The sequence below is a fragment of the Paenibacillus salivarius genome (genome assembly GCF_051307165.1).
GTDB lineage: Bacteria > Bacillota > Bacilli > Paenibacillales > Paenibacillaceae > Fontibacillus.
On record NZ_CP195592.1, the window covers coordinates 1,620,001 to 1,735,343 of the forward strand.

The 115,343-nt window shown below is 51.6% G+C and carries 91 protein-coding genes, 10 tRNA genes, 2 rRNA genes and 2 pseudogenes (2 of these 105 only partly in view); 90 read left to right on the forward strand and 15 right to left on the reverse strand.

The window, feature by feature from the left end:
- The 20 genes from ACSFXJ_RS07130 to yajC form a co-directional block, all read left to right on the forward strand.
- Positions 1–2,104: ribosomal RNA gene (locus tag ACSFXJ_RS07130) — 23S ribosomal RNA — on the forward strand (it extends 828 nt beyond the left edge of the window).
- 59 nt (positions 2,105–2,163) lie between these two features.
- Positions 2,164–2,280: ribosomal RNA gene (rrf, locus tag ACSFXJ_RS07135) — 5S ribosomal RNA — on the forward strand.
- A 7-nt stretch (positions 2,281–2,287) separates the two neighbouring features.
- Positions 2,288–2,363 (forward strand) — tRNA-Asn (locus ACSFXJ_RS07140).
- Between the two features lie 5 nt (positions 2,364–2,368).
- Positions 2,369–2,443 (forward strand) — tRNA-Glu (locus ACSFXJ_RS07145).
- 77 nt (positions 2,444–2,520) lie between these two features.
- Positions 2,521–2,596: transfer RNA gene (locus ACSFXJ_RS07150), tRNA-Val, on the forward strand.
- A gap of 20 nt (positions 2,597–2,616) precedes the next feature.
- Positions 2,617–2,690: transfer RNA gene (locus tag ACSFXJ_RS07155), tRNA-Met, on the forward strand.
- A gap of 31 nt (positions 2,691–2,721) precedes the next feature.
- Positions 2,722–2,798, forward strand: a tRNA-Asp gene (locus tag ACSFXJ_RS07160).
- A 26-nt stretch (positions 2,799–2,824) separates the two neighbouring features.
- Positions 2,825–2,900: transfer RNA gene (locus ACSFXJ_RS07165), tRNA-Lys, on the forward strand.
- A 16-nt stretch (positions 2,901–2,916) separates the two neighbouring features.
- Positions 2,917–2,991: transfer RNA gene (locus tag ACSFXJ_RS07170), tRNA-Gly, on the forward strand.
- Between the two features lie 6 nt (positions 2,992–2,997).
- Positions 2,998–3,074, forward strand: a tRNA-Arg gene (locus ACSFXJ_RS07175).
- Positions 3,075–3,091: 17 nt separating this feature from the next.
- Positions 3,092–3,171, forward strand: a tRNA-Leu gene (locus tag ACSFXJ_RS07180).
- A gap of 5 nt (positions 3,172–3,176) precedes the next feature.
- A tRNA-Pro gene (locus tag ACSFXJ_RS07185) sits at positions 3,177–3,250 on the forward strand.
- Between the two features lie 127 nt (positions 3,251–3,377).
- Positions 3,378–4,067, forward strand: coding sequence for a BofC C-terminal domain-containing protein (locus ACSFXJ_RS07190; RefSeq protein WP_435924494.1), 690 nt, complete (start codon positions 3,378–3,380; stop codon positions 4,065–4,067).
- 199 nt (positions 4,068–4,266) lie between these two features.
- Positions 4,267–4,770: a crossover junction endodeoxyribonuclease RuvC gene (gene ruvC, locus ACSFXJ_RS07195; RefSeq protein WP_435924495.1), complete on the forward strand. Its 504-nt coding sequence runs from the start codon at positions 4,267–4,269 to the stop codon at positions 4,768–4,770.
- Positions 4,767–5,387, forward strand: coding sequence for a Holliday junction branch migration protein RuvA (gene ruvA, locus ACSFXJ_RS07200; RefSeq protein ID WP_435924496.1), 621 nt, complete (start codon positions 4,767–4,769; stop codon positions 5,385–5,387). The genes ruvC and ruvA overlap by 4 nt, the downstream gene beginning before the upstream one ends.
- Before the next feature lie 38 nt (positions 5,388–5,425).
- The gene (gene ruvB, locus ACSFXJ_RS07205; protein WP_435925698.1) at positions 5,426–6,433 is read left to right on the forward strand and encodes a Holliday junction branch migration DNA helicase RuvB; all 1,008 of its coding nucleotides are present in this window, start codon (positions 5,426–5,428) and stop codon (positions 6,431–6,433) included.
- Positions 6,434–6,473: 40 nt separating this feature from the next.
- Positions 6,474–8,570, forward strand: a complete 2,097-nt coding sequence (locus ACSFXJ_RS07210) for a SpoIID/LytB domain-containing protein (protein ID WP_435924497.1) — start codon at positions 6,474–6,476, stop codon at positions 8,568–8,570.
- A gap of 12 nt (positions 8,571–8,582) precedes the next feature.
- Positions 8,583–9,611, forward strand: coding sequence for a tRNA preQ1(34) S-adenosylmethionine ribosyltransferase-isomerase QueA (gene queA, locus ACSFXJ_RS07215; protein WP_435924498.1), 1,029 nt, complete (start codon positions 8,583–8,585; stop codon positions 9,609–9,611).
- A gap of 28 nt (positions 9,612–9,639) precedes the next feature.
- Positions 9,640–10,779, forward strand: coding sequence for a tRNA guanosine(34) transglycosylase Tgt (gene tgt, locus ACSFXJ_RS07220; protein ID WP_435924499.1), 1,140 nt, complete (start codon positions 9,640–9,642; stop codon positions 10,777–10,779).
- Positions 10,780–10,814: 35 nt separating this feature from the next.
- Positions 10,815–11,120: a preprotein translocase subunit YajC gene (gene yajC, locus ACSFXJ_RS07225; protein ID WP_435925699.1), complete on the forward strand. Its 306-nt coding sequence runs from the start codon at positions 10,815–10,817 to the stop codon at positions 11,118–11,120.
- Positions 11,121–11,178: 58 nt separating this feature from the next.
- On the opposite strand, the gene ACSFXJ_RS07230 is transcribed toward yajC, so the two are convergent.
- Positions 11,179–11,571 carry a TIGR04086 family membrane protein gene (locus ACSFXJ_RS07230; RefSeq protein WP_435924500.1) on the reverse strand — a complete coding sequence of 131 codons (393 nt, stop codon included), beginning with the start codon at positions 11,569–11,571 and terminating at the stop codon, positions 11,179–11,181.
- A 168-nt stretch (positions 11,572–11,739) separates the two neighbouring features.
- On the opposite strand from ACSFXJ_RS07230, the gene ACSFXJ_RS07235 reads away from it, so the two are divergent.
- A complete protein-coding gene (locus tag ACSFXJ_RS07235) occupies positions 11,740–12,459 on the forward strand; it encodes a DUF421 domain-containing protein (RefSeq protein ID WP_435924501.1) in 720 nt (239 codons plus the stop codon).
- Here the strand turns inward: ACSFXJ_RS07235 and spoVB are convergent.
- Positions 12,456–14,042 (reverse strand): stage V sporulation protein B, encoded by a 1,587-nt coding sequence (gene spoVB, locus ACSFXJ_RS07240; RefSeq protein WP_435924503.1) that lies wholly within the window; start codon positions 14,040–14,042, stop codon positions 12,456–12,458. The genes ACSFXJ_RS07235 and spoVB overlap by 4 nt on opposite strands.
- A gap of 168 nt (positions 14,043–14,210) precedes the next feature.
- Between spoVB and ACSFXJ_RS07245 the strand changes: the two genes are divergently transcribed.
- The 6 genes from ACSFXJ_RS07245 (at position 14,211) to ACSFXJ_RS07270 (ending at position 20,806) form a co-directional block, all read left to right on the forward strand.
- Positions 14,211–14,468: a post-transcriptional regulator gene (locus ACSFXJ_RS07245; protein ID WP_435924504.1), complete on the forward strand. Its 258-nt coding sequence runs from the start codon at positions 14,211–14,213 to the stop codon at positions 14,466–14,468.
- 129 nt (positions 14,469–14,597) lie between these two features.
- Complete coding sequence (gene secD / locus ACSFXJ_RS07250; RefSeq protein ID WP_435924505.1) at positions 14,598–15,851, forward strand: protein translocase subunit SecD; 1,254 nt, start codon at positions 14,598–14,600, stop codon at positions 15,849–15,851.
- A complete protein-coding gene (gene secF / locus ACSFXJ_RS07255) occupies positions 15,841–16,734 on the forward strand; it encodes a protein translocase subunit SecF (protein ID WP_435924506.1) in 894 nt (297 codons plus the stop codon). The genes secD and secF overlap by 11 nt, the downstream gene beginning before the upstream one ends.
- Before the next feature lie 111 nt (positions 16,735–16,845).
- Positions 16,846–17,802, forward strand: a complete 957-nt coding sequence (locus tag ACSFXJ_RS07260) for a cation diffusion facilitator family transporter (protein WP_435924507.1) — start codon at positions 16,846–16,848, stop codon at positions 17,800–17,802.
- Positions 17,803–17,833: 31 nt separating this feature from the next.
- Entirely contained in the window at positions 17,834–20,236 is a 2,403-nt protein-coding gene (gene recJ, locus ACSFXJ_RS07265) for a single-stranded-DNA-specific exonuclease RecJ (protein ID WP_435924508.1), read from the forward strand.
- Positions 20,237–20,287: 51 nt separating this feature from the next.
- Positions 20,288–20,806, forward strand: coding sequence for an adenine phosphoribosyltransferase (locus ACSFXJ_RS07270; RefSeq protein ID WP_435924509.1), 519 nt, complete (start codon positions 20,288–20,290; stop codon positions 20,804–20,806).
- Between the two features lie 123 nt (positions 20,807–20,929).
- On the opposite strand, the gene uraA is transcribed toward ACSFXJ_RS07270, so the two are convergent.
- Entirely contained in the window at positions 20,930–22,225 is a 1,296-nt protein-coding gene (uraA, locus tag ACSFXJ_RS07275) for a uracil permease (protein WP_435924510.1), read from the reverse strand.
- A gap of 252 nt (positions 22,226–22,477) precedes the next feature.
- Here uraA and ACSFXJ_RS07280 point away from each other — a divergent pair, with 252 nt between their 5' ends.
- From ACSFXJ_RS07280 to ACSFXJ_RS07350, 15 genes are all read left to right on the forward strand, one after another.
- On the forward strand, positions 22,478–24,655 hold the full coding sequence (locus ACSFXJ_RS07280; protein ID WP_435924511.1) for a RelA/SpoT family protein: 2,178 nt from the start codon (positions 22,478–22,480) through the stop codon (positions 24,653–24,655).
- Positions 24,656–24,670: 15 nt separating this feature from the next.
- Complete coding sequence (dtd, locus tag ACSFXJ_RS07285) at positions 24,671–25,117, forward strand: D-aminoacyl-tRNA deacylase (RefSeq protein ID WP_435924512.1); 447 nt, start codon at positions 24,671–24,673, stop codon at positions 25,115–25,117.
- A gap of 96 nt (positions 25,118–25,213) precedes the next feature.
- Positions 25,214–25,381: a hypothetical protein gene (locus ACSFXJ_RS07290; protein WP_435924513.1), complete on the forward strand. Its 168-nt coding sequence runs from the start codon at positions 25,214–25,216 to the stop codon at positions 25,379–25,381.
- A 107-nt stretch (positions 25,382–25,488) separates the two neighbouring features.
- On the forward strand, positions 25,489–25,995 hold the full coding sequence (locus ACSFXJ_RS07295) for a type 1 glutamine amidotransferase domain-containing protein (protein ID WP_435924514.1): 507 nt from the start codon (positions 25,489–25,491) through the stop codon (positions 25,993–25,995).
- Positions 25,996–26,012: 17 nt separating this feature from the next.
- Entirely contained in the window at positions 26,013–26,492 is a 480-nt protein-coding gene (locus ACSFXJ_RS07300) for a hypothetical protein (protein ID WP_435924515.1), read from the forward strand.
- Between the two features lie 559 nt (positions 26,493–27,051).
- Positions 27,052–28,296, forward strand: a complete 1,245-nt coding sequence (hisS, locus tag ACSFXJ_RS07305) for a histidine--tRNA ligase (RefSeq protein ID WP_435924516.1) — start codon at positions 27,052–27,054, stop codon at positions 28,294–28,296.
- Between the two features lie 65 nt (positions 28,297–28,361).
- Entirely contained in the window at positions 28,362–30,140 is a 1,779-nt protein-coding gene (gene aspS / locus ACSFXJ_RS07310; protein ID WP_435924517.1) for an aspartate--tRNA ligase, read from the forward strand.
- Between the two features lie 142 nt (positions 30,141–30,282).
- The gene (locus ACSFXJ_RS07315) at positions 30,283–31,311 is read left to right on the forward strand and encodes a LacI family DNA-binding transcriptional regulator (protein ID WP_435924518.1); all 1,029 of its coding nucleotides are present in this window, start codon (positions 30,283–30,285) and stop codon (positions 31,309–31,311) included.
- A 189-nt stretch (positions 31,312–31,500) separates the two neighbouring features.
- Entirely contained in the window at positions 31,501–32,832 is a 1,332-nt protein-coding gene (locus ACSFXJ_RS07320; RefSeq protein WP_435924519.1) for a sugar ABC transporter substrate-binding protein, read from the forward strand.
- A gap of 102 nt (positions 32,833–32,934) precedes the next feature.
- Complete coding sequence (locus ACSFXJ_RS07325; protein WP_435924520.1) at positions 32,935–34,245, forward strand: carbohydrate ABC transporter permease; 1,311 nt, start codon at positions 32,935–32,937, stop codon at positions 34,243–34,245.
- Positions 34,242–35,078, forward strand: a complete 837-nt coding sequence (locus tag ACSFXJ_RS07330) for a sugar ABC transporter permease (RefSeq protein WP_435924521.1) — start codon at positions 34,242–34,244, stop codon at positions 35,076–35,078. The genes ACSFXJ_RS07325 and ACSFXJ_RS07330 overlap by 4 nt, the downstream gene beginning before the upstream one ends.
- 53 nt (positions 35,079–35,131) lie before the next feature.
- On the forward strand, positions 35,132–36,892 hold the full coding sequence (locus ACSFXJ_RS07335) for an alpha-glycosidase (RefSeq protein WP_435924522.1): 1,761 nt from the start codon (positions 35,132–35,134) through the stop codon (positions 36,890–36,892).
- Positions 36,893–36,944: 52 nt separating this feature from the next.
- Entirely contained in the window at positions 36,945–39,374 is a 2,430-nt protein-coding gene (locus ACSFXJ_RS07340; RefSeq protein ID WP_435924523.1) for a TIM-barrel domain-containing protein, read from the forward strand.
- Between the two features lie 17 nt (positions 39,375–39,391).
- On the forward strand, positions 39,392–40,144 hold the full coding sequence (locus ACSFXJ_RS07345) for a tRNA threonylcarbamoyladenosine dehydratase (RefSeq protein ID WP_435924524.1): 753 nt from the start codon (positions 39,392–39,394) through the stop codon (positions 40,142–40,144).
- Between the two features lie 196 nt (positions 40,145–40,340).
- Entirely contained in the window at positions 40,341–42,503 is a 2,163-nt protein-coding gene (locus ACSFXJ_RS07350; protein ID WP_435924525.1) for a HelD family protein, read from the forward strand.
- 13 nt (positions 42,504–42,516) lie between these two features.
- On the opposite strand, the gene ACSFXJ_RS07355 is transcribed toward ACSFXJ_RS07350, so the two are convergent.
- Positions 42,517–43,221, reverse strand: a complete 705-nt coding sequence (locus ACSFXJ_RS07355) for an HNH endonuclease (protein ID WP_435924526.1) — start codon at positions 43,219–43,221, stop codon at positions 42,517–42,519.
- Between the two features lie 184 nt (positions 43,222–43,405).
- Positions 43,406–43,705, reverse strand: coding sequence for a CD3324 family protein (locus tag ACSFXJ_RS07360; RefSeq protein ID WP_211020108.1), 300 nt, complete (start codon positions 43,703–43,705; stop codon positions 43,406–43,408).
- A gap of 361 nt (positions 43,706–44,066) precedes the next feature.
- Between ACSFXJ_RS07360 and ACSFXJ_RS07365 the strand changes: the two genes are divergently transcribed.
- Positions 44,067–45,377: a replication-associated recombination protein A gene (locus ACSFXJ_RS07365; protein WP_435925700.1), complete on the forward strand. Its 1,311-nt coding sequence runs from the start codon at positions 44,067–44,069 to the stop codon at positions 45,375–45,377.
- Between the two features lie 275 nt (positions 45,378–45,652).
- Here ACSFXJ_RS07365 and mnmA read toward each other — a convergent pair whose 3' ends face one another.
- A complete protein-coding gene (gene mnmA / locus ACSFXJ_RS07370) occupies positions 45,653–46,786 on the reverse strand; it encodes a tRNA 2-thiouridine(34) synthase MnmA (RefSeq protein ID WP_435924527.1) in 1,134 nt (377 codons plus the stop codon).
- A gap of 301 nt (positions 46,787–47,087) precedes the next feature.
- Between mnmA and cymR the strand changes: the two genes are divergently transcribed.
- The 13 genes from cymR (at position 47,088) to ACSFXJ_RS07435 (ending at position 59,554) form a co-directional block, all read left to right on the forward strand.
- Positions 47,088–47,507 (forward strand): cysteine metabolism transcriptional regulator CymR, encoded by a 420-nt coding sequence (cymR, locus tag ACSFXJ_RS07375; RefSeq protein ID WP_435924528.1) that lies wholly within the window; start codon positions 47,088–47,090, stop codon positions 47,505–47,507.
- 253 nt (positions 47,508–47,760) lie between these two features.
- Positions 47,761–48,912 carry a cysteine desulfurase family protein gene (locus tag ACSFXJ_RS07380; RefSeq protein WP_435924529.1) on the forward strand — a complete coding sequence of 384 codons (1,152 nt, stop codon included), beginning with the start codon at positions 47,761–47,763 and terminating at the stop codon, positions 48,910–48,912.
- An 86-nt stretch (positions 48,913–48,998) separates the two neighbouring features.
- Positions 48,999–49,520, forward strand: a complete 522-nt coding sequence (locus tag ACSFXJ_RS07385; protein WP_435924530.1) for a PRC-barrel domain-containing protein — start codon at positions 48,999–49,001, stop codon at positions 49,518–49,520.
- A gap of 13 nt (positions 49,521–49,533) precedes the next feature.
- A complete protein-coding gene (locus tag ACSFXJ_RS07390) occupies positions 49,534–49,740 on the forward strand; it encodes a hypothetical protein (RefSeq protein WP_435924531.1) in 207 nt (68 codons plus the stop codon).
- A 167-nt stretch (positions 49,741–49,907) separates the two neighbouring features.
- Positions 49,908–50,963, forward strand: a complete 1,056-nt coding sequence (locus ACSFXJ_RS07395) for an AI-2E family transporter (RefSeq protein WP_435925701.1) — start codon at positions 49,908–49,910, stop codon at positions 50,961–50,963.
- A 679-nt stretch (positions 50,964–51,642) separates the two neighbouring features.
- On the forward strand, positions 51,643–54,267 hold the full coding sequence (gene alaS / locus ACSFXJ_RS07400; RefSeq protein WP_435924532.1) for an alanine--tRNA ligase: 2,625 nt from the start codon (positions 51,643–51,645) through the stop codon (positions 54,265–54,267).
- A gap of 327 nt (positions 54,268–54,594) precedes the next feature.
- On the forward strand, positions 54,595–54,855 hold the full coding sequence (locus ACSFXJ_RS07405) for an IreB family regulatory phosphoprotein (protein ID WP_435924533.1): 261 nt from the start codon (positions 54,595–54,597) through the stop codon (positions 54,853–54,855).
- Positions 54,856–54,863: 8 nt separating this feature from the next.
- Positions 54,864–55,280, forward strand: coding sequence for a Holliday junction resolvase RuvX (ruvX, locus tag ACSFXJ_RS07410; RefSeq protein WP_435924534.1), 417 nt, complete (start codon positions 54,864–54,866; stop codon positions 55,278–55,280).
- A gap of 12 nt (positions 55,281–55,292) precedes the next feature.
- Positions 55,293–55,610: a DUF1292 domain-containing protein gene (locus ACSFXJ_RS07415; protein ID WP_435924535.1), complete on the forward strand. Its 318-nt coding sequence runs from the start codon at positions 55,293–55,295 to the stop codon at positions 55,608–55,610.
- Entirely contained in the window at positions 55,597–55,905 is a 309-nt protein-coding gene (locus ACSFXJ_RS07420) for a DUF1292 domain-containing protein (RefSeq protein ID WP_435924536.1), read from the forward strand. Before ACSFXJ_RS07415 ends, ACSFXJ_RS07420 begins: the two co-directional genes overlap by 14 nt.
- A gap of 95 nt (positions 55,906–56,000) precedes the next feature.
- Complete coding sequence (mltG, locus tag ACSFXJ_RS07425; RefSeq protein ID WP_435924537.1) at positions 56,001–57,053, forward strand: endolytic transglycosylase MltG; 1,053 nt, start codon at positions 56,001–56,003, stop codon at positions 57,051–57,053.
- Positions 57,054–57,070: 17 nt separating this feature from the next.
- Positions 57,071–58,003, forward strand: a complete 933-nt coding sequence (locus tag ACSFXJ_RS07430; protein WP_435924538.1) for a peptidase U32 family protein — start codon at positions 57,071–57,073, stop codon at positions 58,001–58,003.
- Positions 58,004–58,219: 216 nt separating this feature from the next.
- The gene (locus ACSFXJ_RS07435; RefSeq protein ID WP_435924539.1) at positions 58,220–59,554 is read left to right on the forward strand and encodes a peptidase U32 family protein; all 1,335 of its coding nucleotides are present in this window, start codon (positions 58,220–58,222) and stop codon (positions 59,552–59,554) included.
- Between the two features lie 66 nt (positions 59,555–59,620).
- Here ACSFXJ_RS07435 and ACSFXJ_RS07440 read toward each other — a convergent pair whose 3' ends face one another.
- Positions 59,621–61,621: a methyl-accepting chemotaxis protein gene (locus tag ACSFXJ_RS07440; protein WP_435924540.1), complete on the reverse strand. Its 2,001-nt coding sequence runs from the start codon at positions 61,619–61,621 to the stop codon at positions 59,621–59,623.
- A gap of 331 nt (positions 61,622–61,952) precedes the next feature.
- Between ACSFXJ_RS07440 and ACSFXJ_RS07445 the strand changes: the two genes are divergently transcribed.
- From ACSFXJ_RS07445 to ACSFXJ_RS07455, 3 genes are all read left to right on the forward strand, one after another.
- A complete protein-coding gene (locus ACSFXJ_RS07445) occupies positions 61,953–64,124 on the forward strand; it encodes a methyl-accepting chemotaxis protein (protein ID WP_435924541.1) in 2,172 nt (723 codons plus the stop codon).
- Positions 64,125–64,241: 117 nt separating this feature from the next.
- Positions 64,242–65,996, forward strand: coding sequence for a peptidoglycan D,D-transpeptidase FtsI family protein (locus ACSFXJ_RS07450; RefSeq protein WP_435924542.1), 1,755 nt, complete (start codon positions 64,242–64,244; stop codon positions 65,994–65,996).
- A 141-nt stretch (positions 65,997–66,137) separates the two neighbouring features.
- The gene (locus ACSFXJ_RS07455; protein WP_435924543.1) at positions 66,138–67,562 is read left to right on the forward strand and encodes a polysaccharide deacetylase family protein; all 1,425 of its coding nucleotides are present in this window, start codon (positions 66,138–66,140) and stop codon (positions 67,560–67,562) included.
- 75 nt (positions 67,563–67,637) lie between these two features.
- Here the strand turns inward: ACSFXJ_RS07455 and ilvD are convergent, their stop codons facing one another.
- The 3 genes from ilvD to ACSFXJ_RS07470 all read right to left on the reverse strand — a co-directional run bounded on the left by ilvD (position 67,638) and on the right by ACSFXJ_RS07470 (position 70,925).
- Positions 67,638–69,323 (reverse strand): dihydroxy-acid dehydratase, encoded by a 1,686-nt coding sequence (gene ilvD / locus ACSFXJ_RS07460; RefSeq protein WP_435924544.1) that lies wholly within the window; start codon positions 69,321–69,323, stop codon positions 67,638–67,640.
- A gap of 146 nt (positions 69,324–69,469) precedes the next feature.
- Positions 69,470–69,733, reverse strand: a complete 264-nt coding sequence (locus ACSFXJ_RS07465) for a KGG domain-containing protein (protein WP_435924545.1) — start codon at positions 69,731–69,733, stop codon at positions 69,470–69,472.
- A 139-nt stretch (positions 69,734–69,872) separates the two neighbouring features.
- Positions 69,873–70,925: an acyltransferase family protein gene (locus ACSFXJ_RS07470; RefSeq protein WP_435924546.1), complete on the reverse strand. Its 1,053-nt coding sequence runs from the start codon at positions 70,923–70,925 to the stop codon at positions 69,873–69,875.
- Positions 70,926–71,184: 259 nt separating this feature from the next.
- Between ACSFXJ_RS07470 and ACSFXJ_RS07475 the strand changes: the two genes are divergently transcribed.
- The 3 genes from ACSFXJ_RS07475 (at position 71,185) to mgrA (ending at position 73,899) form a co-directional block, all read left to right on the forward strand.
- Positions 71,185–71,988 (forward strand): HAD family hydrolase, encoded by an 804-nt coding sequence (locus tag ACSFXJ_RS07475; protein WP_435924547.1) that lies wholly within the window; start codon positions 71,185–71,187, stop codon positions 71,986–71,988.
- A gap of 2 nt (positions 71,989–71,990) precedes the next feature.
- Entirely contained in the window at positions 71,991–72,755 is a 765-nt protein-coding gene (locus ACSFXJ_RS07480) for an NAD-dependent protein deacylase (RefSeq protein WP_435924548.1), read from the forward strand.
- A gap of 136 nt (positions 72,756–72,891) precedes the next feature.
- The gene (gene mgrA, locus ACSFXJ_RS07485) at positions 72,892–73,899 is read left to right on the forward strand and encodes an L-glyceraldehyde 3-phosphate reductase (protein ID WP_435924549.1); all 1,008 of its coding nucleotides are present in this window, start codon (positions 72,892–72,894) and stop codon (positions 73,897–73,899) included.
- 61 nt (positions 73,900–73,960) lie between these two features.
- Here the strand turns inward: mgrA and ACSFXJ_RS07490 are convergent, their stop codons facing one another.
- The gene (locus ACSFXJ_RS07490; protein ID WP_435924551.1) at positions 73,961–74,824 is read right to left on the reverse strand and encodes an AraC family ligand binding domain-containing protein; all 864 of its coding nucleotides are present in this window, start codon (positions 74,822–74,824) and stop codon (positions 73,961–73,963) included.
- Positions 74,825–74,950: 126 nt separating this feature from the next.
- Between ACSFXJ_RS07490 and ACSFXJ_RS07495 the strand changes: the two genes are divergently transcribed.
- The 11 genes from ACSFXJ_RS07495 (at position 74,951) to ACSFXJ_RS07545 (ending at position 89,637) form a co-directional block, all read left to right on the forward strand.
- Positions 74,951–76,129, forward strand: coding sequence for a galactokinase (locus ACSFXJ_RS07495; RefSeq protein ID WP_435924552.1), 1,179 nt, complete (start codon positions 74,951–74,953; stop codon positions 76,127–76,129).
- A 2-nt stretch (positions 76,130–76,131) separates the two neighbouring features.
- Entirely contained in the window at positions 76,132–77,121 is a 990-nt protein-coding gene (galE, locus tag ACSFXJ_RS07500; RefSeq protein WP_435924553.1) for a UDP-glucose 4-epimerase GalE, read from the forward strand.
- A gap of 13 nt (positions 77,122–77,134) precedes the next feature.
- On the forward strand, positions 77,135–78,730 hold the full coding sequence (locus ACSFXJ_RS07505; protein WP_435924555.1) for a UDP-glucose--hexose-1-phosphate uridylyltransferase: 1,596 nt from the start codon (positions 77,135–77,137) through the stop codon (positions 78,728–78,730).
- Between the two features lie 396 nt (positions 78,731–79,126).
- The gene (locus tag ACSFXJ_RS07510; protein WP_435924556.1) at positions 79,127–80,290 is read left to right on the forward strand and encodes an iron-containing alcohol dehydrogenase; all 1,164 of its coding nucleotides are present in this window, start codon (positions 79,127–79,129) and stop codon (positions 80,288–80,290) included.
- A gap of 144 nt (positions 80,291–80,434) precedes the next feature.
- Complete coding sequence (locus ACSFXJ_RS07515) at positions 80,435–80,977, forward strand: protease (RefSeq protein ID WP_435924557.1); 543 nt, start codon at positions 80,435–80,437, stop codon at positions 80,975–80,977.
- The gene (locus tag ACSFXJ_RS07520; RefSeq protein WP_435924558.1) at positions 80,978–82,519 is read left to right on the forward strand and encodes a flotillin family protein; all 1,542 of its coding nucleotides are present in this window, start codon (positions 80,978–80,980) and stop codon (positions 82,517–82,519) included.
- Positions 82,520–82,711: 192 nt separating this feature from the next.
- Positions 82,712–83,557: a glucose PTS transporter transcription antiterminator GlcT gene (gene glcT, locus ACSFXJ_RS07525; protein ID WP_435924559.1), complete on the forward strand. Its 846-nt coding sequence runs from the start codon at positions 82,712–82,714 to the stop codon at positions 83,555–83,557.
- A 229-nt stretch (positions 83,558–83,786) separates the two neighbouring features.
- Entirely contained in the window at positions 83,787–85,862 is a 2,076-nt protein-coding gene (gene ptsG, locus ACSFXJ_RS07530) for a glucose-specific PTS transporter subunit IIBC (protein ID WP_435924560.1), read from the forward strand.
- Between the two features lie 72 nt (positions 85,863–85,934).
- Positions 85,935–86,210 (forward strand): HPr family phosphocarrier protein, encoded by a 276-nt coding sequence (locus ACSFXJ_RS07535; RefSeq protein ID WP_435924561.1) that lies wholly within the window; start codon positions 85,935–85,937, stop codon positions 86,208–86,210.
- Positions 86,203–87,915 (forward strand): phosphoenolpyruvate--protein phosphotransferase, encoded by a 1,713-nt coding sequence (gene ptsP / locus ACSFXJ_RS07540; RefSeq protein WP_435924562.1) that lies wholly within the window; start codon positions 86,203–86,205, stop codon positions 87,913–87,915. The genes ACSFXJ_RS07535 and ptsP overlap by 8 nt, the downstream gene beginning before the upstream one ends.
- A gap of 177 nt (positions 87,916–88,092) precedes the next feature.
- Positions 88,093–89,637 carry a Ppx/GppA phosphatase family protein gene (locus ACSFXJ_RS07545; protein WP_435924563.1) on the forward strand — a complete coding sequence of 515 codons (1,545 nt, stop codon included), beginning with the start codon at positions 88,093–88,095 and terminating at the stop codon, positions 89,635–89,637.
- Here the strand turns inward: ACSFXJ_RS07545 and ppk1 are convergent.
- Positions 89,594–91,705: a polyphosphate kinase 1 gene (gene ppk1, locus ACSFXJ_RS07550; protein ID WP_435925702.1), complete on the reverse strand. Its 2,112-nt coding sequence runs from the start codon at positions 91,703–91,705 to the stop codon at positions 89,594–89,596. The two genes, ACSFXJ_RS07545 and ppk1, sit on opposite strands and share 44 nt — an antisense overlap.
- A 244-nt stretch (positions 91,706–91,949) precedes the next feature.
- Between ppk1 and ACSFXJ_RS07555 the strand changes: the two genes are divergently transcribed.
- The 8 genes from ACSFXJ_RS07555 to ACSFXJ_RS07590 all read left to right on the forward strand — a co-directional run bounded on the left by ACSFXJ_RS07555 (position 91,950) and on the right by ACSFXJ_RS07590 (position 98,412).
- Entirely contained in the window at positions 91,950–92,603 is a 654-nt protein-coding gene (locus tag ACSFXJ_RS07555; protein WP_435924564.1) for a 50S ribosomal protein L25, read from the forward strand.
- Between the two features lie 557 nt (positions 92,604–93,160).
- A complete protein-coding gene (locus tag ACSFXJ_RS07560) occupies positions 93,161–93,868 on the forward strand; it encodes a DsbA family protein (RefSeq protein WP_435924565.1) in 708 nt (235 codons plus the stop codon).
- A 24-nt stretch (positions 93,869–93,892) separates the two neighbouring features.
- Positions 93,893–94,309 (forward strand): disulfide oxidoreductase, encoded by a 417-nt coding sequence (locus ACSFXJ_RS07565; protein WP_435924566.1) that lies wholly within the window; start codon positions 93,893–93,895, stop codon positions 94,307–94,309.
- Between the two features lie 51 nt (positions 94,310–94,360).
- Positions 94,361–95,254 (forward strand): hypothetical protein, encoded by an 894-nt coding sequence (locus ACSFXJ_RS07570; RefSeq protein ID WP_435924567.1) that lies wholly within the window; start codon positions 94,361–94,363, stop codon positions 95,252–95,254.
- Between the two features lie 139 nt (positions 95,255–95,393).
- Positions 95,394–96,242, forward strand: a complete 849-nt coding sequence (locus ACSFXJ_RS07575; protein ID WP_435924568.1) for a transporter substrate-binding domain-containing protein — start codon at positions 95,394–95,396, stop codon at positions 96,240–96,242.
- Between the two features lie 12 nt (positions 96,243–96,254).
- The gene (locus ACSFXJ_RS07580; protein ID WP_435924569.1) at positions 96,255–96,923 is read left to right on the forward strand and encodes an amino acid ABC transporter permease; all 669 of its coding nucleotides are present in this window, start codon (positions 96,255–96,257) and stop codon (positions 96,921–96,923) included.
- 11 nt (positions 96,924–96,934) lie between these two features.
- A complete protein-coding gene (locus ACSFXJ_RS07585; protein ID WP_435924570.1) occupies positions 96,935–97,690 on the forward strand; it encodes an amino acid ABC transporter ATP-binding protein in 756 nt (251 codons plus the stop codon).
- A 140-nt stretch (positions 97,691–97,830) separates the two neighbouring features.
- Complete coding sequence (locus tag ACSFXJ_RS07590; protein ID WP_435924571.1) at positions 97,831–98,412, forward strand: spore coat protein; 582 nt, start codon at positions 97,831–97,833, stop codon at positions 98,410–98,412.
- Between the two features lie 57 nt (positions 98,413–98,469).
- Here the strand turns inward: ACSFXJ_RS07590 and ACSFXJ_RS07595 are convergent.
- Positions 98,470–100,171: pseudogene (locus ACSFXJ_RS07595) on the reverse strand (molecular chaperone HscC).
- A 316-nt stretch (positions 100,172–100,487) separates the two neighbouring features.
- Here ACSFXJ_RS07595 and ACSFXJ_RS07600 point away from each other — a divergent pair.
- From ACSFXJ_RS07600 to ACSFXJ_RS07625, 6 genes are all read left to right on the forward strand, one after another.
- Positions 100,488–103,115 (forward strand): hypothetical protein, encoded by a 2,628-nt coding sequence (locus ACSFXJ_RS07600; protein ID WP_435924572.1) that lies wholly within the window; start codon positions 100,488–100,490, stop codon positions 103,113–103,115.
- A 171-nt stretch (positions 103,116–103,286) separates the two neighbouring features.
- Entirely contained in the window at positions 103,287–104,798 is a 1,512-nt protein-coding gene (locus tag ACSFXJ_RS07605) for a DDE transposase (protein WP_435922168.1), read from the forward strand.
- A gap of 41 nt (positions 104,799–104,839) precedes the next feature.
- Positions 104,840–105,136: a WIAG-tail domain gene (locus ACSFXJ_RS07610; RefSeq protein WP_435924573.1), complete on the forward strand. Its 297-nt coding sequence runs from the start codon at positions 104,840–104,842 to the stop codon at positions 105,134–105,136.
- 241 nt (positions 105,137–105,377) lie between these two features.
- Complete coding sequence (locus ACSFXJ_RS07615; protein WP_435924574.1) at positions 105,378–107,597, forward strand: FMN-binding protein; 2,220 nt, start codon at positions 105,378–105,380, stop codon at positions 107,595–107,597.
- Between the two features lie 112 nt (positions 107,598–107,709).
- The gene (locus ACSFXJ_RS07620; protein WP_435924575.1) at positions 107,710–108,666 is read left to right on the forward strand and encodes a 3'-5' exoribonuclease YhaM family protein; all 957 of its coding nucleotides are present in this window, start codon (positions 107,710–107,712) and stop codon (positions 108,664–108,666) included.
- Positions 108,667–108,742: 76 nt separating this feature from the next.
- Positions 108,743–110,332, forward strand: coding sequence for a catalase (locus ACSFXJ_RS07625; RefSeq protein ID WP_435924576.1), 1,590 nt, complete (start codon positions 108,743–108,745; stop codon positions 110,330–110,332).
- A 48-nt stretch (positions 110,333–110,380) separates the two neighbouring features.
- Here the strand turns inward: ACSFXJ_RS07625 and ACSFXJ_RS07630 are convergent, their stop codons facing one another.
- Entirely contained in the window at positions 110,381–110,722 is a 342-nt protein-coding gene (locus ACSFXJ_RS07630; RefSeq protein ID WP_435924577.1) for a cupin domain-containing protein, read from the reverse strand.
- 87 nt (positions 110,723–110,809) lie between these two features.
- Positions 110,810–111,577, reverse strand: a complete 768-nt coding sequence (locus ACSFXJ_RS07635; RefSeq protein WP_435924578.1) for a M15 family metallopeptidase — start codon at positions 111,575–111,577, stop codon at positions 110,810–110,812.
- 326 nt (positions 111,578–111,903) lie between these two features.
- Between ACSFXJ_RS07635 and ACSFXJ_RS07640 the strand changes: the two genes are divergently transcribed.
- The 3 genes and pseudogenes from ACSFXJ_RS07640 to ACSFXJ_RS07650 form a co-directional block, all read left to right on the forward strand.
- Positions 111,904–112,335, forward strand: coding sequence for a MarR family winged helix-turn-helix transcriptional regulator (locus ACSFXJ_RS07640; protein WP_435924579.1), 432 nt, complete (start codon positions 111,904–111,906; stop codon positions 112,333–112,335).
- Between the two features lie 29 nt (positions 112,336–112,364).
- Positions 112,365–113,990, forward strand: coding sequence for an MDR family MFS transporter (locus tag ACSFXJ_RS07645; RefSeq protein WP_435924580.1), 1,626 nt, complete (start codon positions 112,365–112,367; stop codon positions 113,988–113,990).
- 135 nt (positions 113,991–114,125) lie between these two features.
- Positions 114,126–115,343, forward strand: a pseudogene (locus ACSFXJ_RS07650) (IS3 family transposase); it runs 113 nt beyond the window's last position.

The window sequence follows — 115,343 nt, forward strand, 5'->3', positions numbered from 1 at the left end:
AGAAATTCCAATCGAACTCGGAGATAGCTGGTTCTCCCCGAAATAGCTTTAGGGCTAGCCTCGGAAATGACAGTCGTGGAGGTAGAGCACTGATTGGGTGCGGGGCCCGCAAGGGTTACCAAGCTCAGTCAAACTCCGAATGCCATAGACTGATTATCCGGGAGTCAGACAGTGAGTGCTAAGATCCATTGTCAAAAGGGAAACAGCCCAGACCATCAGCTAAGGTCCCCAAGTGTGTGTTAAGTGGGAAAGGATGTGGAGTTGCACAGACAACCAGGATGTTGGCTTAGAAGCAGCCACCATTTAAAGAGTGCGTAATAGCTCACTGGTCGAGTGACTCTGCGCCGAAAATGTAACGGGGCTAAACACACCACCGAAGCTATGGCTTGATGCTTTGCATCAGGGGTAGGGGAGCGTTGAATGCGGGTTGAAGTCAGACCGGAAGGACTGGTGGACTGCATTCAAGTGAGAATGCCGGTATGAGTAACGAAAAGATCAGTGAGAATCTGATCCGCCGAAAGCCTAAGGGTTCCTGAGGAAGGTTCGTCCGCTCAGGGTAAGTCGGGACCTAAGGCGAGGCCGAAAGGCGTAGTCGAAGGACAACAGGTGGAAATTCCTGTACCACCGTAAACCGTTATGAGCAATGGGGTGACGCAGTAGGGTAGTGACGCGAGCTGATGGATGCTCGTCCAAGCAGTGAGGCTGATGTGTAGGCAAATCCGCACATCGTTAAGGCTGGGCTGTGATGGGGAGGGAAAATTTACAGTACCGAAGGTCATGATCTCACACTGCCAAGAAAAGCCTCTAGCCAGGTGAAGGTGCCCGTACCGCAAACCGACACAGGTAGGCGAGAAGAGAATTCTAAGGCGCGCGGAAGAACTCTCGTTAAGGAACTCGGCAAAATGACCCCGTAACTTCGGGAGAAGGGGTGCCTCGGTAGGGTGAATAGCCCGAGGGGGCCGCAGTGAAAAGGCCCAAGCGACTGTTTAGCAAAAACACAGGTCTGTGCGAAGCCGCAAGGCGAAGTATACGGGCTGACGCCTGCCCGGTGCTGGAAGGTTAAGGGGAGTGGTTAGGGAGCAATCCCGAAGCTATGAACTGAAGCCCCAGTAAACGGCGGCCGTAACTATAACGGTCCTAAGGTAGCGAAATTCCTTGTCAGGTAAATTCTGACCCGCACGAATGGCGTAACGACTTGGGCGCTGTCTCAACGAGAGATCCGGTGAAATTTTAATACCTGTGAAGATGCAGGTTACCCGCGACAAGACGGAAAGACCCCATGGAGCTTTACTGCAGCTTGATATTGGACTTTGATACGATTTGTACAGGATAGGTGGGAGCCTAGGAAGCCGGAGCGCCAGCTTCGGTGGAGGCGCCGTTGGGATACCACCCTGATCGTATCGGAGTTCTAACCTGGTACCGTGATCCGGTGCGGGGACAGTGTCAGGCGGGCAGTTTGACTGGGGCGGTCGCCTCCTAAAGAGTAACGGAGGCGCCCCAAGGTTCCCTCAGAATGGTTGGAAATCATTCGAAGAGTGCAAAGGCATAAGGGAGCTTGACTGCGAGACTGACAAGTCGAGCAGGGACGAAAGTCGGGCTTAGTGATCCGGTGGTACCGCATGGAAGGGCCATCGCTCAACGGATAAAAGCTACCCTGGGGATAACAGGCTTATCTCCCCCAAGAGTCCACATCGACGGGGAGGTTTGGCACCTCGATGTCGGCTCATCGCATCCTGGGGCTGAAGTAGGTCCCAAGGGTTGGGCTGTTCGCCCATTAAAGCGGTACGCGAGCTGGGTTCAGAACGTCGTGAGACAGTTCGGTCCCTATCTGTCGTGGGCGTAGGAAATTTGAGAGGAGCTGTCCTTAGTACGAGAGGACCGGGATGGACGCACCGCTGGTGCACCAGTTGTTCCGCCAGGAGCACAGCTGGGTAGCTAAGTGCGGACGGGATAAGCGCTGAAAGCATCTAAGCGTGAAGCCCCCCTCAAGATGAGATTTCCCAACTAGTAAGACCCCTTGAAGACGACGAGGTTGATAGGCTGGGGGTGGAAGCACAGCAATGTGTGGAGCTGACCAGTACTAATCGGTCGAGGGCTTATCCAAAGAACTAACACGCAAATGAAGTTTCGTATCCAGTTTTCAGGCGATCAACGCTTGAACCGTTTGGTGGCGATGGCGGAGGGGTTCCACGCGTACCCATCCCGAACACGACCGTTAAGCCCTCCAGCGCCGATGGTACTTGGACCGAAGGGTCCTGGGAGAGTAGGACGCCGCCAAGCATAATATTCCCTGATAGCTCAGTTGGTAGAGCACTCGACTGTTAATCGAGTTGTCACAGGTTCGAGTCCTGTTCGGGGAGCCATTCATGGCCCGTTGGTCAAGGGGTTAAGACACCTCCCTTTCACGGAGGTAACAGGGGTTCGAATCCCCTACGGGTCACCAACACACCCCAAAAAGTGAAGTCAAGCTCTGTGGTGTAATCCGATTACTTTTCGGGGACCCCAGACATTCATAATTTCGGAGGCTTAGCTCAGCTGGGAGAGCATCTGCCTTACAAGCAGAGGGTCGGGGGTTCGATCCCCTCAGCCTCCACCATATAGATTTACTTATACTGACGCGGGGTGGAGCAGCCCGGTAGCTCGTCGGGCTCATAACCCGAAGGCCGCAGGTTCAAATCCTGCCCCCGCAATTATCCCTTTAACAGGGGTACCCAAAAGTGTGGAGCCGTGGTGTAGAGGCCTAACATGCCTGCCTGTCACGCAGGAGACCGCGGGTTCGAATCCCGTCGGCTCCGCCATTTTTACAACTTAGATTCGCTTATGCGAGCCATTAGCTCAGTTGGTAGAGCACCTGACTTTTAATCAGGGTGTCGAAGGTTCGAGTCCTTCATGGCTCACCAGTTTTAATTTTTGTTTGCGGACGTGGCTCAGCGGTAGAGCATCGCCTTGCCAAGGCGAGGGTCGCGGGTTCGATTCCCGTCGTCCGCTCCATATTATGCGCCCTTAGCTCAGCTGGATAGAGCGTTTGACTACGAATCAAAAGGTCAGGAGTTCGAATCTCTTAGGGCGCGCCACTTTTTTAATTGAATATGCCGGTGTGGCGGAATTGGCAGACGCGCGCGACTCAAAATCGTGAGGGAAACCGTGGGGGTTCGAGTCCCTTCACCGGCATACATCGGGACGTAGCTCAGCTTGGTAGAGCACCTGGTTTGGGACCAGGGGGTCGCATGTTCGAATCGTGTCGTCCCGATCAAAAACAGTCATCGTTGATGGCTGTTTTTTTATTTGTCTTTTCCGGAAGATCCTTGGCGAATTTTGAATATTCCTCCTTCTTCACGGTCACAATAGACGTAAAACTCCGATAGAAGGGGATCCTCGTGAATATTTTTCATACAAAAAAAAGGCTCAAAAAACGTTGGATGCGATGGAACCGGACGATTTGGACGATCGGCGCGTTTGTCCTTGTCGCCTGGATGGCCTGGAAAGGCATAGGCTTATCCGATCAAATGAAAGATCTGATGACCAAGGAGCCGCTGGTTTTAGAAACCTGGGGGCAATACCTTGAAGCGGAGGAAAACGCAGACCAACTGCAGGATTGGCTTGATGAGCTTGTAAAGTCCGGGCGTGTCCGGATCGTGCATCTGAACAAAATCTTCACCTGCGGCGAAGAAAGCACCGTTTTAGGCTTAATGAAGCCTAAGGAGATTGCCGAAATGGCCAAATCGCACCCCGACTGGGCAGGACGGCTGGCACCCGGGGGAGACGTTTGGTTTGATGAAAAGATTCAAGGATTGTCGGAAACTTGCCGGCGCGATGGATATGTCGGTATCGACAAGAGCGGAAATCTCAGCCTGTTTGAAGGGCCTCCCAAGGAGGAAAAGGTGATCCGGACCTTTTTTCAACTCGATGTGGAAACGATGGAAAGCGCCCTTCCTTCGGAAGTGCTGAAGCAATTGAACAACGGAATACGGATTCAGGATGTTGAGGAATACAACAGCGTGCTTTCGACTTTCAGCGACTTTGCCGTGGAGCCTTCGAAAAACACGATGCAGCAAACCGGCCAATAAAATAAATTTTGAGAGGGACGTTGCGGAGCAACGTCTCTTTTTGCTTTTCCCGAGCCTTCCCCAGCAAACTTTTTCCTCAATCCGTCGAAACTTTTGATATAATGAATTGAATACATATGTTCGCTTATTCGAGCATAGTCCGGGTTTGGACGGAACACGGCCGATTCGGAAGACAAAGGGCATGTGGGGAGAGTTGATTTTGCGAATATTGGGTATCGACCCCGGAATCGCCATCGTAGGTTTCGGATTTATTGATAAGCAGGGGAGCAAGTTGGTTCCGGTTCAGTATGGGTGCATTCAGACGGAAGCCCATACGCCGGAAGAAGAAAGGTTGCTTCATGTCTATGAAGGAATGGTACAGTTGATCGATAAATACAAGCCGGATGCGGTTGCGCTGGAAAAGCTGTTTTTTAACCGCAATGTGACGACGGCCATGTCGGTTGGTCAAGCCAGGGGAGTCATGGTCTTGGCTGCCGTTCAAAAGGGACTGCCCGTGTCCGAGTATACGCCGATGCAGGTGAAGCAAGCGATCGTCGGTTACGGGAAAGCCGAAAAAAGGCAGGTCCAGGAAATGACGAGAATGTTTTTGAAGCTGCAGGCCATCCCGAAACCGGACGACGTTGCCGACGCGCTGGCGGTAGCGATATGCCACGCCCATTCCAGCACGTTAAATTCCAAGCTGAACGAGGTATTGAGATCATGATCGATTTTTTAAGGGGACAGGTTGTCCATCTGGAACATGAGTATGTTGTGCTGGATGTGCAGGGGATTGGGTATCAGGTGTTTTGCCCGAATCCCTATGCTTTTGCCGCCAAAAACCAAGAGACGATTACCATTTATACGCATCAGCACGTACGGGAGGACGCCATTCTCCTGTTCGGATTCCCGACCCGGGAGGAACAGAGGCTGTTCCGCAAGCTGATCGAGGTATCGGGCATCGGGCCGAAAGTCGCGCTCGGCATTTTGAGCGGGGGCAATCCGGATACGGTGGTCGCGGCCATCCATCAAGAGAACATCACGTTTTTGACGAAGCTTCCCGGAATCGGAAAAAAGACGGCGCAGCGCATGATCCTCGACTTGAAGGACAAGCTCGAGGGACTCGGCGGCATGGCTACCCTTTTCGATCCCGTACCGGCTGGAGCCGCCGCGCTTCAGGACGGACATCCAGGCTGGCCTGAAGCAAGGGAAGGCTTGAAGGCCTTAGGATATACCGAGGCCGAGTTGGACCGGGCTTGGGTAAAGCTGAAGGATCAGGTCGCTCAGGACGAAGCCGTCGATTCGGTAATGAAAAAAGCCCTCAAGCTGCTGTATGCGGGTTGAACACGGATTTACGAGAGAGAGGTGCTTAGAGAGCCATGATGGAAGACCGGATCATTTCCGCGAACTTGATGATGGAGGATCAGGCGGTCGAGCTAAGCCTGCGTCCCCGCTATTTGGCGGAGTACATCGGACAAAATCAGATCAAAGAGAATCTGAAAATATATATTGAAGCGGCGAAAATGCGCAAGGAAGCGCTGGATCACGTCCTGCTATACGGGCCTCCGGGGCTGGGGAAAACGACGCTTGCCAACATTATCGCCAACGAGCTTGGCGTGAATTTGCGCACGACCTCCGGGCCTGCAATCGAACGCCCGGGCGATCTTGCCGCATTGCTGACCAACCTTCAGGAAGGCGACGTTTTGTTTATCGATGAAATCCACCGATTGCATCGGACGGTCGAAGAGGTGCTGTATCCGGCCATGGAGGACTTCGCGCTGGATATCATGATCGGCAAGGGGCCGAGCGCACGCTCCGTCCGATTGGACTTGCCCCCGTTCACCTTGGTCGGGGCGACAACGCGTGCCGGGCTTTTGTCAGCTCCGCTCCGCGACCGGTTCGGGGTCGTCAGCCGTCTGGAATATTATACGAAGGACGAATTGAGTTTTATCGTTTCCCGGGGAGCCGATATATTAGGGATCCAAATTATCGGAGATGCCGCGGATGAAATCGCGCTGCGCTCGAGAGGAACGCCGCGGATCGCCAACCGGCTGCTGAAACGGGTGAGGGACTACGCACAGGTACGAGGCGACGGAATGATTACGCCGGAAATCGCCAAAGAAGCTTTGCAGATGCTCCAGGTTGATCCCATGGGACTCGACCTGATCGACCATAAGATGCTGCGTGCCATGGTGATGAATTTCCGTGGCGGCCCGGTAGGCCTGGACACGATCGCCGCGACGATCGGCGAGGAAAGCCAGACGATCGAAGATGTGTACGAACCATACCTGCTGCAAATCGGTTATCTGCAACGGACGCCGAGGGGGAGAGTCGTCACGCCGGCGGCATACCACCACCTGGGGCTGCCGCTGCCGGACGACAACAAATAAATCGCAAAAAGCCTGGCATCATGAAGGAGGAGTTTACCGCGTGAAAGGATCAAGAACGGGATTGAAATGGAGCAGATGGGGAAAAGGGATCATTGCAGGACTTTTGCTGGCCGGAGCGATTCAGCTTCCGGCATCCGCCGATGCGGACAGTAACGGAACCCGCATCCGCGTAGCCATGTACCTTGACTTCGGCTCGACGTACAAATCGACGACCCCCGCGATAACGATTGCCGGGGAAACCGGTTGGGGCGCAGGTCTTCAATCCACGGGGAATTGGCTGGAATTTGCACCTGGACAATCCGTCCGGTTTAGCGTTACGGGATTTAAAGTCAAAGCCTTGGAAACGAACGATTGGAAGACGGCGGCGGCAGCGGCCAAAAAGCTGCAGGGCACGACCGACAAACCCTTGATATATTCGCAAAACAATGCAAACGGAACCGTTTACCGGATTTATACAGGTCCGTACGCTACCGTGGCGGAGGCGGAAAAAGCAGTCAGCCGCGTGGCGGGCACGGCTTCTGCTTGGCTGAACGGGCAGAAACCGTCGGTTCGCGGCGATTTTTATGTTTCGGCAGGCAGCTATGGAAGTAAGGCCGAGGCGGAAGCGGTCGTCGGCAATTTGAGTTCGCAAGGAACCGAAGCCGCCGTCGTGGTTACGGGACCGCAGCAATTTGCCGTATGGGCGGGCGGAGCTTCGGGCGAAGCCGAAATGGGTACGATGCAGGCGCAATTGGCTCAGACCTTTCCGCAATATGCATGGGCGCCGGCAGATCGGAGCTTGCCGGCTCTGATCCTTCATAGCGACGTGACGTTAAACCTCGATTCGCCTTCGGCGGTAGAGCATTATGAGCTAAGCGGCAATGAGGCTCTTTGGGTTCGCGACGGAGCCGACGATGCCATGTTAAAAGTCGTGGAGCGTTCAGGCCGTAAATATCGCGGCGATTTTGAAATCAGCCGATATAACGGTCAGCTTGCGTTAGTCAATGAAGTGCCGCTTGAGCAGTATCTCTATTCCGTCCTCGGCGCCGAGATGTCGTCTTCTTGGCCGCAGGAATCATTGAAGGCGCAGGCCGTGGCCGCACGGAGTTTTGCGCTATATAACGCATCCCTGAATAAATTTAAAGTCGCGGGACTGGTGGATACGACGTTAAGCCAAGTCTATAACGGTGCCGGGGCTGAAGCGGACAGCCTCGTCCAGGCGGTAGACAGTACCGCCGGCGAAGTGTTGAAAGCAAACGGGAAAATCGTGGAAGGGATCTTCGCTTCCAATAGCGGCGGGATCACTGCGGATTCCACCGAAGTGTGGGGCAACGTAAATTCCGTGTATTCCAGCGTCCCGAGCAAAGAAGACGAAGTAGCGCAAGCAACGCTTAAAAAGTGGTACCATGTGCTTCTCTCCAACGGACAGACGGGATACGTCAGGGAAGATAATACGTCGATGACCGGAGAGACGACCGGCGCGGGCTTAAAAAAGCTGACGGTCACAACAAGCTCCGTGAATGTAAGACCGCTTCCGCTCGTTCAATCCGATGTCGATCCCGTGGCAAAAATGAATCCCGGCGATAAAGCAATCGTGCTCGATTCGGTCGATGAATCGGGAGCCTATTCCTGGATCCGCGGCCCTTACAGTTCCGCCGAACTATTGAAGTCGCTCAAAGGGAAGACGACGACAGAAGTGCCTTCGCCGATTTCGAATTTGGAAGTGACCCAGAGAGGTCCATCCGGTCGGGTGACACAGATCAAAGCCAACGGGCAAATCGTCGATGTGAGATATCCGGACGCTTTCCGGTCGGCGTTGAACGGACTGCCGAGCACCTTGTTTGATATTGTGCAGACCGGAAGGTATACTGTACAGAGTGCCGACGGCCAGACGGCGAACGGAACCGCGACCTCCGGAACGACAGTGCTCAGCGCAAGCGGCGCTAAAGCATGGAACGGCGGGGACCTGGTTGTCATGGGCGGAGACGGGAACGCAAGGATCATCGATCAGAACAATGAATATCTGTTTGTCGGCAAAGGATACGGTCATGGCCTGGGCATGTCCCAGTGGGGAGCCAAAGGAATGGCGGAAGCCGGGTATGATTACCGGGAAATTTTGCAACACTACTACCAAAATGTGACTATAGACAAGGAATGAAGGCGTTAATATATGAATGTTGATTTGTATGATTTCGAATTGCCGGAGGAATTGATTGCGCAAACTCCGCTTGAGGAGCGCAGCGCCTCCAAGCTGCTGACTTTGAATAAGCGGGACGGAAGCACGGCCCATCATGTATTTTCGGACATCGTCGATTACCTTCAGCCCGGCGATACGCTGGTGTTGAACGATACACGCGTCATCCCGGCGCGATTGTTCGGAGTGAAGGAAGATACCGGGGCCAAAGCGGAAGTTCTTCTGCTCAAAAATATGGGCGAGGACCGCTGGGAAGCCCTCGTGAAGCCGGGGAAGAAGCTAAAGACAGGCGCGGTTATCGTGTTTGGCGACGAATTGAAAGCGACGATCGAATCGGAAGGCGATATGGGCGGCCGTGTGCTTCGTTTTGAATACCAGGGGATCTTCAATGAAATTCTCGATCGGCTCGGTCAGATGCCTCTTCCGCCTTATATCAAGGAAAAGCTGGACGACCGAGAGCGTTACCAGACAGTCTACTCCAAGCATGAAGGATCAGCGGCCGCGCCAACGGCAGGTTTGCACTTCACCGAATCGCTGCTTGATCAGATCAAGGCGAAAGGGGTTCAGGTCGCCTTTGTAACCCTGCACGTCGGACTCGGGACATTCCGTCCGATGTCCGTCGATCGCGTCGAGGACCACGTGATGCACGAAGAATATTATGTGCTTCCCCAAGAGACGGCGGATGTACTTAACGAGACCAAAGCCCGGGGCGGCCGAATCATTGCGGTAGGCACGACTTCATGCCGAACCCTTGAAACGGTGGCGCAAAAATGCGGCGATGGTCCGGTAACGGCGAGCAGCGGGTGGACGGGCATTTTCATATATCCGGGCTACAAGTTCGGTCTGGTTGACGCGCTCATCACGAACTTTCACCTGCCGAAATCAACGTTGGTCATGCTCGTCAGTGCTTTGGCGGGGCGCGAGCACATCTTGGCCGCGTACCGCGAAGCGATTGAACAAAGATACCGCTTTTTCAGCTTTGGCGACGCGATGTTTATTTACTAAGGAACTCTTTTAAGGATGGATGATAATCATGGCAGCAGCGATTACCTATGAACACATCAAAACATGCAAACAATCCGGGGCAAGGCTCGGGAGAGTGCATACTCCGCACGGTACGATCGAAACGCCCGTATTCATGCCGGTAGGGACTCTGGCTACGGTCAAAACGATGAGTCCGGAAGAACTCAAAGAAATGGATGCACGGATTATTCTCAGCAATACGTATCATCTGTTTTTGCGTCCCGGGCATGAGATCGTCAGAGAAGGCGGAGGACTTCACAAGTTTATGAATTGGGACCGGGCCATTTTGACCGACAGCGGCGGGTTCCAGGTGTTTTCGCTTAGCGAAATGCGCACGATTACGGAAGAAGGCGTTCACTTCCGCTCCCATTTGAACGGGGATAAATTGTTTCTGTCGCCGGAAGTGGTGATGGAAATCGAGAACGCGCTCGGACCGGATATCATGATGGCTTTTGATGAATGTGCCCCTTATCCCGCCGACTACAACTATGTAAAACAGTCTATGGAACGGACCACCCGGTGGGCGGAGCGCTGCCTGAAAAGCCATGCCAGACCGCATGATCAAGGGCTTTTCGGCATCGTTCAGGGCGGCATGTTTGAGGACTTGCGGAAGCAAAGCGCCAGAGATTTGACTTCCCTGGATTTTCCGGGGTATGCTATTGGTGGACTGAGTGTGGGCGAGCCCAAACATCTCATGTATGAAATGTTGGAGTGTACGGTTCCGCTTTTGCCTTCAAACAAGCCCCGCTATCTTATGGGGGTCGGCTCTCCTGATGCCTTGATCGAAGGAGCGATTCGCGGAGTCGATATGTTTGACTGCGTTCTGCCGACGCGAATTGCCCGTAACGGGACAACGATGACCAGCCAAGGCCGACTGGTTGTTCGCAACGCTCAGTATGCCAAAGATTTTGGACCACTGGATCCGGAGTGCGGATGCTACACTTGCCGTAATTATTCCCGAGCTTATCTCCGTCATCTTATTAAAGCGGACGAAACGTTCGGTCTTCGGTTGACTACATACCACAATCTGTATTTCCTGATCAACCTGATGGGCAAAGTCCGTCAGGCTATCATGGATGACAGGCTGCTGGACTTCCGGGATGAGTTTTTTGAACAGTACGGTCTGTTTGGCAATGAAAAAGGATTCTAAAAAATTGCAGTTATAGGTTGAAAGGAGGAAGAATGATGTTTCCATTAGCAGCAACACCAGCAGGCGGTGCCGGCGGGTTGATTTCGTTTCTCGTCCCGCTGATCATCATGTTTGCCGTATTCTACTTTCTGTTGATTCGTCCGCAGAAGAAAAAGCAGCAAACCCGCAATAATATGCTCAATGCGCTTCAAAAAGGCGATAAAATCGTTACGATCGGCGGATTGCACGGAACGATCATGGAATTGACGGACGATATTGTCGTTCTTCGCGTCAACGATGTGACCAAGCTCACGTTCGACCGTAATGCCATCAGCCATCGGGTCGATTCCGAAAGCAAATAAGCTTCTTTAACTCAAAAAAGCACGGGACTCTTAGGAGTATCCTCGTGCTTTTTTTCTTTTATCTTTTCTTCAAATTTACTCCGAAGACCCCGCCGACGGCGGCCAGCAATACCGCAGGCAGTACCAGAACCAGATCGTTCCAGCCTATTTTACTGTCCAAAGCGAGAAAACTGATCATCAGCAGCAAAATACTGTAAAACAGGCCTGTTATTGTTCCCTGATAAAGCCCTTTCTGTCCTGCACGCTTTCCCGATACGAGTCCTCCCCCGAGAAGCGAGACTGCATGTATCAGATAAGTATACCAGGCGAGCTCATCCTCTTCGAGGATATTTCCCTGCAATAATAAAGATAAAATAAAGGCGCCGATCATCATCCACAAAAAGGCGTACCATAAACCGGATAAGGTAGGTTGGGAAAGCCGGATCGATACCAAACGGCGTAGAAAGTGCATGGCGGGTCCTCCAATCGATATTGATACCCCATTCTATGGCCAAGCTGCCGAGAATATGTCCGTTTTTTCCGGCCTTTTAGGAATATATTGTTTCGCATGGAACCGATACGCCCGGGTAGAATACTGGGTACACTCATGAGAAAAAGACGACAGGAGGGGATTTTCCTCGTGACAGCGCACCTTTGGGCAATCGTTCTGCGAACTCTGCTTATGTATGCGATGGTTTTTGCGATAATGAGGATCATGGGTAAAAGGGAAATCGGCCATCTTTCCATTTTTGACCTCGTTATTTCGGTGATGATCGCCGAAACCGCCGTTTTCGCAGTAGAGGATGTGGAGCGCCCTCTTTACGAAGGAATTGTCCCCATGCTTATATTGCTGATCATTCAGCTTGCCATCGCTTTTCTATCCCTAAGGTTCAGAAAGATGCGGCTGTGGTTCGACGGCAAGCCCAGCGTGCTGATCCGAGGAGGAGACATCAATCAGAAAGAGATGAAAAAACAGAGGTACAACCTGGATGATCTGCTTATGCAGCTCCGTGAGCAAAATATCGATAGCGTCGCCGACGTGGAATTCGCCGTGCTGGAAACAAGCGGCAAACTCAGCGTTATGCCGAAAGAAAATGAATCCTCCTCCGACAATTCTACCGACGCCAAGGGCAAAGACAAGCAAGAGCGGATCACGCTCAATTCCAAAGTAAAATTCGAAGCCCTCCCGTTTCCGCTGATTTTGGACGGTAAAGTCGACGACCACAATCTTAAGCAAATCGGCAAAACGAGATTTTGGCTGAAGAATCAAATCCAGGCCGAAGGAATTTATGATTTTAAAGACGTTTTCTTTTGTTCGATCGATCATAAGGGAAGAATCTATATTAACCGAAAAAATTAACGTCCTATCCATCTGCGTAGCAACGGAAGCCGCTTGAGATCCTGCAGATCGACCAGCCCCATGACGCCGGCCAACAGAAGGTACACGATTCCCGAAATCGAAGCTGCGCTGAGAAACTGGATTGCAAGGCCGGAACCGAACGAAATTTCGTTGAAAAGATAGGAAGCGATGCCAGCCATGATGATCATGGCACAGCAAACTTTAAGTATATCAATAACCGGCAGACGGTAGCCGATGGATTTTGAAACACTGTATCCATGGAGCAAAGTTACGATAATGATGTTGATAATAATCGCGATGATCGCACCATAAATCCCAAGCCCAGGGTTAGACGCCAAATAAAATATAAGGGAAATTTTAATGATGGCTCCGATTAACGTATTGATCAGTGCGCGCCCGGGCTTATCCAGTGCCTGTAGTGCGGCCTGAAACGGAGGCTGGACATAGAGGAAAAGGGCGAACGGAGCCATGATTTTCAGCATGCCCGCTATTTCCGTATTATTGTATATGAACTGGCACAGAGGCTCGGCCAAAACATACATAATAACGGCAAAAGGTGCTCCGGTGACCAACGCAAGCCGGATCGACTGGTGCATCCGTAAATTAATGGTTTTCGTATCGTTTCTGGCCTGTGCGTCCGCAAGCGATGGAACCAGCGAGACTGCCAATGAAGAGGTCAGTGCTCCCGGAAGCAACAGCAAAGGGATGATCATGCCTTGCAGCGCACCATACTGCGACGTGGCAATGGCTGTAGCAATCCCCGCGAGAGCCAGGCTTCGGGCCGTCGTGATGGACTCCAGCAAATAGGACAGGGACCCGACGAGACGGCCGCCGGTTACGGGGATAGCGATGCGCATAATTCTTTTTAGCGTAGGCAAAAACTTTCCTCCGGAATGAACCGGATCGGCGGCGGCAGGAACGGGTACCGCGACGGCCGGACTCCCTTCACGCTTTCTAAGCCGGCGAAATTGCCACAAAAGCACCGCCAATCCGGCGACTTCTCCCGCAACGACTCCGAGCATAGCCCCCGCAGCCGCGTATTCGATGCCCATAGGGAGGAGCAAAAAGGAAAACCACAACACGCAGGCGATTCTTGCAATCGTTTCTATAATAGATGAGGCGGCGGAAGGAATCATGTCCTGCTTCCCCTGAAAATATCCTCGATAAACCGAAGACACCGCAACGATGGCAATCATCGGGCTCATCGCCACGAACGTGTGATAGACTCGAGGATCCGTCAGGATATGTCTGCTGGCCCAAGGGGCTAGAACGACGCAGAGCACCGTAAATAAGGCCCCGGATACCGCGGCGAAGATCAGGCTCGTCCGCAAGATCGCTTTGGAGCGGTCAGGCTTTCCGGATGATTCGGCCTCGGCAACCAGCTTGGCGACGGCTAAAGGGAGACCGCCGGATATGATCGTGACAAGAACGAGAAAAAACGGGTATCCGAGCTGGTAAAGTCCGACTCCCTCCGCTCCGATCACCCGGGGAAGCAAAATCCGGGGGATGAAGCCGAGAATGCGGTTGATGATACCGGCGGCCAGCAATATCATGGTGCCCTGAATAAAAGTTTGTTTATTCAAATCGGTTCCCTCTCCCCATAAACGAGATAAACATACAAGCTTTGGCGTTTACTTTAATGAATATGCCGTACCTGTCCCGCTTCATGACTTGTCTTTTTCTGGACCGTAGGCAGGAACCATAAAATAGGTTAGAATAATAAAAGACGGATGGAGGAAGGGGGCATCACGATGGCTGAAGGGGAACTGAGCGAGAAGGAGTTAAATGAGGCGATCGAAGGACTATGCCGAAGCAAGGCGGAGGAATTCCGGATGATCGGATACGAGCATGTCACCGGTCCGGACATTTGGGAATGCGTCAGCCAGAACTACGAGAAACACGGTTTCCCGCCGATGTATCAATTGGTAAACGATATCCTTTCCTTGAAAGTAACCCAGTTTATGAACTATATGACGATTTCCGCATTTCGTGGATCCCGTTTCGATTGAAAGGGGTCTTTTTTGTGAGAATTTGACGGCTATTTTTTAAACAAAACGACATGATTAGATAAATTGACTGGCTTTTCACGCATCGCTATAATAGGAATATTGAGAATTGAAAGGGGAAGAAAGTACGGGATGAAAAGAATTATCGCATTCATAACCGTCGTGGTCGTCACTGCCGGCATCATGGTATGGACAACCCCCGGCCTGTTGAAAAATTTGCATCTCGGCCTTGACTTAAAAGGCGGATTCGAGATTTTGTACGAAGCGACACCGATGGAAGGCGGCGCCAAAGTAACGAGAGAGTCCCTTTTGAAAACGGCGCAAAGCCTGGAAGAACGGGCGAACAAATTAGGGACGAGCGAGCCTGAAGTTACCACAGAAGGTACGAACCGAATCCGTCTGAAACTTGCAGGCGTAACGGACGAAGCCGAAGTGCGGAAGCAAATGAAAGAACCGGCTTCGCTGACGTTCCGCAGTAAGGACGGCACGGAAAAGACCCAGAATGATTACAATAAAATCGAAATGAACGGGACCGATTTTGTTGAGAACGGCGCCCAACTGGAATTCAACCAGATGAACGAACCCCTTGTTACCATCAAGGTTAAAGACAAGGACAAATTTGCGGAAGTGACCAAGCGCTTGCTGGGCCAGCCGCTCGCCATCTATATGAATGACACTCTGATCTCCGCTCCTGTCGTTCAGGCTGTCCTTACGGACGGAACCGCTTCGATCAGCGTAGGCGGGGATTTGAACGAAGCCAAGGAGCTGCGCGATCAGATCAACCTCGGCGCCCTTCCGCTGAAGCTGACCGAGAAATACTCGCAGAGCGTGGGCGCGACGCTGGGACAGCAATCGCTTGATAGAACGATCGAAGCAGGCTTGATTGCATCGGCGTTTATTTTGATCTTTATGATCGGCATGTACCGGGCTCCCGGGCTGATCGCCGCTTTCACGCTGATCGTACACACCTGGCTGCTGATCCTAGTGTTTGAATGGGCCGATTTCACCCTTACTTTGCCGGGTATCGCCGCGCTTATTCTGGGGATCGGGATGGCCGTCGACGCCAATATCATTACGAATGAACGGATTCATGAAGAAATGCGGAGCGGCAAGAGCGTAATGTCCGCCGTCAAGGCCGGGGACAAGCATTCCCTGCGCACGGTTCTGGATTCGAACATTACAACGATTATCGTCGCCGCCGTCATGTATTGGTTCGGGACCGGTGCGGTCAAAGGCTTTGCGCTTGTACTCATCGTGGAAATCGTGCTCAGTATCGCTACGAATGTTTACCTCTCCCGCTGGCTTCTGAACCTGCTGCTTAAAGCCGGAAAACTGTTGAAGCCGAAATACTTCGGTGTAAAGGAGAGTGAAATTCGTGAGCTTTAATAAAAACCTGAATTATGTGCATCTGAGCAAATATTTCTACATGATTTCCATCTCTCTGACCATCGTGGGGCTCATTTGTCTTGCGGTGCTCGGATTGAATTACAGCGTCGACTTCAGAGCCGGTTCGAATGTCGATATTTCACTTTCCAAAACGTTGACGGCCGACCAAGTGAATCCGATTTTGGACGAGCTTGGCATCAATGAAGGAACGACGGTTAACCCCGGGGAAAATCGGATGACAATCCGGTTTAACAACGTCCTTAACGAAGATCAGGAATCCCAGCTGAAAGCGGGAATTTCCAAGCTTGACGAAAAGGCTTCGTTCGAAGTCAACACCGTTGATCCGGAAATGGCTAAAGAGCTGGCCCGGAACGCGATCTACGCCGTATTGATTTCCAGCATCGGCATTATCATATACGTCAGCATCCGGTTTGAATGGCGTTTTGCGATCGCGGCGATCGTTGCATTGCTCCATGATGCGTTCATGGTGATTGCGGTCTTCTCCATTTTCAGGCTTGAAGTGGATTTGACGTTTATCGTAGCGGTTTTGACGATTATCGGTTACTCCATTAACGACACGATCGTTATTTTTGACCGGATACGCGAAAACTTGCGGTTTGCCAAGCTGAAAAACCGTCAGGACCTGATCGAGCTGGTGAACCGAAGCGTCTCCCAAACGATCATGCGTTCCATTTATACCGCTTTGACGGTTTTCATCGCAGCCTTCTTCCTGTTCCTGCTGGGCGGGGAGTCGATCCGGATGTTCTCGCTGGCGATGGTTATCGGGCTTCTGTTCGGTGCTTATTCATCGATCTTTATCGCCAGCCCGTTGTGGTTCCTTCTTAAGAGCAAACAAAAAAATAAGCCGGCCAAAGCGTCCTAAGTACGTGCGAATAGGGCGGCTTCGCCTTTTGTTTGATATGATCGAGCCGCGTCGATAACTTGACGCGGCTTTGGTCACTCTTTACGGAAAATGCGCTTCAGGAGGATAACTATGTCTCGCGAACATGAAATTACAGCAGCTTCTGCGGCATGGCTCGGCTTTGCCCATCATATCGTATTGGCTGCATTCAAGGGAACGGTCGGCCTTCTATTCGACAGCCGGGCACTGCTATCCGATGCGCTTCATTCGGCATTGGACGCAACGGCCATCGTTTCCGACAAAGTGAAGATGCCATGGTTGTCTAAAAAGAAAGCGCACCCATTCAGGCCGGGGTCCGGCAGGGCTCGGGGGACGTTGTTTGTGGTTTTCCTTTCCGTCTTTTTACTGATGGGCAGCATTCAAATGGGAATGTCGTCGATATCGGCTTTCTCGAAAGGAGAACCGGCTCCGCCGGAATACTTGGCCGGGGTGGCCATCGTAATCTCCATCGCGCTAAAAGAAGCGGTGTTCCAGCTGCAATATCGCAAGTCCAGGAAGCAACCGGGAGATTTCGCGCAGGCCCTTGTCGAGGCACACCGTTTTTCCCTGTATTCATCCGTTGTTGTCCTGATCGGGATTTTTGGAGCGATGTTCGGACATGCCCGGGACATCCCCGTACTTCTCTATATGGACCCCGCAGCCGCACTGGTCGTGGCTGTCTTGATTATTTTGAGAGTATACCGGATGGTTAGAAATTCAGTATATAACGCTCTGGTTTCGGATCTTCAGGAAGAGGATGCCGCCCGCTTTATTGAAACCGTCCAACGGGTTCACGGGGTCATCACGGTGGATGAACTGAAAGCAAGAGAGAATGGCCATTATGTAATGGTCACGGCCCGAATCAGCGTGAATCCGCGGATCACGGTTATGGAAGCGAATGAAATCGCAGCCCGGGCCAAAATGCTGCTAATGAACCGGTTTTCACACATCATTGACGTTAGTATCCAGGTCATGCCTTATGACCCGGGGTATCCGTACAAAAGCAACTATGAAGGATCCGGCGACCAACAGTCGACCCTGATCCAATAGGTGACGGGCAGCCGAGAAAGAGGGTGATATCATGCTCCAACCTAAATATCTATGGAAGCCGCAAACCTTCGACCGGAATGCAGCGGATTTGCTGGCTCGGCAAATGAATGTTTCGCCGCTGGTCGCTTCGCTGATGATGAATAGAGGTCTTGGAGAACCTTTGGCCGCTTCCCGTTTCTTGCAAGGAACCATGGAAGAACTGCATGATCCTTTCCTGCTCAGCGGCATGAAGGAGGCGGTTCCGCGGATCCTTAAGGCGGTCGAGCAGGGCGAGCGGATCTTGATCTACGGAGATTACGATGCGGACGGGGTTTCATCCACTTCGCTGATGATTCATCTTATGCGTTATATGAAAGCCGATTTCGAGTACTATATTCCCCATCGGTCCAAGGAAGGATACGGTTTACATATTCCTCCGCTGGTTGAAGCAAGGGAACGAGGCGTTACTCTGGTTATCACGGTTGACACGGGGATCAGCGCCGTAGAACAGATTGCCTTTGCCTCCGGTGCCGGCATGGATGTCATTGTGACGGACCACCACGAACCGCCGGAGAAGCTGCCGGATGCCTACGCGCTTATCAATCCGAAGCTTCCTTACTGCTCATATCCTTTTAAAGGCCTGGCCGGCGTGGGTGTGGCTTACAAGCTGGCTTCGGCATTGCTCGGAAGCGAATTGCCCTCCGAGTGGACGGAGCTTGCCGCTCTCGGAACGATCGCGGATTTGATGCCGCTTACCGGAGAAAATCGGATTATCGTCCGTTACGGGCTGGCTTCGATGGCGAAATCCGCATTCCCGGGAATGACGGCGCTCTTGGAAACTGCAGGTTGGAAGACGGGGGAAGTGACCTCAACCCATGTCGCTTTCGGACTGGCCCCCCGTATTAACGCTAGCGGACGGATGAGCCATGCCAAGATGGCGGTGGAACTGCTGACTACCCCAAGCCGGGATGAAGCCGAACGGGCCGCGCTCGAGCTTGACCTCCTGAATAAGGAGAGGCAAGCCTTGGTTGAAGAAATCGTTCAGGAAGCGATGGATCAGTTGGCGGCAAAAGAGGCTGAAAACGGCGGCATTCCGGATGTGATCGTCGTTGCCGGCGAAGGATGGAATGTAGGAGTTGTCGGGATCGTCGCTTCCAAAATCCTTGAACGTTACTACCGCCCGACGCTAGTGCTGGGGATAAACCCCGATACCGGAGAATGCAAGGGTTCGGCAAGATCCATTCCAGGGCTCGACATTTATGAGGCGTTGACTCATTGCGCCGATCTCATGGACCATTACGGAGGTCACCCATCTGCCGCCGGGATGTCGCTTCATGGCGAACGGCTGGCCGAGTTTGAACGGCGCTTGAACGAATTCGCCTCCGGACGGTTGACGCAGGAACATTTTATTCCGGTCATGGAGGCGGATCTGGAGTGCTCGCTTCATGATGTCACGCTCCAAACCATTGAGGAGTTGGATGCACTAGCACCCTTCGGGATGGGGAATCCATGTCCCCGTTTGCTTATTCGCGGCATGAAACTGACTGAATACCGTCAAATGGGGAAGGACGGGAAGCATTTACGGCTGACGCTGGAGCAAGGCGGAAGAAGAATGGAGGCTGTCGCCTTTGGAAAGGGAGATCTCACCTTCCTTTTGTCCGAAGGGGATACGATAGATCTGGTGGCGGAAGCCGGCATAAACGAATGGAACGGCTCACGCAAGCCTCAGCTTATGATTCAGGATATTGCGGTTCCGCATTTACAGGTGTATGATTATCGCGGTTGCTCAAATGTGGCTTCCAAAACGGAAGAGATCGCAAGCGAGCTGTTCAAATTTTCTTTTGCCGGATCGGATCAGGCGGCTGTTTTGGTAAATGCGGATTCAAAACATCGCGAAAATGGCCATTTGAACGGACTCTCCGTTTGGGTATATGATAGTGGAGTCGGTGCCGGTCCGGTAAACACCAGGATGGGAACAACCGGGGCAGAGGACATTACCACGCTGTTTATTTTAGAACTGCCGGAATCGCCGGTGGAGCTGGACAGCATACTAACCATGTTCGGTGCTCTGGAGAGAGTTTACTTGCTGCATCCAAAGACATCGGCGCATGAATTGCTTGAACCGCCGTCACGCGACCGTTTTAAGGTGGTTTACGCGCTTATAAGAAGCATGGCGGCAGAGGGAATTCGCCAGGATGATTTGATTTCGGCGCTGAAAGCGAGGACGCGCTTGTCGGGTAGGATGCTTGGCCTGACGTTGGAAGTGTTCGAGGAGCTCGGGTTTATCATGCGGACTTCGGATACGATTACGTTAAATCCTTCCCCGGCCAAACGGGCGCTGGAATCTTCAATCAGGTACAGGGAGCTCGCGCTGCTGGCCGAAACGGAACAGCTGCTGCATGCGCAGGTGCCTCAAATCGTGAAATGGATGCAAACCCGTCAAGGGGCTTCATAAAAAAGACTTTTCAAACAACAGTTCTTATCGGCATTTTAGGAGGAGATAGTATTGGATTTCAAAGACTATATCCGGGTCATTCCGGATTTTCCGCAACCCGGCATTAGCTTTAAGGATATTACGACATTGCTGAACGACGGCGAGAAGTACAGACTGGCCATCGAAGAATTAAAACAACGCGTATCCGGGTTGAAAATCGATCTTATCGCAGGCCCCGAGGCGCGCGGCTTTGTTGTAGGGGCGCCTCTCGCTTATGCGATGGGCGTAGGGTTCGTGCCGATCCGCAAGAGCGGGAAATTGCCGTACGATACGATCGAGATCGGTTATGACCTCGAGTACGGCAAGGATCGTTTGGCGATGCACAGCGATGCGATCAAACCGGGGCAAAATGTTCTGATCGCCGACGATTTGCTGGCTACGGGGGGAACCATTTCGACCTCGGTGGAACTGGTCCGCAAGCTGGGAGGAAATGTCGTAGGAACCGCATTCCTGATCGAACTCGGCGAATTGAACGGCCGCGCGAAGCTGCCGGGAATCGATGTCTTCTCTCTGGTGCATTACGACTTTTAAAGCGTTAATTAAAAAAGGGGCTATCCCGGAAGGTCTTTAGGACCAATCCGGATAGCCCCTTTTAATTGTATCTTTGCATATAATCCGTTTTAAGGTGTGTGTATCAAATCATTAGACTGGCGACTAGTGCGCAGCCCCTTCCTCGTCTTTGTCGTTCGACCAGCCAAGCACCTGAATCAGCTTGAAGAACAGGCTGAGCAAAATGCCGACGATGGTGGCGAGAGCCATCCCTTTCAGTTGGACATTGCCAAAGGTCAGCGTCGTACCGCTGAGGCCCACGACAAGGACGACGGTTGCGAGCAGCATATTCGTCGGCTTGGAGAAGTCGACCTTTTGCTCCACGAAGATCCGCAAACCGGAGGCCGCGATGACCCCGAAGAGCAGCAAGGAAACACCGCCCATGACCGGCGGCGGGATGACCGCGATAATCGCCGAAAACTTTCCGAGGAAAGAGAGCAAGATGGCTATAATCGCCGCTCCGCCGATGACGAACACGGAGTACACTTTGGTGAGGGCCATGACGCCGATATTTTCACCGTAAGTCGTATTCGGCGTGGAGCCGACAAAGCCCGAAAAAATCGTCGATATCCCGTTACCTAGAAGCGACCGGTGCAGGCCCGGGTCCTTCGACAGGTCCTTGCCGACGATATTGCTGGTCACGAGCAAATGCCCGATATGTTCGACGATGACGACGAGCGCGACGGGAATGATCGTAAAGATGACGGAGGTATCCCATTGCGGTGTCGTTACGGTCGGAAGGGTAAACCATTTGGCTTCGGCGATTTTTGCCTTATCCACTTCACCCAGGATGAGGGCGAGGACGTAGCCGGAGACGATCCCGATCAGAATGTGAATGATTTTCGGAAAACCGCGGAACAAAACGGCTCCGAGAACCGTGACGCCCAGCGTAACCAGAGACAGCAAAATGCTCGTCGGATCCGGCGACCAAGATTTGGAAGGGTCGTCCGAGATCCAGCCGGCCATACCTGCGGCCACGGGGATGAGTTCAAGCCCGATCAGAGCCACGACGGCCCCCATCGCCGCCGGCGGGAAGACGACATCGATCCAGGAGGTTCCGGCGTATTTTACAAGAAGACCAATAGCCATAAAGATAAGACCCGTCACAATGAAGGCGCCCAGAGCGAGAGCGTAGCCATTACCCGGGTGATTCATCAAAACAAGCTGAACCGGTGCAATGAAAGCAAAGCTGGACCCGAGATAGGCGGGGATTTTCCCCTTACAAATAAAGATGTAGAGCAGGGTGCCGATGCCGTTCATCAGCAAAATCATGCCCGGGTCGACGCCGAACAGGTTCGGTACGAGCACGGTGCTGCCAAACATGGCGAACAAATGCTGGATACTCAGCAGCGCGCCGGGTCCGAACGGAACCTTCTGATTAACTTGGATTTCACGTTGCAAGCAGTGTCACTCCTCTATTTTTCCGCTTATGAAAAACTATCCTTAATAGGATAATGAGATTGCCGGCATTTTTCAACAAGAAAATGTACAGTGCCGCATTATTCTACAGATTTGCCCGGAACGGCCGTTCACATTCATCATAAATGAAGGTTGCATTTAGATTGGGCTTGGAGAGTTGACGGAAGGAGGCGCAAGAGGCATAATTATAGGAAATCAAATTTGGGGAAATAGAAAGGAATCGGCGTACATTCAATGGGCATAGAGCGATTACTTGAAAAGGCGTCGGCCTATATAAAAGAAACGGATCTCGGGCGCATCAGAAGAGCCTATGATTTTGCGGAACAGGCCCATCACGGGCAGCTCCGGAAATCCGGGGAACCGTATATTCTGCATCCGCTTGCGGTGGCGGAAATCGTCGTCAATATGCAGATGGACAGTTTGTCGATCATTGCGGCGCTTCTTCATGATGTCGTGGAGGATACCACCGTATCGTTAAAGGAAATTGAAGAGCATTTCGGCCAGGATTGCGCCATGCTTGTGGACGGACTTACAAAGCTGGAGCGGATCAAATTCCGGTCCAAGGAAGAGCAGCAAAACGAGAATTACCGGAAAATGTTCATCGCCATGGCGCAGGATATCCGGGTTATCGTCATTAAGCTAGCCGACCGCCTCCACAATATGCGCACCTTGAAATACCAGTCGGAGGAAAGCCAGCGGCGAATCGCGTACGAAACGCTGGAGATTTTTTGCCCGATTGCGAACCGGCTCGGGATTTCGGCGATCAAATGGGAAATGGAAGATATTGCGCTAAGGTATTTAAACCCGCAGCAGTATTACCGGATCGCCAATTTGATGCGCAAAAAAAGAGCCGAACGCGAGGAATACATCGATAGCGTCATTTCAAAAATTTCCGAAAAGCTGGACGAAATGGGGGTCGAAGCCGACCTGTCGGGACGCCCCAAGCATATTTACAGCGTTTATAAGAAGATGACGACGAAAAACAAGCAATTCAACGAAATTTACGACCTGCTTGCGATTCGGATCATCGTTGACAATATTAAGGATTGCTATGCGACGCTCGGCATCATTCATACGTTATGGAAGCCGATGCCGGGGCGGTTTAAGGACTATATCGCGATGCCGAAAGCGAATATGTACCAGTCGCTGCATACGACGGTCGTAGGGCCGAACGGCGAGCCGACCGAAGTGCAGATCCGCACCTGGGAAATGCACCGGACGGCCGAATACGGGATCGCCGCGCATTGGGCGTACAAGGAAGGTCCGGAAGCCGGCGGCCCGGAGAAGAAGCTGACGTTCTTCAACGAAATTTTGGAGCTCCAGCATGAGGCTAAGGATGCTTCCGAATTCGTGGAATCTTTGAAAATGGACTTTTTCACCGATTTGGTGTTTGTCTTTACGCCGTCCGGCGAAGTCATCGAGCTGCCTTCGGGCTCCGTTCCGCTGGATTTTGCTTACCGCATTCATACCGAGGTCGGCAACCGCACGATTGGAGCCAAAGTCAACGGCCGGATCGTTCCGCTGGACCATAAGCTGAAGACCGGGGACATCGTGGAAATTTTGACGTCCAAACATTCTTACGGCCCTAGCCAGGATTGGCTGAAGATCGCGCAATCCTCCCATGCCCGCAGCAAAATCAAGCAGTGGTTCAAGAAGGAAAAGCGGGAGGAGAACGTCGAGAAGGGCCGCGAGTTGATCGAGCGGGAGCTGAAACGCGCAGGCATCGATCCGCCAAGCTGGATGAGCGACGACAAGCTGATGGAAGCTTGCAAGAAGTTTGCGTTCAACGATATCGACGATATGCTGTCCGCAGTCGGATTCGGCGGAATAACGGCGGCGCAGATCGCCACCAAGCTGACCGAGAAGCTCCGCAAGGAGCAGGAAGAAAGCAACGCGATCGAGTTGACTTCGGAAGTGAAGGAAGTCAAGGCCGCTCCGGAAGAGCGGAGGAACCGTCCGACCCACGGGGTGGTCGTCAAAGGCATCGACAACTTGCTTGTTCGTTTTGCGAGATGCTGCAACCCGGTTCCCGGCGACGAGATCGTCGGTTATATTACGCGCGGGCGCGGGGTTTCCGTGCATCGCAGCGACTGTCCGAACATCCCGAATGTCGGCGAAGGCCAAGAAGCGGCCCGGGTCATCGAGGTCGAATGGGAAAATGCCGTCGAGGCCAATTACAGCGTGGACATTGAAATTACGGGCCATGACCGCCGCAACTTCCTGAACGAAGTGCTGCAGGCCGTCTCGGAGAGCAAGACGAACATTTCGGCGGTATCCGGACGTTCGGACAAAAACAAGATGGCGCTTGTTCACATGACGATATTGATCCGGAACACGGATCATTTGCAATCCGTCGTGGAAAGGATCAAGCGCGTGAAGGATGTCTATACCGTGCACCGAATCATGCAATAAGGAGAGCAACTTGAGATGAGAATTGTAGTTCAGCGCTGCAAGCAGGCCAAGGTGAGCGTGGCTGGTGAAACGGTAGGTTTCATCGGGCGCGGGCTTGTTCTGCTCGTAGGCATTACGCATGAGGATACGGAGAAGGACGCCGCTTATCTTGCCGAGAAAATTGCGGGATTACGCATTTTTGAAGACGAGGAAGGCAAGATGAATCTTAGCGTTTCGGATACGCAAGGAGCGATCCTTTCGGTTTCCCAGTTTACGTTGTATGGGGATTGCCGGAAGGGAAAGCGCCCGAGCTTTACGACCGCGGCCAGGCCGGAAATTGCGCAGCCGTTATATGACCGTTTTAACGAGCTGTTAAGGGATAAGGGGCTCACGGTCGAAACCGGACAGTTCGGCGCCGACATGGACGTCGAATTCACCAATTGGGGGCCGGTGACGCTCATTCTGGAGCATCCGTACGCCTAAGCCGGAGACGAACGTTTTTCGGATAAAGGATTCTTTTATTGGACAACCTGTTACTGAATAAGAGCAGTGTCGACGTCCAAGTAAGAGGAGATCCGAATGCGTCAATCGATCAAATCAAGAGTTTGGCAGCTATTGCCCGTAATGACTGCGGGCGAGCGGAATGAAGCGTTCGCGTTAGCCCGCGCCGAAAGGCCGGAGGATTTGGATGCGGTCCGCGAAGTCAAGCCTTTTTCAAAGGGGTTTGCCCCGCGGCCGGGAAGTTAATAACAACAAAAAGGGATCGGGGGGAACCCGGTTCCTTTTGTGTTATAAAGGGGAGGCGTACGGGTAATAACAAAGCGAAGGACACTTCCGAAGGGAGAATGAGGATCATGAGCAAAGTCGCGTTTTTGCTTGCTAACGAGTTTGAAGATTCGGAAATGCAGGTTCCTTACGATGAGGTAAAAAAAGCCGGCCATCAGACGGATATTATCGGACTGCGGGCCTGGGAAACATTGAAAGGCAAACAAGGGAAAGCGGAATATACGGCAGATAAAGGTATCGGGGAAGTCAAGGCGGACGATTACGATGCGGTCGTCATTCCCGGCGGATCCTCCCCGGAAAATTTAAGGCTGGATCAGGGGATTTTGGATTTCGTCCAACAGGCGGACAAGGCAGGGAAGACCATAGCTGCGATCTGCCATGGTCCGCAAATACTGGCCAGCGCCGGATTGCTGAAAGGCAGGACGATTACAAGCTATCCGCCGTTAAAAGACGACATGGTGAACGCCGGTGCGGAATTCCGGGATGAGGAAGTTGTCGTTGACGGCAATTACGTAACTTCCCGAACACCGAAGGACGAGCCTGCTTTTGTTCGCGAATTGTTGAAAAAGCTTTAACAAAAGGAGAGATTGACATGTCCAAACATATCCAGGCGTATTTCAAAAGCGAAGACCAGGCGGAGGGAGCAAGGACAAGTCTTCTTCCGTATGAAATGGATCAGGTGGAAGTCAGTTCGCTGGACCACTCGATCGGCAGAAGCCACAACTTGCTCCTCCCTTTGCTGCCGTTGAACAGTACGTCCGTGAATACGGGCGGAACCTACGGGGCTATCGGCGTACCCGGTACCGTGACGGCACAAAACGTACTTCCCGTCATGGCTGTACGGGATCAGGATGAGCGGGACGGCTTGGTGAACGGAGAGCGACCGGATCCGGATCTGGATCGGGCCAGCCGGGATTCCGAATTGGCGCCCGTGATGGATGTTACCGGAGCGACCGACGATGATTTCGACAACTTGAGGTATGTATTGACGGCCAAAGTCAAAGACGAGGATTACGAGGGCATTGTGCATAAGCTTCGGACTCACGGGGCGTTCGTCGAACATTTGGATTAAATTAAGCGTTCTTGTAATCGAACTGTAATATTCGTTTCATGTTCCTTTAACATAGCCTGTTTATAATAACAGCATGACCCCCTTTTTTAATATAATCATTTTGGACCTGTACCCCGTTGGTGCAGGTCTTTTTCTTTCTCTTCTCTTGACTTTGGCACTGCAATTCCTTAAAATCAAAATCATATCGATTTGATGACGGGACAAAGTACTTCAGCCCCACATCCGCAGAGAGGAATCCCGGCTTCACGGCCAGGCTGGAAGGATTCCGGTGATGACTGAACGAAAGACTTCCCCGAGAACCGGCGGCGAAAACGCGCAGGGCAGGACCGGAAGAACCGGCAACCTTGGGCAGAGTAGACGTACGGCGCCGGCGGGCGTTATACCGCTATGAGCGAAAGTCGATGACCTTCTGGCTGCTTCAGGGCACCTTGAACGTCATGCGGCATTCGGAATGTGGGTGGCACCACGGGTGAATTGGCAAATCAATCTCTCGTCCCTGTTGATGTAATAACAGGAACGGGAGTTTTTTATTTTTACAACAGAGATGGAGGATGGAGCCATGGCTTTTCAGAAACCTACGGGTACACAGGATTTGCTGCCGGGCACGGTGGAGAAGTGGCAGCTGATCGAAGAAAAAGCCCGCGATTTGTGCCGGCGCTTTAACTACCGGGAAATCCGGACGCCGATCTTCGAACAGACATCGCTCTTCGAGCGCGGCGTGGGCGAAACGACGGATATTGTCGAAAAAGAAATGTACACGTTCCAAGATAAAGGGGAGCGGTGGATGACGCTGCGACCGGAAGGAACGGCGGGTGTCGTTCGCTCTTATGTTGAAAACAAGTTATACGGAGAGCCCGATGTAACCAAGTTGTACTATATCGGACCGATGTTCCGGTATGAGCGACCGCAGGCCGGACGCCAGCGCCAGTTTCATCAGTTCGGCATCGAGGCGTTCGGGGCCGTCGATCCGGCGATCGATGCGGAGGTGGTTGCGCTCGGGTACCAGTATTGCCGCGAGTTGGGACTTCAAGGGGTTAAGGTTGAAATCAACTCGGTAGGAAACCCGGCGAGCCGGGCGGCATATCGCGACAAATTGCTCGGGTTCCTCATGCCGATGAAGGATACCCTTTGCAAGGACTGCCAATCCCGGATGGAACGGAATCCGCTTCGCGTGCTCGATTGCAAGGTGGATCAGGAGAAGTTCGGCGGCGCCCCGTCGATTCTCGACAGCCTTGACGAGGAATGCACCGCGCATTTTGCCAAGGTTCAGGAATTGTTGACGGCGATGAATGTCGATTACGTCATCAATCACCGCCTCGTACGCGGATTGGATTATTATACCCATACCGCTTTCGAATACAAGGCCCAGGGCATCGGAGCGATCGATACGATCGGCGGCGGCGGCCGGTACAACGGTTTGGTCGCCGAGGTCGGCGGGCCGGATCAGCCGGGGATCGGCATGGCGGTCGGCCTGGAGCGGATCGCGCTTATTCTGGAGAAGCAGGAAATCGGCCTCAGCGGGGCCCGGCCGCTCGACATTTATCTGGTTGCGCTGGGCGAAGCCGCCGACAAAGAGATTACGACGCTGCTGTTCCGGTTGCGGCAGGCCGGCTTCTCCGCGGACCGGGATTATCTCGGCCGGAAAATGAAAGCCCAGATGAAATCCGCGGATCGTATGCAAGCCCGCTATACCGCCATTCTCGGCGACGACGAGTTGGCGCGGGGCGAAATCGCCCTGAAGTCGATGGAATCCGGCGAGCAGCGTACTGTGAAGCTCACGGATTTGATCAACGAGCTTCAATAAACGTGGTAATGAACGGATGTAAGCAAGCAATTCAAATATATGTGTGAAGGAGTTAGGCATTAATTATGAAACGAACTCATCATTGCGGGACCCTCGGGACCGCCCAAATCGGAGAAACCGTAACGCTGAACGGCTGGGTTCAAACCCGCCGCGACCTGGGAGGCGTCCTGTTCATCGACCTGCGCGATCGCAGCGGCATCGTACAAATCGTTTTCAATCCCGCTTATTCCGGAGAAGCGCTGCAAATCGCCGATAAAGTGCGCAGCGAATACGTGCTTGCCGTCAGCGGTAAAGTAGTCAAAAGAGATGCCGAAACCGTCAATTCGAACTTGCCGACCGGCGAAATCGAAGTGCAAATTACGGAAATCGAAGTGCTGAATGCGGCCAAAACACCTCCGTTCTTTATCGAAGACGGCGTTGAAGTGGACGAGTCGCTTCGCTTGAAGTACCGCTATTTGGACCTGCGTCGTCCGGAAATGCAAAAAACGCTGTGGCTTCGCTCCAAAGCGGCTAAAGTATTCCGCGATTTCCTGGACGGTGAAGGATTTATTGAAGTAGAAACTCCGATCCTGACGAAGAGCTCCCCGGAAGGCGCACGCGATTATCTCGTGCCTAGCCGCGTACATGCCGGCGAATTTTTCGCATTGCCGCAATCCCCTCAGTTGTACAAGCAGCTTCTGATGGTGAGCGGTGTCGAGCGCTATTATCAAATCGCCCGCTGCTTCCGGGACGAGGATCTGCGTGCGGATCGTCAGCCTGAGTTCACGCAAGTCGACATTGAGACGTCATTCCTTAGCCGGGACGAGCTATTGGACATGATGGAACAACTGGTCGTTCGCCTGTTCAAGGAAACGAAAGGCGTCGATATTCCTACACCGTTCCAACGTCTAAGCTATGCGGATGCCATCGGGAAATACGGCTCCGACAAACCGGATCTGCGCTTCGGCCTGGAGCTCGTCAACGTGAGCGATCTGGTGGCTTCCAGCGGAGTGAAAGTATTTGCCTCGGTGGTTGAAAAGGGCGGAGAAGTTAAAGTGTTGAACGCTAAAGGCTGCGGAACATGGAGCCGTAAAGAAATCGACGATCTCGGCCCGTATGCGGCCCGTTACGGAGCGAAAGGATTGGCCTGGATTCAAGTCAAAGAAGGCGAATTCAAGGGTCCTATCGTCAAGTTCTTTACGGAGCAAGAGATCGATGCTATTAAAGAACGTACCGGCGCTGAAGAAGGCGATCTGCTGCTCTTCTCTGCGGATAACAAAAAAGTGGTAGCCGACGTTCTAGGCGCGCTTCGCTTGAAGATCGGCCGTCAACTGGGGCTTATCGACGATAACGTGTACAAATTCGCCTGGGTTGTCGACTTCCCGCTTTTGGGCTGGGACGAAGAACAAAAACGCTATGTGGCCGAACATCATCCGTTCACCCGCCCACGCGAAGAAGACCTGGAATTGTTCGATACCGATCCTGGACAAATTCTTGCCCAAGCCTATGACCTCGTGTTGAACGGTTATGAAGTAGGCGGCGGCTCCATGCGGATCTACAAACGCGAAATTCAAGAAAAAATGTTCAAGGCCATCGGCCTTTCTCAGGAAGAAGCTCAGGACAAATTCGGCTATCTGATGGATGCCTTCGAGTACGGTACTCCTCCGCACGGCGGGATCGCCTTCGGCTTCGACCGTCTGGTCATGCTGCTGGCAGGACGCTCTAACTTGCGCGAGACGATCGCTTTCCCTAAAACGGCTAGCGCGACCGACCTGCTCATGAACGCGCCTTCCGAAGTGGATGTGCCTCAGTTGGAGCAGCTCCACATCAAAGTGGCCAAGAAGCCGGTTGAAGAGAAAAAGTAAAAATAGGTAATACAAGGGCTCCCTGATCCAGGGAGCTTCTTTTCGTTATGAATAAATAGGATTGACAAAGGAACAAGAGGATGTTTTAATCAAACTGTAGTTGATGTAACGTTTAACCAAATAAACTAAGGTTGGATTTCAAATGAATAACAAAGTGTCTATCAAAGACATCGCACGTATTGCAAACGTTTCAATCGCCACGGTGTCCAATGTTATTAATGGTAAAGGCAGAGTCTCGCCGAATACGGTGAGTAAAGTAAATAAAATTATTCAGGAGCTGCAATTTGTCCCCAGTGCATCAGCACGAAGCCTGAAGGACATGAAATCTCATCTGATTGCCATCGTTGTTCCTTTCTTGGAGAAAGGGATGCTTCAGGATAATCCGTTCTATTGGGAGCTTGTCCGAGGGGTAGAGGGCGGAGCGAGACACCATGAGGTACAGGTCATTCTTCTGGGGATTGACGAGAATGAAGATTTCTCGTTTGTGAAGCAGCGGCATCTGGATGGTCTTATCGTAGTCGGTGTATTCGAACACACGGCTGCATTTAAGAAGCTGCTGTCTCTTAACATACCGTGCGTGTTTTTGGACAGCCATCTGTCGAATCCTGACTTCCATCAGATAGATCTTGATGATGAAGCAGGAGGATATTTAGGAACCAAGCATTTGATCGGACTGGGTCATAAAGTCATCGGGGTGCTGACAGGGAAATTGGAGGAAGGAGGGGTCAACTATTTCCGCCATCAAGGATACTTGAGGGCATTAAGGGAATCAGGGATTCCGGAGGATCCCGAACTGACCTTTGAGGAAGCTCCTTCCATTCAGGGAGGATATCATGTGGCGCAGAGGATAGGCAGCTATAAGAGTAAGATCAGTGCTATGTTTGCCTTTTCCGACGTATCGGCAATCGGTTTGATCCGGGGATTGCATGACATCGGTTTATCCGTACCTGCGGATTTGTCGGTTGTTGGATTCGATGATATTTTTTATTCCCAGTATATGATTCCTTCTTTAACTACCATTAGGCAGGATATTGTAGCTAAGGGTCAGATTGCAGTAACCATGTTACTGGATCAAATTAATGGAAACGGGCTCAGTCCAGATAAGAGGTCCGTGAAGATTCCGGTTAGCCTGGCCGTTAGACAAAGCAGCACCTCATTTAAAGAAATATAGCTTTTTGCACGAAAAGCAATCATGCTATATTTTTTAAAATATGATTAAACGTTTAATCAGGAATGCGATAAAGGAGGTGATGTAATAGCTAAACTCTTTATTAGAGAAGAGCTACATAAATAAAAGATTAGATTAAATGTTTTAGTTTACCTTATGTAAGCGCTTAATAATTTAGGAGGGTGGTTTGCAATGCATATGAATTTTAGAAAAGTGATGACTTTGTGGTGTGTGTTGATACTGGTATTTACGACTACAGTGGCGTGTTCATCCCAAAATAATAAGTCTAACGGGGCGCAACAAGCTGAACAAACAAACGGTGCTGACGTTGGAACTAACTCCGGGACCGATGGTTCAGGTGCGAGTGATCAACTGACTCCTGAATCCGGAGCAAAGCTCATCATTTGGGATGGAAATGACGGAACTCCTTTTTTGAAAGAAATAGCCAAGGAATTTACGGAGAAGTACAACATTCCGGTAGAGGTTCAAGAGCAGGGAGCGCCGGAACAAATGCAAAAGATGAAAACGGATGGACCTGCGGGATTGGCTGCTGACGTTCTGGTCCTGCCGCATGACAATTTGAGTGAAGCTGTCGCAGGCGGATTTGTGCTCCCTAACGATTACTTTGAGGAGGAGACACGGGCCGAGTTTCAGGAAACAGCGGTGAATGCGGTAACGAAAGACGGCATTTTATACGGATATCCAAGGAACATGGAGACGTATGCTCTGTTCTATAACAAAGAGCTGGTCACTGAAAATGATTTGAGCAGCTGGGACAACATTATCAGCTTCTCCAAAAAGTATAACGATCCGGCCAAGAAGAAATACGGTTTCATGATGCAACTGAACAATTTCTACTTTGCTTATCCGTTCATCTCCGGCTTTAACGGCTATATTTTTGGCAACGACAACACGAACCCTGACGATATCGGTCTGAATAACGAAGGATCCGTTGAGGGGATGAAATACTTTCAGGCTATGCGTGAAATTTTACCAATGGAGGCTGCTGATGCAACGACCGATGTAAAAACCGGACTGTTTCAGGAAGGCAAGCTGGCGATTAATCTGGATGGTGTATGGAATATCGGCAACTTCTCCAGTCTTCCCTTTGAAGTAGGCATGGTTCCTTTGCCTAAGTTTCCGAATGGACAACAGCCGGATACTTTTGCTGGCGTGAAGGCTTATTACGTGAGTGCTTACAGCAAATATCCTAATGCGGCAAAATTGTTCGCCCGGTACGTAACATCGCAGGAAGCACTTCTAAAAAACTTTGAGATGACCGGATTTATTCCTGCTCGTAAAGGGATGGAGAATGAACCGGCAATAAAAGAAAACGAAATGGTAAGCGGGGCAATTCAACAGTTTGAGCATTCCATCGCCATGCCTTCCATTTTTGAAATGCAGCAAGTCTGGCCTCCTATCGCTAATGCGCTTGAGCTGATTTGGAAAGGCGAGGATGTCAAAACCACGCTCGACAATGCGGTGGAAAGCATAAAGCAAGGCATAGAAACTCTGAAGAAGTAATGTGATTTTTTTAGGTTTCTTGCACGAGCACCTTGACGTCGTCCGTTCTTTCTGACGGATGACGTCACCCATTTCATATTTATCTTCGGGAGATGATTGACAATGAACCAGCATCGAAAGTGGGCGGCCGTATTATCGCTCATCGGTATGGGGTTTGGTCAACTATATAATCGGCAAATCATTAAAGGGCTGCTGCTCTTTATCGTTCATTTGCTAGGTATCACAGTGGCCATGGCAGCACCTAAAGCTATTTGGGGCTTGGTGACACTGGGTGAGCAGGCGGACCATCTTGAGAAAGTGGGCAAGCTTTATGTCAATGTTCGCGGGGATCACTCGATCTTTCTGATGATCGAAGGCATTATCATCATTTTAGCCCTGTTCATTTGGCTTGCATTCTATATAGCAAATGTTAAGGATGCTTATAAAGTTGGAAGTATGCGTGAACAAGGTTTAGCGGCGCCGCGTTTTTCGGATACCCTTCAATATCTTGGCGGGGTTAAATTCCCCCAAATGATCATATCCATTCCTGTCCTGCTCGTTATTTTCTTTACCGTGATGCCCATATTTTTCATGGTTTTGCTCGCATTTACGAATTACTCCGCACCGAATTATTTGCCTCCGGCCAAGCTCGTAAGCTGGATTGGGCTGGATGGATTTAAGGATATTTTTACGATTAAAGCATGGAACCAGACTTTCTTTGGAGTAGCGTTCTGGACGCTTGTTTGGACGATATGCGCGACCTTGACTACATTTGCGGGCGGTTTTGCCGCTGCTCTGATGGTGCAGAAGAAAGGTATACGATTTAAGGGCTTTTGGCGGACGCTTTTTATTATTCCTTATGCAATCCCTCAGTTCATTTCATTGTTGATCATGCGAAATATGTTCAATGGACAATTCGGGCCGATCAATCAATATCTAGCTTATTTTGGCCTTGGCGGCTTACCGTGGCTAACCGATCCGTTCTGGGCCAAGTTTACGGTTATTATCGTTAATATCTGGATTGGTTTCCCTATCACCATGCTGATGGTTATCGGTATTTTATCGACGATATCGAAGGATTTATATGAAGCTGCGGAAATTGACGGAGCCACACCCGTGCAACAATTCGGCAACATTACTTTTCCTTCCGTCATGCTTTCTTTCGGACCGCTCCTCGTCATGTCGTTTGCCGGCAACATCAACAACTTTAATTTGATCTACCTCCTGACGAATGGTAACCCTGCTAATCCAAACTACCAATCTGCAGGCAGTACAGATATTTTGATAACCTGGCTGTACAAATTGACGATGGACAGCGGCAAATACAATTTCGCCTCGATTATCGGCATTTTTATTTTCATCATTGTGGCGTCCTTCGCCGTTACCAATGTTCGTCGTACGAAAGCATTCAAGGAGGAGGATGACTACAGATGATAACGTCAAAGCGCAAATTTAGTATGGGCAATCTATTCTGCTACCTGGGGCTGATTCTTCTCGGTATTGCATGCGTATACCCGGCTTTATGGGTCGTTATGTCCTCCGTCCGTCCGGGCAATGCCTTGTACAGCGAGACTTTGATTCCGTCCTCGTTCACGCTGGAGCATTATCGTGAATTGTTCGATAAGTACCCCTTTGGACAGTGGTTTTTGAATACGTTCAAGGTCGCTCTTTTCACAATGATTTTCAGCACGATCCTGGTGACGATTACTGGCTATGTATTCTCACGGTTTCGTTTTAAAGGCCGTAAAAAATTAATGTTGGGCCTGCTTGTGATCGGGATGTTTCCGGGCTTTATGAGCATGATTGCGGTTTATATTTTGTTAATGCAGCTGCAATTGCTGGATACTCATCTATCGTTAATTCTGGTCTATTCCGCCGGGGCGCCGATGGGATATCTGTATGTTAAAAGCTACTTCGATACCATTCCGCAGAGCTTGGTGGATGCGGCAAAAATAGACGGGGCGGGACATTTAACCGTATTTCGGCGCATCATTCTTCCGCTATCCAAGCCGATGCTGGTCTACATTGCGTTGACTTCCTTCAGCAGCGGATTTGTCGATTTTATCTTTGCCAACATGGTGCTCAGCACACCGGAAAATCAGACGCTGGCCGTAGGCTTGTTCCGTATAGTACAAGGCAGGTCCGCAACGGAATTTACGTTGTTTGCAGCAGGCTGTGTACTGGTCGCCGTACCGCTGACCTTATTGTTTGTATTCTTGCAGCGTTATTTGGTTGAAGGACTCATGGCGGGAGCGGATAAGGGTTAATTCGCAAATATCGGCAGGGGACATTACCAATCAAAGGGAGTTGAGAAATCGGCATGGTATTAGAAGCTGTTTATCATCGGTCCAACGATTGTTGGGCTTACGGATATAATGAACGCTCGGTTCATGTGCGCATTCGCACGAAAAGAGCGGATATCGATAAAATTGAAGTGCTCTATGGAGACAAATGCAAGCCGTGGGGAGATATGCAGTATAAACAAATGGACTTCCTGGCTTATGACGAGCTTTATGACTATTGGCAGGCTGAAGTAGAGCCGCCTTACGGCAGACTGGCCTATTGCTTTCTTATAATCAAGGGGGAGGAGCGGATTTGGTTCTCTGAAAAAGGCTTCGATATCCAAATGCCGCTAGAGCATTTAGGCTGCTTTGAATTTCCTTACTTGCACCCGATCGATCTGCAAAGTCCGCCGGACTGGGCGAAGAACGCCATATTTTATCAGATCTTTCCGGAACGTTTTGCTAATGGCGATACGTCCAATGATCCGGAAGGAACGCTTCCGTGGGGAGGTAAACCGGAATACCGCAATTTCTTCGGCGGCGATTTGCAAGGGGTCATTGACCGTCTGGATTATTTAGCCGATTTAGGGATAACTGCGATCTATTTCAATCCTATATTTGAAGCGCCGGCCAATCATAAATACGATACGCAGGACTACATGAGAATCGATCCCCATTTCGGATCTAAAGAAACGCTGAAAGAATTAGTGCGCTCCTGCCATGAGCGAGGGATTCGCGTCATTTTGGACGGAGTATTCAACCATTCCGGCGTTACGTGGCCACAGTTTCAAGATGTTGTGAAAAAAGGTCCGGACTCTCCGTATTACGGCTGGTTTCACATACAGGAATGGCCGCTTCAAGTGGTAGACGGCATTCCGACATATAAGACATTTGCTTTTGAGAAGACGATGCCAAAACTGAATACCGCCAATCCGGAAGTGCGCGATTATTTTCTTCAGGTAGGCCGTTACTGGATACAAGAGACGGATATGGACGGATGGCGATTGGATGTTGCTAATGAGGCGGATCATGCCTTTTGGAGAGAATTCGCGAAAGCGGTTAAAGAAGTCAAACCGGATGCTTATATTTTAGGCGAGGTATGGCATGACGGAATGAAGTTCCTGCAAGGAGACCAGTTCCATGCCGTGATGAATTACCCCGTTTCCAACGCGATTCTCGATTTCTTTGTATTTCATCATGAAGACGCACACGCTTTTGCGACAAAACTGGGGAGGTATTTGGCCAGATATCCGCAGCAAGTGAATGAAGCTTCATTTAATCATTTGGATACGCATGATACGGTACGGTTGCTGACCTTGTGCGGGAATGACAAAGCAAAAATGAAATTGGCTGTAGCCTTTCAGTTTACTTTTATCGGGGCGCCTAGTATTTATTACGGGGATGAAATTGGTCTGGACGGGGAATTTGATCCGGATAACCGGAAGTGTATGATCTGGGAGAAAGAACATCAGGACCGGGCTTTGTTTGCCTTTTATAAGAAGTGCATTCAACTGCGTAAAACTCATCCTGCGCTGGTTACAGGGGCTTTTCGAATTCAATCGGCCGAGAAGGACTCGCCGGTGTTCGTTTATGAACGCCAGAAAGGAGAAGATCATCTTATCATTGCTATGAATGCCTCTTCTTCACCAAGCGCGGTGACCGTTTCTTTGCTTGATGGAGTCTGGAAGGTAGCGGAAGTGTTGGAACGTGGGGACAGATCCGTGAGTGATCAACCTTATAAAGGTGAGTTTAAAGCCGAGCTCGGTCCCTATGGTTTTCATATTTTATACAAAAACTGACTTGTACCTGCGAACTGTACTGCCAAATAGAAATAGAGGAGTGCTGAAAATCATGCAAACGAGTGAGAAAATTCACCCGGATCAAATAGAGAGCGAATCTGTCTCGATTTACCGTGATATTGGTCCGTATAAGGGGTATGAATGGAAGGACAAATATGTCATGATCCATGGAGAGCATGGAAATCTTACCGTAAAGCTGGTGACGCCGGATATTGTTAGAATATCCTGTTCACTAGAGGGGGCTCAACTGGAGCCTTCAATGGGATTGTTACCTTATGAACCTCTTGGAGGCTGGCATGTTATTGAGATGGATCATGAATTGGAACTTTACGGAGGGCATATTGTCCTCGTTGTAGATATAGCTGCCTTGTCTTTCAAGGTGAAAACTTCTCAAGGGAAGCCATGCGGGTCCTACCTGTTGTCCTACTCGGAAACCAGGTTGCGGTGTCAGGGGAGTATGGATGATGATGCGATGATATATGGACTTGGCGAAACTACGGGATATTTAAATAAACGTGGAGAAAGGTACACGATGTGGAATTCCGATGTGTTCGACCCGCATGTGCCGGATATGGAGTCTCTATATCAGTCGATTCCGCTTCTGATTCACCATACTTCCGACAATACGTTTGGATTGTTTATCGATCATCCGGGAAAGACGGTTATAGATTTGCGCGAAGAGGCGGATCGTTATTTTGTTGAAACGGTCAACGGAGAAATGGATTTGTATCTCATCGGGGGTCCGGAGCTAAAGGATGTCGTTGCGAATTATTCGACACTAACCGGGAAAATGCCGCTTCCGCCCTTATGGTCTCTAGGCTATCAGCAATCGAGATTCAGCTATATGAATCAGGAGGAAGTGATCCGGCTCGCACACCATTTCAGGTTCAAAAAAATTCCGTGCGACGTTATTTATCTTGATATTCATTATATGGATGAATACAAAGTGTTCACCTTTGATAAGGAACGGTTTCCCGATCCGGAAGGCATGATGAGGGAACTTAAGGAACTGGGATTCCGTATCGTGCCTATTGTCGATCCTGGCGTTAAAGTTCAGCAGGGATACGAGATTTATGAACAGGGACTTGAAGCGGGACGCTTTTGTCGAACTCCTGATGGAAAAGAGTATGTCGGCGACGTATGGCCGGGTCCAAGCGTCTTTCCTGACTTTACGGAGGAAGGCACGCGTGAATGGTGGGGAGCGCTTCATCGATTTTATGTAGATTACGGAATCAGCGGGATATGGAACGATATGAATGAGCCAAGCGTCTTTAATTCCGTGACCAAAACAATGGATGAACATGTAATTCACCGTAATGACGGTAGCCCCAAAACACACGGAGAGATGCACAACGTTTACGGTTTGCTCATGAGTCAGGCAACCTATGAAGGAATGGCGAAGCTGCTGCAAGGAGAAAGACCGTTCGTGCTGACAAGAGCAGGGTACGCCGGTATTCAGCGATATGCCGCAGTATGGACGGGAGATAACCGGAGCTATTGGGACCATATGCGAATGTCGATGTCGATGGGATTGAATCTCGGGCTTTCCGGGGTGGCTTTTAGCGGAGCGGACATCGGCGGGTTTATGCACCATGCGTCAGGAGAGCTGCTAACCAGATGGACCCAGCTTGGCGTATTCACTCCGTTCTGTAGAAACCATAGTGCTATCGATACCCGTAACCAGGAGCCATGGACCTTTAATGATGAGGTCGAAGAAATTTGCCGGAAGTATATTGAATTAAGATACCGGATGCTTCCCTATCTTTATTCTCTTTTTTATGAATCAACCTGCACAGGGCTTCCTATTATGCGTCCATTAGTGCTTGAGTTCCCAAAGGATCGCAATACGTATCATCTGTCCGATCAGTTTCTATTCGGAAAAGATTTGTTGGTTGCGCCAATCTATGAACCAGGCAAGCAACATAGGACGGTCTATTTGCCAGAGGGCCCCTGGTTCGACTACTGGAACGGAACGCGATATGAGGGAGGCGAGCACATCATCACCCATGCGCCGCTGGATGTATTGCCGCTATTTGTTCGGGCTGGAGCTATTTTACCCCAAACACGTCTTGTTCAGCATACGGGCCATGCTATGTGGCAGGAGCTGGATATACATCTTTATGCTCAAGGGACCAACAATACTTTTGCGCTTTATGAGGATGACGGGATTAGTACCCAGAATCTTCAAGGTGACTATAACCTGATTCAAATTCGTACGGATCAGAACGGAAATGATCGGCGCTTTACCATTCATGCTGCTTTTGAGGTCTGCGGATTGCGGCAAGACGATAAATCCTTACGGTTCAAAATTCATCATCTCCCTTTTATTCCGATGTCTGTAAGTCTTCTGTCAAAGGTTCATGAAATGAAGCATCTTGAGGAGCGGAGTTCAGGATGGTATTATGACAAACAGGACAATCATCTGTATATTAAGAAGCCGTTGGCGGGTTTACAGGAGGTTGAATTTATCGTTGAGGGTTAATGGGAGGTTAGCGGACAATGCTTCATCAATTTTCACGGACAGAGCTCGCAATCGGAGCTGAAGGCCTGGATATTTTGAAAAATAGTACGGTGGCGGTGCTTGGGATCGGGGGCGTCGGCGCGATGGCGGTCGAAGGACTGGCCAGAACCGGAATCGGACGGATTATCCTGATCGATAAAGACGTGGTGGATATCACGAATATTAACCGGCAAATTCACGCCTTGACGACGACGATCGGCCAGAAGAAGGCGGATCTGATGTGTGAACGGGTGAAGCTGATCAATCCGGAATGCGAGACCATCGCTTTGAACATGTTTTATACGGAAGAAACGTATGAAGAATTGTTCAAATACGATATCGACTATGTCCTGGATGCTTCCGATACGATCATATACAAAATCCATCTGATCAAGGAATGTCGTAAACGCGGGATTCCGATCCTCTCCAGCATGGGAGCGGCCAACAAGATGGATCCGACCAAGTTTCAGGTCGCCGACATTTCCAAGACCCATATGGACCCGATGGCCCGCGTGATCCGTACCAAGCTGCGGGAAGACGGCATCAAAAAAGGAGTAAAGGTCGTGTTCTCCACAGAGCCGCCGGTTAAACCGCGGGCTGACGTCACGGAGAAGATCGCACCGGCCGGGGCCAAGATTCGTAAAGCCAAACAGCCGCCGGCGAGCAATTCGTTCGTTCCGCCGGTCGTAGGGCTGATTATGGTGAGTGTAGCCGTTAAAGAACTGCTTGAAGCGGGACAAGCCAAGGGATGATCCCTGGGGGTTCGAAACCGGGAGAAAGCACCGGAAGAGCCGATTTAACTTAAAGACGCAGATTCGATCGTGCATCGGATCTGCGTCTTGTTGTTATTCGCTTTTTTCAGGAACGAATGCTATAATATAACTCCTTTTGACTTCGGAACAGAATGCCGGAGAGCAGACGGAATATAACCTTAGGAGGTAACTGAAAGTGGAACATTTTCAAAGTGCCTATCAAGAAGAGAAAGAGCGGCTGGACCGCACTCTCCGTGATATTGACAGCCAGCTGAAGGCGCTCAGGAGCATTCCCGTCTATACGGGGCATGACTTCACCGAGCAAGTGTTGGAGGCGGGCAGGGAATCTCACAGGCAGCAGCTCGAGCGCTCGTTCCGTGAGCCGTATTTCGGACGGCTGGATTTTGAGGAGCAGGGCAAGGAAGCGCAGCCCCTTTATATCGGCAAAGTGGGCGTCGGGGATCAAGACGGCGGAAAACCGGTCGTCATCGATTGGCGCGCTCCGGTAGCGAGTTTGTTTTATTCCTTTACGGGCGGCGATTCGGCTTCCTATGAGGCACCGGAAGGACTGATCGAGGGGCTCGTATATTTGAAGCGGAACATTGTCATCCGCAAAGGAATTCTGGAGCGGGTGGTAGACACCTATAACAAAGACAGCGAAGGGCCGGCCGTGTCCGATGAGTTCCTCGTTTACCGTCTAGGCGAAAATAAAGACAACCGTCTCCGTGACATCGTCTCTACGATTCAGGCGGAGCAGGATCTGATCATTCGCGCGGCGCGAAATACCGCGCTGATCATTCAAGGTGTGGCCGGCAGCGGAAAAACTACGGTAGCGTTGCATAGGCTCGCTTTTTTGCTGTATCAGTATAAAGAACAAATCAAGGCGGAGCGGATGGTTATCTTTGCTCCCAACCACATGTTCATCGATTATATTTCCGAAGTATTGCCGGAACTCGGCGTCGGTGATATTCAGCAAAGCACCTTCGGCGACTGGGCGGCCAAGGTACTCGGGCTGGATCAGGCACCGGCGGACGGATCGGAAACGTTGGCCCGCTGGTTTGATACCGGGGATTTACGCGAGGGCGCGTGGAACGACAGTGACCTGCCGGGCCGGTATAAGGGGGCCGTCTCTTTTAAGTCGATTCTGGAATGTTATTTGACCCGAGTGGAATCGGGCTGCGTACCGGATACGGACTTTGAGCCGTGGGACGGGGCGAAGCTGTCCCGGAATACGATCGTCGAATGGTTCGAAGGGGAATACAAGCACTACCCGGTTGCCCGGCGCAAAGAACGCGTGCTGGCCCGGATTCACCGGTGGGTGGAGATGGAATTGAAAAAGTCGCCTTCTACGGCTGCTTTAAAGGAACGGAAGAAAAAGGCGCAGCAGCGGGAAAAGGCTTACGCCAAGAAGTGGCCTGAGCTGGAGGCCGTGGCCTTATACAAAGGTTTGTTCCAATCGGCATCCACTGCGAAAGGTCAGCTTTCCGATAAAGATGATGCTGATGCCGAGATTTTGAGCATTCCGAAGCCCATTCTTAAAGAAACCAACGCCTATTTGAAAAAAGGGATCCTCAAAGAGGAGGATCTCGCGGCATTGCTTTATTTGCACTCGCGGGTTCATGAAATCGAGAGCAAGCTGACCTTCGACCATGTGGTGATCGATGAAGCGCAGGATTTCAGCCCCTTGCAGGTGGCGGTGCTCGACAGGTTCGTAAAAGGTCATTCTTTCACCATCCTGGGCGATTTGTCACAAGGGATTCATTACTATAAAGGAGTCCGGAGCTGGGAAGAAATGCAGGCGCTGTTCGCGCCGGAGGAGACGGCTTATTTTGCTTTGACAAGAAGTTACCGGTCGACGATGGAGATCATTGACTTTGCGAATGAAATATTGAAGCGGGGCGTTGAAACGAATTTGCTGGCCGTGCCGGTGTTCCGCAGCGGAGAACCGGTCCGGTTAAGACCGGCCGCAGGAGACGAACGTCTGACGGCTATATCGGAAGCATTGAGGCAAGTCATGACGGGCAGCCATCGTACGGTAGCCTTACTGACCCGCACGATGGAGGAAGCGGAGCATTTGCATGCCCATTTGAATGAAGCGGGCACTGCCGCCAACTTGATCGGCGGAGATCAGAGGCAGTATGCCGGCGGAATTTCCGTTTTGCCTGTATATCTGTCCAAGGGACTGGAATTCGACGCCGTCATCGTGACGGACGTGGACCGGGAACACTATGGGCCGAAGGACGCCCGCCTTTTATATGTGGGCTGCACCCGGGCACTGCATGAGTTATGGCTGATGCATGGGAACGAGCTGCCGGATTACGTTCCGGATCCGGAGGAATTGTCGAAGGCTGGGAAGTAATTCAGGTGTTCTATTAACTGTTCCCGATAAAATCCTCCAGGTCGCGGTCGGCTTTGCTTTGGTTACATTCATTGCAGGCACAGACACAGTTTACAGGGGTGGTATGGCCTCCTTTTGCTTTGGGCAGCAGATGATCGATCGTATCCCCGTAATTGCCGCAGAAAAAACAAGTGTGTCGATCCCTGGCCAGGATGTAGCGGCGAAAGGCTTTGTTGCTGTAGAGCCGGCGGATCGTATTCCGGTTCACAACGACGGCGGCATGCTCTTGCACCAGAGTGACGGCCAGTTCCAGGTCGATCTCCTGATGCCAGCGGCTGCCCTTATCCGTGCGTCCGCGCATGCGGATCTTACCCTGGCGGTTCGGACGCAATACGGAGGCGTCCGGGCCTTCTACCGGAAGCGGCGCAGGAATCATGCGTTTCGCATTTTTTGGGGGAGCGGCGACCGGCGGGATCCGGTGGACCGGATTTCGTGCGGCATGATCTGTGATGGGCCGCGGATCAGCCGCAATTACTGCGGTCTGTTCCAGGCTCTTCAGCTGGGCCCGGCAGCTGCGGCAAGTGCCGCGCCGTGAGCCCTTGGCCGAGCGTTTTCCTGTTCTTCTGAGGAAATCGGATAACGGTTTGTTTTCGCCGCAGCGGGCGCAGCGTTTGAAGCCGGCGGCTATCTCCGCGGCGTTCTGTTGCGTTCTTGGTTCATTAGGATTAGTCGGCATCATCCGGTCACCTCGGCTTAGTGAAATTTCCTTAGTCGTTTTCGGTCTTTATGTATATTATACCTGTGGTGAGTCACTTCTCCTACAGAACGGCTAATTCCCTTATCCCTAATGCTTCATAAACCAAATAGAGGCCGCCCGTATACTGAAAACGGGTCGGCCTCTAGGTTTATACAGTTGAATTGGCTTATTCGGTAACTGCCGCCGCTTCTCTAAGAGAAGAGCGCATTTTACATACGATTTTGCGGATGCTTTCATCGGACAGAAAAAACCTTTCCGCCAGATCGCTGACTGAATGTCCGGTACGATATAGCCGGAAGATTTCTTCGTTTCTTTTTGCCATTGATGTGCGGGTTCCACTGAGTTCCCCCCAGAGCGCTCTCGAGCAATCCGGTTTGGGAATATAGAGCAGTTCGCCTTGAATGTAATCTTGAAGCTCCTTCAGTAGCCTAGGGGGAAGCACATCCTTCCCGTTTTTGTAGTTCACGATCATGATCCTCCTTGATCCGTTCTGTTGTTAACGGTGTTAGTTGGAATAATTGAGTGTACATGGTCGTAAATCCCCCTTTCGGCATTGTATTTGCGTATATTTTAACACAGAGAATTCCAAACGGAAATAAGAGGGGCTAAAAGCCCCTCGTTGTACGGCTTCCGCGTTACGCGGAAACCACCTCATTCACTGAAATCACTTCGATCAGCCCCCTTTCCAGTGATTCGTCGGCCCGACATCTATATTAACTCATATATCCGTTTGGGAAGGAAGCTAAAGAACGTTTATAAATGTTTTTTACCAGGCATGTGCTAGAATAGTAAACAGTGGTTAATCAAAGATTCAAGGAAGTGAAATGATGGACTTATTTTCTTACTCCCGGGAAAACGATCCCTCCGGACGGCTGCTGGCGGACCGGATGCGGCCGACAACCCTGGACGAATATATAGGGCAGGAAAGCATCATCGGGCCCGGAAAATTGCTGCGGCGGGCGATTGAAGCGGACCAGATTTCTTCGATTCTGCTGTATGGACCTCCAGGCTGCGGAAAAACGACGCTCGCGCATATTATATCGAATCATACCCAGGCGGAATTCGTACGCCTCAATGCGGTCGACGCTTCCGTAAAGGATGTTCGCGAGGTTATCGAAAAAGCGCAGAACGATAAATCGTTTTACGGCACGAAAACGATCCTGTTCCTCGATGAAGTACACCGTTTCAATAGTTCGCGGCAGGACGCCCTGCTTCCGGCGGTGGAGAAGGGAACGATCATCTTTATCGGCGCGACGACGGAAAATCCGTTCCACTATGTCAACGGGGCCTTGCTGAGCCGTTCGACGCTCTTTCAGCTGGAGCCGCTGACGAAGGAGCATTCGCTGATCGCGATGCGCCGTGCGCTGAGCGATCGGGACAAAGGCCTCGGCTTCATGAAGCTCGAGGCCTCGGACGAGGCGCTCCAGCACATCGCCGAGATGGCCAACGGCGATATCCGCCGGGCCCTGAACGCGCTGGAGCTGGCCGCGATGACGACGCCGCCGGAAACGGACGGCACCGTCCGCATTACGCTGGAGGTGGCGGAAGAGTCGATCCGCCGCCCGCTGGTCAAAGCGGATGAGTCGACGCAGTACGACGTCCTCTCCGCATTTCACAAGAGCATCCGCGGCTCCAGCGATGCCGCGTTGTTCTGGTTTCTCTACGCGGTAGAGAAACTGGGCATGGACCCGATGACGTTCCTCCGGCGGCTGATCGCCGCCGCGAGCGAGGACATCGGGCTGGCGAACCCGCAGGCCATGGTGCAGGCGGTAAGCGCTTTGGAGGCTTACCGCAACAACGGCTGGCCTGAAGCGAAGCTGAACATCGCCCAGGCGATCCTGTTCGCCGTGGAGAGCCCGAAATCGAACGCCGTCGTCGCGGCGATTTCGAACGCCATGGCGGCGATGGACGAGGTGAAATCCGCCGAGGTGCCGCTGCACTTGCGGGACGCCCACTACAAAGGTGCGGTCAAGCTCGGGCATACGGGCTACAAATACCCGCATGATTACCCCGGCCACTACGTGAAGCAGGACTATTTACCGGAGAACCTGGCGGGACGGACATTTTATCGGGCCACCGAGCAGGGGAACGAGAGCAAAATCAAGCATAATCAGGAACTGCGCCGAAGAGAGAAGTAGCCCGGCCCGGTTCTTCGAGCCAAGAGAAAAGCTGAAATAACGGGAATTTCTCCGGTTATTTCAGCTTTTTTTAGGATAAGGCGAAAAATAACAGGAAAACCTCCCGCTAATCTCCACCCCTAACGTGCAAATGTACGTTTTAGGTGAAAATAACGGGAGGTTTTCCTTTTAATGTCCGGATAAACCCAGTATACGCTGGTTTAAAGGGTGATTTTCCCTATAAATAAGTTCTCCGGAACTCGCACTCGGGCCGCTTTAGCGTAGATCAAACCAGCTTATCTATGACGCCCGAGCTCAGGCACGGGCAGTTTTTCTGCTTTTTCGATAATCCCGCCGCCGAGACATACCTCGCCATCGTAGAAAACGACGGCTTGGCCAGGCGTAATGGCTTTCTGAGGTTCGTCAAACTGCACGAACAAAGTGCCGTCCGGCTGCGGCGTCACAGTTACGCCCTGGTCAGGCTGACGGTAACGGAACTTGGCGGTGCACTTGAATGGATCATTCGGGAGCTTGTCCGCCCCCGCGATCCAGTTGATTCCCGAAGCGGTGAGCCCGGTGGAGTACAGGCTAGGATGTTTGTCGCCCTGCACTACGTACAGGATGTTGCTTTCCAAATCTTTTTCCGCGACGAACCAAGGTTCTCCGGAACCGGATCCGCCGATGCCCAATCCTTGGCGTTGGCCCAGCGTATAATACATCAGGCCGTCATGCCGCCCCTTGACTTCGCCGGTGACGATATCGACCATTTCACCGGATTTGGCCGGGAGGTAATGGCTCAGAAATTCGCGGAAATTGCGTTCGCCGATGAAGCAGACGCCGGTGCTGTCTTTTTTCTTGGCCGTGTACAATCCGGCTTCTTCCGCAATCCGCCGCACTTCCGGCTTCGGTAGATGCCCGATCGGAAACATTGCCTTGGATAGCTGTTCCTGATTCAATGCGTTCAGGAAGTAGGTTTGGTCTTTATTGCCGTCGACGCCTCTCAGCAGCTTGAAAGCCCCGTCTTCTTCCACGACGCGGGCATAATGGCCTGTCGCCACATAGTCCGCTCCCAGATCGAGCGCTTTGTTCAAGAACTCCCCGAATTTGATTTCGCGGTTGCACATGACATCGGGATTGGGAGTACGGCCACGCTTATATTCATCGAGGAAATAGGAAAATACTTTATCGTAGTACTCCTTCTCGAAATTAACGGTATAGTAAGGGATATCGATTTGCTCGCATACCCGGCGGACGTCTTCGGCATCGGCCTCCGCCGTGCAATAGCCGAATTCGTCGGTATCGTCCCAGTTTTTCATGAATATGCCGATCACGTCGTACCCTTGCTGTTTCAGGAGAAGCGCGGTTACCGAGGAATCGACGCCTCCGGACATACCGACAACGACGCGGGTTTCGTGTTTGGGTTTAGTCATTTGATCACTCCTCATTCGTTCAGGCGCCTAGGCCTGACGCTATTTTACCACAGGACACGAAGACGTTCGAATGAACGATGACACTGCGGTATTTTTTACAATGTGTTAAAATTTGTCCACCGGTGGCGAACAAAATGTAATTTTATCTGCCGAATTGTTTTCCAAAACGACACGGGATATGGTACGATAAACAAAGGTTAATGATAGGAATAGGTGTATTTAGAGGCGGTACTATCGTAACCTTTATTGATCAAAGTTCAATTATATAAAGATTATTTGAAAATTGAAAGAGGTGGCTTCTTTGAAGATTTCCACAAAGGGACGCTATGGCCTGACGATAATGATGGAGTTGGCCGCAAAATACGGTGAAGGGCCGACTTCCCTCAAGAGCATTGCCGAAAAAAACCAGTTATCCGAGCATTACCTGGAGCAACTGATCGCACCGCTGCGCAATGCCGGTCTGGTCAAGAGCGTTCGCGGCGCTTACGGTGGATATATTTTGTCCCGTGAAGCAAGCGATATTACAGCCGGAGAAATTATCCGCGTGTTGGAAGGCCCGATTTCCCCGGTCGATTTCACGGAAGAAGACGACCCGGCGAAGCGCGATTTGTGGCTGAGAATTCGAGACAGCATCGCCGAAGTATTGGATTCCACCACGCTCGAGAATCTGATTACGTTCGAAGAGCAGGGCGCCAAAGAAAATTACATGTTTTACATTTAAAATGGATAAAATACGAAAAAACCCGATCGGTTCATCGGGTTTTTTCTTTTTTGCATGAAAGTAATGGTTGGACAATTCGGATACCTCCCTCTGATTCGGGGAAGGATGCTTTGTAAGTATTCCGTATAGGTTTGCTGGGCCCGAATTCCTTTGTTTATAATCAGGGTAGATTTTTGCGGTAAAGTCGTTTACACTGTACTTCTACGTCGTTTGGATTCCTATAAAAGTACCCTTTGAACAAGGTGATGCAAAGATGAAGAATATATATTTGGATCATGCGGCTTCGACCCCCGTTCACCCCGAGGTGGCGGAGACGATGCTTGACGTCCTGCGAGGGCAATACGGCAACGCTTCGAGCATCCATGCCTTTGGCCGGGCCGCCAAAAGACTGGTCAATGGAGCCCGGGACAGTATTTCCCGGTTTGTCGGATGCCGTCCCGCCGAATTGGTATTTACGAGCGGCGGCACGGAAAGCGACAACTTGGCTTTGTTCGGCGTGGCCGAAGCCCGTTCGGATCGGGGACGCCATATTATCACTACGGCGATCGAGCATCATGCCGTCCTTCACGCATGCCGTAAACTGGAAAAACTAGGATATGAAGTTACATATTTACCTGTCGACCGTTATGGCCAAATCCATGCCGCTCAAATCGAGGAAGCGATTCGTCCGGATACGATTTTGGTCAGCGTCATGTACGGCAACAATGAAGTCGGGACGCTGCAGCCGATCGAGGAAATCGGAAAAATAACCTCTTCGAAGGAAGTTGCTTTTCATGTGGATGCGGTTCAGGCGTTGGGTGCGGTGCCGATAAGTTTAAACGAGCTCCCCGTTGATTTCATGAGCTTCTCTTCCCATAAAATAAACGGCCCTCAAGGAATTGGCGCATTATATGTCCGCGGAGAACATCTGATCGAACCTTTGCTGCACGGCGGCTTGCAAGAACGTAAACGTCGTGCTGGAACGGAAAACATGGCGGGGATCGCCGGGTTTGCCAAAGCGGCGGAGCTTGCCGCGGCGGCTCTTCCCGAACGGGCGGCCCATGACGAAAAGATGCGTGCCGCATTTCTTTCGGCATTGGAGCATCGCATCGGGCAGGACCGTTTTCGCTTGAACGGACACCCGACGGACCGGCTCCCGCATATCGTAAATGTCAGCTTTCCGGAGTGCGATACGGAGACGATGCTGATGAACCTCGATATGGAAGGGATTGCCGTAGCCAGCGGTTCCGCATGCTCTTCGGGCTCCATTGAACCTTCGCACGTCCTGGAAGCGATGCATTTGCCTGAAAACTTTTTGCGCACCGCGATTCGATTCAGCTTTGGTTTGGGTAATACTACTGAAGAAATGGAATATACCGCCGAAAAAATTGAAACCATCCTGGAACGTCTTCGTAAAAGAAGGTAACTGGGCGGCTTTTGCAATTTTTTCGGAGGGAGGAAAGTTTCGGTTTCAGACTCAGGAGACTGCCACAGTGGGAGGACCTATTGCTGATGAAGCTTCAAGAGATGATAGGCCTGTCCGTATTTGACATCGAAGACGGCAAGCAGATCGGTAAGGTTTCAGATTTTCTGCTGGATTCCGGCTGGAAAATCACGGGCATTCAATTGGAGGGGAAAGCGATGTTTTCCTCCAGTATCAAAGCGGTGCTCTGGGAAGATATCGTCGCATACGGCGAAGATGCCGTAATGATTCGCAATCAACAGGCGATCCGAAAAGTGGAAGCCGAGAATATACAACTGACATTTGCATCAGGCAACGGCAGAATGAAAGAGCTTCCTGTCCTTACCGAGGACGGGACGATGATAGGACATGTTTCGGATGTTTATTTTGACCAGGAAATGGGAAACACAATTACTGGAATCGAAGTTAGTGACGGGTTTATCTCCGATCTGATGGAAGGGCGAAAAGTGCTGCCTTTTACTCCCGAAATGACGAAGGGCGAAAATGCGATCATAGTGCCTCCGAACAGCGAGCAGCGGCTGGAGAACCCTATGAATTCTGTTAACGGATAGGTGATCAATGAGTATGAAATGTCCAAATTGCAGCTCCAAAGATATCGGAAAAATCGGATCCCATCAATTTTATTGCTGGGGATGCTTTATCGAATTAACAGTGAACGGCGAGAAAATGTCGGTTTACCAGGTTGAAGAAGACGGTACGCTGAGCTCGCTCGACGACTTGTTTTTTGGCGAAGAGTTTCCGCAGGATTTTCCGCAAGCGCATTTGTCATAACATATCGGATTATAAAAGCTCTATTCCGGTCCATCGGAAGGAGCTTTTTGCTTTTTACCGCCCGCATTGGATCAGCCTGATGATTATTTTTGTCCCCGGGGGCATATACTTTGAGCATAGCTGGTCCGACTCCGAGTTCGGGAGGGGGTTAACAAGTGGAGCCGTTCATGAAAAGCAAAATGTTCCGCTATGGGGTTTGGCTGCTGCTGGGGCTCATTATTTTGTATTTTGTATGGTTGCTTCGGCCGATGTTCTTCCTGGTTTATGGATTTTTGAAAGCCATTTTATCTCCGTTCATCATTGCGATCATCATTTCCTATGTGCTCAATCCTGTCGTTCGAATGCTCGGAGGGCGAAAAGTGCCGCGAACGGTTGCCGTGCTGCTGATTTACGCCGTGTTTTTGACCAGCCTGTCCGTCATTTTGATGAACGTCATCCCCATGTTCGTGGAGCAGCTCGAGGAGCTTGGCGAGCACTTGCCCGAACTGACTTTACATACGCAGCAGCTGATGAACAGGTGGGATAACAGTATTTTGCCGGGAAGCATCCGGATGGGAATGAACAATTGGTTTTTTCAATTTGAGCACCGGCTGGCCGCTTCCATTTCCAGCTTTTTGAACAATATCGGGACGACGATCGGCGTCGTATTCAACGCGTTTATCGTACCGTTCCTCATTTTTTATATGCTGAAGGACTTCGAAACCTTTGAGAGGCTGATCCTGCGATATCTTCCGAAATCCCGGCGCAAATCGATCGTGACCCTGTTAAAAGAAATCGATGAGGCGCTCGGCAATTACGTGCGGGGGCAGCTGCTTGTCTGCGTGATCATCGGCGTGCTCGCGTATATCGGCTATATGATTATCGGCATGCCGTTCGCGCTGTTGCTTGCCGGCATCGTCGCCGTCTGCAATATCATCCCGTACCTCGGACCCTTTTTGGGAGCCGCACCTGCGGCGGTCATGGCTACGACCATCTCGTGGAAAATGGTGCTTATGGTCCTGCTGGTCAACCTGATCTGCCAGCTGGTCGAGAGCAACGTGATTTCTCCGCAGGTCGTCGGGAGAACCTTGCACCTGCATCCGATGCTGATTATTTTCGCGTTGCTCGTCGGGGGAGAAATCGGCGGGATTCCCGGACTGGTGCTTGCGGTGCCGTTTTTTGCGGTCGGTAAGGTCATAATCCAGCATTTTTATGCTTACTATGTCAGAAGAAAAACGGTGTAGGGCAATGGCGAAGCAGGACAGGGACCGGATTGACAGCGGACTGGCCCTGCTTATATACTAAAAATGATTTGTTTTTATGAGGGCATATATTTAAAAACGTTGACGAAAAAAAGTATGTTCGCAGCTGATTTTCACAGAGAAGGCGTTCCTTCGTCCGGGTGCTTCGGGCTTTCATGTCCTAGGTCACCCGACGCTGGCTGGAAGAACCCGATGATCGCCGAACAGAAAGCTGTTTTCCGAGTGTGAGTTCAAAATTCACCGGGGGGTTCCCGTTACCGGACCGATGAAGGCGATCGTTTCTTTCGGCTCGTGCGTTTGCGGGTGAAGAGGCGATAACCAGGGTGGTACCGCGAGACAATCGTCCCTGATTTTCAGGGGCGTTTTTTTATTTTTTGGCGGTGGCCAGGTCTGAATCTTATATTAGCGGGAAAATCTCCTGCTAATTGTACCGGGAATAAACCGGAGTGACGAATGAACTGGAAATTCTCCCTTTAATTTTGCCGGGTCGTCTTCATTTGATGGACATATAGGAATTTAGCGGGAAGAATTACCATTATTTTGTTTCAAATGCTGAATTGATTCGAAATAGCGGGAGAAATTCCTGTTATGCAAGATTTCCGTTTCCGCTCCCGGTCCCTTTCGGTATTAAAAAAGTAAACCAAGCTTAGGAGGAATATAAATGAAATCAAGTGAAATCCGCTCCAAATGGCTGGAGTTCTTCGCCAGCAAAGGGCATAAAATCGAACCGAGCGCTTCGCTCGTGCCCCACAACGACCCTTCCCTACTGTGGATCAACGCGGGGATGGCACCGCTGAAGCAGTATTTCGACGGCCGGGTAAAGCCGGAAAATCCGCGGATTGCCAACTCCCAAAAGTGCATTCGCACCAACGACATCGAAAATGTCGGCAAGACGCGCCGGCACCATACGTTTTTTGAAATGCTCGGCAATTTCTCGATCGGCGATTATTTCAAGGAAGAAACGATTACATGGGCATGGGAGTTTCTGACCGGCAAAGACTGGATCGGTTTCGATCCGGACCGCCTGTCCGTGACCGTATACCCCGAAGACGAAGAGGCGTTTAAGCTGTGGAACGAAAAAATCGGTATCCCTGCGGAACGCATCATCAAGCTGGAAGACAACTTCTGGGACATCGGCGAGGGGCCGTGCGGACCTTGTACGGAAATTTTCTATGACCGCGGGGACGCCTACGGCGATCTGTCGGATCCGGAATGCTATCCTGGCGGCGAGAACGAACGTTTCCTGGAAGTGTGGAACCTTGTATTTTCCCAGTTTAACCATAACAAAGACGGCAGCTATACACCGCTTCCGAACAAAAACATCGATACCGGCGCCGGTTTGGAGCGCTTTGCTTCCATTTTGCAAAACGTCAACTCCAACTTTGACACCGATTTGTTCCAACCGATCATCCTTAAAACGGCTTCGCTGACAGGCGTGAAATACGGCGAAAAAGAAGAGTCGGACGTCGCTCTGAAGGTCATTGCAGACCATGTTCGTACGGTTGCTTTCGCGGTGGCGGACGGGGTGCTTCCTTCCAATGAAGGCCGCGGTTACGTCATTCGCCGGTTGCTCCGCCGCGCGGTACGCTACGGGAAGCTGATCGGACTGGATAAGCCGTTCATGTTCCAACTCGTGGAAACGGTCGGCGAAATTATGGGCAGCTACTATACGGACGTCGTTACAAAACGCGAATTCATTGAAAAAGTGATTCATAACGAAGAGGAACGTTTCCATGAAACGCTTAGCGACGGGCTTGCGATTCTCGCGGAGATCAGCGCGGACGCCAAAGCGGCGGGACGTACGCTGATCGGCGGCGCAGACGCGTTTAAATTATACGATACGTACGGATTCCCGCTTGATTTGACGGAGGACTTTGCGGCTGAGCAGGGGCTTGGCGTCGACCGCGAAGGCTTTGAAGCGGCGATGGAAGAGCAGCGCGAGCGTGCCCGTGCCGCCCGTCACGATAGCGGAAGCATGAAGGTGCAGGGCGGCGTGCTGTCCGACTTCACGACTAAAGCGGAATTCGTTGGATATAATGAATTGGAAGCGAACACCGAAATTGTGGCGATCGTTTTTGAAGACGGGTTTGTCGATGTGTTGAGCGAAGGGCAGACGGGACAAGTTATTTTGGCGAAAACTCCGTTTTATGCCGAAAGCGGCGGCCAGGTCAGCGACCAGGGAACCATCCGAAGCGAGAACGGCAGCGCGGAAGTACAGGGCCTGTACAAGGCGCCGCATGGCCAGCACGTTCATCAAGTAACGGTTACTTCTGGCGAACTGCGCACCGGTTCGGAAGCCGTTGCGGAAGTGAACCGGGAAATGCGCCGGGATATCGTGAAGAACCACACGGCGACCCACTTGCTCCACAAAGCACTCAAGGAGACGCTTGGAGAGCATGTAAACCAGGCGGGCTCTCTCGTGGAGCCGCAGCGGCTGCGGTTCGACTTCTCCCATCTCGGCAGCATTTCGCCGGAAGAGCTTACCGAAATCGAGCGTAGAGTCAATGAGCAGATTTGGAACTCGCTGGATGTCGTTATCGAGCTGAAGCCGATCGACGAAGCGAAAGCGATGGGGGCCATGGCTCTCTTCGGGGAGAAATACGGCGATATCGTCCGCGTCGTTCAGGTCGGCGGATATAGCCTTGAGCTTTGCGGCGGCTGCCATGTGAACAACACTTCGGAAATCGGCTTGTTCAAACTTGTCAGCGAGAGCGGGATCGGTTCCGGGGTTCGCCGGATCGAAGCTGTGACAGGCCGCGGCGCGTACCTGTTCATGGACGGTCAATTGGATCTGCTCAAGCAATCGGCGGGATTGCTGAAGTCGAATGTGGCCGATGTGCCGAAGCGGATTGAAGGATTGTATCAGCAAATCAAAGAATTGGGCCGCGAAAACGAATCGCTGCAAAGCAAGCTTAGCGCGATCGAAGCCGGAGAGCTTACGGATAAGGTCATCGCTGTTGGCGAAACCAAGCTTCTTTCCGCAAAAGTTCAAGCAGGCAGCATGGATGCGCTCCGCGGGCTTGCGGATGAATTGAAAGCGAAGCTGCCGGACACCGTGCTTGTTCTCGGCGCAGCGATGGACGACAAGGTTAATTTTGTTGTCGTTGTGCCGCAAGACGAAGTGAAGCGCGGACTGCATGCCGGCAAGCTCGTCAAGGAAGTTGCCGCGGTTTGCGGCGGCGGAGGCGGCGGACGCCCGGATATGGCCCAGGCAGGCGGCAAGGACGTGTCCAAGCTGGATGAAGCCCTCAAACTTCCGGAGAACTGGATCGCCCAGCAGGGATAAAGTTTTTTGGATTCGGCGCCGAAAGGCCAATATATAACTACATCATGAACAAAAAGTCGGCTTTTCAGCACCGAGAAGGTTGGATGAAGGAAGGAGTGAGGAGCGGAGCGTAGGCAAAACCTACGTGAGCACCGGAGCGACTGGCTGAATTCAAGATTCGATGCCGAATGAACAGCCTAGAAATACTTCGTGATCAAAAGCCGACTTTTTGGCTACCTTTAAGGGAAAATTTCCTTGTGGGGGTCATGATGTGGTATAGTAGTGTTAGTTAAGACCAAATTCCGGTAATTTTTTTGCCGGAAGGTCTGAGAGAAGCGAGGTGTCATCATGGACTCCATGGACAAAACGGTCAAGTTTAACGTGACTGGCGACGAGCAAGAGGCTTCGGCCAAGGAAATCCTTCTCTCGGTATACGATGCGCTGCAAGAGAAGGATTACAATCCGATCAACCAGATTGTCGGTTACTTATTGTCCGGGGACCCGGCATACATTCCGCGCCACAACAATGCAAGAAGTTTGGTCCGCAAGAAAGAGCGCGATGAACTGATTGAAGAGCTGGTCAGATACTATCTTGCCGGCCACCGTTAGGAGATGGCATGAAGATATTAGGTTTGGACTACGGAGACCGACGAATCGGCGTTGCGGTCAGCGATGCCTTCGGCTGGACCGCCCAGGGTCTCACGGTCATCGAACGCCGCCAGCCCGGCGGCGACATTGACCAAATTGCAAGGCTGGTTACCGAGCATGAGGTCACGGAAGTGGTTGTTGGCCTTCCGAAGAACATGAATGGTTCCATCGGACCCAGGGGAGAATTGTGTATGGCCTTTGCCGAGGAATTGAAGGCAGCTCTTCAAATTCCCGTTCATTTATGGGATGAGCGTTTGACGACGGTATCCGCCCATCGAACCTTGATCGAAGCGGATGTCAGCCGGAAAAAACGCAAAGGGGTCGTTGATAAAATGGCCGCAAGTCTGATTTTGCAAAATTATTTGGACTCTAAGAGTCAAAGGTGAGGGTGATCGCACATGTCTAAAGATCGTATCGGTAATGAAGAAGAACCGGAAATCATTTACATCCCCGATGATGAGGGCAATGAAGAAGAATTTGAAGTCATCATGAAATTCGAAGTTGACGGTTCGGACGCCAAGTATATGATGGTCGTTCCTTTGGATTCCGCTGATCATGAAGATGAAGAGAGCGAAGAAGTATACGCATTCCGCTACGAGGAAGACGGAGATGACCTGAAGCTGTACACGATTGAAAGCGACGAAGAGTGGGAAATCGTCGAGGAGACGTTCAACACGCTGATCGACGAGTTTGACGGGGAGGATGACCGTGACTGATTTTTCGGCAGACAAGGTCGTTTGGACTTCGCGCGTTACCGATGCCTTCGGTTCCGTGGTAGAGCTGCAGGAGGATTCCGGCAAATCCGCTTTTTACACGGTCGAGAAGGAATTTGACGTCGCCGGCTCGTCTTACGCGGTGCTTCGCCCCGACAATGACCGAGACGAAGAAGAACCGGAAATCTTCAAAGTGGTGACGGGGCCGGACGGAACGCTCGAACTCGCGACGATCGATGATGATGACGAATGGGAAAATGTTTCAGAATTGTATGATGAATTAACCTTCCCGGAATAGACTGGGCGGGCTTATTATGGTAATATAGATCGGACCAAGAAGGGCGGGACAACCGCTCTTTTTGAATTGTCTGCAGTATAAGAGGGGTTGAGCCGTTGAAGAAAGCGATGAAATGGTTATTCTCGATCATTCTGATCCTGGCGGTCATTGGTGCGGCCGGAGGCTATTATGTGTACAACGAAATGCAGCCTGTCGGCAAATCCGGATCAGCCGTCAAATTAACGATTGAACCCGGGACCGGAACGAGCCGGATTGCCGATATGCTTGAAACTCAAGGCCTGATTAAAAATTCATTATTTTTCCGGACATATTTGAAGTGGAAATCCGAAGGGAGCCGGTTCCAGGCCGGCGTTTACGAATTGAATCCTGGCGTCACCTACGACGAAATTATCGCCAAACTGAACAGCGGAGACGTCGTCAAGGCGGAAATGATCCGGTTTACGATTCCCGAGGGATTCACGGTGACTCAAATGGCCGAGAAACTTGAGGAACAAGGCTATGCCGATAAAAAAACGTTTTTGGATCTGGCAGGACAGGCACAGGGGCTCCAAAACGAACTTCTGACCGAAATTCCTGCAGACGACCGGTTGACCTACCGTTTGGAAGGCTACCTGTTCCCCGAGACATACGAGTTGAAGAAGGGGAGCACGGAGGCGGAAATCGTGCAGCGGATGCTGGATGAGACGAAAAACCGGCTGGAGGCCATTCCGAATTTTCAAGCGAAGCTGGAGAAGCGGGGATTGGATCTGAACGAACTGATGACAGTAGCCTCCCTGGTCGAGCGCGAGGTTGTCGTCGATTCCGAACGGGCCAAGGTAGCGGGCGTGATTTATAACCGGCTTTCCAAAGGGATGAAGCTGGAAATCGACGCGACCGTCCAATATTTATTGGGAAAACCGAAGGAGCGGCTCTTGAATTCCGACCTTCGCAGTGAAGACAGTCCTTATAATACTTATTTGTACGAAGGGCTTCCGCCGGGGCCGATCGCGGCGCCAAGCCTTAAATCGATCGAAGCCGCGCTTGAGCCAGAAACGACGGAGTATTTATTTTACGTCACCAAGAAAGACGGCAGCGGGGAACACCTTTTTGCCAAAACATATCAGGAGCATCTAAAGAACATCAAGAATAGCAAGGCTACAGCCAAATAACCGAGGTGGATATAAAAATGGGCTACAAACCTGAACTGCTTGTGCCTGCGGGTTCTTTCACGGAATTGAAAACCTATTTGGCCGCAGGCGCTACCGCCGTGCTGATCGGCGAAGCGAAATACGGGATGCGATTGACCGGCGACATCACGCTGCCGGAAATGGCGGAGGCCGTGACTTATGCGCATCAACACGGAGCAAAAGTTTATGTTAGCATCACCAAGCTGATGCATAACGAGCAATTGGACGAGCTTGAGAGCTACGTCTCTAAGCTCGCCGAAATCAAGGTCGACGGCATTCAATTCGGGGATCCGGCCGTTCTGCAGACGGTGAAACAGTTTGCACCGGAAATTCCGCTGCATTGGAACGCCGAAATGACTTCGACGAATTATTCGACGGCCAATTATTGGGGCACCAAAGGCGCGTCGAGGGTCGTCTTGGCACGCGAGTTGAACATGGACGAAATCACGGAAATGCAGCCCATGCTTCAAGTGGAGTCCGAGGTTCAGGTGCATGGCATGACGAATATTTATCACTCCAAACGCCGCCTTGTCCAAAGCTACATGACCCATCAAGGCCGTCCGGTCGAGGGCGGGAATTTAGGAAAAGAGCGTGGGCTTTTCCTTGTTGAAGCGGAGCGGTCGGATGAGAAGTTCCCGATCTACGAAGATGAGAACGGTACGCATATCATGAGCTCGGACGACATCTGCATTCTTGAGGATTTGCACGTTCTGATGGGCGCGAAGGTCTCCAGCTTCAAAATCGAGACCCTATTAAAGCCGTCCGTTTACAACGAAACGGTGATTCGGGCATACCGCAAAGCCATCGACGCTTACTGCGCAGACCCAGATAATTATGAATTCGACGAGAAATGGATCGAGGACATCCGCCGGATTCAGGATCCCGAGCGCGAGTTGTCCTTCGGATTCTTTTATAAAGAGCAAGTATATTAATCTATATAAGATGAACTAACTAATATGGTGCAGGCAAGGGAGAAAAATGATTCCGTAGAAACGGAGTGGTCGCCTTTGTGACCGGATTTCTACTTCATTCGATTCTATTCATCCGGAAATCCGGAAGCAACAGCGATCGGAGGAACATTTTGCGTACTTGCCACCGTCCATTTAAATAGTTCATCTTATATCAATTCAGAACAGAGGTGAACGAAGATGCAAGCAACCAAGAAACATGTGCCGAAATACAGCGGCAAGCGAAACCGGCTTTCAAAGCCCGAACTTCTCGCACCCGCCGGCAATCTGGAGAAACTGAAATTCGCGATTCATTATGGAGCGGATGCCGTGTATATCGGAGGACAAAAATACGGCCTTCGTTCCAATGCGGACAATTTCAGCTTCGAGGAAATGCGCGAAGGGGTTGAGTTCGCCAAAAAATACGGCGCGAAGGTTTTTGTCGCGACCAATATATATGCACACAATGAGGATCTCGCAGGGATCGAGGAATATTTGCGCAATTTGTACGAGGCCGGCATTTCCGCGGTCATTGTCGCGGATCCGATAATCGTCGACACGGCCCGCAAGGCGGTGCCCGGACTGGAGGTCCATCTCAGCACCCAGCAATCGACGGTAAACTGGCAGGCGGTGAAGTTCTGGAAAGAGGAAGGGCTGCCGCGGGTCGTGCTTGGCCGCGAGACGAGCTTTGAGGAAATCGAAGAAATCAAAAAGCATGTGGATGTCGAGATTGAAGCATTTATCCATGGAGCCATGTGCTCATCCTATTCCGGACGCTGCGTGCTGTCCAACCATTTTACGGACCGGGATTCGAACCGGGGCGGATGCTGCCAATCCTGCCGCTGGAAATATGATTTGTTTGAAGACAGCCGGCCGGAAGCCGCTTGGATTTCGGAAGAGGAAGCCATGGGAGATCCGGTGCTGCGCCAGTTCCAACTGGGCGTGACGCAGCTGCCTCAGTTTGAGGAGCAGGATAACCCGTTTACGATGGGGTCCAAAGACTTGTGCATGATCGAGCACATCCCCGACCTGATCGACGTCGGCGTGGACAGCTTTAAAATTGAAGGCCGCATGAAATCGATCCATTATGTCGCAACGGTCGTTAACGTTTACCGCCAAGCGATCGATTCCTACATGGCCGATCCGGAAAACTATGTATTGAAGCCGGAATGGGTGGAAGAAATCAACAAGGCGGCGAACCGTCCGTTGAACACCGGCTTTTTCTATGATACTCCGGATCATGAGGATCATATCTATGAACCCGAAGAAAAGGCGGCGCCTTACGATTTTGCCGGTCTGGTTCTGGAATATGATCCGGATACCCGGATGGCTGTCATTCAGCAGCGCAATCATTTCAAACCGGGACAGGAAGTCGAGTTTTTCGGACCTGGCGGAACGTTCTTTAAACAAACGGTTTCCGAGATTTGGGACGAAAACGGAAATGTACTGGATGCGGCCCGCCATCCGCTGCAAAAAGTCAAAATCAAGGTAGAGCAGCCGGTTTCCTATTTTGATATGATGCGGAAAAGAAAATAATCTATCCTGCAAAAAGGCCCTAGAAAGGTTAGACTAACCTTTTCAGGGCTCTTTTTTGATTGCCGGCTATAATTTGAATGATTCAACGATGGCTGACAGTTCATCCGCCGTTTTGGAGAGGAAGGAGGCGGCTGCCGAAATTTGTTCCATCGAGGCCAGCTGCTCTTCGACCGAAGCGGACACGCTTTGGGTTTCCTCCGTATTGTCTCCTGAAATGCGAATCACATTGCCGACCGAATCCGTCATCGCTTCCGCCTGCTTGGAAATTTCCATGGTGATGTTCAGCAGTCTGGCGCTCATGTCGGCCAGCGGACTTACCGCTTCCTGGATATCCTTGAAATTGCGGTCGGTTTGTTTGACGATATCGATTCCCTTGGAAATTTCCTGAACCGTTTGGGACATGCTGGACACGGCGTCCGTAGTGCGGCTGCTGATTTCGCCGATCAATTCCTGGATCATATCCGAAGATTTGCCGGTCTGCTCCGCCAATTTGCGAATTTCGGAGGAAACGACGGCGAATCCTTTCCCGGCTTCCCCTGCTCGTGCGGCTTCGATACCGGCATTTAGTGCAAGAATATTGGTGCGAACCGCGATATCGCCGATCACTTTTATGATTTGTTCGATCTGCTGCGAGTGTTCATGAAGTTCGCTAATAATGACGGATTGGCGATCGGCGTTTTGATGGATGACTTCCATCTGCTCCACGACGGCTTGAACGTTCTCGCTGCCGGCCACCGACTTATCGCCGGCGTTTCCGGACAAGGCGTTTAATTCGGAGACGAATGTATCGATTTCCTCCATTTTCCCGGAAATGTCCGAAATTTGCGCATAATTATCACCAAGCATCGTTTTTTGAATTTCGGCCCCGTTATGAATGCTTTGCGCCGAATCCGCAATATGCTCGGTCGCTCTTGCGGCTTGATCCGCACTGGCGCTTAGCTGTTGGGATGAGGCGGCCAACGAACCGGCGGTCATTTGAATTTGGCTCATGCTACGGTGAATGCTGTCCGCCATTCGATTGAAGCTGGCCCCGAGTCTCCCGAGTTCATCGTTTCCTTCCAGCGGTATGCGTGCCGCTAACTCCCCATTGCTGATTTGATCGGCTGCATGGACCATATGTCGAAGCGATTTGAAAAGACCGAGCAAAATATACGAGATAAACGCTGCGGCGATCAGAATAGCCGCAATGACGATAATGATCGTTTGCTTAAGAATCGGTTGGGCTTCCTGGGCAAACTCCCGGGTTTGCATGACGCCGCCGATTTTCCAGCCCGTGATCGGGTTAGTCACATATTGCACGACCCTGGTTTCTCCATCTTCGCTAAAGGTTTTAGTGCCCCCATCCCCCGCGAACATGGCGTCCGCACCGGCTCCCTGGACGGGCTCGCCCGCTCCTAGGGAGGGATGGAAAACCGATTTATGATCGGTATCAATGATTTGCGCATAACCGCCGGTTCCGATTTGAACCGCTCCGGCCAGCGCGGTCAACTCTTCGATTTTCACTTCGCTCCGGAAGACTCCGCTTCCGTCGGCAACCGCTTTCGATATCCCGATGACAAATTCCCCGGAAATTACGGAAGTGTACGGCTGGGAAATGAATACGGTCGAGGGATCCTCTATCGCCGTCTTGTACCATTCTTCTTCGCGCGGATCACCGTCACCTGCCCATTCTTTGCCTTGAACATTCCTGTAGTATCCGCTTTCAGCTATAAATTCCAGGCTGGAGACCATGGAGTGGGCTTTGTAATAAGGCTCGAAAATCTTTCTTTGCAGGGTGGCTTCGCCGCCGTTGTAAGTGCTTTCAGTAATGAGTCCGGCCAAATAATCTGCGTTGGACATCTCCGAGGTTGCGTACTGCGTAATTGCGGAATTGAGAAGCATCACGTTCTGCTCTGCGCCGTTGTTCATCTGATCCGCGACTTCGTTTTTGGCGGTCTGGTAGGATAGCGAACTGATCGCAATGACTGGAGCAAACAGAATCACGCCAAACGAGAGGATCAGCTTGGTGCGCAAAGACATCTTTGAACGGGACTTTAAGCTTTTCTTGGTCTTAGCTGGGACTTTCATTTCGCATCTCCCTGTTCTGAATTAAATATTTTTTAGTATTTTGTAAATCAGTTTAATCATTTTAGAATTAAAAAACAATACTTTTTTAGGATTATTCTAGGCAAACGTTACCACTCTCAAGCAATATTAGGACCTTAGTCCCTTTTTTTTGATTAATGTTTCCTTTTCCCCCGAATTGTTAAAATTCTATGTTAGATTTGCCGATATTAAGGAGGAAGACGTCATTTGTTGTCGAATGATGATAAATAGATGTAAATGGGTCTTACATACCAGGTATTTCCTCGAACTAGTTTTTGAGGATTACGACTAATCTAAGCGGTGGGTGATTAAAATGGGTCTGGTTCCGAAGAAAAAGAACCAAGAAGGTAACAGCAAGGAATCTGTCAAAAAAGGTTTGGGTACTGCGAAGGAGAAGGTGGGAAAAGTCTCTAAGGGTTGGGGAGGAAAAATCGCTTCTTCCTTTGAAGCTGTAGTTCCAAATACGATGCATCCGGGCAAATCAGTCGGGGTCCGATTGTTTTTGATCTTTTTTGTTGCCATTATGTTTTTCGTATTGACGATCGGGATTCTCTCGTATCAAATGGCCAAGGGTACGATCAAGAAAAATGCCGAAAGCGCTAACTTGGCTACAATTGTGCAAACCTCTCAAAAATTGGATATCGTTCTTGATAAATATGACGAAAGCCTGCAGCAAATGTTCCTGGATCAGGAAATGCAGGACGCCATCATGGAAGCTTCGCTTACCAATATTTCCGATTACGATAAATTTACGGTCACCAACAAGATGAAAGACCGTCTGAACAACCTTACTTTCTCGGTCAAAGGCGTGTCCGCGATTTATATGCTGTCGGAAGAAGGCTTGGTCGGAGATATTACGTCAGGAAACGTCAATTCCACGTTCCTCGCTTCGGCGAGACAACAGCCTTGGTTTGAAGCTTCCAAGGATACCAAAAAAATGTGGATGAACGTTCCGGCCGAAGAAAATGCGGGGGTTCCCGTGTTCCGGATCATTAAATCCGTAAACAGCGTAAGCAGTCTGAAGCGGTTTGTTTTGGTTGAGGATATTAAGCTCGAAGTATTAACGGAGTATTTGAAGGAAGTTCAACTCGGCGAGAAATCCGAAATTCAATTATTGACGCCGGATAACGTCGTTGTGAGTTCCTCGATTCCGGGCGGCGAAGGAAAACCGACCGAAATCAAGATGGATAAGGCCGGTGAAAAACCATCCGATGCCATTTCGACTACGGATACCGAAGGAAAAGACGTTCTTGCCGTTTACAACACATTGAAATCGACAGGATGGAAACTGGTAGGAACGGTCGCAACCGCCGAGTTGGTTAAGGATGCCCAAGGAATATTGTTGACCACTTATATTTCCGCAGCCGTCGTTGCGATTATTACGATTCTCATCGCCATCTGGATGGTCAAAATGATCGCTTCTCCGCTGGTCAAACTGAGAAACCTGATGGAGGAAGGCGCAAAAGGGAACCTGAACGTTCGCATGAAGCTGAATACCAAAGACGAAATCGGTCAATTGACGGGCAGCTTCAACCTGATGATGGAGCATATTACGGAACTCGTGAAACAAGCGAACCACTCCGCTCAGGATGTGCTTGAGACGGCTGCCGAATTGACGGATGCGTCCAATAAGACGGCCATGTCGGCGAAGGAGATTGCCATCGCGACGGAAGAAATCGCGAACGGCGCAACGAGCCTGGCAAACGAAGCGGAACGCGGCAGCTCTTTGACGGACAATATTGGCCAACAAATGGAACGCGTGATCCACGCCAACAAAGAGATGGAAGACTCCGCGAACCAGGTACAGAAATCGAGCCAATTGGGTACGGAGTATCTGAACGGCCTGATGGACAAGACGAATACGACGGTCGACATGATCAATGCGCTTACTGAAAAAGTCGATGCCCTGAAGGCCAGCACATCTTCGGTCTTGAAGGTATTGGACGTTATGCAGAACATTACGCAGCAAACGAACATTCTGTCCTTGAACGCGACGATCGAAGCGGCTCGCGCAGGCGCTGCTGGACGCGGGTTCATGGTCGTCGCCGACGAAATCCGTCAGCTGGCGGATCAATCGCGGCAATCGATCACGATGGTCGGAGAAATTACGGACAGCATCCAGCAGGAAATGAACGAAACCGTTCAAGCCTTGTCCGATGCAGGGCCTCTGTTCCAGGAACAAATTGCTTCCGTAAAAGAGACCAGTCAGATCTTCGTTTCCGTACAGGATCAAATGGATGGGTTCATACGTCATCTTGAGACCGTAACAAGCTCGATTTATGAATTGAATGACGCGCAGAACGTTCTGTCCGAGGCAATGACCAATGTCAGCGCGGTAGCGCAGGAATCCTCGGCTACATCGGAACAAGTCGCTTCGCTCAGTAGCGAGCAGCAGACGGTCGGCGATCAACTGGTTCAGCTTTCCGGCAAGCTTGAGAATGTGTCCAACGGACTCAAGGAATCGCTGTCCAAATTTACAGTGTAAGTCAATAAAGATAAAACCGCTGAGGGCTCCATGCCTAAGGCGGTTTTTGTCGTTTTATGGTGTGGATCCGCTTTTCCCGGGAAATAATGGTGTAAAAAGAAAGCGGGAGGCAATTCTATGTCATTACTGCGCAAACGCCGCATATTTTATACTTTAACCGGTTTTATTTTGATTTTCACGATCTATTCGGTTCGTTTGGCGTGGATCCCTTGGACCTCTGCTCGGGTCGCCGTGACGGCATCAGGGAGAACGATCAATGAATTGGCGGTCAGACAGCGGGAACAAAGCGTTGATTTGGACTCGGGGAGAGGGCATTTTACGGACAGGAACGGTGAACCGCTGACCGGATTTGTCCGTTGGAAGCCGACCCTGTTTCCGGTTAGCGAGCTTCCCCCAAAAGATCGGATAGAAACCCTCGCCAAGCAGTTCGGGACAAACCCCGATGAATTAACGTCTCTTTGGAGCAAGCTGAAATCCCCGCTTATATGGGAGTCATACTCGGGAACTTCACAGATCGATGAGCCGACAATCCAAGGTTTAGAAATGCTGCCCTATTCGGAAAGATACCCCAAGGAATTGCGGGGAAATCAATGGATCGGTTACATTGCGCAGCGGCCGGACGTGATCCGGAAATTGCGCGCTGACGGAAAATCGGGTTACCCCTCGATATCTATGCCGGTAGGGGCGTCGGGGTTGGAAAAAACAATGGACCGGTTTTTGATTGGGACTGGGGGAACCCGAATAGCTTATCCTGTAGACGGCAAAAATGAACCGATGCCGAATATGGATTTAAGCGTGAGCGGTTACGCGAATCGGTTTTTCCCGCTGGAAATCCAAACGACGGTGGATCACGGAATTCAGCGGAAATTGGAAGAGCTTGCCGCCCAAGCGAATGTGCGCGAAGGGGCCATCGTCGTATTGGATGCAAAGCAGGGCGATGTGATCGCCATGGTTTCCCGCCCTTTTTATGATCCCAATCATGTGGATCCGAACGCGAAGGACGGCGATTGGAGCAACAGGGCCGTTAAAGCGGCCGTACCCGGCTCGATTTTTAAAACGGTCATCGCGGCCGCCGCACTCGAAGAAAAAGTGACTTATCCCGGAGAAAGTTTTTTTTGCTCGGGGCATTACGGAAAGTATGGATTATCCTGCTGGAAAAAAGAAGGCCATGGCTTGATCACGCTGGAGGAAGGTTATGCGAAATCCTGCAATACGGTGTTCGCCGCTCTAGGCGAGCGGCTGTCGGCCGCCAGCATCTCGAAGGCCGCCTCGCGTCTGGGACTGACGCGCAGGATCGGCTGGAGCGATGATTCGTTTATGGGGGGAGGCAGTCTGAGGCCCATCGATCAGGAAGAGGCAGGGAACGTATTCAGCTCCGGAACGGCCATAGATGGCGGGGTCCTGGCCCAAACCGCGATCGGACAGCGCGATGTCCTGGTGTCGCCGCTACAAGCCGCCAATCTGGTCGTGACTCTGCTGCATGGCGGTCAAGTCTCGGCCCCTCGTCTCGTTAGCGATATCCGTTATAAGGATGGATCTTTGTTCGCTCATTTTCCGGTTCAAACCTTGAATTCTCCATATGGCAGAGTTTCCTCACGAACGGCGGAGAGGCTGCGTTCTTGGATGAGGCAGGTGGTGACGGACGGGACCGGACGAGCCTTGATGAAGGCCAATTGGCCGCTCGCAGGAAAATCCGGAACGGCCCAGGTACAGCAAGGGCTTATTCATCAATGGTTCATCGGATACGGACCTGCCGATAGGCCCAAATATGCGGTAGCGGTTCTCGTTCAAAACCGCCCTTCAGGCTCCGAACACCAAGCGGCGGCATTATTTCGGAAGACAATGAATATATTGGCAGATCCATCATCTTGATGCTTCGCTGCCATCAAAACATCCAGCCTCTTTTCCAAAAAAATGACCCTAATCAGGTGACGACTGTGATAAAATAGTGGGGATGCTATGCTTTAGGGCATGACAAAGTCATTGAATCATTGAAAAGTGGGGAAGAGCGACATGGAGACTTTGCTGCTGTGGTTATTTTATATCTCATCGCTGTATGCGTTTATTCCCGGGCTGATTTCGCGTCTGTTCGGGTTCCGGGTATTCAGGCGAGGGGTGAGCGAAAATACATTTGCACTTACTTTTGACGACGGACCTGATCCGGTATATACCGCGCAATTATTGGACCTGCTCAAACGTTATGATGCAAAAGGAACGTTTTTTGTCGTAGGGTCGAATGCCGAGAAGCATCCCGAATTGATTAAACGGATGCACGATGAAGGTCATTTGATCGGGATTCACAATTATGTGCATAAGACGAATTGGCTTATGGGCCCGGGTGCCGTCAAGAAACAGATCCAAAAGACCGGAAAAATCATTGAGGATGTTACGGGCGTTAAATCGCATTTCTACCGTCCGCCGTGGGGAATCGTCAATCTGTTCGATTTTGCCAAACGGGACGACACCCAGATCGTGCTTTGGTCCGGGATGTTCAGCGACTGGCGCGTACGGGTCGGCGCGGACCGGCTGACGGAGCGGATGATGAAAAAACTCCGGGGCGGAGAAGTGTTTCTGCTTCATGATTGCGGCGCGACCCTGGGGGCAAACAAAGGCGCACCGGCCGAGATGCTGATCGCCCTTGAACGCGTATTAAAGGAAGCGAAACAACGAGGCCTGCAGAGCATTCGGATCGATGATCTTATCCGGACTAGCGAAAAAGCGAAGAATCTTGCCAAAAAAGGGAACTCCTCTACCGGAAAAGCGTTAGGGGTATCCGCAAATGCAAAGCAGCTGTCCCTTTTTAAAAGAAGCCTCGTTTTCTTATGGCTGGTTTGGGAAAAGCTGTTTCATATGATGTTCCATCTGCAGACCGCAAACAAAGAAGACCCGATGCTTCACTATCGTATCCGGACCTATCATGGCGATACTGTGGAAATGGACGGGGGCGGCGAGCTACAAAGCGGCGACCGGGTGATGGAGCTTCATTTCGATAACAAAAAGCTGTTTGAAATCGGATCCCGATCAAGATCGCCGGTGCAGTTGGCCATCAAAATGATCCGATGCATGGAGAAGGAACTTCCGATTCTGGCCAAGGAGTTTACGGATCATCCCGAGCTGCATGATGCCAAAGCGTTGTACGGGGTCAGCATGATCAACCGGGGACCGGAGCAATTCGGCTTTACCGTCACCGACCTGCCGAAAGGGCTGTTCGCCTCCTCATCGACACTGTATTTGAAGTTTTTGCTCAGAGTGATTCATCCTGACGGAGGATCGAGATTGAAACAATCCGCCGAGAACCTGATTCCGAAGCTGATTCTGATGCCGACGGAAATGCTCGTCAGACAGTATTTGAAAGACGGCTCCCATCGAAAGGTGGTCGGGAAACAGGAAATCGAAACGGAAGATGAATCCGTACTCAGCGCAACGATTCAATGTTGACAGCAATTATCGAACATAACTCAAAAATAAAACCGTCCGGCATCTCGCCGGACGGTTTCTTCATGATGAGGACGATTAAATTTTCATTACGCCGCCGGAGCTGGCGTTGGTTACAAGCTTGGAGTAACGGGCAAGATAGCCGGTCTTCACTTTAGGCTCAAAGCCTTTCCAGTTGGCGCGGCGGCGAGCCATTTCTTTGTCATCGACATGCAGCTCGATCTTACGGTTATTGAGGTCGAGCTCGATAATGTCGCCGTCTTCCACGAAAGCGATCGGTCCGCCTTCGGCGGCTTCCGGAGAGATATGCCCGATGCTGATGCCGCGGGAAGCCCCGGAGAATCGGCCGTCCGTGATGAGACCCACTTTAGCGCCGAGACCCATGCCGACGATTTGCGATGTAGGAGCCAGCATTTCCGGCATGCCCGGTCCGCCTTTCGGCCCTTCGTAGCGGATAACGACGACGCAGCCTTCCTTCACCTTTCCGTTCGCGATGCCTTCAAGCGCTTCTTCCTGGGAATCGAAGCAGATCGCAGGACCTTTATGGTAGCCTCCGACAGACGGATCCACGGCGCCTACTTTGATGACGGAGCCTTCCGGAGCGAGGTTGCCGTACAGAATGGCAAGTCCGCCTTTTTCGGAATGCGGGTTATCGATCGCATGAATGACATTGTGGTCAAGAATCTCGCAGCCGGCCACATTTTCGGCAATCGTTTTGCCGGTAACGGTCATTTGATCCGGGTAGATCGCGCCCGGCTTTTTCAGCAGCTCATGCAATACGGCGCTTACGCCGCCCGCACGATGCACGTCTTCGATAAAGATATCGGATGCCGGAGCCAGCTTGGCGATATGGGGAACGCGGTTGGCCACTTCGTTAATGCGTTCCAGCGGATAATCGATGCCGGCTTCTTGAGCCAGGGCCAAAGTATGGAGCACGGTGTTGGTCGAACCGCCCATCGCCATATCCAATGCAAACGCGTTGTCGATCGATTCCTTGGTCACGATGTCACGCGGTTTGAGATCAAGCTTGATCAGCTCCATCAATTGTTTTGCCGATTGTCTTACGAACTCTTTGCGTTCTTCGGCGACGGCGAGAATCGTTCCGTTCCCCGGCATGGCCAGGCCCAGAGCTTCCGCCAGACAGTTCATGGAGTTGGCCGTGAACATTCCCGAGCAGGAACCGCAGGTCGGACAGCCGTATTGTTCAAGCTCGAGCAAATCATCGTCGCTGATTTGTCCGGCCTGATGGGCGCCGACGCCTTCGAACACGGAAGTGAGCGAGAGCTTGCGTCCTTTGCTGTCCACGCCGGCTTTCATCGGGCCGCCGCTGACGAACACAGTCGGAATGTTGACGCGCAGGGCGCCCATGAGCATCCCCGGCGTAATTTTGTCGCAGTTCGGAATGCAGACCATGCCGTCGAACCAGTGAGCGGAAACGACGGTTTCCAGCGAATCGGCGATAATTTCGCGGCTCGGCAGGGAATAGCGCATGCCGATATGGCCCATGGCGATTCCGTCGTCCACGCCGATCGTATTGAATTCAAACGGCACGCCGCCGGCTTCCCGGATCGCTTCCTTGACGATTTTCCCGAATTCCTGCAGATGGACATGACCGGGCACAATGTCGATATAAGAGTTGCACACCGCGATGAACGGTTTGCCGAAATCTTCTTCCTTCACGCCTGCGGCCCGCAGCAAGCTGCGGTGAGGAGCGCGGTCGAAGCCTTTTTTGATCATGTCTGAACGCATTTTCTTTGCTGTCATGATGACGATTCCCCCCACGATTAAATATATTGGATTTTGGAACTTTACACCGCTAAAGGTTTTCTTTAAAGTCTATCATATGTAATTCGCTTTTTCTAGCGACAGAATAAAGAAAACCCGGCAGACGCCGGGTTTCCTCATAAGGATTAATTATTGCTATTGTTGTTGCGGGCCATGCCGCCTTTGCGGCCGATTTCACGGTAAAACTCTTTGTCGTGCTTCTCGGATGTGGCTTCTCCGCCTTTTTGACCGATTTCCTGGTAAAATTCCTTGCTATGGTTTTTGGAAGTGGCCTCCCCGCCTTTTTGGCCAATTTCCTGATAAAATTCTTTCCCATGGTTTTTGGAGGTTGCCTGTCCTCCCAAACGGCCTGCTTCCTCACGGCTCATCTTGCCTTTACCCCGTGCCATTAAGATCACTCCTTAGGTCGTTTTTGGTGTATTCGTATGTTTATTTACCACGACCCGTCATTTTGAAACCAAATCTCTGAATAAAGTGAAAAAAGGGTCCAAAGGACCCTGAATTATATAAAACTATCAAAATTTTCTATTAATGTTTACTGACCGTACCGAATTGGCCCAGCGCTTTACGTTCGAGATTCAAGGCCCATTGGACAGGGGGTTCGATGACGGGCGAAGTCCATTTCCGCACGACCGGTTGGCTGAGCAGCAAGGTGAGTCCGATTGCGCCGGCGATCACGGCCAAGGACCCTGCCCATGAATCGACGTATTCATAAAGCGGGGAAACGGCGGCAATGCGGATCAGGAAACCGTGCAGCAAAAATACGTACAGCGTTCTGCGTCCAAAATCGGTCAGTCTGCTGGCTTGCTTCGGCACGAATGCCAGAAAGACGGCACCGGCAGCGAATTGCAGCAGGTACAGGGCGAAGCGGTTCAAGCCGGCGTACCATCCTTGTTCTCCCAATTGCATATATGTCATGTTGCCGTACAGCCAGCCGGGAACGAGGTCGTTTCCGTAAACGGCAAGCGCCAGGAACAGGCCGGCCGATAAAAGGACGCCGGCGGTTCTTGTTTTCCGGTTAAGCAACCGATCCAGACCGCTGAAGGTAAAATGATAACCGACAATAAAAAACGGCAGGAACACGAATGTCCGGGAGATGCTGAGCCAGGTTCCGTCAAGCTGCAGATACCCGACCAGTACGCCGAGAATAACCGAAATCAAAATCTGCTGCAGAGGCGAAATTTTGCGCATCAAGATCAACAGCAGCCTCCAGCACAGATGGCTGGCCAAAAACCAAAGCAGTAAATACGGCGCAAAAAAGGAATGACGGATATGATCTACTTTAAATAAGGTAACATCGAGGGTGGAGTACAGGGATTGAAAGATTACATATTGCAGGGCAATTTGCAGAAGAACCTTGCGTCCTGCCTCACCGCCCAGATTGGATTTGGCGAAATATCCCGTCACGAACACGAATAGAGGCATATGGAAACTGAAAATCCACAAATAAAGCGAGTGCATGCCTTCCATACGGGAGATGAGCGGTTCGATCGCGTTACCGACGAACACGCAGACAATGAGCAGAAAGCGCAGGTTTAAAAAAAAGGTCTCACCGCGGTGATCCAGTGGTTTTGCCGACATGACGTTAAGCCCCTTCCCTTGCCGATGTTGCCGCTGTATGAGCCATCGAAAAAGAATAAAATTTGAAATAATGCTTCTTGTTTAAAAGTACTCCTTTTTCTCGACATATCTTGTGATAATAATCACAATCGAAAACGCTATCAAAGGATTGAATTGTGACCAACTGTTGACACCTCGGCCGAGCGGGATTTTGTCACTTTGGAACCGACAAGTTACAATAGAAATAAAAAGAGACTGAACCGAAAATGGAGGTGCTCGCATGCCGGGGATTCACGTCCTGAACCGGTTCATTCCGTGCCGGGGGATTTTGTTCGATAAAGACGGGACTCTGCTCGATTTCATGCGGCTTTGGGGAGATTGGGCAAAGACATTGACCGAACTTCTCGAGGGTCATCTCGCCATGTCGGGAGCGAAACTTACCGTTTCGAAAGACCGATTGCTCGGACTCCGGTTCGACGAGGAAGGCCGGATCGCCGGATACGATAAAACCGGACCGCTGGCCATGGGGACAGAGGAAGAGGTGACGGCACTGCTTGCATGGCAGTTGTATATTGCCGGCATCCCCTGGAATGAGGCCCTGGTTCAGGTGCGAAAGTTTAGCGCATCGGCGATGCTGGAAGTGGAGCGCCGCCGCAGTGCCAAGCCGTTGCCGGGACTGGTGGATTTTATTGCTTCCTGCCGCAACGCAGGGATTCTCCTCGGTGTCGTGACCTCGGATACGACATCCGAAGCCCTCAAGCACCTCGAATGGCTCGGCATCGGCGAACACTTCAAGTCCGTGGTCGGCAGAGACCGGGTGCTTAAAGGAAAGCCGGATCCGGAAATGGCGGTGCTTGCCATGAAGGAAGCGGGTCTCGACCCGCACGAGTGCATCGTCATCGGGGACAGCAATGCCGACATGGTTATGGGCAAGCATGCCGGCGTATCGTTGAATATCGGAATCGCGCCGGAAGGCGGCGGGGCGTCCTATTTGCTGGATGCCGATTTGATCGTGCCGGATTATACCGGTTTGACCGCAACGCAAGCAAATATGCAGGAACTAAAGGCAAGTAAGGAGGAATGAAGATGCCGGTTTCGGAATCGTCGGAACAAAAGCTGCAAACGATGACGGATTGGATCCGGGATAGCGGGAACGTTGTTTTCTTTGGGGGAGCGGGCATTTCGACGGAAAGCGGAATTCCCGACTTTCGCTCGGCGGCCGGGATTTATCAGACGGAGAAGGATTCCCCGTTTTCTCCGGAGGAAATATTAAGCCGGTCCTTTTTTAACCGTCATCCCGATGTTTTCTATGATTTCTACAAATCCAAAATGATTCACCTGGACGCCAAGCCAAATCCGGCCCATGACTTCTTGGCTTCTTTAGAGCGGGAAGGCAAGCTGAAGGCTGTTATTACGCAAAACATCGACGGATTGCATCAAATGGCGGGGAGCGCGAAGGTGCTTGAGCTTCACGGGTCGATTCACCGCAATCATTGCATGGACTGCGGACGTTTTTACGCATTGGACGAAATCATGAACAGCGAGAGCCTCGTTCCGTTTTGCACGGAATGCGGAGGCGTGGTGAAGCCTGATGTCGTGCTATATGGCGAAAATTTGGACAACCGGGTTATCGAGGATTCCGTCACGGCGATAGGGGAAGCGGATTTGCTGCTTATTGGCGGCACCTCCTTGACCGTTCAGCCTGCCGCTTCTTTGATCGGTTATTTCAGGGGCGGGCGGACCGTGCTGCTGAATACCTCGAATACGCCTTACGACCACCGTGCCGGCCTGCTAATTTCGGATCCGATCGGAAAGGTCCTGCAAGATGTAGGAAGGCGATTGGGCTTGTAGGAGTAACCGGTTGCGATGCTTCATATTAAGCTGCTTCAAACGGCTTCGAATAGAGAAAGCGGTTTCTTGCCAAACCTTTTTTGGCGGGATATGATAATGGTCAGAAGTATTCTACATCGGGAAGGCGGGAAGCAAGATGGTCTATACAGCAAGCGATGAAAGATACGAATCTATGAAATATAACCGGGTCGGGCGCTCCGGCTTGAAGCTGCCGGCGATTTCTCTCGGCTTGTGGCATAACTTCGGAGGCGTCAACAATTTCGAGAACGGACGCGAAATGCTCCGCCGGGCGTTTGATCTCGGCATCACCCACTTTGATTTGGCCAACAATTACGGGCCTCCGGCGGGTTCCGCGGAAGAAATGTTCGGTCAGGTGCTCAAGAAGGATTTCGCTCCCTACCGGGACGAGCTTGTGATCTCCACCAAAGCCGGATATTATATGTGGCCGGGACCGTACGGGGAATGGGGATCAAGGAAGTATATGATTGCAAGCCTTGATCAAAGCCTGAAGCGGATGGGCCTGGATTACGTGGATATCTTCTACTCGCACCGGCCGGACCCGGATACGCCGATGGAAGAAACGATGATGGCGCTCGATCATATCGTGCGTTCGGGAAAAGCGCTATATGTCGGCATTTCCAGCTATTCGGCTGAACAGACGATAGAGGCTGCGGCTATTTTGAAACGGCTCGGTACGCCGCTTCTCATTCATCAACCGAGTTACTCCATGCTTGAACGCTGGATCGAAAACGGCCTTCAGGATGTGCTGGATGAGAACGGAATCGGAAGCATCGCGTTCTGTCCGCTTGCCCAGGGGCTCTTGACGAATAAGTATTTGAACGGAATTCCCGAGGATTCCCGGGCCAAGAGCGCCAGCGTGTTCCTGAACGAGAACCAGATCACCCCCGAAACGCTCCGGAAAGTTCGCGCGCTCAATCAGATGGCGGCTGCCCGCGGCCAAAGCCTGGCCCAATTCGCCCTTGCCTGGGTGCTGCGCGGCGGCAAAGTGACGTCGGCCTTGATCGGGGCCAGCCGGGTCAGCCAAATTGAAGAGAATGTTCAAGCGTTGAACCAGCTCGAGTTTACGGATGAAGAATTATCCCGGATCGAAACGATTTTGCATACGAACGGAGACCATCAATAGCATGGTTATCAGCAAGCACCCCCGTCCCTCCGCCATTTACGGATGGATGGGGGTGTTTTCGCTATGAAGGACGTACGGGGCCGGAAGCATTCTTGCGGTAGACCGTCGGCGATTCACCGTGAAACCGGCGGAACTGGCGGGAGAAATACAACGCATCCGGAATACCGACGGAGGCGGCGATTTGCTCGATCGACAGCTCGGGCCGCTCGCGCAGCAACTGGCGGGACTTATCGATGCGCAATTTAAGCAAATAGGTTATAGGGGTGAGCCCGGTCTCTCTCTTGAAAATTCGCGATAAATAGGCACGGTTGTAACCAAGGCTGGCGCACATTTGCTCAATGGTCATCGGGTGGGCATACTGGCTCGACATATACTGAATCATTTGTTTTACGATGCGCTGCACGCCCGTTTCACCCGCCGGGAGTGCGTATTCGCGAACGAGCGTCTCCTCCGCCTCGGCCATCACCAAGTACAGGCAGCCGAGCGAAGCCGGATGAGAGCTGTTCCTTTTGCTGCGGAACGCCTGCAGTACCGCTTCGAGCAGCGAGGGGACCTGACTGTGCTCTCCCGGGCGGAATACCGGGAGCCGGGGAGTGAATCCCGCTCTTTGAACGAGCGTCTTCGCTTGCTCTCCGGCAAAGGCGATCCAGCGGTATCGCCACGGATCCTGATGATCGGATGCATAGCTCACCAGCTGATCAGGTTGGATCAGGAAGCAGTCTCCGCCGGTCAGATTGTAGTGGGCATACTCCGTGCGGAAAGTTCCCTTGCCCTGTTCGACAAAATGTAGAAGATAGTAATCGTACACTTTCGGTCCGAGTTTGTGATCGGCCCGCGTCTGGCTTTCTCCGGCGAACAGGACATGCAGGTCATGAATCTCGCCGAGTTCCGGATTGGCCGCCGCGCTGTACGTTTCCTGCATCATGGGCTTTCCTCCTTGCAAGGTCACATTTATCCATATTATACTCGCAAAGTTGCATTATCAAAAACATTCTTTTTTCTTATACTAGAACCAAGAACTTAACATTCCATGAAGCCGGGGTGAACGTTAATGAAAAAGCAGGAAATGGAACAATTGTTTATATCACGTTATGGAAAAGAAGAGAACGGCATACGCATCTTCAATGCGCCGGGACGCGTCAATCTGATCGGCGAACATATCGATTATAACGGCGGTTATGTGCTGCCGGCCGCGCTTGAATTCGGCACCACGCTAGCCATTCGCAAGAGAAACGACGGCAAGGTTACATTTGCATCGACGAATTTGCCTTACACCGCGGAAATCGCTTTGGACGATCTGGGTAAGGCGAAAACCGGAGAATGGGTGGACTATCCGGTCGGCGTGATCGTTGAACTGGGCAAAAAGGGAGTTACGCTCACCAGCGGTTACGATCTGCTGTTCCATGGCGAAATTCCGAACGGAGCGGGCCTGTCTTCGTCGGCCTCGATCGAAGTGGTAACAGCCTACTCGCTGCTGTCCATGGAAGGGCAACCGGCGGATAAAGTAGAAATCGCCGTTTTGTCCCAAAAGGCGGAAAACCAATATGTCGGCGTCAACAGCGGCATTATGGACCAGTTTGCGGTATCCAACGGCGCTCGGGACCATGCGATTCTGCTGATGTGCGACACGCTGGAATATAAGCTTGTCCCGTTCAAGACCGGAGCGTACAAGCTGGTGATCGGCAATACGAACAAGCGCAGAGGACTCGTCGATTCCAAGTACAACGAGCGTCGCGAGCAATGCGATGCGGCGCTTCGCATCGTGCAGGCGAAAGAGCCTGAAATCAAATATCTCGCTCAATTGACGCCGGAGCGTTTCGAAGCGCTTCAATCGGAATTTAAAGATGAGGTTCTGCTGAAACGTGCGACGCATGTCGTCGAAGAGAACGCGCGCGTATTGAAATCCGTGGATGCGCTGAGCGCGAACGACTTGAAAGCATTCGGCCAGCTGATGAATGCTTCCCATGATTCCCTGCGGGATTTGTATGAAGTCAGCTGCCTGGAGCTTGACGTGATGGTTGAGGAAGCGCGCAAGATCGAAGGCACGTTGGGGGCACGGATGACAGGAGCGGGATTCGGCGGCTGCACCGTGTCGCTCGTACATGAGGAAGCGGTGGACAAATTCGTATCGGAGGTAGGTTCTGCCTATAAAGAGCGTACCGGTTTGGAAGGCGACTTCTACGTATGCGGCGTCGGCAACGGCGTTCATGAAGTGAAAGGGGAGAACTGATCATGGCGATTTTAGTGACTGGCGGAGCCGGATACATCGGTTCCCATACGGTAGCGGAGCTTCTTGACCAAGGTAAAGATGTCGTTGTCATCGACAATCTGCAATCCGGACACCGCGGCGCGCTGTTGGGCGGAAAGCTGTACGAAGGCGATTTGCGGGATAAGGAACTGCTCGCTAAGCTGTTTGCCGAAAACGAGATCGAAGCGGTCATTCACTTTGCGGCAAACTCCCTAGTAGGGGAGAGCATGAAGGATCCGGTAAAATATTACGACAACAACGTATACGGAACACTCTGTTTGCTGGAAGCGATGAATGCGGCGAATGTGCGCAAAATCGTATTTTCCTCCACGGCGGCGACTTACGGAGAGCCGGAAAAGGTACCGATCGAGGAAACGGACATCACCAACCCGACGAACGTATATGGGGAAACGAAGCTCATGATGGAACGGATGATGGCCTGGTTCGACAAGGTGCTGGGCATCAAGTATGTTGCCCTCCGTTACTTCAACGCGGCCGGAGCGCACGAAAGCGGCAAGATCGGCGAAGATCACAATCCGGAGAGCCATCTCATTCCGCTCATTTTGCAGACGGCATTGGGACAACGGCCATCCATCTCGGTTTTCGGTGACGACTATAATACGCCGGACGGCACGTGCGTACGGGATTATATCCATGTCGGCGATCTGGCGGACGCCCATCTGCGGGCCGTGGATTATTTGCTCGGCGGCGGAGAAAGCGACGTGTTCAATCTCGGAAACGGGCAAGGTTTCTCCGTCAAAGAAGTGATCGCCAAAGTCAAGGAAGTGACAGGACGCGACTTTCCGGTTGTGGTAAGCCCGCGCCGCGACGGCGACCCGGCCGTATTGATCGCCTCTTCGGACAAAGCGAGATCCGTACTCGGCTGGAAGCCGTCCCGCCAAAATCTGGACGACATCATTCGCAGCGCCTGGCAGTGGCACTTGAATCATCCCGACGGTTACGGCGACAAATAAGGAGTGAACCATCATGAACGCTGAAGTGAACGAAACGCTGCAAACCGAAGCAAAACGTGCGATCGAGCAGTTGATCCGCTACGCATTGGAAAAAGCTTTAATCGACTGGTGGGACTTGGATTATTCGCGCAACCGGCTGTTGGAGCTGTTCGGATTTGACGAGCCTTACGCCGGCCGGGAGGACGAAGAAGAGCTGTCCGGCCCGCAGATTCCGCTCGGCGTGCTGATCGATTACGGCGTAGAGATCGGCTTGATCCCCGAAAACACGGATACGTACCGCGATTTGCTGGACGCCCGCATTATGGGACTTTTGATGCCGCGCCCTTCGGAAACGATCGCGAAATTCCGGAAAACGGAGGAGAACGGCGGAATCCAGGCAGCCACGGACGAGTTTTACAAATTGTCGGTGGACAGCAACTATATCCGCATGGACCGGGTCGCGCAAAACATTTATTGGAACCAGCCGACCTCCTTCGGCGATATGGAGATTACGATCAACCTGTCGAAGCCGGAAAAAAATCCGAAGGAAATCGCAATGGCAAAGCTTTTGCCGCCTCCGGTTTATCCGAAATGCCAACTGTGCCGGGAGAATGTAGGGTATGCGGGACGGATCAACCATCCGGCCCGGCAAAATCTTCGCGTCATCCCGCTCGAGCTGAACGACGAGCCGTGGTTTTTCCAGTACTCGCCTTACGTGTACTACAACGAGCACTGCATCGTGTTTCACCATGATCATGTGCCGATGAAGCTCACGAAGCAAACGTTCAAGCGCCTGCTTGATTTCACGGGGAAATTCCCGCATTACTTTATCGGCTCCAACGCCGATCTGCCGATCGTAGGCGGCTCGATCCTGACGCATGACCATTTTCAAGGCGGCCGTCATACGTTCCCGTTGGAAAAAGCGTCGATCGAAGCGGTTTTCGAGCACCCCGGGTTTCGGGGTGTCACCGCCAGCATGGTGAATTGGCCGATGACCGTTCTCCGGCTTAAAGGGAAGGACCCCGACGTGCTGCTCGAAGCCGCGGACGATGTGTACGAAAAATGGAAGAGTTACAGCGATCCGGCCGCGGAAGTTCTGGCCTTCAGCAAAGCGGAGGACGGATCCGATGTGCCGGTGCCGCATAATACGGTGACGCCGATCGTCCGTCGCGGATCGGACGGCGGATACGAGATGGACATCGTGCTGCGCAACAACCGCACGAATGACCTGCATCCGGAGGGGATTTTCCATCCGCACCGGGAAATGCACCATATCAAGAAAGAAAACATCGGTTTGATTGAAGTTATGGGGCTTGCCATTCTGCCGGGCCGCCTTAAGCAGGAACTGTCCGATATCGCCGGCATTTTGAGCGGCGATGCCGAACTTGGGGAGCAGGCGCTTCAGGATGCCGCCAGTCCTCTTGCGGTTCACGCTTCCTGGATCCGGGAGTTGACCGAGCGCCATGGCACGACCCTTGCGCGGGAGCAGGCAGAGGCGCTGCTTCGTGAAGAAGTCGGCCGCAAGTTCGCGGAGATTCTTGGTCACGCCGGCGTCTTCAAAACCGATGCCGCCGGACGCGAAGCGTTCCGCCGGTTCATCGGCGAGGCCGGATACAAGGAGCTTTCCTGACATATAAGATAAAGCAGTCCGTTCGATACTGATCGACGGGCTGCTTTTTTGTCCGCTTTTTAGCTAAGGAAACTGTACCTCCTTATTTACAGCAAATTGGCTCAGTTTCGAACATTAACGAAACTGTATAACGCTATTTCCGGCAAACTCGTCTCTCAAGGGCTTATTTCGGGCAAATAGAGTTCCTGTGTTTCGTTAGAATGAACAGCCCGTTCAAAATGCCGCTATAAGAATACCTGAATTCGTTAAGGGTCAGTCGATTTCCCGTGTCACACCGTTTACCGTGAGTTTTTATAGCTGCTAGCTGTGGGCCCCCGTTTGTTTTCCCTTCAAAAATGGAAGTATAATCTAAGGGAAGTGTTCACTTTTTTGATAAACCAGGAGGGATCATCCGATATGGATCGTTTTCAATTTCATAATCCGACCAAGCTGATTTTCGGGAAGGACCAACTTGCGACATTGAAAGAAGAAGTGCCTCGTTACGGTAAAAAAGTTCTGCTCGTATACGGCGGCGGTAGCATTAAACGCAGCGGCCTGTATGACCGAGTGCTCGGCATCTTAAAAGAAATCGGCGCGGAAGTGACCGAGCTTTCGGGCGTTGAACCGAATCCCCGGCTTTCGACGGTCCACCGCGGAGTGGATCTGTGCAAATCCAAGGGGATCGAGCTTATTCTCGCGGTAGGCGGCGGTAGCGTCATCGACTGCTCGAAGGCGATAGCGGTAGGGGCCAAATATGACGGCGACATGTGGGACTTCTGCGAACGGAAGGCCGTTCCTCAGGACGCCCTGCCTTTGGGAACCGTATTGACGATGGCGGCAACCGGGTCCGAAATGAACGGCAGCTCCGTTATTTCCAACGAAGAAACGAAAGAGAAGCTCGGCTGGGGCAGCAAGTTCGCTTACCCCGCGTTTTCGATCCTGGAGCCGGAAAATACGGTGACCCTGCCGAAGGATCAAACGGTGTACGGAATGGTCGATATCATGTCCCATGTATTCGAGCACTATTTTCATAAACAAACGAATACGCCGGTTCAGGACGGTTTTTGCGAAACGATCCTCCGGACGGTCATCGAAACGGCTCCCAAGCTGATCGAAAATTTGGAGGATACGGAGCACCGCGGCACGATCCTTTATTGCGGTACGATGGCTTTGAACGGTGTCCTGAACATGGGCTTGTCCGGCGATTGGGCCACGCATAATATCGAGCATGCGGTTTCAGCGGTTTACGATATTCCGCACGGCGGAGGGCTTGCGATCCTGTTCCCGAACTGGATGAAGCATGTGATGCACCATGATATCGCCCGCTTCAAACGGTTGGCGGTTCAAGTATTCAACGTGAATGCGGAGGGCAAAAGCGATGAAGCCGTTGCCTTGGAAGGGATCGACGCTTTGCGGTCCTTCTGGAATTCCATCGGGGCGCCTAGCCGGCTTTCCGATTATCAAATCGACGACAGCCAGCTGGAAGTCATGGCCGATAAAGCGGTCCGGTTCGGCCCGTTCGGTAATTTTGCGCGGCTGGACAAGCAGGATGTCCTGGAAATCTACAGAAATTCCCTATAATCATGATATGGCGAAAACCTCTCTTTTTCGGAAAAGAGAGGTTTTTTCGTCCAAAAGCAGGAAAAATAGCGAAACAATGAAGAAGTATTCACGTAGTAATTAACATAGCGCGATAGGTTGGTACAGAGAAAGGGGGGGGACGGTTTGGAGGTTTTGTTTTGGAGTTGTTTTGCAGGCGGGGCGGCTTTTGCGATCATCAACGTGGTTTTGGGGGATCTGATCGGCAGCTGGATGGAAGGCTTGTTTGACGCATTTGCGGCGGACTTCCTGAAACCGGTCGTATCGGCATCGGCGGTGACCACTTTCGGCGGAGCGGGCATCCTGCTTTCCCGGTATTCCCATTTGACAAATGCGGTGGTTGTCATCCTGGCTATTCTTATAGCGCTTGGTTTCTCGGCTTTCATCTATTTTGCTTATGTCAAGCCCATGGAAAACAGCGAGAATTCGATCGGTTTTTCCAATGCGGAACTGCCCGGCAAACTGGGTGAAGTCACGGTGCCGATTCCCCCCAAGGGCTTTGGGGAAGTGATGGTCAAGTTTGTGGCCGGCAATACGCTTCATACGGCGGCAAGCTGGGACCGGCGCAGCATACCCGCCGGGGCGCTGGTCGTGATCGTGGATTCGAAGGACGGCGTAGTCCAAGTTTCCGAGTTGTATGAAACCGAACAGAAAAGGGAGATGATGTAGTTGTTTGAGGCAGTACCTGATTTTTTGTTGATTCCGATTGTCGTCATTGCCGTTATTTTTATTCTCGGTCTGGCGTTCTGGGCCCGATACAAAACGGTAAGCCCGGATGAGGCAATGATCGTTACGGGGTCTTTTCTCGGGAATAAGAATATTTCCGTGGACGACTCCGGCCGCAAAATCAAAATTGTCCGCGGCGGCGGGGCTTTTATCTGGCCGATTTTTCAAAAAGCCGAATTCATGTCGCTGCTGTCCCATAAGCTGGACGTGATGACCCCCGAGGTTTACACCGAGCAAGGGGTTCCCGTTTCGGCGGACGGAGTGGCGATCATCAAGGTCGGAAGCTCCGTGGAGGACGTGGCGACGGCGGCGGAACAATTTATGGGCAAGCCGATCGAGTCGCTGAAAGGGGAAGCGCAAGAAGTGCTTGAAGGTCATTTGCGCTCCATTCTCGGTTCGATGACCGTGGAGGAAGTATACCGGAACCGCGACAAGTTCGCCCAGGAGGTACAAGGGGTGGCTGCGCGCGATTTGAAGAAGATGGGTCTGCAAATCGTTTCCTTCACGATCAAAGACGTCCGCGACAAACACGGGTATCTGGAAGCGCTCGGAAAACCGCGGATCGCAGCCGTCAAGCGGGACGCGGAAATCGCCGAAGCCGAGGCGGTACGGGACGCGAGAATCCAGAAAGCGCTTGCCGAGGAGTCCGGCCAAAAGGCCGAGCTTCTACGGGACACCAATATCGCCGAAGCGCAGAAAGAAAAGGAGTTGAAGGTGGCCTCCTTTAAGAAAGAGCAGGACACGGCCAAGGCGGAAGCCGACCAGGCCTATCATATTCAGGAAGCCCGGGCCAAGCAGACGATGGTCGAGGAGCAAATGAAAGTGGAGCTCGTCCGGAAGGAACGGGAAATCGACCTGCAGGACAAGGAAATTACCGTTCGTCAGAAGCAGTATGATGCGGAAGTGAAGAAGAAGGCCGATGCCGATCGCTATGCGGTAGAACAAGCGGCGGAAGCGGAAAAAGCCCGCAAAATGCGCGAGGCCGACGCATTGCAATATTCCATCGAAACCCAAGCGAAGGCTTCCGCGGAACAGAAGCGGCTCGAAGGTTTGGCGATCGCCGACGCGGAGCGGGCGAAAGGTACGGCGGATGCGGAAATCATCCGGCTGCGCGGCTTGGCTGAAGCGGAGGCGAAGGAAAAGCTCGCCGAAGCGTTCCAGAAGTTCGGCGAGGCGGCGGTCCTCGATATCGTCGTCAAAATGCTGCCCGAGCTGGCCGGCAAAATCGCGGCTCCGATTTCTACGATCGACAAGCTGACGGTGGTGGACACGGGCAAAGGCGAAGGGGCTGCCAGGGTCAGCAATTACGTCACCGAGCTGATGGCGACCGCGCCGGAAATGCTGAAAAGCGTATCCGGCATCGAGCTGGATAAGCTGATCAAGGGCTTGACGCAGGGGAAAACGGCGAAACCTGCCGCCGAACCGGTACCCGCGGCCAAACAGTCCGTATTGTTGGAAAGCGCCGCTTCACAGGAAACGCCTTGATCTGAATGCCCCTCAATTCTCGTTCGAAAAAATAAATGAAAGCATCTCTCCGTCAGGAGGGATGTTTTTTTCTATTCCGGGGGATGCTTTTTTATTATTTATCGAAACGGCTGGCATGGTGAAGGGACGTCGATTATAATAGGCATTAAGCGTTCCGGAAAATCGAATAATGCAGCTAAATGAGGTGCAATTGTGAACAGCCTACAAGTGGCCAAAGTGTTGAACAACAACGTCATCATTGCCCATCATCCGGAGCACGGCGAAGTTGTCGTGATCGGCAAAGGCATTGGTTTTAACCGGAAGCCAGGGGATCATATTTCCCTGGAGTTTGTTGAAAAGTTATTTATTTTGAAGAACCAGCATGAACAGGAGCAGTACAAACAGCTTGTCCCGCAGGTGGATGAGAAGCTGATCGAAGTCATCGGCGAAATCGTATCGTATATTTCAAAGAAAACGCAGACCGAGCTTAACGAGCATATTCACATTGCGCTGACGGATCATCTTGCGTTTGCCATCAAAAGGGCCGAGCAGGATATGTATTTCCATAATCCGTTTCTGTACGAAACGAAGGAAATCTACCCGGTCGAATATGAGCTTGCGGAATATGCCATCGATTTGATCCGCCGGAAATTGGGCGTGGATTTGGGCGAAGACGAAATCGGATTCGTCGCTCTTCATATCAACAGCGCGCTGACGAACCGGCATATCAGCGAAGTGCGGGGCCATACCCAGCTCATAGCCGAACTTGTCGCCACGATCGAAGAAGAGCTGAAGTTTTCGATTTTGCGAAATTCCCTGGACTACTCCAGGCTGCTCACCCATTTGCGATTTGCGATCGAGCGGATCAGACGCGGCGAGCAGGTCGGTGAAGTGGAAAAGCTCGATAACCTGTTAAGGGAAGAATATCCGGTGTTGTACGCCGTTGCGCAAAAACTGACATCCATCATGGAAAAGCGTTTGAACAAGCCGGTTTATCCGGCAGAAGCCGGGTATTTGACCATGCATCTGCACCGGGTGGCACCTCCTCAATACAAATAGCAAGCTTGCATCGAAAAAGCAGGTTTGTTATAATCTCTTTTGCGTTAAACAACAGAATAGGTTCACGATGTGTGACTGATTCGATCAGGCATGAGTTGATAAAACGTTTTTGATTGTATTGCTTGTTTGCGGGGTATTATAACCGTAAATAAGATACAGTCTGAAACTTTTTTTGGCTCATGCTTTTTTTGTTGTTTCGACTCCAGAGATTAAACATAGGAGGTTGCATATGTTCAAAAAGTTTTTCGGCGTATTGCAGCGGGTCGGGAAGGCGCTCATGCTCCCTGTCGCACTGTTGCCCGCCGCCGGTCTGCTTCTCGGGATCGGAAACATGCTGGTCAACCCGGACTTTCTTGAGCTCGTTCCGGCCTTGGATAACCATACGGTTCACGCGATCGCCACGGTCATGATGAATGCGGGCCAGATCGTCTTTACGAATCTGGCGCTTCTGTTCGCCGTCGGGGTTGCGGTCGGTCTGGCCGGCGGCGAAGGGGTTGCGGGACTTGCCGCCATCATCGGCTACCTGGTCATGAACGTCACGATGGGCACTGTCATCGGGGTCGTTCCGTCCATGATCGGTACCGATCCCGCGTACGCCAACGTACTCGGCATCCCGACCTTGGCTACCGGGGTGTTCGGCGGGATTATCGTAGGTATTCTCGCAGCGGCCATGTATAAACGGTTTTTCAAAATCGAGCTGCCTTCATATCTCGGTTTCTTCGCGGGAAAACGGTTCGTTCCGATTATGACGGCCGCGACGGCCGTTCTTTTGGGCCTGGTCATGGTGGTCATCTGGCCGCCGATCCAAAACGGGCTGAATACCGCTTCGCATTTTATGCTGGATCAAAACCGGACCTTGTCCGCGTTTATCTTCGGGGTGATCGAACGCGCCTTGATTCCGTTCGGATTGCATCATATTTTCTATTCTCCGTTCTGGTTCGAATTCGGGGAGTATACGAATGCTGCGGGACAGCTGGTACGCGGCGACCAAAATATTTTCATGGCCCAGCTTCGCGACGGCGTGGACTTTACGGCCGGAACGTTTATGACCGGTAAGTTCCCGTTCATGATGTTCGGATTGCCGGCTGCGGCGCTCGCCATTTATCATGAGGCCAGACCCGAGCACAAGAAATATGTGGCGGGGATTATGGGTTCCGCGGCACTGACGTCGTTCCTGACAGGGATCACCGAGCCGCTCGAATTTTCGTTTCTGTTCGTGGCCCCGGTCCTGTTCGCGGTACACTGTGTTTTTGCAGGTCTCTCGTTTATGACGATGCATCTTCTGAATGTCAAAATCGGGATGACTTTTTCCGGCGGTTTGATCGACTACCTGATCTTCGGGGTTATACCGGGACGCACCCCTTGGTGGTATGTCATCATCGTCGGCCTGATTTTGGCCGTGATCTACTATTTCGGCTTCCGGTTCGTTATCCGCAAGTTCAATTTAAGAACGCCAGGGCGTGAAGACACGGCCGCGTCGGACGAGGATGACAATAATCAGGGCAAGGCCGTGACGCAGGATGAACTGCCTCACAATATTTTGGCCGCCCTGGGCGGAGGTCCGAACATCGCTCACCTTGACGCTTGCATTACCCGCCTGCGCGTGGAAGTCAAAGACAAGGGAGACGTCGACAAGGACCGGCTCAAAAAGCTGGGGGCTTCCGGCGTGTTGGAAGTCGGCAACAATATTCAAGCGATTTTCGGGACTCGTTCGGACACGATCAAATCCCAAATCGCGGACATTATGAGCGGCAAAACGCCGGCTATCACGCCGCAAGCGGATGCTCCGGCAACCGGACAAAAACCGGCCGCGGTAGAGCAGCAAGCCGCGCAAGACGGGGATGCGATTATCCAGGAGGATATCGTGATGCCGGTGAACGGGGAGCTCATGGATATTACGAAGGTGCCTGACCCTGTATTTTCCGAAAAAATGACCGGCGACGGCTTTGCGGTGCTTCCGCATGACGGGACGATTCATTCCCCGGTTTACGGCAAAGTGTTCAACGTGTTCCCGAGCAAGCATGCCGTGGGCATCATGTCCGACGGAGGCAAGGAAGTGCTTGTGCATATCGGGGTCAATACCGTGAAGCTGAAAGGCCAAGGCTTTAACGTTCTTGTCAGCGAAGGCGATCTTGTCGCGGCAGGGCAGCCGATCATGGAAGTCGACCTTGATTATGTGAAGGAGCACGCTCCGTCGATCATTTCGCCGATTATTTTCTCCAATCTTCCGGAAGGGGCGGCTGTGACGCTGAACAAATCGGGAGTGTTGAAAAAAGGCGAAGAAAATATTATCACGATCCGCTAAAAATTGGATTCGGCATCAAGATCCCTTAATATAAAGGGTGAAAATACACAACGAAAGCGAGATGTATTCGAGATGGAAAAAAACTTCAGAATTACGGACGAAGACGGTATTCATGCACGCCCGGCGACGGCTTTGGTAAATACGGCAAACAAATTTAAAGGCGCGGAAGCTTTTGCGGAAGCGAACGGTAAAAAGGTAACCTTGAAATCGATTTTGGGCGTACTGTCCCTCGGTTTGGAAAAAGGCGATTCGATCAAGCTCATCGTGGAAGGCGAAGGAGCGGAGGACGCTCTTCAAGCGCTTACGGATGTGATGATTAACGAAGGGCTAGGCGAAGTGAATGCTTAAAATCGAAGGCATCGCCGCTTCGGCCGGGGTGGCTATCGCCTCCGCTTTCAAGCTGGAGCATCCCGATTACACCGTAACGAGCAAGGACGCCAAGGATCCGGCCGCGGAGCTCACCCGTCTGGAGGAGGCTTTGGCCAAATCCCGGAGCGAGCTCGAAGCGATCAAACAACGCACGCTTCAGGAGCTGGGCGAGAAAAAGGCGGAAATTTTCGAATCGCATTTGCTGATTTTGGACGATCCGGAGCTGCTTGATCCGGTTCGCGCCAAAATTTCGGATGAACGGGTGACGGCCGAATTCGCGCTGGATGAAACGTCGCAGCAGTTCATCGCCATGTTTGAAAATATGAAGAGCGCCTATCTGCGGGAACGCGCTGCCGATATGCGCGACGTGACCAAACGGGTGCTGACCCATTTGCTCGGGCTGAGTTATATCAGCCCGGCGGAAATCAGCGAGGAGGTCATCGTGATTGCCGAGGACTTGACTCCTTCGGACACGGCCCAGCTAAACCGGAATTACGTGAAGGGTTTTACGACGAATATCGGGGGACGTACTTCACATTCGGCCATTATGGCAAGATCGCTGGAAATTCCCGCCGTCGTGGGAACGAAAGAGGTTTTGTCGAAGGTCAAAGCCGGCGACACCGTCATTGTCGACGGGCTTGACGGCGCGGTGATCGTAAACCCGACGCCCGAGGTTCTTGAGGAATACAAGACGAAGCGGGACAATCATCTGCGGCAAATCGCGGAATGGAAAAAGCTGCGCGATTTGCCGACCGTCTCGAAGGATGGCGTTCATGTCGAATTGGCGGCCAACATCGGCACGCCGAACGATGTCGCCGGAGTTGTCGAAAACGGCGGCGAAGGCGTCGGCTTGTACCGGACGGAATTTTTGTACATGGGCCGGACCGAGCTTCCTTCCGAGGATGTCCAGTTTAACGCTTATAAGACGGTTCTGGAAAAAATGGAAGGCAAGCCTGTCGTCGTCAGAACATTGGACATCGGCGGGGACAAAGAGCTTCCGTATTTGGATCTGCCGAAGGAAATGAATCCTTTCCTCGGATTCCGCGCGGTTCGCCTATGCCTGGACCGGACGGACATCTTCCGTACCCAGCTGCGCGCGCTGCTGCGGGCGAGCACTTACGGAAACCTCAGAATCATGTTTCCGATGATCGCCACGCTGGATGAGTTCCGGCAGGCGAAAGCCCTTCTCCTTGAGGAGAAGGAAAAGCTCGTTGCCGAGGGCATCTCCGTGTCCGACTCCATTCAGCTCGGAATCATGGTGGAGATTCCCTCCACCGCCGTGCTTGCGGACCAGTTTGCGAAAGAAGTGGACTTTTTCAGTATCGGTACGAACGATCTTATCCAATATACGATGGCTGCGGACCGGATGAACGAACGGGTATCTTACTTGTACCAGCCGTACAATCCGGCGATTCTCCGCCTCGTAAAAATGGTGATCGACGCCGCGCATAAGGAAGGCCGCTGGGCCGGCATGTGCGGCGAGATGGCCGGGGACAGCACGGCAATTCCGCTGCTGCTGGGACTGGGTCTCGACGAATTCAGCATGAGCGCAACTTCCATTCTGCCGGCACGGTCGCAAATTTCCAAGCTGTCCAAATCGGACATGGAAGAGCTGGCAGCCAAGGCGCTGCAAATGCAGACCGTGGATCAAGTGGTGGAACTGGTGCGCGGTATCGCCGAATAACCTCTTTTCCAACCGCAATTTTGCGTTTCCTTCATGAACCGGTGCCTTTTGGCGCCGGTTTTTTTCGCTGGAATTGACGACTCGCTGGCGCAAAACGGTTTATTTTTCCTCCTATTTGGGATAAAGTGTTGATGAAATGAAACTTTTTTTCATTACTTTAACGACAGGAGCTTAAGCATGGGGAACAACCGCATGAATATCGGAATCATGGACATCGGGTCCAACTCCATTCGCCTTGCGATTTACGAAACGACGCCGCAGGGGGAGTTCCGTTTGATAAACGAAAACAAGGAATCCGCCCGTTTAAGCGAAAAAATGAAGAACGGGGGAGAGATGGGACACGAGGATATTTTGTCCATCGTTCCTGTGCTAAGACAATTTCGGGAAATCTGCGACGTTTACGGATGCGAGAAAATACGGGTCTCCGCCACGGCGGCCATCCGGAACGCGGCCAATGCAAATCAGATCGCGGCCCTGCTTAAGCGGGAGACCGGGCTTGAAATCGAAGTGTTATCCGGGGAGCAAGAGGCTTTTTTCGGTTTTGTCGGCGTCACCGCCGGGATGGATATGGAGGACGGCTTCATTATCGACATCGGGGGCGGAAGCACGGAAATCACGCTGTTCCGCGGCCGCCGGATGCTGCATAGCGTATCGTTGCCCATAGGGGCGGTGAACGCCCAGTTGAGATTCGGAGCCTCGGACCCGTGGTCGGCTGGCGATATTGCCGGCTTACGTTCCGAGATCGGAAAGCTGTTGGACGGCCATGCCTGGATCACTGAGCATCCCGGCTTGCCGTTGATCGGCCTGGGAGGAACGATCCGCACGCTAAGCAAGCTGGACCAGCGCAGACGGAACTATCCGCTCCGCGCAGCGCATCATTACCGGGTGGAACCTGAGGATATCCGGTATTATGCCGAGTCGCTGCCGGTCATGCCGCTGGAAAAACGCAGACGTTTGGACGGCCTTTCCAAATCCCGGGCCGATATCATCGTTCCGGGTCTTATCATTTTCCAATCCGTTTTCGAACGCACCGGGGCGGCATATTGCCTCGTCAGCGGGTCGGGATTGCGAGAAGGGTTGCTCCTCGATTTGCTTGGTCTCGGGGTCGCCTCTCCATCGGACGTGCTTAGGCGCCAGGCGGAAGCTTTGCTACTGTTCCAAGCTCCGGCGCCGAGAGCCCATTTTCTGCGGGTTCACGCCTTTGCGGCGCAGCTGCATCGCTTTATGGAAGGGGAGGCGCCATCCTCGGAGCCCGGATCGGACAAGCTTCTTTATGCGGCATCCATGCTGTATAAAATCGGCAGCGCCGTCCGCTATCATCAATACGACAAGCATACGCTGTACTGGCTGACCCATGCCCCGCTCGGGGCTTTGAGCCACCGTGAGGCGGTTCTCAGCGCGTTCATTGCCGACTTTGCGGGCAATCACGGCAAACGGATCAATCCGGGGGATTACCGGGCTCTGCTGATTGAAGGAGATATGGATCTGGTTCGTAAATTGGGCTCCCTGGTCGAGATCGCGATCTCGCTGGATGCCAGCGAAACGCAGTGCGTGGAGTCGGTGGATGCCGTCCTGGGAGACGGGGCGTTGCTATTGAAAATAAAAAGCCGCGGCCAGGCTTACCTGGAACTCAGGCAGCTTGAGGCCGCGGCCAAAAATTTCAAAAAAGCGTGGAATTTCAGATTGGAGTGGGAGCTTCAAAAAACTTCTTCCAACGGCTGATATCGAGCGCGGCGAATTGGCTGCGGCAAGGAGGCAGGCCGTTGGAAACGGGTTCGTATTTGCCGTTGGAGATCAGACGCTTTGCCTTCACGTTATCGGACAGCGAAAGCATCAAAATCTGCACCAGCGTATCCCGGGTCTCCTGTTTGGTGACCGGACACATCAATTCCAGCCGGCGCGTCAAATTGCGGGTCATCCAATCCGCGCTGGATATAAACACTTCCGGGTTCCCGCCGTTTTCAAAATAATAAATCCGCGAATGCTCCAGGAACCGGTCGACGATGCTCCGCACCCGGATGCGTTCGCTTAATCCTTCCACGCCGGGACGCAAACAGCATACCCCCCGGACGATCAGATCAATGCTTACGCCGGCCTGGGAGGCCCTGTAGAGCTCGTCGATCATCTCCTGGTTGGATAAGGAGTTCATCTTGGCGATAATGCTGGCCGGTCTCCCGGCGGCGGCATGCTCCGCCTCCCTTTGGATCAGCGAGAACAGCTCGTCCTTCATTCTCATCGGGGCCAGCGTAAGGGCCCTCCACCGGCTGGTCTCCGAATATCCGGTAATCAGATTAAACAGCTGCGAGGCATCCTCCCCGATAGCAGGATCGGTCGTAAATAGACCAATATCCGTATACAGGCGTGCGGTGATATCGTTGTAATTGCCTGTACCCACATGAACGTACCGTTTTAATTCCCGGCCTTCCTGCCGGACGACGAGCAGGGTTTTTGCATGGGTTTTCAGGCCGATCAGGCCGTATACGACATGGCATCCCGCTTTTTCGAGCGCCCTCGCCCAGGCGATATTCCTCTCCTCGTCAAAGCGCGCTTTGAGCTCCACCACGACGGTGACCTGTTTTCCCGACTCCGCCGCCCGGGCAAGGGCCTGGATCAAGGGCGAATTGCCGCTGACGCGGTACAACGTCATTTTGATGGCCATTACCGAAGGGTCCTCCGAAGCCTGAACGATGAAATCGGTGACGGCGTCAAAACTTTCGTAAGGGTGATACACCAGGATATCCCGCTGTTTCAGAACTTCGAAGTAATCCTCGCTCATCTCGAATTCGCGCTGATATACCGGCTCGATCTGAGGATACCGCAGCTTCGGGAACCCTTTAACCATTCCCGGAAGCTTGCCGAGAAAGCTCAAATCCAGCGGGCCGTCGATTTCGAACACCGCATCGGTGATTTCGAATTCTTCCTGCAGCACCTCGAGGGCATAAGGATGGAAGCCCTTTTGAATCTCCAGCCGCACGGGCGCCGCCCAGCGCCGTTTTCGCAGCTCTTTTTCGATCTCCTCAAGTAGATCCTCGGCCCCTTCCTCATCGATCGTTAAATCCGCATTCCGCGTTACGCGAAATTCATGCACTGCAAGCGGGACATACCCGCTGAACAGCGACTGAATATTGTGACGGATCAGCTCTTCGATGAGAATGAAGGATTGATTCTTGCTGTTGGAATAGTGGGGCAGCGGAATGATCCGGGACAGATTGGACGGAATTTGCAGTATCGCGAAGTAAGGCTCCTGATCGGCTTCCTCCTCCGCTTGTACATTTTCGTTTACCCGCTCCAGAACGACGGCCAGATACACAAACCCGTTATGAACGAGGGGAAAGGGCCGGCTTTGATCCACCGCCATGGGCGTCAGCACGGGAAAAATAATATCGTGATAATAGGTCTCCATCGACTTTCGCTGCATGGCGTTCAACTCTTCATATGTGAGGAACAGGATTTTCTCTTTGTTAAGCTGCCTCGAAAGCTCCCGGAACGTCCGGTACTGCTCGGCCACCATCGCCGCAATGCGGGAGATCAGACGTTTGTACAACCCGGCGGGCGTATAGCCCGTAAAGTCTTTTTTCGTGTAGCCGGCGCGAATCTGGTCTTGTATTCCCGCCACCCTGACGCTCATGAACTCGTCCAGATTGCTTGAAACGATCGATAGGAACTTGGCTCTTTCCAGCAGCGGATTCCCTGGATCCTTTGCTTCCATGAGCACGCGGCGGTTAAATTCGACCCAGCTGAGATCACGATTTAGATAGCGTGAACCTTTTTTGATTTCCGTAAGCGCCATATTCATTAAACCTCCGTTAACCTTCAAAAAATGCCCGGTACCCTTTTTTGCTTCTATTTTACTAGGTCTGTAGGTAACAACATGCTTGGTTTTGTAAATTCTATGTAAAAAATTTAAGGCTGTGTAAAAATTGAGATGAAAATATCGTTCAAGCTTGTTAAAAAGGGCGGGTTCTTGGGTAGATTAACAGTATGGCGTCTCTTGGCGTCTGCCGGGGTACTATTTCAAGGAGGTAGATCGATATATGGCGAACCATCACCACACCCAACAATTGAGCGTAGTGCAGAGAGAGAAATTTAACCGGGCGTCTTTACGTCAGCTGAGGGAAAGCGGCCGGATTCCTGCCGTGATATATGGAGCGCAAATCGAAAGCATCCCCGTTCATGTGGATGCCAAGGAGCTGGCGAAAGTGTCCCGGACCGGACGGTCGGAGTTTTTCGATCTGAAGGTGGAAGGCGGGGATACTTATCCCGTATTAATCAAAGATATTCAGCTTCGCGGCGGTAATGTCGTCCATGTCGATTTCCAAAAGGTGTCCAAAAACAAGCCGATCCGCGTCAAAATCCCGCTTACATTCACGGGTACCGCGATCGGCACGAAGGCGGGCGGCGTACTTCAGGTGCAGACGACCGAGCTGGAGGTCGAGGCTTTGCCGGATGACCTGCCTGCGGGCCTGGATGTGGATATCAGCAGTCTCGATAACGGCGACAAATTGATCGCGGGAGATGTGCCGCTGCCGAACGGCGTCACGTTGATCAGCAGCGAAGAAGAGCTGCTTGCCTCGCTTGTGCTGCCGCGCGTCGTCGAAGAGGAAGTCGACACCGGCACCGGCGCCGAATCACCGGAAACCGCGGGTGCGGAGGAAGCTCCGGATACCGGTACGGCGAACGGAAATTGAGCTAAATAGGAAGCGACTTGATCAAGACGGCCTTTGGGCCGTCTTTATTGTGGGCTTTAAAAGTTTGTGTACTTTTATGTATGAAAAATCGACCACAAACTCACGTTTGGCCATATTACATGCAATTCTGTATGAAAAATCGACCACAAATCCACGTTTGACCGCATTACGGGCAATTCTGTACGAAATATCGACCACAAACTCACGATTAACCGCATTACGGACAATTCTGTATGAAATATCGTCCACAAATCCAACATTTGGCGGCATCATGGACAATTCTGTATGAATTATCATACAGAATCAGCCGTATATCCCCTTTTTGGACTTATCAAGTCGATATTTCATACACAATTGATCGATTGCATATCCCTCCCTATAAACGCGCAAGGTCGGCATTCCACCGGTTTATGGGGGGCAGCAAAAAGGTCCTATCAGGCGTTTTTTCTTATTTTAAAGACGATCAAGGGGCACAACTTGACTAATGCCGAATTTGTAACTAGAATGGTTGCAGAATCTAGCAATCTATCATTCTTTTAAAGGAAAGAAGGGGTCTCATGCCACCGAAAAAACAAGGGAACGCCTTGGCGCAGCGAAAAACAGCAAGCGAACAACTGGCGAAGCAGCAACGGACAAGAAGAATCATTTGGTTTTCCACAATAGGGGTATTGCTCATCTTAATCATCGTCGTATTGTCGATAGACCCGAAGCCGAAGCCGACATCGTTTGATTACGAGAGTCTCCCCGTTCTGGGCCAAAGCGATGCGCCGGTGAAAATCGTGGAATTCGGGGATTTTAAATGCCCAACCTGCAAAATGACGAACGAGACGATCAAACCGCAGCTTGTCAGCGAATATATAGATCAAGGCAAAGTCGCCTTCTATTTTATGAACCTGCCGTTTCTCGGTCCGGATTCCACGACCGCCGCTCTTGCGGCACAATCCGTGTACCATCAAAACAAGGATGCATACTGGACTTATTTTGACGCGATTTACAGCAACCAGGGAGATGAAAGAACCGAATGGGCGACCACGGACTACCTGGTCGGATTGGCGGAGGAGCTCCAGCTTCCGGTCGATTTTGACTTACTGCGCAAGGATATCGATGACAAAACTTATCTTGCTGAAGTAAACGGTCACTATCAAAAGGCGGACAAGCTCGGCGTGAATGCGACACCTACTTATTATATTAACGGGACTCAGTATACCGGCAGCCTTGATTACAGCGAATTCAAAAAAGCCGTCGAAGACGCGTTGAGCAAGTAATTCGGGGATAAGGGGGCAATGCGGGTGCGTTCTTTTTTCAGAAATTACGGGATTTATATGGCTTGGCTCGTATCATTGGTCGCGACGGCGGGAAGTTTGTATCTAAGCGAAGTGCTGCACTATGAGCCTTGCAGATTATGCTGGTTTCAGCGGATTTTTATGTATCCCCAGGTCATCATTCTCGGGATCGCCGCTTACCGCAACGACCGCTCGGCATCCATCTACGCGATACCTCTAAGCGTCATCGGGGGCTGTATTTCTATCTATCATTATATGGAACAAAAGATCCCCGCGATGTCCAAGCTGTTTCCGTGCAAGGTAGGAATCCCGTGCAATTTTGATTACTTGAACTGGTGGGGGTTCATCACCATCCCGTTCATGGCTTTGGTTGCGTTCGTGCTGATCGTCATCTTTACGTCCGCCGCCCGTCATGAGAAGTAACCTGTAACATTTTCGCCTACTTCTTCGTATTCACATATGGAGGTGTTACTTATGGTCAGACATCGAAAATTTGCCATGGTGGCCATGGCGGCGGTCTTGTCGCTTTCTTTGGCGGCATGCGGAGGAAACAACGGTAAAATGACGAATCCGGTTCCTTCGGAGAATAATTCAGGAACGGCGGGGACGAATCAGCCCGGTCCCGGAACAGTCTCCGAGACGAAGCAAGGAAAGGGGATCTGGGTTGGTCTTGCCGATAATCATTCCGCGGAAATCGAAATGGACGGGACGCCTCAGCCTTTTCAGCTGGATGAAGCGGTGAAAACGGCCGCGGAAGCGTTGAATTCCGGCGATCCGGTTGAATTTGAATATGTGGAAGCGGCAATCGATGGCGAGGATTCGTTAACGCAAAAGACGATCACCAAATTGATGAAATCGGGCAATTCGGAGGACAATGCATCGTCCCCGAACGGTAACGCCGAAGAAGCTTTGCCCGCCACCCGAAGCATTGAGATTGAGCTTGAAGGGATGAAAGAGGAACGGACGGCGAAGCTGGCTGAAGGAAAGGGATATGCCCTGTATGCCTTCGAAGGATTTACTTTCGACCCCGAAACGAATAAGCTTCAGATGGATTACGACAACAATTACAATGTGGAGATCGCAAAATTGCCTTCCGATTACAAAACGGAACAATTGTCCGAAGAAGCCAAGAAGGAGCTAGCGGACACGGGCAAAGTGGAAGAAATGAAAGGCGAGGAAATCCATGCTTCGATGCGGGATGCTTCGCTGTTTCTGATCGCTAGAGGCGAGAAAGTAACCAGGGAGTATATCGTGAAGGAAGTGGACGGCCAAGGTTATCTTTTCAAGCTGAATATGCCTCATGGCGAAGCTTCGGAAGGATTTGGCCCGCTTGCTTATGCTTCCATAAACACGCTGGTTAACCGATAAACAGTAAAGAAGGGAATCCCGTGCAAAGGGGTTCCTTTTTTTTGTTGCTATTGCTTGACGGCTCAATTGAATGGTGCTAATATAGCTAATATTCTTACTAAACTTATCGGATTAAACGTATAAAAAGGGGGAGTTTGGGATGAAGAAGAAAAGTTCTATTTTGCTGGCGGCACTGCTTGTATTTACGATGGTGTTGGCTGCCTGCGGTAATGATAAAGAGCAAGGAAACAACGGACAAGCCAATGCATCTGGCAGCGGGAATGGGAATACGGCACAATCAGGCCAGACGTTGTTGGATCAAATTAAAGCAAGCGGCAAAATTCGCGTGGGTACGGAAGGCACCTATGCACCGTTTACTTATCATGACAAAGACGGCAGCTTGACCGGTTTTGACGTCGAACTGACTCGCGAAGTAGCGAAGCGCTTGGGAGTGGAAGCCGAGTTCATTGAAACGAAATGGGACGGTATTTTTGCCGGCCTTGATGCCAAGCGATTCGATATTGTGGCCAATCAGGTTTCGATCCGTGATGATCGCAAGGAAAAGTATGACTTCTCCGATCCGTATATCGTCTCGAAGGCCGTGCTGATCGTTAACGAGAAGAACGAGGATATTCAAAAGCTCGCGGATCTTAAAGGCAAAAAAGCGGGTCAATCCTTGACAAGCAACCTGACGGACATCGCGAAAGAGAATGGCGCGGATATCGTGCAGACGGACGGATTCAATCAAGCGATCGATTTGCTGATCTCCGGCCGAATCGACGCAACCGTGAATGACGGTTTGTCCTATCTTGATTTCAAAAAGCAAAAACCGGATGCGCCTATTAAAGTCGTAGACGAGGCGGAAGATGCCTCCCATAGCGGTTTTTTGTTCAACAAAGGCAATGCGGAACTGGTGGAAGCCGTGAATCAGGCACTGGCGGAAATTAAGAACGACGGCACTTATCTGAAAATCTCCGAAAAATACTTCGGCGAAGACGTATCGAAGTAACGGCGATGAATCATGAACGAAAGATATCTGAATATCATTTTTGATTCTTTGCTGCCCCTGCTTAAAGCAGGGGTGGCCTTTACCATTCCGCTGGCTGTCATTTCATTCGTCTTGGGCATTATTTTGGCGCTGTTCACGGCTTTGGCCCGCTTGTCCAATATCACCCCGTTAGTGAAGCTGGCCCATTTTTATGTGTGGGTGATTCGCGGGACGCCGCTGCTGGTCCAATTATTCATTATTTTTTACGGTCTTCCGAAAGCGGGCATCATTATAGATGCGTTTCCGTCGGCCGTGATCGGTTTTACGCTCAGTGTGGGAGCTTACGCATCGGAGACGATCCGTGCGGCGATCCTCTCCATACCGAAAGGTCAATGGGAGGCCGCATATTCGCTGGGAATGACGCGCGGGCAGGCGCTGAGACGCTCAATACTGCCGCAGGCAGCTAGAGTCGCGGTGCCTACCTTGTCAAGCTCGTTTATCAGCTTGGTGAAGGATACGTCGCTTGCCGCAACGATTACGGTGACCGAGATGTTCCAGACGGCGCAGCAAATTACCGCGGTTACCTACGAACCGCTAATTTTGTATACGGAAGCGGCCATTTTTTATTTGTTGATGAGCAGCGTGCTGTCTTACGGACAATCCCGACTTGAAAAGTATAATGACCGGTATCACGCCAGATAGGAGCAGGTAACATGCTTGAAATTACGAATCTTAAGAAGTCGTTTGGCGGCGAACAGGTGATCAAAGGAGTCGATCTTACTCTTGAGAAGGGCAAGGTACTCGTCATCATAGGACCCTCCGGATCAGGGAAAACCACGCTGCTGCGTTGTATGAACCTGCTTGAGACCCCGACGGAAGGAACGTTGTCGGTTGGCGGGCTAGAGCTGCATTTTGCGCCGGATCGGAAGGTTCATAAGCAAGATATATTGTCGCTACGCAAAAAAACGGGCATGGTTTTTCAAAACTACAATCTGTTTCCCCATCGGACGGCCGCCGAAAATATTATGGAGGGCCTGGTCACCGTTCAAAAAACGGCCAAAGATGAGGCTCGCAAGCGGGCGCTCGAGCTGCTCCGGAAGGTAGGGCTTGAAGATAAGGCGGACGTATATCCGTTTCAGCTGTCCGGCGGCCAGCAGCAACGAATCGGCATCGCAAGGGCCATTGCCATGGATCCCGATCTGCTGTTGTTGGATGAGCCTACTTCAGCCTTGGATCCCGAGCTGGTGGGCGAAGTGCTTAAGGTCATTAAATCGCTGGCATCCGAGGGCAGAACGATGGTCATCGTGACGCATGAAATGAAATTTGCGGAGGAAGTGGCGGATCAGATTATTTTGATGGATAACGGAGTTATCGTGGAGAAGGGCGCGCCTCAAAGGATACTGAGGGAATCCACGAATGAGCGGACGCGATCCTTCCTCGCCCGCTTGAACGAACAGAGAGAGATATAGATTAAAAACAATGAAAAAGGTAGAAGCGTTCGACCGGAAGTGACAGGCTTCCTTTCGGGATAATATATGGGGAGGATGGGACAATAAGCATGGGTATTTTTCATGCCCATAACATCCTACCACGAAAGGAAGAATGCAACTTGCTGTTAGGCTCACATGAAGCTCACGAGCTCAATGAACTGTTATTAAGCTGCACGAACTCCATCCAAAGCATGGCTTTATTTTTGAATCAGGCCCAGGACCCCGAGCTAAGGGACATGATTTCCCGTCACTACGCCGTTCATATTCAGGATTACAATATGAAGGTGGAGTTTGCTTCGAAAATGCAAGGGTCCAGGGATCAATTGAACGTCCCGCAGCTTCAGGCAAATCCAGGCATGGCCGCTGCGGCCGTGCCGTCCCCGTCGGCATATACTCCGGTTCAGCCGCAGGTCAAATTGAACCAGCTTGATGACCGCGGGATCGCCACCTCTTACCTGCTGACCCTGAAACGGGCCGGGCGGGAGTACGCCTGGTCGACCTTCGAATGCTCCACGGTCCAACTGAGAGTGTTCCTGGAGGATGCATTCCGGATGTGTTCGCATCAAGCTTATGAAGTATGGAATTACATGGTGCGTAAGGGATGGTATATGGCAAGTCCCGCTCCGGAACAAACGATGCAGACGCTGGGGCAAATGTATCGCGAGGTTCCGTTCCATCAGCCGATGGGCGTGTACCGCTAAGAATGGAGAAAGCTTCCTCCCCGTCATCGACGGAGATGGAAGCTTTTTTTCATGATGCTAATAATCCATCCATTTTTCTAAAGCATCGAGATGTTCTTTAAATTTGACGGCGTTTTTCTTGATTTCCTGCTCATTTTGCGATGCCAGGACCCGCTCGAAATCCGCCAGCAAATTTGCGATGAATTCGCGTTTTTCCTGAAGAGACTCTTCATACAGCCTTTCTCCCCTAGCCAGCAACAGGCGATATTCGGTCCGGTCGCGGGGATGTATTTTCAAATGCTTCAATTCCTCCAGCCTGGCCTTGATTTGCTCGGGCGACGTTTGGCCGGGGGTTTGCTCGATGATGGCCGTTCTTTTTCAATCCCGTGCTTACCGCCGTGACTTCGACTTCAAGCACACCGTTGATATCGTATGTGTAGCGCACGTCGACGTCTTCTTGGCCTGCCTTCGCCCGAGGAATCGCAATTTCCAATTCCCCGAGTTTGACATTGTTCGCGACCTTTCGGCTCTCCCCTTGATACACCGAGATTTCAATCGCGCTCTGATTGTCCCGGATGGTGGTATACCGTTCTACCCGGCTCACGGGAATCGGCGTATTTCGCTCAATGATGGGGCTGAAATAGCCGCCTTCATATGTATCGTTATCCATCCGCTTCGAAGTGGAAATCCCCAGCGTGAACGGACATACATCCGTCAAAATCATCTCTTGCAAGCCGACGTTCCGTTCCTTCATGGCGACCTGAATCGCCGCTCCCAGGGCTATGGCTTCATCGGGGTTGATCTGCGAGTACGGCAGCCGCCCGAACATTTTGCCGACGATCGATTTGATGACGGGCATTCGGGTTGCGCCTCCGATCAGGATGACGGCATCCATATCCTTAGGCATCAGGGAAGCGTCGCGCAGCGCGCGTTCGATCGGCGTCCGAAGACGCAAAAGAAGCTGGGAGGCAAGCTTTTCATACTGATTTCGGTCGATGCTTAACCGGTAGGTTTGTTCGCCCTCATGAAATACCATTTCACCGGTATTGGCTTCGGCAAGCGAGAGCTTGCATAGTTCGGCCTGTTTAAGCAAAGCGGATTGGGCTTTGCCCGAAAGGCTCGAAAACTCGATCCCCTGGTTCTCCGTAAAGTAAGTGAGAAGCAGACCCGTGAAATCCTCTCCGCCAAGATAGTTGTCTCCGGCGATGGATTGCACTTGCATGACTCCTTCAAAAAATTCAAGCACGGACACGTCGAAAGTTCCCCCGCCCAAATCAAACACCAGGAAACGGGTATCCGCATCCTGCTGGTGAAGTCCGTATGACATCGCCGCCGCGGTCGGTTCGCTGATCAAACGCTCCACATGGAGGCCCGCCAATGCGGCAGCGCGTAAGGTCGCTTTTCGCTGAGCATCGTTAAAGTAGGCCGGAACGCTGATCACGGCTTCTTCAATTTCTTCGTCCAAGGCGGCTTCGGCGTCCGCTTTCAACGACTTGAGCACGAACGAAGATAAGTCCTCCGGGGTAAAAGTATACGAACCGAGCTGATACTTTTTGTCCGTACCCATAAATCTTTTAAACGTAGCCGCGGTGAGATCGGGATGGGTGATCATCCGTTCCTTGGCGATTTGTCCTATCAAAATTTCATGATTATCGTCGATGCTGACGACCGAAGGGGTTAAATGTTTCCCCAATGAGTTTGGAATGATGACGGGGCCTTGTTCCGTCCAATGGGCGACCAGGCTGTTGGATGTCCCCAGATCGATTCCGATTTTGGCCATGGTTATGTACCTCGCAATACCTGTGGAATATATGAAACTATCGAATGTAAACGACGAATCTGTTAGTATTTTACATCAAAAACGAGCTTTATGCGAAATGCCGGGAATTGATTTTCTTATCACTTGTGACAGGGGCCTACATCCCGGCATAAGATGCTCTAGACGATTATCTAGGGTAAAGGAGAGAACGGCTCTGAAAAAGCGTAGCGGAACCACGAAACCAAGCAGAGCGAAAAAGTCGCTCTACTATGAGAATCCGAATATCGACGAATTGACGTTACTGGAGGAAAAAAGTTTCTTTGAGCAGAAAAAGGAAATGAAAATTCATCAATCGCTCCCGCCGGTTACCACTCCAGAAGCGGTGCAAAGCGTAGGGACACCGAGCGTTGAGAAGCTTATGGCTTCAGAACCGTCGCAGGAACGCGCGAAGGGACTGGAAACCCTTTTGTCGGAAAAGCAGGGCCCCGATTCAACGCGCGGCATTATCTATACGGACGATCTTACCGATGCCTGCATAACCGGGGAAAAAATCGCCCCGAATACGATCGATGCGAGCAAAATCAAACCCGGAAGCATCGGAACGGCTTGGATTGCCGATTTTGCGGTGCTCGGCAGCAAGATTGCGTACGGCGCCATCAACGCTTCCAAAATCGCGCCGTTATCCATTCGCGGGGAACATCTCGTAGATGGGGCTGTGGAAGGGCGAAGCATTCGCGATCAATCGATTCCCGGCAGCAAGCTGGAGGACGGAAGCATCACCGCCGCGAAGCTGGAGGGCGGGATCGACGGAAGCAAACTGGTTGACGGCTCGATCGAAAGCCGCCATTTAAGCGAGTGGATCGTGACTACGGATTTATTGCAGGATCAGTCCGTGACTTCCGAGAAAATCCGCAGCGGAACGATTCGCTCCATCCATTTGGAAAACGGGGTCGTCGACACTTCCAAGCTTGGGGATTTGTCGGTCACTTCCTCCAAGATCCGGGACGGTTCGGTGACCTCGGCCAAAATTCAGGAAGGAGCGGTGGGTAGCCGGCATCTGGCGGAAAATGCGATTACGGCCGTCCATTTGGCGCCGGAAAGCGTAGGGGAGACGCAAATCTCCAGCGGAGCGGTTTACGGGAAGCACTTGGCGGACAAATCGATTTTGTCCTCGAAGCTGTCCGATCAATCGATAGGCACCGCTCAAATCATCGACCAGGCCGTCACCTCCTCGAAAATCGCGGATCAAAGCATTTTGCCTTGGAAAATCGCGGATGAGACGGTCCAGACGCGCCATCTGTCCAAGTCGTCCGTGCAGGCCGGGCATCTTGCCCCCGAATCGGTGACCTCCGTTCATTTGGCGCCGGAAGCGGTGCAAACCGAGCATATCGATAATGAGGCCGTGCAAGAGTGGCATCTGGCTCCTGGGGCGGTAACCGGCCAGACCATCGCCAGCTCTGCCGTGTCGGAAAGACATCTTGCCGGCGGGGCGGTAGCTGAACGGCATCTTCAAGATGCAAGCGTAACCGCTGCGAAGCTGGCCGAAGGATCCGTGACCGAGAGCAAGCTTGCCCCCGGTTCGGTAAATGGGGCCGCCATCGGGCCCGAGCAGATTGACACGGGCCACATCATCCCCAGGGCGATTAGCCGCAAGCTTTTGGCGGATCACATTATCGACGGAAGCTTGCTTCAGGCCAAAGCCGTCCGGGATGAACATATTGGGGACGGCGCGGTATTTTCCCGCCACCTGCAGGATCATGCCGTGACTTCGCTTAAGATTTCTCCGGAGAGTGTCACCACCGACAAGCTTAATGATTTGTCCGTCACAACGCCCAAGTTGGCGGACGGCGGCGTGACTGCCGGAAAAATCGCTCCGGGTTCGCTGGAACATTGGCATCTTTCTTCAGGGGCTGTCCGGTCTGAAGGCCTGGCCTCGGGCGCCGTGACTGAGAAGCATCTTTCCCCCGGCTCCGTCGGTACGGAGCATCTGCAGGCGAATGCGCTGCAGGATCAGCATTTTGCGGATGAGTCCGTGTCGGAACGCGCATTGCGGAATGAAGCGGTAACCTCCGGAAAACTGGCGTCCGGTTCGGTCAAATCCCACCATTTGGAGGGGAAAAGCGTTAAAGGCGTGCACCTTGCGGTAAATACGGTTTCATTAGAGCATCTTTCTCCGGATTTAAAGAGGGACGGTCTGCTGCCGGAAGGCGGAATCCACGGAGCGAAAATTCAGCCTGGAACGATAAGCCGCTTGAATCTTCAGCAAGGCAGCGTGGATGGCGAAGTGCTTCAAAACGAGTCCGTGGAAGGCGTGCATATCGCGGAATCGGCGGTAGAGTCCCGGCATATCGGGCATCAAGCCATTGAGGTTTGGCATTTATCGGAGGCTCTGGTGCGGGACGGTCTGCTGCCGGAAGGCGGAATCCACGGAGCGAAAATTCAGCCTGGAACGATAAGCCGCTTGAATCTTCAGCAAGGCAGCGTGGATGGCGAAGTGCTTCAAAACGAGTCCGTGGAAGGCGTGCATATCGCGGAATCGGCGGTGGAGTCCCGGCATATCGGGCATCAAGCCATTGAGGTTTGGCATTTATCGGAGGCTCTAAAACGCGACGGTTTACTCCCCGAAAGAGGGATCGTAGGAGCGGAGATTTTGCCCGGCTCGATCGGCCGTGAACATTTGCAGCATGGGGCCGTGAGTGAAGAGGCGCTGGAAGCCCAAAGCATAGGACCGGACCATTTGCAGCCGGGCGCCGTACGAAGCGAACATCTGGCGGACAGTACGGTCTTGGAGCAACACCTCAAAGATGACATTGTTGATTCCCGTCATATTAAGGCAGGAGCGATACGAACGGAGCATTTGGCGATAACCCACATTCAAACCGTGAGCGGGCAACCTGCTTTGCAGCAATTCGGAATGTGTGCGTTTTTGATGCAAAAAAATGACACCTCCGTAGATGTTATCTAAGCCTCTCGGAATTCACCATTCCGCATTAGCCCTGGCCTGACGGCCAGGGTCTTTATTTGTTTCACCCCCAAAGTATGGTGCGAACAAACTTTCCTCTTGACTTTTTCGAAACACCCCAATAATCGCCGAGAAGGCATTTTTATTGCCTACCTTTTAATTTGGGTGATTGTAATGTCGATTGTATCTCGTTCTCATCAGGACTACCTGGCCTTCGTACGCGATCAACTTCGAAAGGAGTACAACTCCCCGGAAGCTATGCGGTTTTTGCAGCGCTTCTACAGCGATATCATCTTCTGGATCACAGCGATTGACCTGTCCGCTGCAGCTTCCTTGATGCAGTCGGCCTATTCTTCTAAGCCAAGAGGCCGAAAGCCTCACGATCCCGCCGACATGCTCCGCTGCCTGCTCCTTATGACCAAGCTTGAGCTGAGCGTCGATGAGGGGGTCGTCGCCATTCGCACGACGCCTGTTTATGCCATTCTTTGCGGTTTCAACCCTGGCGAGTCGCCGGGCGTCGGGACGTTCTACGACTTTTTCCCCCGGCTTTGGCGGGCATCCAAGCCGCATAAGACTGGGCGCATCAAACGTCGCCTGAAGAAGCCGCGAAAGAAAGGCAAGAAGAATGAAAAGCAGGAACCCAAAAACCCAAAAATTACGGAGAGGCTCGTCTCCCGCGTCCTGCGCGAGGGCAAAATCCACTATGCCCCCAAGGAGCACGACCTGTTGCAGCAATTGTTTCAAACCATGTTTGTCGCACCTTCCGCGGCAAAGGGATTGCTCGGTGATACGAACGCTTTTCGCGTCATCGGCGATGGATCTCCAGTTGAAGCCGGGGCGCGTTCCTTCGGTAAATTCCTTTGCGATTGCCGCAAGTCGGGCAACTGGAAATGTACCTGCAAACGGCAATTTTCCGATCCCGATGCAGATTGGGGCTGGGACAGCTACCGCGAGAAGTATTACTACGGACGCACGCTTTACATGTTTACCGCCGCGGACAGCGCCTATGATCTGCCCGTGTATCCGCGATTGTTTCGCGCCAGCCAACACGATGCCGTATCGTGGATTTGCGGTTACCGCGAACTTCGCTACTGGTACGCGGATTGGAAGGTGGGAGAGGCGATCTTGGATTCGGCCCACGACGCCCTCCCGATCTATACCATGCTGGAACATGATGATGTTAGCAGCATCATCGACCTGAATCTCAGGCGTTCCGGGCATACGGTATACAATGAAATGAAAATAAACTCCGATGGTGTTCCCGTCTGCCCCATTGGTCGCAAGATGTCCTGCTGGGGCAAGTGTCCGGGGCGGCAGCGTATCAAGTGGCGCTGCCCCGCCAAAGTTGGAAAATGGGAGTGTCCTACTCCGTGTTCGCCTTCCGAGTACGGAAGAACGTTCTATACGTCGACAGCCGATAATCCGCGCTTGTTCCCACGCATCCGCCGTGATAGCAAGGAATGGAGAAAGCGTTACGCGATGCGAACCGGCGTTGAGCGTTGCATTAAGCGTCAGAAGACTGATTACAAGTTGGAATCTTCGCGCGGCCGCAGTTCACGTCACTGGAACATTCGAGTTTATCTTATTGCCATGTGTCAGCACGCTGACGCATGGTTCGAAGAAGCAAAGAAACAAAAACTGTTGCCATCCATTCAGCATTGGCTTAACGAATCTGTTGCCGCATAAGCCCAATTTTTAAAAAATGGAGGACCTTGTGTTTCTTTGGCATGCGCATTCATGAAAATCGCTTTCATTATCGTGCTAGTATTCATTTTTTGCGCTCATCACCCCTCGCTCGAACTCGAATCCCCCAGTTTAATCCGAGCTCCTATGTTATCGTCACTTTTGAAGAACCTTTCGCTAACTCGCAGTACGTGCTCGTAGCGACGCCTAACCAGCCTGCCTATTATGCAACCTTGAAGGAGCAAACCCCGGAAATGGCTGTGCTGGAGGTAACAAGGATCAAGGAAAGCCAGGTTAATTTCGGATTCATCTCCTGGATTGCCATCGGAAACATGAATTAGATTTTAGATAGCCGCCCGCGCATATAAATGCTGCGAGGCGGCTGTTTTTCCAAAAGTGATAAATGTTGCTACCCTTGTGATTTTAGGTACAGATAAAGGATTCGTTTTTTGTATATCATAAATCGAACCGTTTGCGAAAAGAAGCTGAAGCCTGTCTACATATGTGAAATAATTCACCTTAACGATTCCGACTGCAAACGGCTATTTTTACATAATCAGATTTAGACAAGGAGAGGATTGCATGAAAAAATGGATTTCTTTAACGGTAAGCGCGGCTCTATTGCTGTCTCCGCTCGCCGTGACGGTCGACTTGGCGCCGGTTCGCCTGTCGGCCATCGATGTCGTGTCCGCCGCTTCGGAAGCCGAAACGACAACAAAGACCCCGGTCAAGGAGCCTGCTCCGAAGACAACGACCAAAAAACCGACGACCGACACAACCACCAAAAAAACAACAACGAACAAGACAACGACGAAAACTACAACGAACAAGGCGACGACCAAGACGACCACGGCCGAAAAGACACCGTCCAAGCCGGCAAGCCAAACTAAGGAGACCGCAAAGCCGGCTCAACCGGAGCCGGTGCAAAATCCTTATAAAGACGGCGTTTACGTGGCCTATGGGGATGCCTATTCCAAAGGAACCGAGGGCGCCAAAGTGACGATCAAGGACGGCAAGGTTGCCGATGTGGAGCTCATGAGAACGAGTCCGAAATTGATCGACCGGGATGTCCGAATGAATTACAGCGGCTTGTGGCAAGCCTATGAGCCGATGACGGAGAGCTTGCTCGGCAAAACCCGGGAACAGGCCGCCGACGTGGACGTGGTTTCCGGAGCGACCCGTTCCGCCAACGGGTGGAAGCTTGCGGTCGATCGGGCGTTCGGAAGAGCGTTGGTGACCAAGCCGGAAGGCGAAGTTTATTTTGAAGGGGAGCATATGGGGGTTGACCCCGAAGGGAAGTATATGGTGTTTGCCAAGTACGACAAAACCAAGCTTCTTAGCGTGAAGGTATATCCTTTGAACGAAAAAGGAGAAGCGGTCGACGAATCCGCAATGACCGCCGAACAGTCCAAGACGGTCTACACGATCGCCAGCGAGCTGTTGTACCGCGGCGTGAACGCGGTTCCGGCCAAAGGGCTTGAAGCCGACTTCAAGGCAGCGGTGAACGCGTTCCGGGATGCCGAGCAAAACGCGAAAATCGACAATGACGCCGAATACATCGACGGCTTCTATTCCGCTTACGGTTTCGCAAGGGATAAAGGGGTGGAACGGGCCGATGTCTATATCCGCAACGGGAAGCTGGTTGACGTGAAGCTGTATAGATTGGGCTCCAACCTGATCGACCGCGGCGAAACCGCGTATGCCGATGTCGTGAAGGCGAATTCGCCGATGACGGCAAAGCTGCTCGCAAACGGTTCCTACATCGAGAATTACGGCGATACCGATGCCATCTCCGGCGCTACGGAAAGCAGCCACAGCTGGAATGTAGCGGTGGAAAGAGCTTTTGAGAAAGCCTTGAAAACGCCTGACGGAGCGAAATATTTCGAAGGTACCTTCGCCGGCGTGGATAACCGTTCCCAAGTGCTTGTGCTGGCGGATATCCAAAATGACAAAGTCGCCAAGGTGAAACTTCATTTGTTTGATGATGCCGGCAAGCTGATCGCTGAAGATAAGCTGACCGACGCGCAAAAATCGCTGCTCGCAGGCCTGGGCGACGGTTTGCTCAGCCAAGGTACGAAGCTTGCGCTGGTTCCGGGAGAGGAACTGATATCCGCCGCGGCAAGTGCGGCATTCAAGGATGCGCTCCAAAACGCATCCAAGGTTCAAGGGAATTATAAGGACGGTACTTTCACCGCTTACGGCGACGCCTACGACAAAGGCACCAACCGGGCTGACGTGACGCTGCGAAACGGAAACATCGTCGGCATCCATTTGTCCCGCGTCGGGGTCAACATGGAGGACAGAGGCTCGTCGGCTTACCCGGAAGTGGTCAGAGCGATTCCGATTTTGGAAACCGGCTATTTGATGGCCGAAAACCTGGCGAACGCCGCGGGCGTGGATGCCGTATCCGGCGCCACAAGCAGCAGCGAAGCCTTTAAAGCCGCGGTTGATCGCGCCTATAAGAAGGCGGAGATTTCCGAGAGCTACAAAACGGCGTATATGAACGGGATTTATGCGGGCGTCAATGCCGACAAATCCGTTTATGCGATGGTCACCGTCGCCGACAATGTTCCGTTTAAAATGGAAGTCTTTTATCTGGATACGAACGGTAAAATCAAGTCCGCCGAAGCCTTGTCCGCGGATGAACTGACCGTGAAAAAGGAAATCGAAACGGAGACGACGGGCGCCATCCACAAATATGGCTATCGTCCGGCGGCTTTCGGCGAGACCGATGGCGTGAAAGACTTGTCGGGAAAAGTTATTGAAGCCGTCAAAACGGCGCTTGAATATGCAGGAAGATAGATTATTCTGATCGAGCCCCCGGGCGGCAAACCCGGGGGTTTTGTGTTTCGCCGCGATTTTTTACGGGTTTCCATAGTATAATGAATCTATCAATATCGTGGGGGAATCTAGCGTGACATTAATCAGACAGCTTAAGAATCAGGACGATTTTATCGGTTTCTATTTGTTAAAAGAGGTGGAGGTCAAGCAAACGAACAGCACGCCTCCTAAGGATTATTTGGATATCGTGCTATGCGATGCGACCGGAGAACTGCCGGCCAAATTGTGGGACGCTTCCGCGGTCGACAAGGAAGCCTTTTTTCCGATGGGCCTGGTAAAGGTGCAAGGACTCGTGCAAACTTACCGGGAACGTTTACAGATTAAGATTATGAAGATCAGGCCGGCCCGGGAGGAGGACGGAGTAAAATTGACGGATTTTATCCGCTCCGCTCCGATTTCGCCGGTTGATCTCATACATACGATCAAGCAGGCGATTGCGGGAATCGCCGATGAGGATATAAGCGCCATCGTGAATTTCTGCGTGGGAAAAGTAGAGGATAAGCTGGACCAGGCTCCGGCCGCCAAAACCCATCATCACGCGTACTTCGGCGGGCTTGCTTATCACATGGTCCGCATGCTGGAGATCGCCGATTTTTTGTGCCGCCAGCGGCCGTTCCTGAACGGGGACTTGCTCAAGGCCGGTATTATTTTGCATGATATCGCCAAGCCGGAAGAGATGGTGGCACAGCTCGGCATCGTCTCCGAGTATAGCCTGCAAGGTAAACTGGTCGGACATATTTCGATGGCTTCGAACTGGATCACGGAAGCGGCCGTCCGGCTCGGCATGGATCTTGATTCACCGAAGGTGATGGGCTTGCAGCATCTGGTGTTGTCCCACCATAATCTCGGGGAATGGGGAAGCCCTGTCCAGCCGCAAATGGCGGAAGCGGTCGCCCTGCATTATATCGATGCGATGGATGCCAAGCTGCAAATGGTCGAGGACGCGCTGGCGACGACGCCCGAATCCGACGATTGGACCCCGATGATCCGCGGGCTTGAGAATAAAGCGATTTATAAGCTCAAAATTTAGTTTAGAAGGCTCTTCATGCATACTCCCGAGAATATGTGACATCCTATATCTCAAATTTTGCATGTGGAGGTAGGGCATGGACAGTCATCAAGAGAAGGATCATGGGACGGCCGGCAAGGAAACGGTGCTGACCGACCGCCAAGGACATCCGATCACGGACAATCAAAATATTCGAACCGTAGGCAACCGGGGACCGGTGACGATGGAGAACTACCATTTTCTCGAGAAAATATCCCACTTTGACCGGGAACGGATTCCGGAACGGGTCGTTCATGCCCGCGGGGCAGGCGCGCACGGATATTTCGAAGCTTACGGGAAGGTTGGGGACGAACCGATCGCAAAATATACGAGGGCGAAGCTGTTTCAGGAGCCGGGAAAACAGACGCCGGTATTCGTCCGGTTTTCTACGGTGATCGGCGGTGCCGAATCCCCGGAAACGCTCCGGGATCCGCGCGGCTTTGCGGTGAAATTTTATACCGAAGACGGGAACTGGGATCTGGTCGGAAACAACCTGAAAATATTTTTTATCCGCGATCCGTTGAAATTTCCGGATATGGTTCACTCGTTTAAACCCGATCCGGTGTCAAAGCTTCCGGACCCGGAGCGAATGTTTGACTTCCTCTCCAGAACGCCCGAATCGACGCATATGGTGACCTTTATTTTCTCGCCTTGGGGAATTCCGGCGAATTACCGCGAGATGCAGGGATCGGGTGTCAACACGTACAAGTGGGTCAATGCGGAAGGGGAAGCGGTGCTCGTCAAGTATCATTGGGAGCCGAAGCAGGGAATCCGGAATTTGCTGCAGCACGAAGCCGATGCCATTCAGGCAACCAATTACAATCATGCGACCCAGGATTTATATGAAGCGATTGGGCGGGGAGATTACCCCGAATGGGAGCTGTTCGTGCAAATCATGAGCGACGATGAACACGAGGAGCTTGACTATGATCCTCTCGACCCGACGAAGCTATGGGATACGGAGCGTTTTCCTTTTTTACCGGTAGGCAAAATGGTTTTGAATAAAAACCCTGAAAATTATTTTGCGGAGGTCGAGCAAGCCGCGTTCGGGACGGGGGTTCTCGTCGACGGGCTGGATTTTTCGGACGACAAGCTGCTGCAGGGCAGAACGTTCTCTTACTCCGATACGCAGCGGTACCGGGTCGGCACGAATTATTTGCAGCTGCCGATCAATGCACCTAGAACAAGGGTGGCGACAAATCAGCGCGGCGGGCAAATGGAGTATAGGGTGGATTTGAATCCGGGAGAAAACCCGCATATCGATTACGAGCCGTCCCAGCTTGGCGGACTGAAGGAAGCACCACGGCCGGGCAAGGATCATGAGCCTCACTATAACGACAAATTAGTCCGGCAAAAACTGGACCGCACGAACGATTTTGGCCAGGCCGGCCAGACCTACCGGGCATTTGATGAAACGGAGAAAACCGAGTTGGTCCGAAACCTGGTGAATAACCTGAAGGTGTGCAAGCCGGCCATTCAGGAGACTTGGATCGAGTATTTCACCAAGGCCGATCCGGATTATGGCAGACGAGTCAAGGAAGGATTGGAGCAAGCAAAACGGGAAGCGGGCGAACATACAAGCTCCGCCGCTGCGGATAAAGCGGTTGAAAAATCGCAAAACATGGGCCATTCGTCAGACCGATACTGAAAAAACAGCCTTATCCCGGTAAGAGGGATGAGGCTGTTTTGCTATGCGTTATATATTTTCCGCGTAACGGGGATCGGGAACTTTCGCCAAAACGACATAGACCGAGGCGGGTTCGGTGCCGCTGTTTACGTAGGAGAATTCCTCATCCCCGCAAATGTGAAGAATGTCCCCTTTGGAAAATTCGGAATCCGTCCCGTCTACGGCGACCGTGCCGTTTCCTTCGAGAGCGAGCAGGTATACGTCGGTACCGGGATGCTTATGCGCCGGGAGTTCCTGCCCCGGCATAAAGTTCAGGACAAATACGACGCTCTCCCCTTTTTGAAACGCGATCCGTTTCGTGAATTTGCCTTCTTGATACTCCTGTAGACTGCCAAGCGATTTTTTTTCCATTGGAATCCCTCCTTGGTTTTGTTTCATCATACCGTTTCAGCGGGATCCCGACCTTGATCCAAATCAAGTTTCCGGGTGTCGACATCCTTATTCCACATCAAAATTAAAATACTTCGACGGGAAAGGTTCTTCTTTCAGCGTATAGTGCCACCATTCCTTGGTGTACGGTTTAAAGTCCCGGTTCACCATCGCCGTTTTCAGGATGTAGCGGTTTTTGCGCTGTTCCTTTGTCAGCTGTTTTGCGCCATGGCTTGAAATTTCACCGAGAAAATCGACGCGGCTGCCCATGTCGACTTCCTCGCCGGTCCGTTTGTAAACCATCGTCAAATCGACGGTACTCCCCCGGGAATGGCCGGATTTACTGGAAAGGTAGCCGAGCTTGAACAGCTTGTTCTTGTCGACGTCCGGGTAGAACTCTTTCTTCATCCGGGTATCGTCCGCCTTTTTGGACCAGGCGATAAAGTCGTCGACCGCTTTTTGCGGACGGTAAGCATCGATGATTTTCAGCCGGTAGCCCTGCTTCAGAAGATCCTCATTGACCTTTTTCAGCGCTTTCGCCGCTTTTTCCGTCATGATCGCCAGCGGGGCTTCATAACCGTCGATTCTCCGGCCTATGAAATTATTGTCGCTATAATAGCGGATGTCATAATCGGCATCGGGGATGATTTCGTCCAAATAAACAAAACCTTTCGGCAGTTTGTTTTGTTTCGTAACCGGCGGTTCGGCCGTTACGGTTTGAACGGTTTCGGCCTCGAGGGCGGCCATGGCGCCACTTTGTGGATTGAAACCGGAAGACACCGTCAGAATCGCCAGCGAGATGCCGAGCATGATGATATGAGAAATCCGGGGAATCATGGGATCAGTCCTTTTTGTCGTCATTTATTTTCTATTCTATAATAATAGTACAATGACGGATGCTTCGGAAACTATCGGAAGGAAGGTATAGTGTGACTGGGGACCCTGGATACTTTGGATGTATCAGGAATTATTTGGACATGAAAGTCCAATGAAAATTCCTGATTTTTTTCGCAAAAAATACTTGACTCGTTTAAATAATCTAATATATATTAATAAATGCGTTAAAAATTAAGACGTTATTATTTAAACAATTAAATAATTTTACACTTTATGCATTTAAGTGAGGTGAATCTAAAAAATACGGGGTTTTGGAGGGAGTTTGATTGGTACAAAGAGAAACGCTGTTTGAAGTAACAGCGATGTTTGGCACCATGATCAAAAGAATTTCTCAGGAATGGAACAAGCGAGGCAAGGAATACAACATTAGTTTTCCGCAATTTAAAATGCTGCATATTTTGGAGCGATTCGGGTCCATGAAGGTTTCCGACATTGCGGAAAAGATGGGACTCACTTCAGCGGCCATTACGGGAATTACCGACAAATTGCTAACGGACGGACTTGTTCAGCGGGAACGGGCCGAGGCGGACCGGAGAGTCGTTTACATTACGATCACGGAACAAGGAAAAGAAATTATCCGCAAGGTGACGATTGATCAGGATGAATCGGTCCGTACGATCTTCGACACTTTGGAGGATGAGGACATTCTCCATTTGAAGCGGATATTTACGGCGATACTTAACAACTTAGACAAGTAATTTTAGACAAACAGAGGTGGAGAGGTTTTATGGAACACTTAACATTAAAACGTAAAGTGACGATTATGATCGCCATCATGGCGGCGATGTTTTTTGCGGCGATCAACCAGACGATCGTCAGTACGGCGATGCCGCGAATTATTTCCATTCTTGACGGGATGGACTACTATACCTGGACGATCAATATTTATTTGCTGACTTCGACGATCGCTACGGTGCTGGTCGGTAAGCTGTCCGATATGTTCGGGCGAAAACCGTTCTTGTTGATCGGTATATTATTGTTTATGGCCGGGGCGTTCCTGACCGGTACTTCGGATAACGTATTCCAGTTTATCACCTACCGCGGGATTCAAGGTGTCGGCGCCGGTATTATTCAATCTTGTGCTTTCACGGCCGTCGGCGACTTGTTCGCACCTCGCGAACGCGGTAAATGGATGGGCCTTATGACCGCGATCTTCGGTTTTTCCAGTGTGCTCGGTCCGACGCTCGGCGGATATTTGGTCGATCATATGGATTGGCACTGGTTGTTCTGGATTTTCCTGCCGCTCGGCATCGTGGCTTTCATCATGATTTTGATGCTGTTCCCGAAAGTGGAACGCAAACCTGGGGAAAGCATCGACTATATCGGTTCCTTATTCATGACGACAACGATCGTTCCGCTTCTGTTGGCATTTTCGTGGGCAGGTACGGAATACGAGTGGGGTTCCGCGCAAATTTTGGGTCTCCTGGCCGCGACCGTTGTGTCCGCAGTGATTTTTGTTCTGGTTGAGCTTAAAGTCAAAAATCCGATTTTGCCGATGCACCTGTTTAAAAACGGGGTTGTTACGATTTCGAACATTATCGGTTTTATTATGAACTTCGGCATGATGGGCGCCTTGATTTATCTTTCGTTCTTCGTGCAAGGCGTTTTGGGTATCTCGCCTACTTATGCGGGCTACGTGACAATGCCGATGTCGATTTGTATGGTTGTCGTCAGTGCGGTTACAGGCCAATTGATCGCCAAAAAGGGGAAATACAAACGCTACGCTCTGATCGGTGTTCCGGTCATGATCGCAGGTATGGTTCTGATGGTCTTTATGGATAACGTATGGATGGCGGTACTCGCCATGGTTATTTTCGGCTTCGGTCTCGGTTTGGGTATGCCGGTCTTTTCGTTGGCCACGCAAAATGCGGTTCCGCACAAGGAGCTTGGCGTCGTTACGGCTTCTTCCCAATTGTTCCGTAACCTTGGCGGAACGATCGGGATCGCGGTAATGGGGACGGTTATGTCCAACAGCCTGAAAACGAACCTGACGGAGGCGATGGCCTCGCCTAGCACGACCGAGAATCTCGGGAAATTGGATCCGAAAATGGTGGAGCAAATGACCGCATTTGCGAATCCGCAAACGTTGATGAACAAGCCGCTGATTGAACAGACTCAAGCGGGCTTGCCGGCGGATGTGCAGCCGTTGTTTGCGCAGATGATTCAAACGATTCGCGACGCCCTCGGAAATACGTTGTCTCATGTATTTCTTACAGGCACATTGGTGCTCGTGATCGCTTTCGTACTGGTGTTCTTCCTGAAGGAGCTTCCGCTCCGTACGTCCAACCAGGCAGCACCAGAAGCGGCGGGCGGCAAAGAAGGCAAGCCATCGCAGCAAACGGTGGAAGCATAAATATATATGAAAAAAAGGACTCCGCGTATAAAATGTACCCTATAGAATAGACACTTAAAAAAAGTGCTCTTTCTATAGGGTGTTTTTTGTATAATTTAAAGAATAACATAGAGAAATACGTGGAGACGGAGAATTATGAGTAAAAAATTATTTACAGAGAAAGATATCACAACACTATCTAAGAACCGATATGTTAAAACAGTCAGTTCAAAGGGCATCACATACACTGATGAATTTAAACAACACTTTGTTACTGAATATAGTGAAGGGAAGCTTCCAAGAGAAATCTTTGAAGAAGCAGGATTTAATATTGACGTTATTGGCATGAAGAGAGTTAAATCAGCTTCAGATCGTTGGAAAGCTGCTTATAAAACCGAAGGAGTGTTGGGCCTTAAAGATACCAGAAAGGGTAGTTCTGGCAGGCCACGGATTAAAGAATTATCTATTGAAGAGAAGTATGCCAGATTGGAAGCACAGATGAAGCTTGTGCAGGCAGAAAACGAACTCTTAAAAAAGATTCGTTTGTTGGGAAGGGGGCTAAAGAAGTAAAGCTGCCCGTCAGTCAAAAATATATTCTCATTCATGAGGTCATTGAAAAATATAACCTTATCCATATGGTGAAATTCCTTTGTGAAGTTGCCGGAGTTTCAAGAAGTGGTTACTATAATTATTTCTCAGCCAAATCTATTGAACAAAGGAGACGCAAGGATAAAAAGGATGAAGAAACGAAAGAAATGATTCTAAAGGCCTTTAACTTCAAAGGCAGAAAGAAAGGGGCACGCCAAATTAAAATGACATTGGCAGGTCAATTTCAGTGTGTCTTCAACTTGAAGAAGATCCGTAGAATCATGAAAAAATACGATATCGTCTGCCCTATTAGGAAGGCAAATCCGTACCGGAGAATGATGAAAGCCACTCAAGAACACCGAGTGGTTCCTAACTTCCTAAACCGCCAATTTAAACAGGGGATGCCTGGCAAGGTCCTTCTAACGGATATCACTTATCTGAACTATCACGGTGGACAAAGAGCTTATTTGTCCGTCATTAAAGATGGTTCTACAGGTGAAGTTTTAGCACATCACATGTCTAGCCGAATCATCATGAATCTGGCCACAGATACCCTCACTAAATTGAAGAAGAACAGAACCTTTAAGAAAGCTAAAGGGGCCTTCATTCATTCTGATCAGGGTACCCATTACACACATCCAGATTTTCAGAAACAGGTTAAGAAACTCGGATTGTACCAATCCATGTCCAGGAAGGGAAACTGCTGGGATAACGCCCCTATCGAATCATTCTTTGGCCATCTTAAAGACGAAGTGGATATAAAATCATGTAAAACGTTTGGAGAGC

What these genes read in the sequence shown, in the direction of transcription:
- ruvA (WP_435924496.1), top strand. Translation starts at nt 4,767, where the DNA reads ATGATCGATTTTTTAAGGGGACAGGTTGTCCATCTGGAACATGAGTAT.
- ruvB (WP_435925698.1), top strand. Translation starts at nt 5,426, where the DNA reads ATGGAAGACCGGATCATTTCCGCGAACTTGATGATGGAGGATCAGGCG.
- queA (WP_435924498.1), top strand. Translation starts at nt 8,583, where the DNA reads ATGAATGTTGATTTGTATGATTTCGAATTGCCGGAGGAATTGATTGCG.
- tgt (WP_435924499.1), top strand. Translation starts at nt 9,640, where the DNA reads ATGGCAGCAGCGATTACCTATGAACACATCAAAACATGCAAACAATCC.
- yajC (WP_435925699.1), top strand. Translation starts at nt 10,815, where the DNA reads ATGTTTCCATTAGCAGCAACACCAGCAGGCGGTGCCGGCGGGTTGATT.
- ACSFXJ_RS07230 (WP_435924500.1), bottom strand. Translation starts at nt 11,571, where the DNA reads ATGCACTTTCTACGCCGTTTGGTATCGATCCGGCTTTCCCAACCTACC.
- ACSFXJ_RS07245 (WP_435924504.1), top strand. Translation starts at nt 14,211, where the DNA reads ATGGCTGAAGGGGAACTGAGCGAGAAGGAGTTAAATGAGGCGATCGAA.
- secD (WP_435924505.1), top strand. Translation starts at nt 14,598, where the DNA reads ATGAAAAGAATTATCGCATTCATAACCGTCGTGGTCGTCACTGCCGGC.
- ACSFXJ_RS07260 (WP_435924507.1), top strand. Translation starts at nt 16,846, where the DNA reads ATGTCTCGCGAACATGAAATTACAGCAGCTTCTGCGGCATGGCTCGGC.
- recJ (WP_435924508.1), top strand. Translation starts at nt 17,834, where the DNA reads ATGCTCCAACCTAAATATCTATGGAAGCCGCAAACCTTCGACCGGAAT.
- ACSFXJ_RS07280 (WP_435924511.1), top strand. Translation starts at nt 22,478, where the DNA reads ATGGGCATAGAGCGATTACTTGAAAAGGCGTCGGCCTATATAAAAGAA.
- dtd (WP_435924512.1), top strand. Translation starts at nt 24,671, where the DNA reads ATGAGAATTGTAGTTCAGCGCTGCAAGCAGGCCAAGGTGAGCGTGGCT.
- ACSFXJ_RS07290 (WP_435924513.1), top strand. Translation starts at nt 25,214, where the DNA reads ATGCGTCAATCGATCAAATCAAGAGTTTGGCAGCTATTGCCCGTAATG.
- ACSFXJ_RS07295 (WP_435924514.1), top strand. Translation starts at nt 25,489, where the DNA reads ATGAGCAAAGTCGCGTTTTTGCTTGCTAACGAGTTTGAAGATTCGGAA.
- ACSFXJ_RS07300 (WP_435924515.1), top strand. Translation starts at nt 26,013, where the DNA reads ATGTCCAAACATATCCAGGCGTATTTCAAAAGCGAAGACCAGGCGGAG.
- hisS (WP_435924516.1), top strand. Translation starts at nt 27,052, where the DNA reads ATGGCTTTTCAGAAACCTACGGGTACACAGGATTTGCTGCCGGGCACG.
- aspS (WP_435924517.1), top strand. Translation starts at nt 28,362, where the DNA reads ATGAAACGAACTCATCATTGCGGGACCCTCGGGACCGCCCAAATCGGA.
- ACSFXJ_RS07315 (WP_435924518.1), top strand. Translation starts at nt 30,283, where the DNA reads ATGAATAACAAAGTGTCTATCAAAGACATCGCACGTATTGCAAACGTT.
- ACSFXJ_RS07320 (WP_435924519.1), top strand. Translation starts at nt 31,501, where the DNA reads ATGCATATGAATTTTAGAAAAGTGATGACTTTGTGGTGTGTGTTGATA.
- ACSFXJ_RS07325 (WP_435924520.1), top strand. Translation starts at nt 32,935, where the DNA reads ATGAACCAGCATCGAAAGTGGGCGGCCGTATTATCGCTCATCGGTATG.
- ACSFXJ_RS07330 (WP_435924521.1), top strand. Translation starts at nt 34,242, where the DNA reads ATGATAACGTCAAAGCGCAAATTTAGTATGGGCAATCTATTCTGCTAC.
- ACSFXJ_RS07335 (WP_435924522.1), top strand. Translation starts at nt 35,132, where the DNA reads ATGGTATTAGAAGCTGTTTATCATCGGTCCAACGATTGTTGGGCTTAC.
- ACSFXJ_RS07340 (WP_435924523.1), top strand. Translation starts at nt 36,945, where the DNA reads ATGCAAACGAGTGAGAAAATTCACCCGGATCAAATAGAGAGCGAATCT.
- ACSFXJ_RS07345 (WP_435924524.1), top strand. Translation starts at nt 39,392, where the DNA reads ATGCTTCATCAATTTTCACGGACAGAGCTCGCAATCGGAGCTGAAGGC.
- ACSFXJ_RS07355 (WP_435924526.1), bottom strand. Translation starts at nt 43,221, where the DNA reads ATGATGCCGACTAATCCTAATGAACCAAGAACGCAACAGAACGCCGCG.
- ACSFXJ_RS07365 (WP_435925700.1), top strand. Translation starts at nt 44,067, where the DNA reads ATGGACTTATTTTCTTACTCCCGGGAAAACGATCCCTCCGGACGGCTG.
- mnmA (WP_435924527.1), bottom strand. Translation starts at nt 46,786, where the DNA reads ATGACTAAACCCAAACACGAAACCCGCGTCGTTGTCGGTATGTCCGGA.
- ACSFXJ_RS07380 (WP_435924529.1), top strand. Translation starts at nt 47,761, where the DNA reads ATGAAGAATATATATTTGGATCATGCGGCTTCGACCCCCGTTCACCCC.
- ACSFXJ_RS07385 (WP_435924530.1), top strand. Translation starts at nt 48,999, where the DNA reads ATGAAGCTTCAAGAGATGATAGGCCTGTCCGTATTTGACATCGAAGAC.
- ACSFXJ_RS07390 (WP_435924531.1), top strand. Translation starts at nt 49,534, where the DNA reads ATGAAATGTCCAAATTGCAGCTCCAAAGATATCGGAAAAATCGGATCC.
- ACSFXJ_RS07395 (WP_435925701.1), top strand. Translation starts at nt 49,908, where the DNA reads ATGAAAAGCAAAATGTTCCGCTATGGGGTTTGGCTGCTGCTGGGGCTC.
- alaS (WP_435924532.1), top strand. Translation starts at nt 51,643, where the DNA reads ATGAAATCAAGTGAAATCCGCTCCAAATGGCTGGAGTTCTTCGCCAGC.
- ACSFXJ_RS07405 (WP_435924533.1), top strand. Translation starts at nt 54,595, where the DNA reads ATGGACTCCATGGACAAAACGGTCAAGTTTAACGTGACTGGCGACGAG.
- ruvX (WP_435924534.1), top strand. Translation starts at nt 54,864, where the DNA reads ATGAAGATATTAGGTTTGGACTACGGAGACCGACGAATCGGCGTTGCG.
- ACSFXJ_RS07415 (WP_435924535.1), top strand. Translation starts at nt 55,293, where the DNA reads ATGTCTAAAGATCGTATCGGTAATGAAGAAGAACCGGAAATCATTTAC.
- ACSFXJ_RS07420 (WP_435924536.1), top strand. Translation starts at nt 55,597, where the DNA reads ATGACCGTGACTGATTTTTCGGCAGACAAGGTCGTTTGGACTTCGCGC.
- ACSFXJ_RS07430 (WP_435924538.1), top strand. Translation starts at nt 57,071, where the DNA reads ATGGGCTACAAACCTGAACTGCTTGTGCCTGCGGGTTCTTTCACGGAA.
- ACSFXJ_RS07435 (WP_435924539.1), top strand. Translation starts at nt 58,220, where the DNA reads ATGCAAGCAACCAAGAAACATGTGCCGAAATACAGCGGCAAGCGAAAC.
- ACSFXJ_RS07440 (WP_435924540.1), bottom strand. Translation starts at nt 61,621, where the DNA reads ATGAAAGTCCCAGCTAAGACCAAGAAAAGCTTAAAGTCCCGTTCAAAG.
- ACSFXJ_RS07445 (WP_435924541.1), top strand. Translation starts at nt 61,953, where the DNA reads ATGGGTCTGGTTCCGAAGAAAAAGAACCAAGAAGGTAACAGCAAGGAA.
- ACSFXJ_RS07450 (WP_435924542.1), top strand. Translation starts at nt 64,242, where the DNA reads ATGTCATTACTGCGCAAACGCCGCATATTTTATACTTTAACCGGTTTT.
- ACSFXJ_RS07455 (WP_435924543.1), top strand. Translation starts at nt 66,138, where the DNA reads ATGGAGACTTTGCTGCTGTGGTTATTTTATATCTCATCGCTGTATGCG.
- ilvD (WP_435924544.1), bottom strand. Translation starts at nt 69,323, where the DNA reads ATGACAGCAAAGAAAATGCGTTCAGACATGATCAAAAAAGGCTTCGAC.
- ACSFXJ_RS07465 (WP_435924545.1), bottom strand. Translation starts at nt 69,733, where the DNA reads ATGGCACGGGGTAAAGGCAAGATGAGCCGTGAGGAAGCAGGCCGTTTG.
- ACSFXJ_RS07470 (WP_435924546.1), bottom strand. Translation starts at nt 70,925, where the DNA reads ATGTCGGCAAAACCACTGGATCACCGCGGTGAGACCTTTTTTTTAAAC.
- ACSFXJ_RS07475 (WP_435924547.1), top strand. Translation starts at nt 71,185, where the DNA reads ATGCCGGGGATTCACGTCCTGAACCGGTTCATTCCGTGCCGGGGGATT.
- ACSFXJ_RS07480 (WP_435924548.1), top strand. Translation starts at nt 71,991, where the DNA reads ATGCCGGTTTCGGAATCGTCGGAACAAAAGCTGCAAACGATGACGGAT.
- mgrA (WP_435924549.1), top strand. Translation starts at nt 72,892, where the DNA reads ATGGTCTATACAGCAAGCGATGAAAGATACGAATCTATGAAATATAAC.
- ACSFXJ_RS07490 (WP_435924551.1), bottom strand. Translation starts at nt 74,824, where the DNA reads ATGATGCAGGAAACGTACAGCGCGGCGGCCAATCCGGAACTCGGCGAG.
- ACSFXJ_RS07495 (WP_435924552.1), top strand. Translation starts at nt 74,951, where the DNA reads ATGAAAAAGCAGGAAATGGAACAATTGTTTATATCACGTTATGGAAAA.
- galE (WP_435924553.1), top strand. Translation starts at nt 76,132, where the DNA reads ATGGCGATTTTAGTGACTGGCGGAGCCGGATACATCGGTTCCCATACG.
- ACSFXJ_RS07505 (WP_435924555.1), top strand. Translation starts at nt 77,135, where the DNA reads ATGAACGCTGAAGTGAACGAAACGCTGCAAACCGAAGCAAAACGTGCG.
- ACSFXJ_RS07510 (WP_435924556.1), top strand. Translation starts at nt 79,127, where the DNA reads ATGGATCGTTTTCAATTTCATAATCCGACCAAGCTGATTTTCGGGAAG.
- ptsG (WP_435924560.1), top strand. Translation starts at nt 83,787, where the DNA reads ATGTTCAAAAAGTTTTTCGGCGTATTGCAGCGGGTCGGGAAGGCGCTC.
- ACSFXJ_RS07535 (WP_435924561.1), top strand. Translation starts at nt 85,935, where the DNA reads ATGGAAAAAAACTTCAGAATTACGGACGAAGACGGTATTCATGCACGC.
- ptsP (WP_435924562.1), top strand. Translation starts at nt 86,203, where the DNA reads ATGCTTAAAATCGAAGGCATCGCCGCTTCGGCCGGGGTGGCTATCGCC.
- ACSFXJ_RS07545 (WP_435924563.1), top strand. Translation starts at nt 88,093, where the DNA reads ATGGGGAACAACCGCATGAATATCGGAATCATGGACATCGGGTCCAAC.
- ppk1 (WP_435925702.1), bottom strand. Translation starts at nt 91,705, where the DNA reads ATGGCGCTTACGGAAATCAAAAAAGGTTCACGCTATCTAAATCGTGAT.
- ACSFXJ_RS07555 (WP_435924564.1), top strand. Translation starts at nt 91,950, where the DNA reads ATGGCGAACCATCACCACACCCAACAATTGAGCGTAGTGCAGAGAGAG.
- ACSFXJ_RS07560 (WP_435924565.1), top strand. Translation starts at nt 93,161, where the DNA reads ATGCCACCGAAAAAACAAGGGAACGCCTTGGCGCAGCGAAAAACAGCA.
- ACSFXJ_RS07570 (WP_435924567.1), top strand. Translation starts at nt 94,361, where the DNA reads ATGGTCAGACATCGAAAATTTGCCATGGTGGCCATGGCGGCGGTCTTG.
- ACSFXJ_RS07575 (WP_435924568.1), top strand. Translation starts at nt 95,394, where the DNA reads ATGAAGAAGAAAAGTTCTATTTTGCTGGCGGCACTGCTTGTATTTACG.
- ACSFXJ_RS07580 (WP_435924569.1), top strand. Translation starts at nt 96,255, where the DNA reads ATGAACGAAAGATATCTGAATATCATTTTTGATTCTTTGCTGCCCCTG.
- ACSFXJ_RS07585 (WP_435924570.1), top strand. Translation starts at nt 96,935, where the DNA reads ATGCTTGAAATTACGAATCTTAAGAAGTCGTTTGGCGGCGAACAGGTG.
- ACSFXJ_RS07600 (WP_435924572.1), top strand. Translation starts at nt 100,488, where the DNA reads ATGAAAATTCATCAATCGCTCCCGCCGGTTACCACTCCAGAAGCGGTG.
- ACSFXJ_RS07605 (WP_435922168.1), top strand. Translation starts at nt 103,287, where the DNA reads ATGTCGATTGTATCTCGTTCTCATCAGGACTACCTGGCCTTCGTACGC.
- ACSFXJ_RS07610 (WP_435924573.1), top strand. Translation starts at nt 104,840, where the DNA reads ATGCGCATTCATGAAAATCGCTTTCATTATCGTGCTAGTATTCATTTT.
- ACSFXJ_RS07615 (WP_435924574.1), top strand. Translation starts at nt 105,378, where the DNA reads ATGAAAAAATGGATTTCTTTAACGGTAAGCGCGGCTCTATTGCTGTCT.
- ACSFXJ_RS07625 (WP_435924576.1), top strand. Translation starts at nt 108,743, where the DNA reads ATGGACAGTCATCAAGAGAAGGATCATGGGACGGCCGGCAAGGAAACG.
- ACSFXJ_RS07630 (WP_435924577.1), bottom strand. Translation starts at nt 110,722, where the DNA reads ATGGAAAAAAAATCGCTTGGCAGTCTACAGGAGTATCAAGAAGGCAAA.
- ACSFXJ_RS07635 (WP_435924578.1), bottom strand. Translation starts at nt 111,577, where the DNA reads ATGATTCCCCGGATTTCTCATATCATCATGCTCGGCATCTCGCTGGCG.
- ACSFXJ_RS07645 (WP_435924580.1), top strand. Translation starts at nt 112,365, where the DNA reads ATGGAACACTTAACATTAAAACGTAAAGTGACGATTATGATCGCCATC.